Source organism: Bradyrhizobium sp. HKCCYLS1011 (genome assembly GCF_051167795.1).
Lineage (GTDB): Bacteria > Pseudomonadota > Alphaproteobacteria > Rhizobiales > Xanthobacteraceae > Bradyrhizobium.
In genome coordinates this window covers 401,395-515,445 of the sequence record NZ_JBNPTT010000002.1, presented here as the reverse complement: position 1 = coordinate 515,445, position 114,051 = coordinate 401,395, and the positions used below count along the sequence as shown (strand labels likewise).

At 63.9% G+C, this 114,051-nt stretch carries 104 protein-coding genes (2 of these 104 cut by a window edge); 42 read left to right on the top strand and 62 right to left on the bottom strand.

Going from position 1 to position 114,051, the window contains the following annotated elements; all coding sequences use genetic code 11:
• A protein-coding gene (locus tag ACQR1W_RS06945) for a DUF459 domain-containing protein (protein ID WP_434850086.1) crosses the window boundary here: on the top strand, positions 1–1,024 show its 3' portion. Its footprint begins 704 nt before the window's first position; 1,024 of the gene's 1,728 nt are visible here — the last part of the coding sequence; the start codon falls outside the window, past its left edge; it ends in the stop codon at positions 1,022–1,024.
• 120 nt (positions 1,025–1,144) lie between these two features.
• Here the strand turns inward: ACQR1W_RS06945 and ACQR1W_RS06940 are convergent, their stop codons facing one another.
• On the bottom strand, positions 1,145–1,519 hold the full coding sequence (locus tag ACQR1W_RS06940; RefSeq protein WP_434850085.1) for a CsbD family protein: 375 nt from the start codon (positions 1,517–1,519) through the stop codon (positions 1,145–1,147).
• Between the two features lie 258 nt (positions 1,520–1,777).
• Here ACQR1W_RS06940 and ACQR1W_RS06935 point away from each other — a divergent pair, with 258 nt between their 5' ends.
• Positions 1,778–2,665: a TauD/TfdA dioxygenase family protein gene (locus ACQR1W_RS06935; protein WP_434850084.1), complete on the top strand. Its 888-nt coding sequence runs from the start codon at positions 1,778–1,780 to the stop codon at positions 2,663–2,665.
• Positions 2,666–2,854: 189 nt separating this feature from the next.
• On the opposite strand, the gene ACQR1W_RS06930 is transcribed toward ACQR1W_RS06935, so the two are convergent.
• Positions 2,855–3,505, bottom strand: a complete 651-nt coding sequence (locus tag ACQR1W_RS06930; RefSeq protein ID WP_434850083.1) for a YqgE/AlgH family protein — start codon at positions 3,503–3,505, stop codon at positions 2,855–2,857.
• 135 nt (positions 3,506–3,640) lie between these two features.
• Between ACQR1W_RS06930 and ACQR1W_RS06925 the strand changes: the two genes are divergently transcribed.
• The gene (locus tag ACQR1W_RS06925) at positions 3,641–4,480 is read left to right on the top strand and encodes a protein-disulfide reductase DsbD domain-containing protein (protein WP_434850082.1); all 840 of its coding nucleotides are present in this window, start codon (positions 3,641–3,643) and stop codon (positions 4,478–4,480) included.
• Positions 4,481–4,725: 245 nt separating this feature from the next.
• Positions 4,726–6,102 (top strand): lipopolysaccharide biosynthesis protein, encoded by a 1,377-nt coding sequence (locus ACQR1W_RS06920; protein ID WP_434850081.1) that lies wholly within the window; start codon positions 4,726–4,728, stop codon positions 6,100–6,102.
• 10 nt (positions 6,103–6,112) lie between these two features.
• On the opposite strand, the gene ACQR1W_RS06915 is transcribed toward ACQR1W_RS06920, so the two are convergent.
• Positions 6,113–8,320, bottom strand: a complete 2,208-nt coding sequence (locus tag ACQR1W_RS06915; RefSeq protein WP_434850080.1) for a lytic transglycosylase domain-containing protein — start codon at positions 8,318–8,320, stop codon at positions 6,113–6,115.
• A gap of 242 nt (positions 8,321–8,562) precedes the next feature.
• Between ACQR1W_RS06915 and ACQR1W_RS06910 the strand changes: the two genes are divergently transcribed.
• Complete coding sequence (locus ACQR1W_RS06910) at positions 8,563–9,213, top strand: L,D-transpeptidase (RefSeq protein WP_008970120.1); 651 nt, start codon at positions 8,563–8,565, stop codon at positions 9,211–9,213.
• Between the two features lie 621 nt (positions 9,214–9,834).
• Here ACQR1W_RS06910 and ACQR1W_RS06905 read toward each other — a convergent pair.
• The 12 genes from ACQR1W_RS06905 to cysG form a co-directional block, all read right to left on the bottom strand.
• Positions 9,835–10,626: a 3-hydroxybutyrate dehydrogenase gene (locus ACQR1W_RS06905; protein ID WP_434850079.1), complete on the bottom strand. Its 792-nt coding sequence runs from the start codon at positions 10,624–10,626 to the stop codon at positions 9,835–9,837.
• Between the two features lie 6 nt (positions 10,627–10,632).
• The gene (locus ACQR1W_RS06900; RefSeq protein ID WP_434850078.1) at positions 10,633–11,808 is read right to left on the bottom strand and encodes a DUF3734 domain-containing protein; all 1,176 of its coding nucleotides are present in this window, start codon (positions 11,806–11,808) and stop codon (positions 10,633–10,635) included.
• Between the two features lie 151 nt (positions 11,809–11,959).
• Positions 11,960–12,475 (bottom strand): CAP domain-containing protein, encoded by a 516-nt coding sequence (locus tag ACQR1W_RS06895; protein WP_008970123.1) that lies wholly within the window; start codon positions 12,473–12,475, stop codon positions 11,960–11,962.
• A gap of 493 nt (positions 12,476–12,968) precedes the next feature.
• The gene (locus ACQR1W_RS06890; RefSeq protein ID WP_434850077.1) at positions 12,969–14,006 is read right to left on the bottom strand and encodes a sulfate/molybdate ABC transporter ATP-binding protein; all 1,038 of its coding nucleotides are present in this window, start codon (positions 14,004–14,006) and stop codon (positions 12,969–12,971) included.
• On the bottom strand, positions 13,996–14,892 hold the full coding sequence (gene cysW, locus ACQR1W_RS06885) for a sulfate ABC transporter permease subunit CysW (RefSeq protein ID WP_434850076.1): 897 nt from the start codon (positions 14,890–14,892) through the stop codon (positions 13,996–13,998). Before cysW ends, ACQR1W_RS06890 begins: the two co-directional genes overlap by 11 nt.
• Before the next feature lie 21 nt (positions 14,893–14,913).
• Positions 14,914–15,750 carry a sulfate ABC transporter permease subunit CysT gene (cysT, locus tag ACQR1W_RS06880; protein WP_434850075.1) on the bottom strand — a complete coding sequence of 279 codons (837 nt, stop codon included), beginning with the start codon at positions 15,748–15,750 and terminating at the stop codon, positions 14,914–14,916.
• Between the two features lie 33 nt (positions 15,751–15,783).
• Complete coding sequence (locus ACQR1W_RS06875; protein WP_434850074.1) at positions 15,784–16,773, bottom strand: sulfate ABC transporter substrate-binding protein; 990 nt, start codon at positions 16,771–16,773, stop codon at positions 15,784–15,786.
• Between the two features lie 137 nt (positions 16,774–16,910).
• A complete protein-coding gene (locus ACQR1W_RS06870) occupies positions 16,911–17,636 on the bottom strand; it encodes a phosphoadenylyl-sulfate reductase (protein WP_434850073.1) in 726 nt (241 codons plus the stop codon).
• Entirely contained in the window at positions 17,633–18,148 is a 516-nt protein-coding gene (locus tag ACQR1W_RS06865; RefSeq protein ID WP_434850072.1) for a DUF934 domain-containing protein, read from the bottom strand. The genes ACQR1W_RS06870 and ACQR1W_RS06865 overlap by 4 nt, the downstream gene beginning before the upstream one ends.
• A complete protein-coding gene (locus ACQR1W_RS06860) occupies positions 18,135–19,790 on the bottom strand; it encodes a nitrite/sulfite reductase (protein WP_008970132.1) in 1,656 nt (551 codons plus the stop codon). The genes ACQR1W_RS06865 and ACQR1W_RS06860 overlap by 14 nt, the downstream gene beginning before the upstream one ends.
• 14 nt (positions 19,791–19,804) lie before the next feature.
• Positions 19,805–20,128 (bottom strand): DUF2849 domain-containing protein, encoded by a 324-nt coding sequence (locus ACQR1W_RS06855; protein WP_434850071.1) that lies wholly within the window; start codon positions 20,126–20,128, stop codon positions 19,805–19,807.
• A gap of 1 nt (position 20,129) precedes the next feature.
• Complete coding sequence (gene cysG, locus ACQR1W_RS06850; protein ID WP_434850070.1) at positions 20,130–21,557, bottom strand: siroheme synthase CysG; 1,428 nt, start codon at positions 21,555–21,557, stop codon at positions 20,130–20,132.
• Between the two features lie 244 nt (positions 21,558–21,801).
• On the opposite strand from cysG, the gene cysD reads away from it, so the two are divergent.
• The 3 genes from cysD (at position 21,802) to ACQR1W_RS06835 (ending at position 26,133) form a co-directional block, all read left to right on the top strand.
• On the top strand, positions 21,802–22,596 hold the full coding sequence (gene cysD / locus ACQR1W_RS06845; RefSeq protein ID WP_434850448.1) for a sulfate adenylyltransferase subunit CysD: 795 nt from the start codon (positions 21,802–21,804) through the stop codon (positions 22,594–22,596).
• Positions 22,597–22,618: 22 nt separating this feature from the next.
• On the top strand, positions 22,619–24,529 hold the full coding sequence (gene cysC, locus ACQR1W_RS06840; RefSeq protein WP_434850447.1) for an adenylyl-sulfate kinase: 1,911 nt from the start codon (positions 22,619–22,621) through the stop codon (positions 24,527–24,529).
• Between the two features lie 872 nt (positions 24,530–25,401).
• On the top strand, positions 25,402–26,133 hold the full coding sequence (locus ACQR1W_RS06835) for a hypothetical protein (RefSeq protein ID WP_434850446.1): 732 nt from the start codon (positions 25,402–25,404) through the stop codon (positions 26,131–26,133).
• An 80-nt stretch (positions 26,134–26,213) separates the two neighbouring features.
• On the opposite strand, the gene ACQR1W_RS06830 is transcribed toward ACQR1W_RS06835, so the two are convergent.
• Positions 26,214–26,699, bottom strand: a complete 486-nt coding sequence (locus ACQR1W_RS06830; RefSeq protein WP_434850069.1) for a hypothetical protein — start codon at positions 26,697–26,699, stop codon at positions 26,214–26,216.
• Positions 26,700–26,796: 97 nt separating this feature from the next.
• Between ACQR1W_RS06830 and ACQR1W_RS06825 the strand changes: the two genes are divergently transcribed.
• From ACQR1W_RS06825 to ACQR1W_RS06810, 4 genes are all read left to right on the top strand, one after another.
• Positions 26,797–27,261 carry a hypothetical protein gene (locus ACQR1W_RS06825; protein WP_434850068.1) on the top strand — a complete coding sequence of 155 codons (465 nt, stop codon included), beginning with the start codon at positions 26,797–26,799 and terminating at the stop codon, positions 27,259–27,261.
• Positions 27,262–27,471: 210 nt separating this feature from the next.
• Positions 27,472–27,852 (top strand): nuclear transport factor 2 family protein, encoded by a 381-nt coding sequence (locus tag ACQR1W_RS06820; RefSeq protein ID WP_434850067.1) that lies wholly within the window; start codon positions 27,472–27,474, stop codon positions 27,850–27,852.
• Positions 27,853–28,002: 150 nt separating this feature from the next.
• Positions 28,003–28,398, top strand: a complete 396-nt coding sequence (locus tag ACQR1W_RS06815; RefSeq protein WP_434850066.1) for a TfoX/Sxy family protein — start codon at positions 28,003–28,005, stop codon at positions 28,396–28,398.
• 1,169 nt (positions 28,399–29,567) lie between these two features.
• The gene (locus ACQR1W_RS06810) at positions 29,568–31,730 is read left to right on the top strand and encodes a malate synthase G (RefSeq protein WP_434850065.1); all 2,163 of its coding nucleotides are present in this window, start codon (positions 29,568–29,570) and stop codon (positions 31,728–31,730) included.
• Positions 31,731–31,793: 63 nt separating this feature from the next.
• Here ACQR1W_RS06810 and ACQR1W_RS06805 read toward each other — a convergent pair whose 3' ends face one another.
• Positions 31,794–31,949: a Thivi_2564 family membrane protein gene (locus ACQR1W_RS06805; RefSeq protein ID WP_008970144.1), complete on the bottom strand. Its 156-nt coding sequence runs from the start codon at positions 31,947–31,949 to the stop codon at positions 31,794–31,796.
• Between the two features lie 180 nt (positions 31,950–32,129).
• Between ACQR1W_RS06805 and ACQR1W_RS06800 the strand changes: the two genes are divergently transcribed.
• Positions 32,130–34,223: a methyl-accepting chemotaxis protein gene (locus tag ACQR1W_RS06800; protein ID WP_434850064.1), complete on the top strand. Its 2,094-nt coding sequence runs from the start codon at positions 32,130–32,132 to the stop codon at positions 34,221–34,223.
• A gap of 19 nt (positions 34,224–34,242) precedes the next feature.
• On the opposite strand, the gene ACQR1W_RS06795 is transcribed toward ACQR1W_RS06800, so the two are convergent.
• Both ACQR1W_RS06795 and ACQR1W_RS06790 read right to left on the bottom strand, forming a co-directional pair.
• A complete protein-coding gene (locus ACQR1W_RS06795; RefSeq protein WP_434850063.1) occupies positions 34,243–34,908 on the bottom strand; it encodes a DUF2865 domain-containing protein in 666 nt (221 codons plus the stop codon).
• 15 nt (positions 34,909–34,923) lie between these two features.
• The gene (locus ACQR1W_RS06790; RefSeq protein WP_434850062.1) at positions 34,924–35,703 is read right to left on the bottom strand and encodes a L,D-transpeptidase; all 780 of its coding nucleotides are present in this window, start codon (positions 35,701–35,703) and stop codon (positions 34,924–34,926) included.
• A 224-nt stretch (positions 35,704–35,927) separates the two neighbouring features.
• Here ACQR1W_RS06790 and ACQR1W_RS06785 point away from each other — a divergent pair, with 224 nt between their 5' ends.
• The 3 genes from ACQR1W_RS06785 (at position 35,928) to ACQR1W_RS06775 (ending at position 38,035) form a co-directional block, all read left to right on the top strand.
• A complete protein-coding gene (locus ACQR1W_RS06785; RefSeq protein ID WP_434850061.1) occupies positions 35,928–37,046 on the top strand; it encodes an AI-2E family transporter in 1,119 nt (372 codons plus the stop codon).
• An 80-nt stretch (positions 37,047–37,126) separates the two neighbouring features.
• Complete coding sequence (locus tag ACQR1W_RS06780; protein ID WP_434850060.1) at positions 37,127–37,498, top strand: DUF883 family protein; 372 nt, start codon at positions 37,127–37,129, stop codon at positions 37,496–37,498.
• Positions 37,499–37,600: 102 nt separating this feature from the next.
• On the top strand, positions 37,601–38,035 hold the full coding sequence (locus ACQR1W_RS06775; RefSeq protein ID WP_434850059.1) for a hypothetical protein: 435 nt from the start codon (positions 37,601–37,603) through the stop codon (positions 38,033–38,035).
• Positions 38,036–38,144: 109 nt separating this feature from the next.
• Here ACQR1W_RS06775 and ACQR1W_RS06770 read toward each other — a convergent pair whose 3' ends face one another.
• The 3 genes from ACQR1W_RS06770 to ACQR1W_RS06760 all read right to left on the bottom strand — a co-directional run bounded on the left by ACQR1W_RS06770 (position 38,145) and on the right by ACQR1W_RS06760 (position 42,112).
• Positions 38,145–38,576, bottom strand: coding sequence for a hypothetical protein (locus ACQR1W_RS06770; protein ID WP_434850058.1), 432 nt, complete (start codon positions 38,574–38,576; stop codon positions 38,145–38,147).
• Positions 38,577–38,993: 417 nt separating this feature from the next.
• Positions 38,994–41,090 carry an HWE histidine kinase domain-containing protein gene (locus ACQR1W_RS06765; protein ID WP_434850057.1) on the bottom strand — a complete coding sequence of 699 codons (2,097 nt, stop codon included), beginning with the start codon at positions 41,088–41,090 and terminating at the stop codon, positions 38,994–38,996.
• Positions 41,091–41,308: 218 nt separating this feature from the next.
• Positions 41,309–42,112 (bottom strand): response regulator, encoded by an 804-nt coding sequence (locus ACQR1W_RS06760; protein ID WP_434850056.1) that lies wholly within the window; start codon positions 42,110–42,112, stop codon positions 41,309–41,311.
• A gap of 208 nt (positions 42,113–42,320) precedes the next feature.
• Here ACQR1W_RS06760 and ACQR1W_RS06755 point away from each other — a divergent pair, with 208 nt between their 5' ends.
• Both ACQR1W_RS06755 and ACQR1W_RS06750 read left to right on the top strand, forming a co-directional pair.
• A complete protein-coding gene (locus tag ACQR1W_RS06755; RefSeq protein WP_008970155.1) occupies positions 42,321–42,557 on the top strand; it encodes a NepR family anti-sigma factor in 237 nt (78 codons plus the stop codon).
• Positions 42,557–43,105 (top strand): sigma-70 family RNA polymerase sigma factor, encoded by a 549-nt coding sequence (locus ACQR1W_RS06750; protein WP_008970156.1) that lies wholly within the window; start codon positions 42,557–42,559, stop codon positions 43,103–43,105. Before ACQR1W_RS06755 ends, ACQR1W_RS06750 begins: the two co-directional genes overlap by 1 nt.
• A gap of 257 nt (positions 43,106–43,362) precedes the next feature.
• Here the strand turns inward: ACQR1W_RS06750 and ACQR1W_RS06745 are convergent, their stop codons facing one another.
• The 15 genes from ACQR1W_RS06745 to urtA form a co-directional block, all read right to left on the bottom strand.
• Positions 43,363–45,021, bottom strand: a complete 1,659-nt coding sequence (locus ACQR1W_RS06745) for an HWE histidine kinase domain-containing protein (protein ID WP_434850055.1) — start codon at positions 45,019–45,021, stop codon at positions 43,363–43,365.
• A 281-nt stretch (positions 45,022–45,302) separates the two neighbouring features.
• Entirely contained in the window at positions 45,303–45,944 is a 642-nt protein-coding gene (gene ureG, locus ACQR1W_RS06740; protein ID WP_434850054.1) for an urease accessory protein UreG, read from the bottom strand.
• A 181-nt stretch (positions 45,945–46,125) separates the two neighbouring features.
• The gene (locus ACQR1W_RS06735; protein ID WP_434850445.1) at positions 46,126–46,848 is read right to left on the bottom strand and encodes an urease accessory protein UreF; all 723 of its coding nucleotides are present in this window, start codon (positions 46,846–46,848) and stop codon (positions 46,126–46,128) included.
• Positions 46,835–47,473, bottom strand: a complete 639-nt coding sequence (gene ureE / locus ACQR1W_RS06730; protein ID WP_434850053.1) for an urease accessory protein UreE — start codon at positions 47,471–47,473, stop codon at positions 46,835–46,837. The genes ACQR1W_RS06735 and ureE overlap by 14 nt, the downstream gene beginning before the upstream one ends.
• A gap of 29 nt (positions 47,474–47,502) precedes the next feature.
• Positions 47,503–47,802 (bottom strand): putative quinol monooxygenase, encoded by a 300-nt coding sequence (locus tag ACQR1W_RS06725; RefSeq protein ID WP_434850052.1) that lies wholly within the window; start codon positions 47,800–47,802, stop codon positions 47,503–47,505.
• A 46-nt stretch (positions 47,803–47,848) separates the two neighbouring features.
• Entirely contained in the window at positions 47,849–49,564 is a 1,716-nt protein-coding gene (gene ureC / locus ACQR1W_RS06720) for an urease subunit alpha (protein ID WP_434850051.1), read from the bottom strand.
• A gap of 44 nt (positions 49,565–49,608) precedes the next feature.
• Complete coding sequence (locus tag ACQR1W_RS06715) at positions 49,609–50,148, bottom strand: HD domain-containing protein (RefSeq protein ID WP_434850050.1); 540 nt, start codon at positions 50,146–50,148, stop codon at positions 49,609–49,611.
• Between the two features lie 3 nt (positions 50,149–50,151).
• On the bottom strand, positions 50,152–50,457 hold the full coding sequence (locus ACQR1W_RS06710; RefSeq protein ID WP_008970165.1) for an urease subunit beta: 306 nt from the start codon (positions 50,455–50,457) through the stop codon (positions 50,152–50,154).
• A 116-nt stretch (positions 50,458–50,573) separates the two neighbouring features.
• Positions 50,574–50,876: an urease subunit gamma gene (locus tag ACQR1W_RS06705; RefSeq protein ID WP_434850049.1), complete on the bottom strand. Its 303-nt coding sequence runs from the start codon at positions 50,874–50,876 to the stop codon at positions 50,574–50,576.
• Positions 50,877–50,896: 20 nt separating this feature from the next.
• Positions 50,897–51,730: an urease accessory protein UreD gene (locus ACQR1W_RS06700; protein WP_434850048.1), complete on the bottom strand. Its 834-nt coding sequence runs from the start codon at positions 51,728–51,730 to the stop codon at positions 50,897–50,899.
• 53 nt (positions 51,731–51,783) lie between these two features.
• Positions 51,784–52,479, bottom strand: coding sequence for an urea ABC transporter ATP-binding subunit UrtE (urtE, locus tag ACQR1W_RS06695; RefSeq protein ID WP_434850047.1), 696 nt, complete (start codon positions 52,477–52,479; stop codon positions 51,784–51,786).
• 117 nt (positions 52,480–52,596) lie between these two features.
• Entirely contained in the window at positions 52,597–53,358 is a 762-nt protein-coding gene (urtD, locus tag ACQR1W_RS06690) for an urea ABC transporter ATP-binding protein UrtD (RefSeq protein ID WP_434850046.1), read from the bottom strand.
• Between the two features lie 5 nt (positions 53,359–53,363).
• Entirely contained in the window at positions 53,364–54,533 is a 1,170-nt protein-coding gene (gene urtC, locus ACQR1W_RS06685; protein WP_434850045.1) for an urea ABC transporter permease subunit UrtC, read from the bottom strand.
• Positions 54,530–56,143 (bottom strand): urea ABC transporter permease subunit UrtB, encoded by a 1,614-nt coding sequence (urtB, locus tag ACQR1W_RS06680; protein WP_434850044.1) that lies wholly within the window; start codon positions 56,141–56,143, stop codon positions 54,530–54,532. The genes urtC and urtB overlap by 4 nt, the downstream gene beginning before the upstream one ends.
• 78 nt (positions 56,144–56,221) lie before the next feature.
• Positions 56,222–57,544 (bottom strand): urea ABC transporter substrate-binding protein, encoded by a 1,323-nt coding sequence (gene urtA, locus ACQR1W_RS06675; RefSeq protein WP_008970172.1) that lies wholly within the window; start codon positions 57,542–57,544, stop codon positions 56,222–56,224.
• Positions 57,545–58,050: 506 nt separating this feature from the next.
• Between urtA and ACQR1W_RS06670 the strand changes: the two genes are divergently transcribed.
• From ACQR1W_RS06670 to ACQR1W_RS06660, 3 genes are all read left to right on the top strand, one after another.
• Positions 58,051–59,565 (top strand): DEAD/DEAH box helicase, encoded by a 1,515-nt coding sequence (locus ACQR1W_RS06670; protein ID WP_434850043.1) that lies wholly within the window; start codon positions 58,051–58,053, stop codon positions 59,563–59,565.
• A 24-nt stretch (positions 59,566–59,589) separates the two neighbouring features.
• Positions 59,590–59,880: a translation initiation factor IF-1 gene (gene infA / locus ACQR1W_RS06665; RefSeq protein ID WP_008970176.1), complete on the top strand. Its 291-nt coding sequence runs from the start codon at positions 59,590–59,592 to the stop codon at positions 59,878–59,880.
• Between the two features lie 293 nt (positions 59,881–60,173).
• The gene (locus ACQR1W_RS06660) at positions 60,174–60,386 is read left to right on the top strand and encodes a cold-shock protein (RefSeq protein WP_006612155.1); all 213 of its coding nucleotides are present in this window, start codon (positions 60,174–60,176) and stop codon (positions 60,384–60,386) included.
• A gap of 143 nt (positions 60,387–60,529) precedes the next feature.
• Here the strand turns inward: ACQR1W_RS06660 and ACQR1W_RS06655 are convergent, their stop codons facing one another.
• The 4 genes from ACQR1W_RS06655 to ACQR1W_RS06640 form a co-directional block, all read right to left on the bottom strand.
• Entirely contained in the window at positions 60,530–61,102 is a 573-nt protein-coding gene (locus ACQR1W_RS06655; protein WP_434850042.1) for a TadE/TadG family type IV pilus assembly protein, read from the bottom strand.
• Between the two features lie 34 nt (positions 61,103–61,136).
• Positions 61,137–61,685 carry a TadE/TadG family type IV pilus assembly protein gene (locus tag ACQR1W_RS06650; RefSeq protein ID WP_434850041.1) on the bottom strand — a complete coding sequence of 183 codons (549 nt, stop codon included), beginning with the start codon at positions 61,683–61,685 and terminating at the stop codon, positions 61,137–61,139.
• Positions 61,686–61,930: 245 nt separating this feature from the next.
• On the bottom strand, positions 61,931–62,437 hold the full coding sequence (locus ACQR1W_RS06645) for a pilus assembly protein N-terminal domain-containing protein (RefSeq protein ID WP_008970180.1): 507 nt from the start codon (positions 62,435–62,437) through the stop codon (positions 61,931–61,933).
• A gap of 153 nt (positions 62,438–62,590) precedes the next feature.
• Positions 62,591–63,418, bottom strand: coding sequence for a sterol desaturase family protein (locus ACQR1W_RS06640; protein ID WP_434850040.1), 828 nt, complete (start codon positions 63,416–63,418; stop codon positions 62,591–62,593).
• 461 nt (positions 63,419–63,879) lie between these two features.
• Here ACQR1W_RS06640 and ACQR1W_RS06635 point away from each other — a divergent pair, with 461 nt between their 5' ends.
• The 10 genes from ACQR1W_RS06635 to ACQR1W_RS06590 all read left to right on the top strand — a co-directional run bounded on the left by ACQR1W_RS06635 (position 63,880) and on the right by ACQR1W_RS06590 (position 72,949).
• On the top strand, positions 63,880–64,044 hold the full coding sequence (locus ACQR1W_RS06635) for a Flp family type IVb pilin (RefSeq protein WP_008970183.1): 165 nt from the start codon (positions 63,880–63,882) through the stop codon (positions 64,042–64,044).
• 79 nt (positions 64,045–64,123) lie between these two features.
• The gene (locus ACQR1W_RS06630; RefSeq protein ID WP_008970184.1) at positions 64,124–64,258 is read left to right on the top strand and encodes a hypothetical protein; all 135 of its coding nucleotides are present in this window, start codon (positions 64,124–64,126) and stop codon (positions 64,256–64,258) included.
• Positions 64,259–64,371: 113 nt separating this feature from the next.
• Positions 64,372–64,896, top strand: a complete 525-nt coding sequence (locus ACQR1W_RS06625; protein ID WP_434850039.1) for an A24 family peptidase — start codon at positions 64,372–64,374, stop codon at positions 64,894–64,896.
• Positions 64,897–65,155: 259 nt separating this feature from the next.
• A complete protein-coding gene (gene cpaB, locus ACQR1W_RS06620; RefSeq protein ID WP_434850038.1) occupies positions 65,156–65,950 on the top strand; it encodes a Flp pilus assembly protein CpaB in 795 nt (264 codons plus the stop codon).
• Between the two features lie 17 nt (positions 65,951–65,967).
• Positions 65,968–67,446, top strand: a complete 1,479-nt coding sequence (locus tag ACQR1W_RS06615) for a type II and III secretion system protein family protein (RefSeq protein ID WP_008970187.1) — start codon at positions 65,968–65,970, stop codon at positions 67,444–67,446.
• 23 nt (positions 67,447–67,469) lie between these two features.
• Complete coding sequence (locus ACQR1W_RS06610; RefSeq protein WP_008970188.1) at positions 67,470–68,210, top strand: CpaD family pilus assembly protein; 741 nt, start codon at positions 67,470–67,472, stop codon at positions 68,208–68,210.
• Entirely contained in the window at positions 68,207–69,475 is a 1,269-nt protein-coding gene (locus ACQR1W_RS06605; protein WP_434850037.1) for an AAA family ATPase, read from the top strand. Before ACQR1W_RS06610 ends, ACQR1W_RS06605 begins: the two co-directional genes overlap by 4 nt.
• 25 nt (positions 69,476–69,500) lie before the next feature.
• A complete protein-coding gene (locus tag ACQR1W_RS06600) occupies positions 69,501–70,976 on the top strand; it encodes a CpaF family protein (protein ID WP_008970191.1) in 1,476 nt (491 codons plus the stop codon).
• 11 nt (positions 70,977–70,987) lie between these two features.
• Entirely contained in the window at positions 70,988–71,965 is a 978-nt protein-coding gene (locus ACQR1W_RS06595) for a type II secretion system F family protein (RefSeq protein WP_008970192.1), read from the top strand.
• 9 nt (positions 71,966–71,974) lie between these two features.
• Positions 71,975–72,949 (top strand): type II secretion system F family protein, encoded by a 975-nt coding sequence (locus ACQR1W_RS06590; protein ID WP_008970193.1) that lies wholly within the window; start codon positions 71,975–71,977, stop codon positions 72,947–72,949.
• A 28-nt stretch (positions 72,950–72,977) separates the two neighbouring features.
• On the opposite strand, the gene ACQR1W_RS06585 is transcribed toward ACQR1W_RS06590, so the two are convergent.
• Both ACQR1W_RS06585 and ACQR1W_RS06580 read right to left on the bottom strand, forming a co-directional pair.
• Positions 72,978–73,787 (bottom strand): tetratricopeptide repeat protein, encoded by an 810-nt coding sequence (locus ACQR1W_RS06585; RefSeq protein WP_434850036.1) that lies wholly within the window; start codon positions 73,785–73,787, stop codon positions 72,978–72,980.
• Between the two features lie 158 nt (positions 73,788–73,945).
• Entirely contained in the window at positions 73,946–74,149 is a 204-nt protein-coding gene (locus tag ACQR1W_RS06580; protein ID WP_008970196.1) for a hypothetical protein, read from the bottom strand.
• 177 nt (positions 74,150–74,326) lie between these two features.
• Here ACQR1W_RS06580 and ACQR1W_RS06575 point away from each other — a divergent pair, with 177 nt between their 5' ends.
• The 3 genes from ACQR1W_RS06575 to ACQR1W_RS06565 all read left to right on the top strand — a co-directional run bounded on the left by ACQR1W_RS06575 (position 74,327) and on the right by ACQR1W_RS06565 (position 78,102).
• A complete protein-coding gene (locus ACQR1W_RS06575; RefSeq protein ID WP_434850035.1) occupies positions 74,327–75,709 on the top strand; it encodes a leucyl aminopeptidase family protein in 1,383 nt (460 codons plus the stop codon).
• The gene (locus ACQR1W_RS06570) at positions 75,702–76,562 is read left to right on the top strand and encodes an NlpC/P60 family protein (RefSeq protein WP_434850034.1); all 861 of its coding nucleotides are present in this window, start codon (positions 75,702–75,704) and stop codon (positions 76,560–76,562) included. Before ACQR1W_RS06575 ends, ACQR1W_RS06570 begins: the two co-directional genes overlap by 8 nt.
• 1,204 nt (positions 76,563–77,766) lie before the next feature.
• On the top strand, positions 77,767–78,102 hold the full coding sequence (locus ACQR1W_RS06565) for a hypothetical protein (protein WP_434850033.1): 336 nt from the start codon (positions 77,767–77,769) through the stop codon (positions 78,100–78,102).
• Between the two features lie 286 nt (positions 78,103–78,388).
• On the opposite strand, the gene ACQR1W_RS06560 is transcribed toward ACQR1W_RS06565, so the two are convergent.
• The 9 genes from ACQR1W_RS06560 to ACQR1W_RS06520 form a co-directional block, all read right to left on the bottom strand.
• A complete protein-coding gene (locus tag ACQR1W_RS06560; RefSeq protein WP_434850032.1) occupies positions 78,389–78,886 on the bottom strand; it encodes a hypothetical protein in 498 nt (165 codons plus the stop codon).
• 1,088 nt (positions 78,887–79,974) lie between these two features.
• Positions 79,975–80,898, bottom strand: coding sequence for a hypothetical protein (locus tag ACQR1W_RS06555; RefSeq protein WP_434850031.1), 924 nt, complete (start codon positions 80,896–80,898; stop codon positions 79,975–79,977).
• Positions 80,899–81,090: 192 nt separating this feature from the next.
• The gene (locus ACQR1W_RS06550; RefSeq protein WP_434850030.1) at positions 81,091–81,417 is read right to left on the bottom strand and encodes a helix-turn-helix domain-containing protein; all 327 of its coding nucleotides are present in this window, start codon (positions 81,415–81,417) and stop codon (positions 81,091–81,093) included.
• A 348-nt stretch (positions 81,418–81,765) separates the two neighbouring features.
• Positions 81,766–83,403 carry an ABC transporter ATP-binding protein gene (locus ACQR1W_RS06545; protein ID WP_434850029.1) on the bottom strand — a complete coding sequence of 546 codons (1,638 nt, stop codon included), beginning with the start codon at positions 83,401–83,403 and terminating at the stop codon, positions 81,766–81,768.
• Between the two features lie 5 nt (positions 83,404–83,408).
• Positions 83,409–84,587, bottom strand: a complete 1,179-nt coding sequence (locus ACQR1W_RS06540; protein WP_434850028.1) for an ABC transporter permease — start codon at positions 84,585–84,587, stop codon at positions 83,409–83,411.
• A complete protein-coding gene (locus ACQR1W_RS06535) occupies positions 84,587–85,699 on the bottom strand; it encodes a microcin C ABC transporter permease YejB (RefSeq protein WP_434850027.1) in 1,113 nt (370 codons plus the stop codon). Before ACQR1W_RS06535 ends, ACQR1W_RS06540 begins: the two co-directional genes overlap by 1 nt.
• Positions 85,700–85,702: 3 nt before the next feature.
• Complete coding sequence (locus tag ACQR1W_RS06530; RefSeq protein ID WP_434850026.1) at positions 85,703–87,592, bottom strand: extracellular solute-binding protein; 1,890 nt, start codon at positions 87,590–87,592, stop codon at positions 85,703–85,705.
• Positions 87,589–89,490, bottom strand: a complete 1,902-nt coding sequence (locus ACQR1W_RS06525; RefSeq protein ID WP_434850025.1) for an extracellular solute-binding protein — start codon at positions 89,488–89,490, stop codon at positions 87,589–87,591. The genes ACQR1W_RS06530 and ACQR1W_RS06525 overlap by 4 nt, the downstream gene beginning before the upstream one ends.
• 357 nt (positions 89,491–89,847) lie before the next feature.
• The gene (locus ACQR1W_RS06520; protein WP_434850024.1) at positions 89,848–90,399 is read right to left on the bottom strand and encodes a c-type cytochrome; all 552 of its coding nucleotides are present in this window, start codon (positions 90,397–90,399) and stop codon (positions 89,848–89,850) included.
• A gap of 213 nt (positions 90,400–90,612) precedes the next feature.
• Here ACQR1W_RS06520 and ACQR1W_RS06515 point away from each other — a divergent pair, with 213 nt between their 5' ends.
• Both ACQR1W_RS06515 and ACQR1W_RS06510 read left to right on the top strand, forming a co-directional pair.
• On the top strand, positions 90,613–91,353 hold the full coding sequence (locus ACQR1W_RS06515) for a 3-deoxy-manno-octulosonate cytidylyltransferase (protein WP_434850023.1): 741 nt from the start codon (positions 90,613–90,615) through the stop codon (positions 91,351–91,353).
• Between the two features lie 18 nt (positions 91,354–91,371).
• On the top strand, positions 91,372–92,232 hold the full coding sequence (locus ACQR1W_RS06510; RefSeq protein ID WP_434850022.1) for a prephenate dehydratase: 861 nt from the start codon (positions 91,372–91,374) through the stop codon (positions 92,230–92,232).
• Between the two features lie 174 nt (positions 92,233–92,406).
• Here ACQR1W_RS06510 and ACQR1W_RS06505 read toward each other — a convergent pair whose 3' ends face one another.
• Positions 92,407–93,429, bottom strand: coding sequence for an LLM class flavin-dependent oxidoreductase (locus tag ACQR1W_RS06505; RefSeq protein WP_434850021.1), 1,023 nt, complete (start codon positions 93,427–93,429; stop codon positions 92,407–92,409).
• A 409-nt stretch (positions 93,430–93,838) separates the two neighbouring features.
• Here ACQR1W_RS06505 and metF point away from each other — a divergent pair, with 409 nt between their 5' ends.
• The 3 genes from metF to maiA all read left to right on the top strand — a co-directional run bounded on the left by metF (position 93,839) and on the right by maiA (position 99,602).
• Positions 93,839–94,756, top strand: coding sequence for a methylenetetrahydrofolate reductase [NAD(P)H] (metF, locus tag ACQR1W_RS06500; RefSeq protein WP_434850020.1), 918 nt, complete (start codon positions 93,839–93,841; stop codon positions 94,754–94,756).
• Positions 94,756–98,634: a methionine synthase gene (gene metH, locus ACQR1W_RS06495; RefSeq protein WP_434850019.1), complete on the top strand. Its 3,879-nt coding sequence runs from the start codon at positions 94,756–94,758 to the stop codon at positions 98,632–98,634. Before metF ends, metH begins: the two co-directional genes overlap by 1 nt.
• 308 nt (positions 98,635–98,942) lie before the next feature.
• Positions 98,943–99,602 (top strand): maleylacetoacetate isomerase, encoded by a 660-nt coding sequence (gene maiA / locus ACQR1W_RS06490; RefSeq protein WP_434850018.1) that lies wholly within the window; start codon positions 98,943–98,945, stop codon positions 99,600–99,602.
• Between the two features lie 69 nt (positions 99,603–99,671).
• Here maiA and ACQR1W_RS06485 read toward each other — a convergent pair whose 3' ends face one another.
• Both ACQR1W_RS06485 and ACQR1W_RS06480 read right to left on the bottom strand, forming a co-directional pair.
• A complete protein-coding gene (locus ACQR1W_RS06485) occupies positions 99,672–100,304 on the bottom strand; it encodes a glutathione S-transferase family protein (RefSeq protein WP_434850017.1) in 633 nt (210 codons plus the stop codon).
• Positions 100,305–100,523: 219 nt separating this feature from the next.
• Positions 100,524–101,723 (bottom strand): acyltransferase family protein, encoded by a 1,200-nt coding sequence (locus ACQR1W_RS06480; protein ID WP_434850016.1) that lies wholly within the window; start codon positions 101,721–101,723, stop codon positions 100,524–100,526.
• 192 nt (positions 101,724–101,915) lie between these two features.
• Here ACQR1W_RS06480 and ACQR1W_RS06475 point away from each other — a divergent pair, with 192 nt between their 5' ends.
• Genes ACQR1W_RS06475 through ACQR1W_RS06465 form a run of 3 tightly spaced genes read left to right on the top strand, consistent with a single transcriptional unit; the run spans position 101,916 to position 104,814 of the window.
• Entirely contained in the window at positions 101,916–103,049 is a 1,134-nt protein-coding gene (locus ACQR1W_RS06475) for an ABC transporter permease (RefSeq protein ID WP_434850015.1), read from the top strand.
• On the top strand, positions 103,046–103,762 hold the full coding sequence (locus tag ACQR1W_RS06470; protein ID WP_434850014.1) for an ABC transporter ATP-binding protein: 717 nt from the start codon (positions 103,046–103,048) through the stop codon (positions 103,760–103,762). The genes ACQR1W_RS06475 and ACQR1W_RS06470 overlap by 4 nt, the downstream gene beginning before the upstream one ends.
• A complete protein-coding gene (locus ACQR1W_RS06465) occupies positions 103,759–104,814 on the top strand; it encodes an HlyD family secretion protein (RefSeq protein WP_434850013.1) in 1,056 nt (351 codons plus the stop codon). Before ACQR1W_RS06470 ends, ACQR1W_RS06465 begins: the two co-directional genes overlap by 4 nt.
• A gap of 267 nt (positions 104,815–105,081) precedes the next feature.
• Here ACQR1W_RS06465 and glpK read toward each other — a convergent pair whose 3' ends face one another.
• The 7 genes from glpK to ACQR1W_RS06430 form a co-directional block, all read right to left on the bottom strand.
• Complete coding sequence (gene glpK / locus ACQR1W_RS06460) at positions 105,082–106,584, bottom strand: glycerol kinase GlpK (protein WP_434850012.1); 1,503 nt, start codon at positions 106,582–106,584, stop codon at positions 105,082–105,084.
• A 213-nt stretch (positions 106,585–106,797) separates the two neighbouring features.
• Positions 106,798–107,571 (bottom strand): SDR family NAD(P)-dependent oxidoreductase, encoded by a 774-nt coding sequence (locus ACQR1W_RS06455; protein WP_434850011.1) that lies wholly within the window; start codon positions 107,569–107,571, stop codon positions 106,798–106,800.
• Positions 107,572–107,747: 176 nt separating this feature from the next.
• On the bottom strand, positions 107,748–108,884 hold the full coding sequence (pimD, locus tag ACQR1W_RS06450; RefSeq protein WP_434850010.1) for a pimeloyl-CoA dehydrogenase small subunit: 1,137 nt from the start codon (positions 108,882–108,884) through the stop codon (positions 107,748–107,750).
• A gap of 180 nt (positions 108,885–109,064) precedes the next feature.
• Positions 109,065–110,255: a pimeloyl-CoA dehydrogenase large subunit gene (gene pimC / locus ACQR1W_RS06445; RefSeq protein ID WP_008971975.1), complete on the bottom strand. Its 1,191-nt coding sequence runs from the start codon at positions 110,253–110,255 to the stop codon at positions 109,065–109,067.
• Between the two features lie 204 nt (positions 110,256–110,459).
• Entirely contained in the window at positions 110,460–111,647 is a 1,188-nt protein-coding gene (locus ACQR1W_RS06440) for an acetyl-CoA C-acyltransferase (protein WP_434850009.1), read from the bottom strand.
• 10 nt (positions 111,648–111,657) lie between these two features.
• The gene (gene pimA / locus ACQR1W_RS06435) at positions 111,658–113,334 is read right to left on the bottom strand and encodes a dicarboxylate--CoA ligase PimA (protein ID WP_434850008.1); all 1,677 of its coding nucleotides are present in this window, start codon (positions 113,332–113,334) and stop codon (positions 111,658–111,660) included.
• A gap of 149 nt (positions 113,335–113,483) precedes the next feature.
• Positions 113,484–114,051, bottom strand: partial view of a 3-hydroxyacyl-CoA dehydrogenase NAD-binding domain-containing protein gene (locus ACQR1W_RS06430; protein ID WP_434850007.1) — the end only. The gene runs 1,529 nt beyond the window's last position; 568 of the gene's 2,097 nt are visible here — the last part of the coding sequence; its start codon lies beyond the right edge, outside the window; its stop codon occupies positions 113,484–113,486.

Sequence of the window (114,051 nt, the reverse complement as noted above, 5' to 3'; positions counted from 1 at the left end):
CGACGCGGCCGCCGCGGCGCCCGAGAAAGCCGCCCGTTCGCCCAACGGCGTGTACGATTTCCGCGACGATCGCTGGGTCGAGCTCTACGCCAAGAAGATCGAGGAGATGATCGCGATCGCCAAGTCCAAGGGCGTTCCGGTGATCTGGGTGGGACTGCCCGCGATCCGCGGCACCAAGGGCACGTCCGATATGCTGTTCCTGGATTCGCTCTATCGCGACGTCGCAGGGAAGGCCGGCATCACCTATGTCGATATCTGGGACGGCTTCGTCGACGAGGCAGGCCGTTTCCTGCAGAAGGGTCCTGACTTCGAGGGCCAGATCCGTCAGCTGCGCACCTATGACGGCGTCTATTTCACCAAGGCAGGCGCACGGAAGCTCGCGCATTACGTCGAGCGCGAGATCACGCGCGTGCTCGCCGCGCGCTCCGCCCCGATCGAGTTGCCGAGCGAGCCGGCGACGCCGGACGCCAATGCGGTGCCGGGCCAGCCGGCGCCGCGACCGATCGCAGGTCCTATCGTGCCGCTGGTCGCCTCCTCGGTCGGGACCGACCAACTGCTCGGTGGGGCCGGCAGCCGCCCAGCGGCGGTCGATGCGCTCGCCGCACGGACCTTGGTGAAGGGCGAGGCGCTGAGCCCGCCAGCGGGGCGGGCTGACGATTTCGTCTGGCCGCGCCGCGAGGTCGGCCGCGAGCAGGCCAAGGAGCCGCCGAAGGAGCAGACCCAGCCGGCCCCCCCGATGGCGGCCACGACGCCGGCTGATCCAGCCGCACCCACCGGCCAGCAGCCGGCGCAACCGAAGCCGAAGCGGACCACGACCCCCGGCCAGGGCGCGCTGCAGAACGGAGCACCGCCAGCGCAGGCGCAGCAGCCGGGCGCGGGCGTCCGCGACTTCTTCGGCTTCGGAGCGCCTCAACCGCAGCCGGCGAAGCCGCCCACCGCGCGCAATCCGAATCCGGGAGTGCCGCGTCCGCCTGCCAATGTGGGCCGTTCCGCCGCGGCGCAGGACGCAACACCGCTTCGATAGGCGGGATTCAGGTCCAGGATTGTTCAGGTCAAAGGCCGAAACAACATCGGCCGGTGTCGCCTCTTGCGGAGACGAACATCGGCCGATCGCAATCGAGCTTATGACAGCGCGTGCCGGCGATCAGTAGCGCCAGCGCCGCGGCGGCTGTGGCCGGCTCGGGCGGCTCATCAGCATGGCCAGCATGAAGCCGATGCCGCCGGCCACCAGGAGCGCGCCGATCGGATTGTCGTGGACGCGCTTGGCGAGCGCCTGGGTGCCATCGCGCAGCGTGTCGACACGGTCATCGCCCAGGGTGTCCCTGGCAAAATTCATCGCAGCGTCGCCGGCGTCACGCGCCGCATCCTTGGCCTGGCCATAGAGATTTTGCACCACGCCCGAGGCCTCGCGCGCGCGACCGGATGCCTCGGTCTGCTTGTCGCCGGTCATCTCGCCGATGCCGCCTTCCACCTTACCCGCCATGTCCTTTGCCGTTCCGGCAATCCGATCCGTATCCATCGCCGTCTCTCCTCGTGCTCGCGTTCGGGGCATTGCTGCCCAGCTAACCGGCAAGAGCGGCGCGGGTTCCGTGAATTCGCGAATGAGCCGTCGTGATGATCGCGACGCGGCGCACGCCACTTCCGTTGAATTCGCACGACGACGGGATAGCCTTTCACCTGACAGAGAGCGGAGCTGAACTCCGCCCGTATTGCGCATGAGGCGTTCGGACCTTCGGGCCGCCGCTGTTTCCGGATCATGCGCGCTGGGAGACACGCCATGGCGATCGCGATCCGACAGCTTCACCCCTGCTTTGTCGGCGAGGTATCTGGCATTGATCTGCGCCAGCCGCTGACAAAGGACGAGACCGCCGAGCTTCAGAGCGCGATCGATCGCTACGCCGTGATGGTGTTCCATGACCAGGACATCACCGACGAGCAGCAGCTGGCCTTCGCCTTGAACTTCGGCGAGCGCGAAAAGGCGCGCGGCGGCACCGTGACCAAGAAGGAGGATTATCGTCTCACCACCGGCCTCAACGATGTCTCCAACCTCGGCAAGGACGGCAAGCCGCTGCCGGTGGATCATCGCACCCATTTGTTCAATCTCGGGAACTGCCTGTGGCATTCGGACAGCTCGTTCCGGCCGATCCCCGCCAAATACTCGATCCTGTCGGCGCGGATCATCAACCCGAAGGGCGGCAACACCGAATTCGCCGACATGCGCGCCGCCTATGATGCGCTGGACGCGGAGACCAAGGCCGAGATCGAAAACCTGATCTGCGAACATTCGCTGATGTATTCGCGCGGCTCGCTCGGCTTCCTCGACTACAGCGAGGAGGAGAAGCAGATGTTCAAGCCGGTGCTGCAGCGCCTGGTGCGGACGCACCCTGCGCACGGGCGCAAGTCGCTGTATCTATCGTCCCACGCCGGCGCAGTCAGGGGCATGAGCGTTCCCGAAGGACGGCTCTTGCTGCGCGATCTGACCGAGCATGCGACGCAGCCACAATTCGTCTACGTCCACAGATGGCGACTACATGATCTCGTGATGTGGGACAACCGCCAGACCATGCACCGCGTCCGCCGTTACGATCAAGCCCAGCCGCGGGACATGCGCCGCGCCACGGTCGCAGGCACCGAGCCGACGGTGGCGCAGGAGGCGGCGGAGTAGAGCCAAAAGATGGCTGTCGTCCCGGGCAAGCTTCCGGCAACGCAACGCGTTGGCGGGAGCGCAGACTCGGGACCCATAGCCACCGGATTCGTTTGGCGATGGCCGGAGCGACAGCCTGCTCTCACCACGTCAGCCGGTGGTTATGGGTCCCTGCTTCGCAGGGACGACACCGAATGTGTGGCGGCTTACTTACGCGTGGCCGGCTTCGTTCGACAGCATGCCGGGATCGATGCCGATCTTGCGCAGCGCGAGGTCGTATTTTTCCCCGACCCGGTCACCGAAGATCAGTTCCGCGTCGGCATCGCAATGCAGCCAGCCGTTCTCCTGGATCTCTTCCTCGAGCTGGCCGGCGCGCCATCCGGCATAGCCGAGCGCGAGGATGGCATGCTTCGGGCCGGTGCCGTTGGCGATCGCCTTGAGAATGTCGACCGTGGTGGTCAGGCAGACTCCGTCGTTGATCTTCAGCGTCGCGTTGGCAATGAAGTAATCGCTGGAGTGCAGCACGAAGCCGCGGCCGGTGTCGACCGGGCCGCCGCTCAGCACCTTCATCGACTCGGCGCCACCGGGCAGCTTGATCTGGTCGGCCTTGTTGATGATGTTGAGCTGCATCAGGAGCTGCGGGAAATCGATGCTGCCGGCCGGCCGGTTTACCATGATGCCCATGGCGCCCTCGGCAGAATGCGCGCAGAGGTAGATGACTGAGCGCTCGAAACGCGAATCGCCCATCACCGGCATCGCAACCAGCAATTGGCCATCGAGATAACCGCCATGAGAGACATCATTACCGATGCCAGTCACTTTCCGGCGAATGTCGCCTTGCCGTTTTGCCTCAGGATTCATCGGCGCACACTCTCATGCTTGGGTTATCCTGATATTGGGATGGTGTTCTGTCAATCAAGGTTGGCGGGCGCGCGACCTTTTTCGCTCACAAGCAATTCAATGGTTTAGGCCGGCCTCCGGCATTAGAGACGTCTCATGACCGCGTTCGTTCCTTCTCCTGTCCGCCTCGGCCTTGCCGTACCGCTGTTCATCTCCAGTCTTGTGGTCGCGGCGTCGGCGCAGGACGCCTCGCCCTGGCAGCGCGACGGCCATTCCGCAGTGCGGCTGCTCGCAGGCTCGCGCAGCAGCAACGTGCTGCTGGGCGGTATCGCCTTCCAGCTCCAGCCCGGCTGGAAGACCTATTGGCGCACGCCCGGCGACTCCGGCGTTCCACCGCGGTTCGATTTCTCGAAATCGGAGAATGTCGAAGCGGTGACGGTGCTGTGGCCGGCACCGACCAAGTTCGACGACGGTGCGGGCGGCCATTCGCTCGGCTATCACGACCAGATCGTGCTGCCGCTGCGGATCGTCGCCAAGAGCGCGGACAAGCCGGTGACGTTGCGCGCCGAGATCAGCTATGCGGTGTGCGAACGGATCTGCATTCCGGTGGACGCCAAGGCCGATCTCGCCTTCAACAGCGTGGCGAGCACAGAGGACGGCACGCTCTCCGCCGCGCTCGATGCCGTGCCGAAACCGGCCAATATCGGTGATCCCAACCCGCTGACGATCCGCGACGTCAAGCGTGACGGCCCCTCCAACGTCATCGTCGACGTGGTGGCGCCCGACCTCGATCACGTCAATCTGTTCGTGGAAGGGCCGACGCCGGAATGGTCGCTGCCGGTCCCTGCCCCCGCCGATCACAGCCCGCCGGGCGTGAAGCGTTTCACCTTCGCGCTCGACGGCGTACCGCCCGGCATCAAGCCCGACGGCGCCGCGCTGAAATTCACCCTGGCCGGCGCCGACAAGGCCTACGAGTTCAACGTCAATCTCCCTTAGGTTAATATGTGGCGAAGGGCTGCGGCACCCCTCTGCTGTCGTCCCGGCATGCGCCGGGACCCATACGCCGCGGCCGTCGTCGTGAAATCGGCTGGTCGATTGCTTCGTTCGACAATTACCTTTTGATGTTATGAGCCCCCGCTTTCGCAGGGGCGACAGCTGTTCGGTCGAACCGAATCTTAACGGCCGGTTGATACTGACACAGTTCACCGCCGACAGCGCGGAGGTAGCAATGGACCGCCGCCGTGGCCGTGATGGATAGCCAAAGCCAACCCGCACAAGCCGGCCTCGTCGCCCGGTTCAAGGCCAGGCTCGGTCCCCTCGGTGGCACCAGCGACGCCTCGGTCACGCGCAGGCTCGCCGGGCTGATCTTTCTCATTCGCGTTGTCAGCGCCGGCCTTGCCTACATCTCGCAGATCCTGCTGGCGCGCTGGATGGGCGGCGCTGATTACGGCGTTTACGTCTATGTCTGGACCTGGGTGCTGCTGCTCGGCAGCATGCTCGATTTCGGGCTCGGCACCTCGGCGCAAAAGCTGATCCCCGAATATCGGACGCGCGGCGCGCAGGCGCATCTGCGCGGCTTCCTCTCCGGCAGTCGCTGGCTGACCTTTGCGGCCTCGTCGGTCGCAGCGCTCCTGCTTGCGGGTCTCGTGCATCTGCTGTCGCCCTGGATCGATGCGCGCGAGATCACCCCGCTGATGATCGGCTGCGCCACGCTGCCCGCCTTCGTAGTTGCCAACACCCAGGACGGCATCGCCCGCTCGCATGACTGGATGACGCTCGGCCTGATGCCGCAATTCATCATCCGGCAGGGCTTGATCATCGCCTTCACCGCGGGCCTGTTCGTGCTCGGCTTTGCGCTCGGCGCCACCGCGGCGATGCTCGCCAGCGCCGCCGCAGTATGGATTGCGATGGCCGGACAATTCGTCGTGCTCAATCGCCGGCTCGACCGCCATGTTGAGGCGGGCCCGAATGCCTACGACATCGGCGGCTGGCTCGCGGTCTCGCTGCCGATCCTCCTGGTCGAAGGTTTCTATCTGCTGCTCTCCTACACTGACGTGCTGGTGCTGCAGCAGTTCCGGCCATCCGAGGAGGTCGGTGTCTATTTCGCCGTGGTGAAGACACTCGCGCTGGTATCGTTCATCCACTACGCGATGTCGGCAACGACAGCGCATCGCTTCGCCGAATATCACGCACAGGGCGACAAGGCCCGGCTGTCGGCCTATGTCGCGCATGCGATCAGCTGGACGTTCTGGCCGTCGCTGGCGGCGACCTTGGTCCTGCTCGCGCTCGGCAAGCCGCTGCTGTTCCTGTTCGGACCGCAGTTCACGGCCGGCTACGACATCATGTTCATTGCGGCTATCGGGCTGGTGGTGCGCGCCGCGATCGGCCCGGTCGAGCGGCTGCTCAACATGCTGGGGCAGCAACGCGCCTGCGCGCTGGCCTATGCGTCTGCCTTTGCCATAAACTTGGTCCTATGCATTGCGCTGGTGCCGCGCTTCGGCGGTCACGGCGCCGCGGCCGCCACCTCGCTGTCGCTGAGCTTCGAGACCGTGCTGCTGTTCTGGATCGTCAAGCAGCGCCTCGGCCTGCACGTGCTGGCGATCGGCGGGCGCCGCTGAACGGCAACGCTTACTCCGAAGCCTGCCCTTGCGGTTGCGCCGACGACACTGCGCCAGTCGTCTCGACCCGCGCCGACGTCTTCTCGTCGAGTTTGGCGGCAACAGGCATGGTCTCGAAACGGGCGCGGTAGACCTGCAGATTCTCCATCACGCGCTGGACATAGTTGCGGGTTTCCGCGAACGGAATGCGCTCGACCCAATCCACCGGATCGACCTTGGGATCGCGCGGATCGCCATACTGCCTGACCCAATCCTGCACACGGCCGCGCCCGGCATTGTAGCCGGCGAAGGTCATGATGAGAGACCCCTTGTACTCGCGCAACAGCGCGCTCAGCTCGGCGGCGCCCATCTGCGTGTTGTAGACCGGATCTGACACCAGCCGGTCCCAATCGTAGCCGACGCCGAACCGCTTCGCGGTGTCGCGTCCGGCCTCCGGCGTGACCTGCATCAGTCCGACCGCATTGGCCGACGACCGATCCCGCTGGTCGAATCCGCTTTCGGTGCGGGCGACCGAGTAGATCACGCTGTGTTCGATACCGGGAGCAATCGGCTTGTGCTCGGGGATGCCGATGGTCGGGAAGGCGTAGAGATCGAGCGCCAGTCCACGCGCCAGAGCGGTCTTGCCGATCTGCAGCATCGCGCGCGCGTCATTCCGACGTCCGGCCAGCGCGGCAAGGGCGGCCAGCAACGGGGCGTCGTCGCTCTGCTCGGCCAGGTCAGTGACGAAGCTCAGCGCAACGTTTTGCTCACCGAGCGCATAGAGCATGTCGGCTGCCCGCACGCGCTCGTCTGCGCTCACGCTCTCGGTCTCCGGCTCGGCCCTGAGCTCGATCCCCTCCAGGCCGAGCTTGGCGCGCGCGAGCTGACCGTAATAGGCGGTGCTGTAACGTGCGGCCGCCGTATAGGCTGCGTGGGCGGCGGCAAGGTCGCCGGCCGCTTCGGCGGCCCGACCGCGCCAGTAGTTCGCCCGCGCCAGCACGATCGGATTGGCTGAGCCCTTGTCGATTTGGGCGAACTGCGCGCGTGCGGTGGCCGGCTCGTCGAGGTAGCGCAGGGCAATCCAGCCGGCGAGGAAATGCCACTCGGCACGGTAGTTCTCGTTCTGCGGGGAAGCCGCCTGGCGGGCCACCTGGTAGGCCTCGTGAGACTGGCCGACGTCGAGCAGCTTGCGCGCCAGCACGCGCCGCACGCGCCACCATTCATCGGTATCCTGCAGCGCCATGGCCTCCGCCGGCGCCGCCAGCACCCGCCTCGTGGCCTCGGCGATCTGATCGTGCCGCATCAGCCATTGGATCCGGCACAGCGCGTAACCGAGATCCCGCCGTGCGTCGCCCGGCACATCGTCAAGCAGGTCGAGCGCCTTCTTCTCGTCGCCCTTGACGGCAATGCAGGCTTTGACGATCGCGAGCTCATCGCTGCCAAGGCGATGCGCTGCTCGCGCGGCTCCTGAAAAATCCTTGACGCCGAGCCGCTTGTCCATTCTCGCCTGATAATCCTGCGAGGAGAGAAGCTCGCCGAAGGTGGAGATCACCTCGGCCTCCGTTCGCTCGGAGAGATCCTCCGACTGCCAGACCTTGCGGACCCATTGCGCGGCCGCCTCACGGTCGCCTTCCGCGACAAGAACCCGCGCCAGCGCAAGCCGGCCCTTTGCACTGGTCGGCTGCTCCCCGATGAAATTCCGCACCGTCGACGCATCGCCCTTGTCCTGCCAAAGGCAGGCCTCGGCCCGGCGACGCATCAGGCCGACATGCGGCCAGCCCGGATTGTCGCGGATGAAGGCGGCATAGCGGGTGAAGTTCACCTCGGACTCGGCATGCCGCAACATGAACCACGCGACGAGCTTTCGTGCGGCGGGGTCCTCGATGGTCGTCACGAGAGCAGCGGCATCACTCGTCTTGCCCTTGCGGATCAGTTCGAGCGCCGATTTGAGCGCGGCAAGATCTGGCGACAATGGCGGGCCCGCGGGCGGCGCCTCGGGCGCGGCGCTCACAGTCGGAGCGGGTTCAGCGCGCTTCGCTTCGGCGGCCTTTCGCTTGCTGCCGTGCGCATTGGCGAGTTCGCGTCGGTGACGCGCAGCGATCTTCGTGTCGGCCTTCTTCGCCTTCGCACCGTGCGCATTGACGACGTGCGGTCGCGCCCGCGCCAGCGCTTCGCTCGAAAGCTCCGCGACCATGCCCAAGGCCAGGACACAGGCCAGCGACCAACGCAATGGGTTCATGCCGTGATCCCCCGCGTACCCGCCGGCACAACCGACGAACTCGGTTGTGCCGTCCGGTTGAAGCTCTGCGAGGCTACCACGGTCCGCTTGACAGACTGTTACGCGGCGGCAACACCCGCGCATCAAACAATGAGTTCCCTTGATCACGCAACCGTTGATGGTTCTGCCTTGATTTGAGCACGATTGAGCCAGCAAATTGGCAAGTCGTGCGTGGGGAACGCGCGCTTGGGGAGATTGACGTGATGTCGAAGACGGGGCTGGCGTTTGCGCTGGCAGGATTGCTCCTGCTCGGCGGCTGCATGCAGGCGACGCTGTCGCCGTCCTCGGAGGCCAATTTCACGCCGCGCGACCGGCAACTGCTCGCGCATCCCCCTTACGCGGAAGCCAAGATCCCCGAGCAATTCCAGCGGCACATCGTCGACTATGACCGCCGCGAAGCGCCGGGCACGATCCTGGTCGATACCGACGCGCGCTATCTCTATTACGTCATGCCGAACGGCAAGGCGATCCGCTATGGCGTCGCGGTCGGCGAGGAAGCGATGGCATTCTCGGGCGTTGCCACAGTCGGCAAGATGGCGGAATGGCCGGACTGGGTGCCGACGCCCGAAATCCAGGCCCGGCTCGGGCCCTATCCGAAGCGGGTTGCCGGCGGCCCCGCCAACCCGCTCGGCGCGCGTGCGATCTATCTGTATCAGGGCAACAAGGACACGCTGTACCGCATCCACGGCACCAACCAGCCGGAATATATCGGCCAGGCAATTTCCTCCGGCTGCATCCGCATGACCAACACCGACGTGGCCGATCTGTACAGCCGGGTCACGACGGGGACGACGGTGGTGGTGCTGCCGCCGGGTCAAAGCGTCGGCGGCCGCCTGTTCGCCGGGCGGGCGTGATCAAGTCTGCAGGACCGTGCACCAAACTGCCGGCGCATCAGCGCCGAATCGCAGTCCTGTAGGATGGGTGGAGCGCAGCGATACAGATCTTCGTAGTTCTTCTCGGTAGTTCTTCGCGGACGTGATGGGTTTCGCCTTCGGCTCTACCCATCCTGCGATGCCACACCCTCTCAGATCGCGGCCAGACGGCCGATCAGAGTGACGATGAGCCAGGCATGGTCCCATCAGCGTTTCTTCCGACGCTTGTAGAACGGGTTGAGCGAAAGCGAAACCCATCAGCGATCTCGCCGCGACCGCCTGCTCGAGCAGCTGTAAGCTGCGCGGCCGGGTGCATCAGGTCGAGGCACATCGCTCCTACACACCATCACTGTCATTCCCCGCGAAGGCGGGGAATCCAGTACGCCGCGGTTTCTCGATCAGTCATCACAGTCTGTGGGATACTGGATCGCCCGCCGGAGCCTGCCCCCGGGCTCGCCGACGGCGAGACCCGGCGGCAGGCGATGACAGCGGAGTGAGACGGTCGAGTGGAACAAGGATGGGTTGAGCGAAAGCGAAACCCATCGCTGCACAGGAGGTGGTGGGTTTCGCTGCGCGCAACCCATCCTGCTCGAATCCTGGGCCCTACTCCGCGGTCCAGCCGCCGTCGATGGAGATATTGCTGCCGGTGATCTGCGCCGCATTGTCGCTGCACAGGAACAGCGCCAGCGCTGCAACCTGGTCGACCGTGACGAACTCCTTGGTCGGCTGCGCATCGAGCAGCACGTCGTTGATGACCTGCTCGCGGGTCAGGTTGCGTGCCTTCATCGTATCCGGAATCTGCTTCTCGACCAGCGGCGTCCAGACATAACCGGGCGAGATACAGTTGCAGGTGATCTTATGGGTGGCGAGTTCGAGCGCCACCGTCTTGGTGAGGCCGGCGATGCCGTGCTTGGCCGAGACATAGGCCGACTTGAACGGCGAGGCCACCAGCGAATGCGCCGACGCCGTATTGATGATGCGACCCCAGCCGCGCTTCTTCATGCCGGGCACGGCGGCGCGGATGCCGTAGAAGGCGGAGGAGAGGTTGATCGCGATGATCGCCTCCCACTTCTCCGGCGGAAACTCCTCGATCGGCGAGACGAACTGGATGCCGGCATTGTTGACCAGGATGTCGACTGAGCCGAAGCTCTTCTCGCCCAGCGCGACCATGTCGGCGATCTCGGCAGCCTTGCTCATGTCGGCCGGCGAATAGACTGCCTTGACCTTGAAGTCGCTCTCGATCGCCGCGCGTTCCTTTTCGATGTCGGCGGCATTACCAAAGCCGTTGATCACGATATTGGCGCCAGCGCCGGCAAAGCCACGGGCGATGGCGAGCCCGATGCCACTGGTCGATCCGGTCACCACCGCGGTTTTCCCTGCGAGATTCGTGGTCATGTTGCTTCACTCCTTTTTGGCGGCACTCAGATTGTCGTCATGCGTGAGATCGTAGGTGATCATGGTCTCGCCGGATTGCGGGCGCTCGAGCCAATCCTTGTGCCGCATCGACTGATGGACATCGCGCACGCCGGCCTCCCAATGCTCGACCATCGCGACATGCGAGAAGTCGTAGTCCTTGGAGGAATTCTCGTAGTTCTTGCTGCGATAGATCAGATGCACGACTGTGACGGTGTTCTCCTTCGCGGCCTGGCAGAGAATCTCGAGCGAAGGATCGTTCTTCAAATAGTCCGGCAGCTTGGCAAACAGATCGCGCAATGCCCTGCGCGTGTTGTGGATGGTCCGGTTCTTGTCGGTGTTCATCCGCGTCCGGCTGGAATAGCGGATGTCCTTTTCGCGCTCGGCGGCGTCGAGCAGCGTTTTCGGCAGCCCGCCGCGGGCGCTGAAGAGGTCGACCTGGAAGATCAGGAGATCGCGGTCGGTTTCCGCGTCCAGCACATAGTCGAGCGGCGTATTGGAGGCGATGCCGCCGTCCCAATAATACTCGCCCTCGATCTCGATGGCCGGAAAGCCCGGCGGCAGCGCACCTGAGGCCATGATGTGCTCGGGGCCGATCAGCTTGCCACGCTTCCTGAACTCGAAATTGTCGAAATAGACGAAATTGCCGGTGGTGATGCCGACCGCCCCGACCGACAACCGGGTCTTGAGATCGTTGATGCGGTCGAAATCGACCAGCCGCTCCAGCGTCTTCTTCAGCGGCGCGGTGTCGTAATAGCTGAGCGACAGCGGCGTGCTGGCCGGCCACAGCTGCACCGGCGGAATGCGCGGGGTGAAGAAGCCGGGCACGCCGAAGGTCGCGATCAGCGCCGCGCTCGCTTCGTTGAAGGCCGAGCGGCCGTGATCGCCATTGAGCAGCGGCTTCCACGGCACCGGCGCCGAGACCAACTGCCAGAATTCCTTCAGCCGGGCGATGCGCTTCTCGGGATCATTGCCGGCGATGATGGCGGCATTCACCGCGCCGATCGAGATGCCGGCAATCCATTCCGGCTCGAAACCGTAGTGGCACAGCGCCTGATAGGCGCCGGCCTGATAGGAACCAAGCGCTCCGCCGCCCTGGAGAACCAGGACGCGCTGCGCCTCTGCGGGGGTGGCCGGCGGTGCCGGAAGAGGATGTTCGGTCATCACTATCGCTTGAATATCAAAACACAGGGCAGCGTGGCGTCACTTCGCGGTGACGTCAATCCGTCCGCAGGCTATGGTGACAAGAGCCAGAGACTATCCCGCGAGCCTATTGCGCCGGGATGACCTCCGCGCGACAGCCGGCTGAAGAGGATCAGGACGGCTGTTTGCCGTCCGGCGCCGCCAGGATCATGGTCCAGAACACCTTGTATTTGGTATTCGGCGCATAGCTCGCCGCGATGCCTATTTTTGTGACACCGCTTTTCAGCATATTGGCCCGGTGCGGCGGGGAATCGCGCCAACCCGAAAACGCTTCCGCCAGCGTATGATAGCCGGCCGAGACGTTCTCGACCGCGACGGTCGCCTGGTAGCCGGCGCCGGTCAGGCGCTTGGCCAACGGCGCGCGGACGTCATGGTCGAGCTTGTTCTTGTCGGCCATGACCTGTGACTGGGATTCCGCGAGCTTCATCAACTCGGGATCGACCACGACCGTGGAGAGCCCGTTGTTCTGGCGGTATTGCGAGATCATGGTCGCGGCAGCGACGGCATCGAGCTGCGCGCCAGCCGTCGCCATGTCGAGATACATCGACGGCGTCTGCACGACGGGCGCGTCCGCCGCGCAGCCAGCGAGCAGCAATGCAATGGAGAGGGCGATAGCCAGACGCTTCAATGAACCAGTCCCTGTGCCGATGAGAGAGCCGGGTTGTTGCACATCAACCGTGGCTGAAAGGTGAATCGACGGTAAGTTCCATCAGGACAATCAGACCCATTTCGGCCGGCAACGCTTCGTCAACCATACGGCCGGCGCGGTCAAGCGCGTTGGGATGAAGCGATCCGGAGCCACGTCTGCGGTCGGATCGCCTTTCCGTATCGCGCCGAGCATGATGCCAAGAACTCGGTGTCGTCCCGGCCTTGCGCCGGGACCCATACTCCGCGGCGGTCGTTGCGAGCGAGATGTCGCTCCGGCGTGCCTCACAACAGGCGTTCGGGAGTATGGGTCCCGGATCGGCGCCCGACAACGCTAACGCGTTGCCGGGCTTGTCCGGGACGACATCCGTTTTGTTGCGAGCGGTCTCCGAACCGAGCTCTACGCGATGAGAGCGCGAGCTCGCTATGCATCACCGGACGGAGCTGGCAGCCAGCTCCGCGCGGCGCACGCACCCTCACCCCGCAAAGATTCGATACCGCCGCGGCTTGAGTCCGACGAGGTCGCCGACCTTCAGCTCGCGGTCGCGCGGGGCGTCGATCTCGATCGTGGTCGGGCCTTCGGCCAGCGCCACCTCCGCCCGCTGAACCGGGCCGAAGCTGCGCACATGGGTGACGGCGCCCTGCAGGCTGCCGCTGCCGGCGGGCCCGATCAGCATGTCGTGGCGGCGCACGAACAGGGTGGAGGCGCCGGACGGCGCATCCTCCGCCGTGATGTCCAGCGGTCGGCCGTTGAGAGCGACGTGACCCGCTGACACCTCGACCGGCAACGTGATGGATTCGCCGATGAAGCCATGGACGAAAGCGGTCGCGGGATTGTCGTAGACCTCGGTCGGTGCGCCGACCTGCTCGATCCGGCCCTTGTCCATCACCACGACGCGATGCGCCACTTCGAGCGCCTCTTCCTGATCGTGCGTGACGAAGATCGAGGTGACGTTGAGATCATTATGCAGCGAGCGCAGCCATTGCCTGAGCTCCTTGCGCACCTTCGCATCCAGCGCCCCGAACGGCTCGTCGAGCAGGAGGATGCGCGGCTCGATCGCAAGCGCACGCGCCAGCGCCACGCGCTGCCGCTGGCCGCCGGAAAGCTGGTTGGGATAGCGGTCGGCAAGCCAGTCGAGCTGCACCAGGTCGAGCAATTCGGAGACCTTGCTGCGGATCTGCGCCTCGCTCTTGCGGATCTTGCGCGGCTTGACGCGCAGGCCGAAGGCGACGTTCTCGAACACCGTCATGTGCCGGAACAGCGCATAGTGCTGAAACACGAAACCGACATGGCGCTCGCGCACGCCGCGCTCGAGCGCGTTCTCGCCGTCGAACAGGATCTCGCCGCTATCGGGCCAATCGAGCCCGGCGATGATCCGCAGCAGCGTGGTCTTGCCGGAGCCGGACGGACCGAGCAGCGCCAGCAGCTCGCCATTGGCGACCTTCAAATCGACGTTGTCGAGTGCCTTGAACGTGCCGAACGTCTTGACGACGCTCCTCGCTTCAATGGTCACGCGGGACCTCCTCATCCAGTTGACGTTCAAGAACGGTCTTGGCGATCAGCGTGATCAGAGCGAGCATCGCCAACAGCGAGGCGATCGCGAACGAGGCCACCATCTGGTACTCGTTGTAGAGGATCTCGACCAAGAGCGGCATCGTATTGGTCTCGCCGCGAACGTGGCCCGAGACGACCGAGACGGCGCCGAACTCGCCCATCGCGCGCGCATTGCAGAGCAGGACGCCATAGAGCACGCCCCATTTGATGTTCGGCAAGGTGACGCGGAAGAAGGTCTGCAGGCCCGAGGCGCCGAGCGAGATCGCCGCCTCCTCCTCCTGCGTGCCCTGCTCCTGCATCAGCGGGATCAGCGCGCGGGCCACGAACGGAAAGGTGACGAACACGGTGGCGAGCGCAATGCCGGGAAAGGCGAACAGGATCTGCAGATGATGCGCCTGCAGCCAGGGGCCAAAGAAGCCTTGCGCACCGAACAGGAGCACGAAGACGAGGCCTGAGATGACCGGGCTCACCGAGAACGGCAGGTCGATCAGCGTGATCAGAATGGTCTTGCCGGGAAACTCGAATTTCGCAATCGCCCACGCTGCCGCCAGGCCGCACACCAGATTGGTTGCCACCGACACCAGCGCCACCAGCAGGGTCAGGCGGATCGCGGACAGCGCCTCGGGATCGATGAGAGCCGTTGCGTAAGCGCTTACGCCCTTGGCGAAGGCTTCCGCGAACACGACGACGAGCGGGAGCACCACGAAGATCGAGAGGAATGCGATGGCGAGAGTCGTGATGATGATGCGGATCGGGCGCAGCTCGGTACGCGGATCCCGGCGCGCGGCCTTGGCGGCGCGCGTGCTCTGCGCAGGGGATGTGAGGCGCGGACGTTGCAAGCTCATCTCGATGCTCATGGCGCGTCCCTAATTTAGCGGTGCCCGGCTCTGCGTCCAGCGCTGCAGCCGGTTGACGGCGAGGATGATCAGGAAGGCGACCACCAGCATCACGACGGCGATCGCGGTGGCATCGGCATAGCGGTATTCCGACAGCCGGATCACGATCAGAAGCGGCGCGATCTCGGAGACGTTCGGCAGGTTGCCGGCGATGAAGATCACCGAGCCGTACTCGCCCACCGCACGCGCAAAGGCGAGCGCAAAGCCGGTCAGGAGCGCCGGCGTCAGGCTGGGCAGGATCACCCTGGTCACGATCTGCCAGCGGCCGGCGCCCAGGCTCGCAGCGGCCTCCTCGATCTCGGGATCGAGATCGATCAGCACCGGCTGCACCGTCCGCACCACGAAGGGGATGCCGATGAAGATCATCGCGACGAAGATGCCGAGCGGCGTGAATGCCACCTTGATGCCGAGCGCGGCCAGCGGCGCGCCGAGCCAGCCCTTCTGGGCGAACAGCGAGGTCAGCGCCACGCCGGCGACCGCTGTTGGCAACGCGAACGGGACGTCGACGATCGCGTCGAACAGCCGTCGGCCCGGAAAGCGGTAGCGGACCAGCGCCCAGACCACGATCGTGCCCATCACCAGATTGACGCAGGCCGCCGCGAAAGCGAGCCCGAACGAGACGCGCAACGCATTCAGCGTGCGGCGGCTGGTCACGATGCCCCAGAACTGATCGAGGCTCAGGTCGGTCGAGCGGACAAACAACCCGGCGAGCGGAATCAGGACGATCAGCGACAGCCAGGTCAGCGTCAGTCCCATGGTGAGACCGAAGCCCGGCAAGGTGCTGCGTCGTGGTGCGAGAATCGTCAACAAACTACCCCGCCGGGCTCCCTGGTCTCCAGATCAGTTCTTGTAGATCTGATCGAAGATGCCGCCTTCGGCAAAGTGGTCCTTCTGCGCCTTGGTCCAGCCGCCGAATATGTCGTCGATCGTGAACAACTCGACCTTGGCGAACTCGTTCTCATGCTGCTTGGCCACCTCCGCATCGCGCGGACGATAGGAATTGCGTGCGGCGATTTCCTGGCCGTCCTTCGTATACCAGTATTTCAGATAGGCTTCAGCAACGCTCCGGCTACCCTTTTTGTCGACAACGCTGTCGACCACAGCGACCGGCGGCTCGGCCAGGATGGACAGCGAGGGGGTTACGATCTCGAACTTGTCCTTGCCGAACTCCTTGAGCGCCAGATAGGCCTCGTTCTCCCAGGCGAGCAGCACGTCGCCGACGCCCCGCTCGACGAAGGTCACGGTGGCGCCGCGCGCCCCGGTGTCGAGCACCGGCACGTGCTGATAGAGATCACCGACGAACTGCTTGGCCTTGTCGGCCGAGCCGTATTTCTTCAGCGCATAGCCCCAGGCCGCCAGATAGTTCCAGCGCGCGCCGCCGGATGTCTTGGGGTTCGGCGTGATCACGTCTACGCCCTTCTTCAAGAGGTCATCCCAATCCTTGATGCCCTTGGGATTGCCCTTGTGCACCAGGAACACGATGGTTGAAGTGTAGGGCGCAGAATTTTGCGGAAATCGCTTCTGCCAATCAGGCGCGATCAGACCCTTGGCCGCAATCGCGTCGATGTCATAAGCGAGGGCAAGCGTAACGACGTCGGCCCGGAGCCCGTCGATGACGCTGCGCGCCTGCGCACCGGAACCGCCATGCGACTGCTTGATCTCGACGCTCTTGCCGGTGTCCTTCTGATAGGCGGCGGCAAACGCCTTGTTGAACTCGACATAGAGCTCGCGGGTCGGATCGTAGGACACGTTGAGTAGCGTGATGTCGGCGGCATAGGCCGATCCTGCCCAGGCCAGCGCCGCAGCAACAGCGAACAGTCGTCGCATCATCTGAGCTCTCCATTCCCTGCCAACATGGCCTCACCGGCCGCCGCATTCGCGCGAGCGCGCGATGCAACACGCAGCATGTTGCGGCGCAAGTCAACGAAACCGCATTTTCTTGTTTCGGTTCCGACAGCGTGGTTGTGCTACAGAGTGCTGACGGTATGGATGCCGCATTCCGTCTTGGGCCGGCCCCGCCAGCGCCCGGCGCGCGCATCCTCGTCAGCCGAGGCGCGGCTGGTGCACGGCATGCAGCCGACCGAACGGAAGCCGGACGCGACCAAGGGATGCGGCGGCAGCTTGGCCTCGGCATAGATCGCGGCGATCTCAGCTTGCGAAATATTGGCAAAGGGATTGAACTTCAGCCGGCCGCCATCCTGCTCGACGACCGAGATCGTCGAACGAGCGCCACCCTGGAAGCGCTTGCGGCCGTTGATCCATGCATCGAACGGCCCGAGCGCCCGCGCCAGCGGCTCGACCTTGCGGATGCGGCAGCAGGCGTCGGGATTGGAAAACCAGAGCTCGTTGTCGGCATCCTCGCGCGCCAGCGTCTCAGCGTCGGGCTTGATCGAGCGCACGTCACGCAGGCCGAGCCGCTCCACCAGCTGATCGCGGTAGCTCAGCGTTTCCGCGAACAGCCAGCCGGTGTCGAGGAAGATCACGGGAATGGCAGGATCGACATCGGCGATGACTTTCAACAGCGCCGCCGATTCTGTACCGAAGGACGAGACGGCGGCCAGCCGCTCGCGCCCGACGACATCGAGCGCAGCCGCAATCACCTGCTGCGGCGTGGCCGCACTCAGCGCTGCGTCGAGCTCGGCGGCCGACGGCAGACCGTCGGCCGTCCATTGAGGTACGGCATGGGCGTTCATAGGCCGGCACTCTCGGAATGGCGCAGCTGCATGCGCCGATGCAGTGCCGATATTCGTCCGTCGCCGGCGGGCTGATAGAACACCGAATAGCGCTTCACGGTCTCGGCGAACGCCTCGGCATCGGCCTGCTTCTTGACCTCGAACGCGTCGAAGCCGGCGCGCAGCATGAACACGAACTGGTCGCGCAGCACCTGCCCGGTGGCCCGCAGCTCGCCGCGATAGGCATAGCGTTCCCGCAACAGCCGCGCCTGGGTATAGGCGCGTCCGTCACGGAAGGTCGGAAACACCAGGGCGACGAGCGCGAGCCGATCGAGATAGGGCACGAGGTCGTCGACATCGCGAGCATTCGGCCAGATCACGCCGAGCTTGCCCGGGCGTTTCAGCAGCGCTTCGGGATCAGCGAGGAAGCGCTTTGCCGTCACCAGGAGCGCGGCCTGCTCCGGCAGCTCGGCATCGTCGGCCACGTGGACGAACGTATCGCTTGTGATTTTTCCGCCCTTAACGAGTGGCATAGACGCGCTCCCTGAATGGCTCGACGCCGAGCCGCTTCACCGTGTCGACAAACAGCTCATCCGGGTGCGCACGCAGCGCCAGATAGGCTTCGACAATATCCTCGATCACATCAGCCACCTCGCCATAAGGCACGGAGGGACCGATCAGGGTGCCGAGCACGGCACCTTCATCAGCACGGCCGCCGATCGTGATCTGATAGAATTCCTCGCCGTTCTTATCGACGCCGAGAATGCCGATATGGCCGACATGATGATGGCCACAGGCGTTGATGCAGCCGGAGATGTTGATGTGCAGCCGGCCGATCAGGTTCGCGGTGTCATGGTTGGCAAAGCGCCGCGTCAATTCCTGCGCGATCGGGATCGAGCGCGCATTCGCTAGCGAGCAGTAGTCGAGGCCCGGACAGGCGATGATGTCGGAGACGAGATTGACGTTGGGGATCGCCAGCCCGACCGCGTCCAGCGCCTTCCACAGCGCCGGCAGGTCGCGCTTCCTGACATGCGGCAGCGCCAGGTTCTGCTCATGGCCGACGCGGATCTCGCCGAAGGAATATTTGTCGGCGATGTCGGCGAGCGCATCCATCTGCTCGGCGGTGGCATCGCCGGGCGGGCCGCCGACCGGCTTCAGCGAGATGGTGACGATCGCATAGCCCTGCACCTTGTGCGGAAACACCGAGTTCTTGCGCCAGGCCTCGAATTTCGCATCGTGCGCCGCCCGCTTCAGCTCGTCGGGCATATGCGGCAACGTCTCGTAGGCCGGATAGAAGAAGCGCGAGCGGATGTCCTCGATCATGTCGTCGTCGAGCTTGAGCACGCCGTCGCGGATCTGCTGCCACTCCTCCTCGACCTCGGCCGCGAACTTCTCGACCCCGAGCTCGTGCACCAGGATCTTGATCCGCGCCTTGTAGATGTTGTCGCGCCGGCCGTACTGGTTGTAGACGCGCAGGATCGCCTCGAGATAGCTCAGGATGTCGTGGCCGTGCACGAACGGCTTGATGGTCTTGGCGATGAAGGGCGTGCGGCCGAGCCCGCCGCCGACCAGCACCTCGAAGCCGGTCTCACCGTCCGCGTTCTTGATCAGCTTCAAGCCGACATCGTGGATCTTGATCGCGGCACGATCATGCTCGGAGGCCGTGATCGCGATCTTGAACTTGCGTGGCAGGAACGAGAATTCCGGATGCAGGGTCGTGAACTGGCGCAGCAGCTCGGCCCAGATGCGCGGATCCTCGATTTCGCCGGGCGCGACGCCCGCCCATTGGTCGGCGGTGACGTTCCGCAGATTGTTGCCGGAGGTCTGCATCGACTGGATGCCCACTTCAGCAAGGTCGGCCATCGCATCCGGCAGCTCGGCAAGCTTGATCCAGTTGAACTGGATGTTCTGCCGCGTGGTGAAGTGGCCATAGCCGCGGTCATACCGCCGCGCCACGTGGGCGAGCCGCCGCAGCTGATCCGACGCCAGCGTGCCGTAGGGGATGGCGATGCGGTACATATAGGCGTGCAGCTGCAGATAGACGCCGTTCTGCAGCCGCAGCATCTTGAACTCGTCCTCGGTGAGCTCGCCGGAGAGGCGGCGCTTCACCTGGTCGCGGAATTCAGCGACGCGCTCATTGACCAGCGTGCGGTCGATCTCGTCGTAAGCATACATGGGTAAATAGCCTCTTAGACCTGGGCCGGCTGCACCGGCAGCGCGATCGTGGTGCCCTTGACCCGGATGCGTTCGCGCAAATTGCCGGGCTTGATGGCGCCATCATCCTCGATCTCGACCGGGGCGATATAGGCACCGACCGCGCCCACATCATCGCCGACGGCCTCGACGAGCAGCGCACGCGCGTCGTTGACGGTGCGAACGATCGCAGCGTCGGCGATCTCGGTCGACCAGCTCTTCGCGGTGGTGCGCCAGATCACCGCGCCGTCAGCGGTCCGGTTTGCAGTGATCACGGACGGGCCGGTGATCTTGATTTTCTGTTCGAGCGGAGAGGTCATTTCAGGCAGGTTCCAGGATGTGCGCGATCACGCGGCTGAGGTTCTGCTGACGCCATGGTGCGGAATGCGCCACCACGTCGCCGATGATGAGAATGGCGGGGCCGCCGTCGATCTTGCGGATCAGATCCGGCAACTGCCCGAGCGTGCCGACCGCGGCCTGCGCGTCAGGCCGCGTCACCTTGGCGAACACGCCGACCGGCGTGTCGGGCGAGCGGCCCGCGGCGAGCAATCCGGCGCGCACCGCGGGCGCGGCCGTCATGCCCATATAGACCACGACCGTCATCTCGGTGTCGGTCAAAGCCGACCAGTCGACCGCCTCGGCATCATGGGTCTTGTGCGCGGTGAGAAAGGTGATGCGCCGCGCCTTATTGCGGAAGGTCAGCGGCACCTCGAATTGCGCGGCGGCGCCAAGGCCAGCGGTGATGCCGGGCACAATCGAATAGGCGACGCCGGCATCACGCAGCGCATCGACCTCCTCGCCGCCGCGGCCGAACACATAGGCGTCGCCGCCCTTCAGCCTGACGACGCGCTTGCCCTCGCGCGCGGCCTCGATCAGGAGCTTGTTGACGGCGTCCTGGCCGATGCCGGGCTTGCCGATGCGGCGGCCGACCGGCACGCGCGCAGCATCGCGGCGGATGCGGTCCAAAATCTCCGGCGTGACCAATTCATCATAGTAGACGATATCGGCGTCCTGCAGCGCGCGCAGCGCCTTGATCGTGAGCAGATCGGGATCGCCGGGGCCGGCGCCGACCAGGGTCACATGTCCCTCGCCTTGGCCTACATCAGCGCGAGCGTAAGCGGTGGGATCGCCGATGCCATGCAGCGCGGCTTCCGCTTCCGCCTTGCGCCCCGCGAGCACCAGCGCACCGATCGGGCCGTCGACAATGCGCTCCCAGAAGCGGCGGCGCAGCGGCATCTCGGCGATACCGGAATTGATCGTCTTTCGGAACGCGCCGATGAAGCTCGCGAGCTCGCCGATCCGTGCCGGCAGCACCGCCTCGATCTTTTCACGCAGGCGGCGCGCCACCACCGGCGAAGTGCCGCCGGTGCCGATCGCCACCACCACGTCGCCGCGATCCACGATCGCCGGAAAGATGAAGGTGGAATGATCGAGATCATCCATCACGTTGACAGGCAGGCCGAGCGACTTGGCGCGCGCCGACATCGCCACGCCGACATCGCCGGCGCCGGCGCACAGCACGGCGATGACGCCGGTGAGTTCGGCGGTCAGCGGATCGCCATCGGCGAATTCGATCTGCTTGTTGTCGTCGCGCAGGCCGGCAAGATCATGCGCAGCGTCGGTCGAAAACCAGCGCACGCGCGCGCCGGCGGCGAGCAGCACCCGAAGTTTGGCGAGCGCCAGCTCCCCCGCGCCGACGAGCAGCACGGGACCGGTCTTCAGATCAAGGAACACCGGTAGATATTGCATTGCGTCCTGGCGTTTCGACTCTTCGGGGTTGACTGGAATTATTTTCTATATAAGTGTCCAACCTCGCCGGTAAAGAGAAAAATTTTTTCCTCTTTTTTCGGCGCTTACCATAGAATTTTCGTCTCGGTAGGCCAGGACTCGGAGCATGCACGTTCTCGACAATGATTTCGCAAAAGACAAGCTGGCCGCCTCGCAGGTCGATCAAGCATCTTCCGTGCCGCGCATCCTGACCTCGGCGCCGACGATGGATCATCTCGACGCGCTGGAAGCGCAGAGCATCTACATTCTCCGCGAGGCCTTTGCACGGCTGAAAAAGCTGGCGCTCTTGTGGTCGCTCGGCAAGGACTCCAACGTGATGATCTGGCTGGCGCGCAAGGCGTTCTTCGGCCGCGTCCCGTTTCCGTGTCTGCATGTCGATACGGGCAAAAAGTTTCCAGAGATGTACGCCTTCCGCGACACTTACGCGAAGGAATGGGGCCTCGACCTCAAGGTCGACCCGTGCCCGCCGATCGACGCCGTCGATCCGACCCTGCCGCCGGCGGCACGCTCGGCCGCGCGCAAGACCGAGGGCCTCAAGATGGCGCTCGCCAAATACGGCTTCGACGGGCTGATCGCCGGCATCCGCCGCGACGAGGAGGCGACGCGCGCGAAAGAGCGCGTGTTCTCGCCGCGCGGCGCCGAAGGCCATTGGGACGTGCGCGACCAGCCGCCGGAGTTCTGGGACCATTTCAACGCCTCGCCGCCGCCGGGCGCTCACTTACGCATCCACCCGATCCTGCATTGGACCGAGGCGGACATCTGGGCCTACACCCAGCGCGAGAACATCCCGATCATTCCGCTTTATCTGGCCAAGGACGGCAAGCGCTATCGCTCGCTCGGCGATCAGGACATCACCTTCCCGGTCGCCTCCACCGCCTCGAACATCGCGGAGATCCTGGCCGAGCTGGAAAACACCAAGGTGCCGGAGCGCGCCGGGCGCGCGCTCGACCACGAGACCGAAGACGCCTTCGAGCGGCTGCGCGTCGCCGGCTATCTGTGATCGGGAGCGTTAAGCAATGAACATGATGCTCCCCTCCGCCGTGTCGGCCACGCCGAACGGCACCACGCGCCCGCAGGTCCGCATCGTCATCGTCGGCCATGTCGACCACGGCAAATCCACCCTGGTCGGCCGGCTCCTGCATGAGACCGGCAGCCTGCCCGAGGGCAAGCTGGAGATGCTCAAGACGGTCAGCGCCCGGCGCGGCATGCCGTTCGAATGGTCGTTCCTGCTGGACGCGCTGCAGACCGAGCGCGACCAGGGCATCACCATCGACACCACGCAGATCCGATTCCGCACCAATGCGCGCGACGTGGTGCTGATCGATGCGCCCGGCCATGCCGAGTTCCTGCGCAACATGATCACCGGCGCCTCGCAGGCCGACGGCGCGGTCTTGATCATCGACGCGCTCGAAGGCGTGCGCGACCAGACCCGCCGCCACGGCTATCTGTTGCATCTGCTCGGCGTCCGCCAGGTCGCCGTCGTCGTCAACAAGATGGACCGGGTCGATTTCTCGGCCACCCGCTTCAACGAAATCAAGGACGAGATCTCGGCGCATCTCGAAGGTCTCGGCGTGACGCCGGTGGCTGTGATCCCGATCTCGGCGCGCGACGGCGACGGCGTCGCCATCAGAACCTCGCGGATCGGCTGGTACAAGGGCCCGACCGTGGTCGAGGCGCTCGATGCGCTGGAGCCGGCGCGGCCGCTGGAAACCCTGCCGCTGCGGCTGCCGGTGCAGGCGATCTACAAATTCGATGACCGACGCATCATCGCCGGACGTATCGAGTCCGGTCAGCTTCGCGCCGGCGACGAGATCGTGATCATGCCGGCCGGCAAGATCGCCAAGATCCGCAGCGTCGAAGGCTGGCCGGCGACGCCGGTGACAGTGCCGCAAGGAGCGGGCCGCGCCGTCGGCATCACGCTCGACCGCGAGCTGTTCATCGAGCGCGGCGACGTCATTGCCCATGTCGCCAAGGAGCCGCAGGCGACACGACGGCTGCATGCGCGCATCTTCTGGCTACACGACACCCCGCTCAAGAAGGGCGACAGCATCCTGGTGCGGCTCGGCACCCGCGAGACCCGCGCCAGCGTCATTGCGATCGAGAAGGCGATCGATCCCGGCGCGCTCGCGAGCGAAGAGACCGCGGTGGTCGGCCGCAACCATGTCGGCGAGATCGCGATCGCGCTGGCGCAGCCGGTAGCGGCCGATGCCACCGCCGAGAATCCGCGCACCGGGCGGCTGGTGATCGAGGTCAACGGCCGCATCGCCGGCGGCGGCCTGGTACTGTCGGTCGATGAAGGCAGACGCGCCACCCCGGTCGACATCGTGCCGGTGGAATCGGCGCTGCAGCCGCAGGAGCGTGCCGAGCGTTTCCGCCACAAGGGCGCGGTGGTGTGGCTCACGGGCCTGCCTGGCGCCGGCAAGTCGACCTTGGCGCGCGCGCTGGAGCGGCGGCTGTTCACCCGCGGCGGCGCGCCGGTGCTGCTCGACGGCGACACCTTGCGCGCCGGGCTGAACAAGGATCTCGGCTTCACGCCCGAGGATCGCGCCGAGAACATCCGCCGCCTCGCCGAGGTGGCCACGCATCTCGCCCGCAACGGCCATATCGCTGTTGTCGCGGCGGTGTCGCCCGCACGCGAGGACCGCGCCGCGGCCCGACGCATCGCCGGCGATCTGTTCCGCGAAGTCTATGTCGCCACGCCCGCCGAGGTGTGCGAAAACCGCGATCCCAAGGGGCACTACGCCAAGGCCCGCGCCGGCAGCCTGAAAGGCTTCACCGGCATCGGCAACGACTACGAGCCGCCGACCGACGCAGAGCTCGTGATCGACACGTCAGCCTGGCCGGTCGCCGAAGCCACCGACGCGATCGAGCGGCTGCTCGCCTCGACCAGCGTGCTGTTCGACGACATCGCGGATCTGGCGGCGAATATCTGACGACTGACTCTGTCGCACACGTCATTGCGAGCGAAGCGGATTGCTTCCTCGCTCGCGCTCCTCGCAATGACGATCACCGAGCAGTCGTCGTAGCAACCATTAGAAATATCACCGCGACGCGTGAAGATCGGAAGATGAGGCGCAGCGCACATGAATGCGCCCTCTTCCCTTGTGGGAGAGGGCATATAGGAAAGCGCGGCAAGCTCGGTCGGGTGAGGGGTATGCCTCAACGAGCGTCCTTCGCGAAGAGATACCCCTCACCCGACTGAGTGTGTCGATGGCCCGGAGATGCCCTCTCCCGCAAGGGGAGAGGGCGCTGTATCGGACAGCGTAGCGCAGACCGACATAGCTCAGTCTGTATGATGGGCAGTGCCCACCGCCTCCGTCTTAAGCGACGATTGACGCGAATGCCTCAACGGCTCCGGTCGTCATCGCCCGCTTCAGGCGGGCGATCCAGTATTCCGGAAGCGGCTGTGCTCAACCGAGACGTTTCGGCGTACTGGATGCCCCGCTTGAAGCGGGGCATGGCGGTGTTGCCTTGAGGCCGCACGCGCTCAGCGCTGTGAGCAGCTTACGATCGGTTGAGCGCTGGCGAACCCGTCGCCCCGTGCAGGTACCGAACTCCGTCCGACGATGAGCTTCGCGTTGCTCAACTCATCTTACGCTCCCTGACACGAAGCGTCACCCGGCAGGCGCCGGCATCGATCGACGATGTAAACGCAAGGTGCCTTGTCGTCCTGTAGAGCCGCGATACCCGCCTCGACCGCATACATTCACTTGCACAACTACTTTTCGGCAGTGACAATGGGGAAACAGGTCGCTGGGCGATGACGATGGCTACCATGCTGTTTTGGGCGCGATTGATGGTCGCCATGACCATCGTGGTCGAAGCGGGTGCGGTCGTGGCGGAGCCTGCCACGACGCCGCCGATTGCCGAATTCGGGGCGTTGCCCGACGCCATGATCTTCTACGTCGCACACGGTCCGCCTGACGCCTGCGGTCGCGGCTGCGCCGACTGGATCGCGGCCGAAGGCACGATCCAGTTCGACACTTTCAAACGGCTGATCGCGATCCTCGACCGCCAGTCCGGACGCAAGCTGCCGGTCGTCATCAACGTGCACACCGAATCCAACCTCAGCGTCGCGGTAAGCCTCGGCCGCATCCTGCGCGACCGCGGCCTCGACGCCAGCGTCGGCCGAACGATGGTCGCAGCCTGCGGCGACAAATCGCAAGCCGATTGCCTGATGCTGAAGCGCTCGGGCGGCGCGCTCGACGCGAGCATCGATGCCGCCAATTTCGAATGCAACATCGGCTGTGTGCTGATGCTGGCCGGCGGCGTGCGCCGCACGCTGCCGCCGGATGTGAACGTGCTTCTTGTCGGCATGGAGATCCACAACCGGCTCGCGCCGAACGTCTCCGCCGAGCATCGCGCCGGTTTGACCGCGCACTACGGCGAGCAGTTCCGGCTCTATCTGCGCGAGATGGGCGTCGACCCCACCCTGCTCGACATCGTCGATCGCAACTGGGCCGACCGCAGACGGCCCACCGAGGTGCCGCCGTCCGCATGGCTCAAGCTCGGCCTCATCACCTCGGGCGCGCTGTAGGACTGTGCGGCCCGGATGAGCGCCAGCGACGTCCGAAGACCCCAGGTATCGCTTGCGCTCAGGCGGGCGATGCGGACCGGTCAAATCGAACCAGTCAGCCCGGCGGACAAATAGGCCTCGACATCCGGTCCGGCCGGATTTGCCAGGACGTGGTCCAGCCAAGCCTGCCGTTCGAAGGCCTGCACGGCCAGCTCCCAGACGCAGGGACCATAATGCTCCGCGCTGAGATCGGCGAAGCGGGTCGGATCGGTGAGCGGCGCGCGGAAGTGATGATGGCGCAGGATGTCGCAATCTTCCCAGCGGTCGATCAGGAGCCAGACGCCGGCTTCACCGACGTGAATGGTGAGGAAGCCGATGTTGCTGTCCAGCTCGGTTTCCGGCAACTCCCGGAGCACCGACGCGCTCGTGTCCCACGCGGCTTCGATGATATCCGGGACGTCCGACGCGACACCGCTGACGGTGATCGCATTGATCTTCGCGCGCCATCTGCCGCAGCTCCGCGTTCCCAGGAACGTGACCATGCGCGGTCGGTACTGATAAGCGGCCAGACGTTGAAGATGCTGCATGTATTCAATTTCATCCCGAGTATCCGCACCACTTCCGCAGGCGCCGATGCATGCTATAGTACCTCACACCTGCACGCCATCGACTGCGGAGCCTCCGATGTGGAAGGCGCTTTGGAAGAAATGGACCATCGATAAACCCGCTCTCATGGGTGATTGGCTGTGGGAAGTTCTGGTCGTTCAGCTCGCCGCCTTGCTGGATCGATTGACGCTAAGGAAGGTGATCGCGTTCCTCCCGGTCATCGTCGTTGTTCTCGCGTACCATCACCAGATCCCACTTCCGCCCGAATTGATGCTGGTCGGCGATGTCCTGGCCTATATCGATATTGTCTCGGTCCTGCTCGTGCTCGGCATCCTGAGCCGCGTCACGACGATCCTGTTCCTCGTCAAGCAGGCAACCGCACGGATCGCTGGATTCACGAGCCGTCTCATGACTGCGGCTGGTCGGCTGGATCTGCGGCACCGGCGCGAGAGCGGCACGAGAATTAGGAAGCGGCTGCCCAATCGCTCCGGCAATGACAGCGATGACGAACCAATCATGGCGGGCGGCCTCGCTTGGGCTTAGTACGCGAGGTGGGCAAAGCGCTTAGCGCCGCGCCCACCACTCCGATTTCTACAACAAGGATGGTGGGCTTTCGCCCTTCCGGCCACGGCGGACAGTGTTACGCGCTGATTTTGACAGACCGATCGGATAGCAGGCAGAGCCGAGACAAGCCTCCGCAGAGCGCGTGCCGCAGCTTCCCAACAAGCTTGTCGCACGGGAAGGGAGATCGAGATGGATGATCGAACGGTGCGGGCAGCGCTCGAACGTCATTGGGACGCCTCCGACGCCAGCGACTTCGAGGTCGAACATGAAATCTACCACGCCGATGCCGTGCTAGACTATCCGCAGTCGGGCGAGCGCATCCGTGGCCGACGCAACATCCAAGAGAGCCGGACCGTCCAGCCGAACAAGAAGCATTTCAAGGTCCGGCGAATGATCGGCAACGGTGATCTCTGGGTCACCGAGTTCGTCCTTACCTATGACGGCAGGCCCTCCTACACCGTCAGCATCATGGAATTCCGCGACGGGCTCGTGGTCCACGAAACCCAATATTTCGCCGACCCGTTCGAGCCCGGTCCCTCGCGCGCGCATCTTGTCGAGCGGCAGGCGTAATGGGATGAACGAGCCGAACCCATCGCGACGAGTTCGCTGATGCCCATCCTATCTCACCGAGAGTGCATATTCTCAATTGATCGAATTCGCCGAAAGGAGAAAGCTCGGGCGGCATGGATGGTCGGCTATGAGAAAGTGAGAGAGTGTGTCATGGTCGCAAGCGCCAGCTTTTCCGAATTCCTGCGCGAACAATTCGCGTCTCTCGGGCCGCTCACATTTCGTCGCATGTTCGGCAAGACGGGCGTCTTCTGCGATGGCGTGATGCTGGCCGTGGTGACCGACGATACGCTCTATTTCCGGGTGGACGAGAGCAACAAGCCGATCTTCGCAGAAGCCGCAGCGTTCCCACCGCTGAACTATACCAAGGGCGGACGCAGCATCGACCTTGCATTTTGGCGTGCACCGGAACGGCTGCTCGATGAACCGGATGAACTCGTGACCTGGGCACGCGCGGCACTCGCCGCAGCGCACCGTGTCGCGGCACGGCGCGTGCCGGACAGGACGGTGAAAGACACACGCCGAAAGCGCCGTACCGGCGGGGCGTAGGGTGAGCAAAGGCGCCAAGCGCTGTGCCCACCGCCAAACTGTACAACAAGGATGGTGGGCACGCTTCGCTTTGCCCACCCTACGACTCCGTATTCTATCCGTTGACTTTCACTGCAGCGAACGAGGCCGCTCTTGACGATGAGCGGCCCTGCCCGGCGGGCAAATCGGTCGACGTCGAGCCACCGATCCGCCCTCCGCAGAGTACGTCGCATCCCAAAATCTGCCGCGCTTAAAAATCGATTTCACCAGCCACATCAAACTGATTTGCCCTGTCCAGACGCGGTCGTAAAAATATTCCTCTTTCGCTTTTTCAGAAGTTGATATTCACTGCCTCCATCCCGTGCTCGCGAGAGGGGCGCTTCGCGATCGTCACGAAACGTTGAGCGCGGGATGCGGTGGGCGCGTCGGGTTGCAGCGTGAGTCATCATGCGACGAACAATCTCGATGCGCACGGCGAAATCGTGTGGTCCTGGCATCCCGGTGCTGGTGCCTGCGCAATGCCGTCAGGCATTGTCGCAAACGGGGGCAATCAAGCCGGTCCCCGGGGAGATCACGTATAAGCCGTAAAGCCATTGCGCAGGGAAGGCCGGTTGTCCGGCTCGTACCTGTGGTGACTGCCGCCTGCTTTCTTTTCTGCAGGCGGGCCATGGGTGTGAGCTAACACCCGGCCTTCCCTGCGCCCTCTTCCATAGGGGGCGGATCGTTCGCACAGCTCGGGCGCTAAGCGCGCCGCGAGAACGAAGCTGCATGAGATGGCGTGAGCCTTTGGTCATGAGCATGAGTCGGAATTCGGCTTCCTCACTCTCACCGTCATCGCCCGGCTCCGACCGGGCGATCCAGTATCCCAGAGACGGCAGTGATTCCCCGAAAGGCCGCGGCGTACGGGATCACCCGCCTGCGCGGGTGATGACACCTGTCGTCATACGATCAGGGTTGAACGCGGCGGCCGTTGCCCCTCCGGTCCCCACGACGCGGATCATCATCACGGGCTGCCGGCCGGAGCGCCCGCACCCATGCGCCGGCCCGGCGCCATATGCGACGCGCCTGCCCCCTTTCCTCGCCCCCCTCTTTGGCGCTAAATGCACCGCACACACCGCCCGGGAGGCGGTTTTTTCAGCATGCCCAATTCGCGCGCAACGCCGCGCCTCTCAGAGAGAAAACGTCTGATCATGAACCGCATCGACGCCCACGGACTGAAGGTCGCCCCCGTCCTTTACGATTTCATCGCCAAGGAGGCGGCCCCAAAGACCGGGATCGAGGCCGATGCATTCTGGGCCGGGGTCGCCGCGATCATCCGCGATCTCGCCCCCCGGAATCGCGAGCTGCTGGCGTTCCGTGATGCCCTGCAGGCCAAGATCGACGCCTGGCACGTCGCCCACAAGGGCAAGGCCTTCGACCTTAATGCCTACACAGCCTTCCTGAAGGAGATCGGCTATCTGCTGCCGGAGCCGGCCACGCAAAAGGTCGAGACCGCCAATGTCGACGAAGAGATCGGCAAGATCTGCGGGCCGCAACTGGTGGTGCCGCTGACCAATGCGCGCTACGCGCTCAACGCCGCCAATGCGCGCTGGGGCTCGCTCTACGACGCCTTCTACGGCACCGATGCGATCCCGCATGACCCGAGCGAAACCGGCAAGGGCTTCAACAAGGCGCGCGGCGACAAGGTGATCGCCAAGGCCAAGGCCTTCCTCGATGCCGCGGTGCCGCTCGCGACCGGCAGCCACACCGACGTGACCTCCTACAGCGTGATCGCCGGCCAGCTCTCAGCGAAGCTGAAGAGCGGCAACGCCACCGGGTTGAAGCATGCCGCGCAATTCGCTGGCTACCAGGGCGATGCGGCCGCGCCGTCCGCGATCCTGCTGGTCAACAACGGCCTCCACGTCGATGTCCAGATCGATCGCAGCCATGTCATCGGCAAGGACGATTCGGCCGGGGTCGCCGACATGATCATGGAGGCTGCGGTCTCCACCATCCTCGACATGGAAGACTCCGTCGCTGCGGTCGACGCCGAGGACAAGGTGCTGGTCTATCGCAATACGCTGGGCCTGATGAACGGCACGCTGTCGGCCGATTTCGAGAAGGGCGGCAAGACGCTGACGCGCGACCTGCACACCGACCGCAGCTACACGACGCCGGACGGCGGAAGGCTGACCTTGCATGGCCGCAGCCTGCTGCTGATCCGCAATTGCGGGCACCACATGTTCACCGACGCCGTGCTCGACGCCAAGGGCGAGGAGGTGCCGGAGGGCATTCTCGACGCCGCCGTGACGGGTCTGCTCGCGATCCACGATCTTAAAGGTCTGTCCAAGGTCAAAAACAGCCGCACCGGCTCGATCTACATCGTCAAGCCGAAGATGCATGGGCCCGACGAGGTTGCCTTCGCCGTCGAGCTGTTCGGCCGGGTCGAGAAGCTGCTCGGCCTGCCGGAGAACACGATGAAGATCGGCATCATGGACGAGGAGCGCCGCACCACGGTCAACCTCAAGGCCTGCATCCAGCAGGCCTCCAAGCGCATCATGTTCATCAACACCGGCTTCCTCGACCGCACCGGCGATGAGATCCATACCTCGATGGAAGCGGGCCCGATGATCCGCAAGAACGAGATGAGGGCGCAGCCCTGGATCAAGGCCTACGAGGACTGGAACGTCGATATGGGCCTGATCGATGGCCTGCCGGGACATGCGCAGATCGGCAAGGGTATGTGGGCGGCGCCCGACAAGATGGCGGACATGCTGGCGCAGAAGATCGGCCACCCGCAGGCCGGCGCCACCACCGCCTGGGTGCCGTCGCCGACCGCTGCCACGCTGCATGCGCTGCACTACCACCAGGTCAATGTGCTGGCGCGGCAGCAGGAGCTCGCCAAGGGCGGCCAGCGCGCCAAGCTCTCCGACATCCTCACCATTCCGGTGTCGCAGTCGAACTGGGCGCCCGACGACGTCCGCCAGGAGATCGACAACAACTGCCAGGGCATTCTGGGCTATGTCGTGCGCTGGATCGACCAGGGCGTCGGCTGCTCCAAGGTGCCTGACATCCACGATGTCGGCCTGATGGAGGACCGCGCCACCTTGCGCATCTCCAGCCAGCATCTCGCCAATTGGCTGCATCACGGCGTCGTCACCGAGGCGCAGGTGATGGAATCGCTGAAGCGGATGGCCGAAGTGGTCGACAAGCAGAATGCCGGCGATCCGCTCTACCAGCCGATGGCCCCTTCCTTCGACGGGGTCGCCTTCAAGGCCGCCTGCGACCTGGTCTTCAAGGGGCGCACGCAGCCGAACGGCTACACCGAGTACATCCTCACGGCGCGCCGCCGCGAGGCCAAGGCTTCGGCCTAAGCGACGAAAGCCCCGGCGGTTACGCCGGGGCTTTTTCTTTCACCGGGCCACAACTTAAGACAGCTAGAAGACAGCGATATACTTCAAGAGCGAGATCACCCCGAGGATGATCACGATCACCCGGCAGATCTGCTTGGCCCGCCCGTCGATCGGCAGCAGGTTGATCAGATACAGCACGAGAATGACGACCAGAAAGGTGACAAGAGCACTGACGAGCATGGATCGACCCCCCAAGGTTGATGAAGAAATGCGCTGGCTTCCCGAGATTAACACGATCGGCGGCCGTAGGTTCCGTGACGGGAACCCAAAACTGCGCAAAGCTCCGTAGTTCAACGGAGCGCCCCTTCATCTCAATCTTTACCCTGTTAGGGAACAAATGGCTCCAATTTGGAGCGCACCATGTTGAATCGTTTGACCATTGCCGCCACGCTGAAGGCCGTCATCCTCATCATCGCGGTCTTGGTCGTTGCCCTGTTCGCCTCGCGGGCCTGGACGTCCTGGCGCGAACTGCAGGTCACCAACCGGATCGCATCGGTGGTCGATGCATCCGCCAGCATGTTCAAGGCCATGGACAAGCTGCGCGCCGATCGCACGACGACCAACCGCGTGCTGACGCTGGACGAAAAGCTCGAGCCGGATATCGAAACTTATATCCGCGGTCTTCGTAACATTCAGATGCCCGCCATGGCTCGCGCGCTCGAGATCCTGCCGGGAATCGACTTCGCGGAGCACGCGACCCTGGTCCCCGAGTTCGAGCGACTGTTCAAGACGTTGAACAATCAGCAGAAGGAATTCTGGCAGGAGATGACCAAGCCGAAGGCGGCGCGGCGCATGGCACTCGGCAAGGAATATATGGACACCGAGACCAAACTTCTGGAGACGCTCGACAAGGTCCAGAACATCCTCGCCGCCGAAGTGAACCATGCCGACGCCACCGTCGACCAGCTCCTGATGATCAAGCAGCTCGCCTGGCTGCTGCGCAATACTGCCGGCGACGCATCATTCCTGGTCTCGAACGGGCTTGCCGCCGGCAAGATGACGGCGGAAACCCACCAGAACTACATGAAGGTGGTCGGCGGCGCCGAATCAGCCTGGAAGGCGCTCCAACTGGCCGCCGGCGGCACCAAGCTGCCGCCGACGATGACGGCCGCGATGGATTCGACCATGCACGCTTATTTCGATGCGGACTATGCGGCGTTGCGTGATCGCCTGGTCAACGCGCTGGTCACGGGCCAGACGCCGGAAATGGTGGCCAACAAATGGAGCCCGTTCACGGTCGGGCGGCTCAGCGCTGCGGTCGCCGTGGCGGAGGTGGCGCTCGAAACCGCCAAGACCCACATCGAGGAGCAGCATGCATCGGCGCTGCGCGCGCTCGGCCTCGAGGTCTTCTTTCTGATCGCAGCGGTCGTGCTCGGGGGCGGCGCCATGGTCACCATCAGCTTGCGGGTGATCCATCCCCTGCATCGGATGCGCGACGCGATGCTGCAGGTGGCGTCCGGCAATCTCGGAGTCGAGACCGGCTATACGCACCGGCAGGACGAGATCGGCGCGCTCGCCGGCGCGCTCGAGACCTTCAAGAGCCAGGCGCAGGAGAAGCTTGCCATCGAAGCGCAGGAGCGCGAGCGCAATGCTGGAACGGTCGCGCGGCAGCGCGCGATCGAGACCTACGTCGCCGAGTTCGAGAGCGCCGTTCGCGACAGCCTCGAGCAGCTGGGCCAGGCCTCTAACGACATGCGCGCCACCTCGGCCGGACTGTCGGACGTGTCGCGGCAGACCAATGCCCGCGTGCAGGTGGCCGAGAAGGCCTCGAGCGATGCCTCGATGAATGTCGAGAGCGTCGCCTCCGCCGCTGAAGAGCTGAACGCTTCGATCGGCGACATCAGCCAGCAGGCGTCGCATGCGGCCGGCATTGCCAGCCGTGCCGTCGATCAGGCGCGGATGACCGATACGACCGTGCAGGGGCTTGCCCAATCCGCGAACCGCATCGGCGAGGTGGTCGGGCTCATCAACAGCATCGCGGCGCAGACCAACCTGCTCGCGCTTAATGCCACGATCGAGGCGGCGCGCGCCGGCGAGTCCGGCAAGGGCTTTGCCGTGGTCGCCTCCGAGGTGAAGACGCTGGCGAGCCAGACCGCCAAGGCCACCGACGAGATCTCCGAGCAGATCGCCGGCATTCAGAAGGTTGCTGCAGAAGCCATCGATGCGATCAAGGGGATCGGCGGTATCATCGGCGAGGTCAACGAGGTCGCGACTGCGATCGCTGCCGCCGTGCAGGAACAGGGCGCAGCGACGCAGGAGATTTCGCGCAGCACCCAATTTGCTGCACAAGGCACCAAGAACGTCTCCGACAATGTCAGCGGCGTGAAGTCGGACGCCGATGCCGCCGCGGCCGCGGCCGAGAAAGTCAAGCACGCGTCCGAGACGCTGGAGAGCCAGAGCCAGCATCTCGGCCATCAGGTCAATGAGTTCCTCAGGAAGATCCGCGCCGCCTGACGCTCGCGCTGGTCACGCGCTACTCGGACGCGACCACCGGCGCGCGCCGAAACCGCGACCGGATCGATTCCGGCGCTGGGGAAAAGTTCATCGCGGAGCGCTTGCCGGCGCTGCGGTTAGCGACCATCAGCCCGTCCGCACCGGCGACGATGTCGCCCTTGCGCAAGGTCGGGTCATTGTCGATCGAGACCTTGGCCAGCCCGAAATGATCCTTGCCGTTGCAGGTGCAGCCGTCGACGATCTCTTTGCGGTAGCGGAAGGCATTGGGCAGTTCGGAATAAGGCTTGCCACCATCGGTCTCCGCCTCGTCGATGGCGCTGCCATAGACGATCTCGGTCTTGGCTGCGGGGCAGAAGCTGTTGCAGGCTGCCTCTTTGCTCTGATCGCCGGTGGCGCCGAGCGGAAAGTAACGGCCGTCGCAGGTGCGCACGCACCAGGCCTGTCCGCCGCCACCGCTGGAGGTGACGTCCTCCCGTTCCCGCGGCGCAGGCCGGCGCGGGGACGGCGCTTCGTCCGTAAACGGAAGTCGGACATAGGGCTGCGGCGCGGGCCGCGACGGCGCCTCGAAACCACCGAACAACGACGAGAAGAAATCCTGCGCATGGGCACGCGGCAGGATCGCCAGCACCCCGGTGATCACGATTGCGCCCAGCGCGAGTGTGGCGACAGCCGACCGACCTTTCATGTCCATCCCTCGCGCCTAGTTGACTGCAGAGACCGGGATGAACATGGCTTGTCGTCCCGACGGGACCGTCGTCACGGCCGGTCGCAACGCGGCGGGACGCGTGGCGGGGAGACTGCGTGCCTGCAGCGGCGCCCCCTTCATCGGTCCCTTGGGCAGCACGACGACCTTGGTGCCGACCTGGACGCGATTGAACAGGTCGGTCACATCCTCATTGGACAGCCGGACACAGCCGGAGGAGACGAATTTGCCGATCGTCGTGGGATCATTGGTGCCGTGGATGCGGTATTCGCTGGAGCCGAGATACATCGCTCGCGCGCCGAGCGGATTGCCGGGGCCGCCCGCCATGAAGCGCGGCAGATAGGGCTGACGCGCGATCATCTCCGCCGGCGGATGCCAATCCGGCCATTCCGCCTTGTGCGTGACGGTCTGGACGCCCGACCAGGTGAACCCCTCGCGGCCCACGCCGACGCCGTAGCGGATCGCGCGGCCACCGCCGAGCACGTAGTAGAGATAGGTATTTCCGGTATCGATGATGATCGTGCCCGGCGCCTCGCGCGTGTCGAGATTGACGACCGTGCGGCGGAAGCGATCCGGGAGCAGGCTGTCTTCATCCTGAACCGCGGTGTCGGGCGTGGCGGCCTCTGGCGGGAAGAGCTCGCGCGGCGCGGGTGCGTAGCCGAGCGTCTGCGCATGTGCAGCGGAGGCCAAGCATGGCGCCAGGACCATCAAGCCGAGGAAGACCAGCGCGGAGGAGCGGCGCAGCAGCGTGCTGCGGGTGAAAGCGGACTGTGTCATGGGTGCCCCCTTGATCGGGCATCGCGCGCGGGCGATGCGGTTCATCACGCCAAACGCGGAAGGTCTTGCCGCAGTTCCGGCGCGGATGTGTTCGTCACGCACCTGTCAAGCTTTGCGAGGCTCACGTTCTCGCGACGGAACCCGAAGAGGGATCGTCCGTTACTACGAGGGCAGTCCACTGGCGCAGATCAGCGCTCGATACCTCCGGCCGCGGGAGAACGATGGTGCGCGTACTTCCGACCGAGCGGCTCATGTCGGAGGGAAATGAGAGCTCTCCGCTTCCCGAGCGCCGTAGCGAATTGCCGCCGGTCATCCGGCGTACCGAGGTGGTCGCTATCGCGCTGGTGATCCTGACGATCATCTGCGTCACCGCGGTGCTCTATGTCGCGAAGGCGTTCTTTCTTCCGGTCGTCATGGCTTTCGTGGTCGGGACCATGCTGTCGCCGGCAGCCAATTTCCTCGAGCGCTATCGGATTCCGCGCGCGATCGCCGCAGTCCTGATCGTCACGGCGGTCGCTACGGGCGTCGCCTTCATCGTCGGGCTGATCTCTGCGCCGCTGCTCGACTGGAGCAACCGGCTGCCGGAGCTTGCGACCCGGCTGAAGGACAAGCTGCATGTGTTCGACCGGCCGCTCGCGCTGTGGCACGAAATGCAAACCGCGATCGGCGGCGGCAGCCCCGAGAGCACGGCCAGCCTGCAGATTCCAAAATTCGACTGGGTCCAGCCGACCATCGAATTCCTGACACCGACCTTCACCGAATTCCTGCTGTTCTTCGCCACGTTGGTGCTGTTCATCGCGAGCTGGCGCGATCTGCGACGCGCGCTGATCATGATCTTCGCCGATCACGAAGCGCGGCTGCGCACCTTGCGCATTCTGAACGAGATGGAGCTTCATCTCGGCAATTATCTGTTGACGGTGACACTCATCAACACAGGTGTCGGCATGGCAACCGGCATCGCCTGCGCTTTGACCGGCATGCCCAACCCGGCAGGTCTCGGCGCGCTCGCCGCGACCTTGAATTTCATCCCGATCATCGGACCGATCGCGATGTTCGCAGTGCTCACCGTCGTCGGCATCATCGCATTCCCGACGCTCAGCGGCGGCCTGATGGCACCGCTAGCGTTCGCCGGCATCACGTTCATGGAAGGCCATTTCATCACGCCGACCATCATCGGCCGCCGTCTGGCGCTGAATGCGCTTGCCGTGTTCATCGCGCTCGCCTTCTGGACCTGGCTCTGGGGACCGATGGGCGCCTTCCTGGCTTCACCGCTACTGATCGTCGGGCTGATCATGAAGGAACATCTGCTGCCGGACGATTCGCCGCAACTTCCGCCCGACTAATTGGAGTTTCGTTCCTGGAACTTCCCCCATCACGCGGCGTTTTTCGGACTGACACGCCCACTTTGCCCCGGGAGCTTTCGATGCCGATGACCGATGGCGAGACCGCCATGCGAGATCTCGCCGACAAAGAGAACTACGAACGACTGCAGAAGGATGTCAACGCCGTGAAAAATGATATCGCCGCCCTCACCGACCAGATCACCGACGCACTCAACGCCTTCGCCGGCAAGGCCGGCAGTCAGGCCCGCAGCGGCTACCGCCAAGCCCGCGAAAGGATGGATCAGAACTTCGACGATATTTCCGAGCGCGGCAGCGCGATGATGGACGCGGCTCAGGATGCTGCGAGCTCGCTCGAGGAACGCTTCGAGGATGTCATTACACAGCGTCCGCTTGCGACGGTCGGCATTGCGCTCGGCCTCGGCTTCCTGATCGGCGTGGCCTGGCGGCGCTGAGCGGCCGAGCCGCGTCAGCTCTGCAACGACGGAAAGCACGGCCCCGACGATCGGCGCCGTGCTGGATTGGCTGACAAACGGCTGACGGCCACGGGGACGATCATGCTTCAGCAGTTGATTGAAGGTTTTAAGGAGTCGAGCGGCACGGCGGTGCGCTTGACGTCACTGGCGGCTGCGGCAGCGCTCGGCCTGTTCATCACGACGAGCTTTCTCTGCGCCGCGGCGTTCGTGTTCGTGCTGGAGCGCTACGGCCTGGTGCCGGCGTGCCTGACCGGCGCCCTGATCTTCTTTATCGTGACCCTGATCGCGGCAGGCGGCTACATGGCCCGAAAGCGTCAAATCGAGATGCGCAGGGCGGAAACCGCCCGCTCTGCCGTTCACACGGCGCTCGCCGACCCGATGCTGCTGGCCACCGGCCTCCAGCTCGTGCGCGCGATCGGCCTGAAGCGACTGCTCCCGATCCTGGCCGTCGGCGGGCTCGCCCTCGGCCTGATGGCCAGCCGGCAAGCCTCCGGAGACGAAACTCCGGCCGAGTAGTTAGCGTGAAAGAGCCAGATGGGTACGTGTTTCACGTACCTGGATACTGGCGTGCCCGACGTCATGACCTGATCTTACGCAAGTCTGCCGACCCTCTGGCCGAGATCAATCAGGTGATGCAGCGGCCAGGTTGCAGCGTCTTGGCAATTTCGGTCAGGACGGACACCGATGGCTCGCAGGCGATCGGATGTTTCGCGACCTTCTTGCTGCCGTCGGTCTTGCTGTTATCGGTCCTGATCAGCTCTGCGGGCGGCCGGCCCCTCGTCTCGCCAACAACACTTGGGCCCTTGCTCTCCGTCAGCGGCAGACGAAGCAGAAATGTGGTGTCGTCGAATTGCGACAGGTGCAGCGCGACGGTTCTGGTCAGTTGCCCCGCTGGGGCGATCGCGCCGCGGTCCGCCTTCGCGGCGCGGTTCACGTTGTTGACCGACGTGCGGAGCAGTCCGCCGGTCAAATCGTGACCCGATGCGAGCTGCACAGCGCCCAGCGTTAGCGAGGCGGCCAATGTGCCGAAGACAATCACTTTTACTGTATACGCCATGGCCCTGCTCCCTCGCCTACTGGCGACGCCATTCCAACGTTGGTCGCGGGAACACGGTTCTCGGATTGGCCGATCACTTAACCGTGTCTTAAAATCGGCGACCCGGAGGCACAAAAATAATCGCGCACATCGGAAAAATAGTTTGCACCCCGAGGAACGACTCTTTGGCTCGCGCGTCATCTCGGCAGCCGGTCGTTCCCCCTGCCCCATTGACCGGCAACGCGGGGCACGGCTGTGGTGATGCCAGCCGTGCCCCGCATTCTTTTTTTCTGGAGAGCAGTCGCGCTCTACGCCTGCTGCACCGCAGCTGCCTGAGCCTAGCCCCATACCGCGCACGACTGGCCGGTATCCGCAGCAGGATGGCTCCTGTCTGCGACAACATCTCACACCGAAACTGCGCGGAGTTCAGAAGACGCGCTAAGTGGTCAGCATGACACGCGAGCTTGCATCTGATGCGGGATCAGAGGCACTGAAGCGCATCGTGCAGCGCAGTCCTGCCGGGTCGAAGTCGAGGCTCGCGGTCCACGCCGGTTCGGCCGCGAAGATGGTTTGGATCATCCTGGTCCCGAAACCCTGCCGCGTCGGTTTGCTCACCGGCGGGCCGTCGCTTTCCGTCCAAGATAGGCAAATCGTTCCGCTCTTCGCACGCGACCAGGTGACATTGACCTTCCCGAACGGAATCGAGAGTGCGCCATACTTGGCGGCGTTGGTACTGAGCTCCTGAAGCGCTGCCGACAACGCGAGCGCGAGCTTCGGGGGCAGCAGGATGGAAGGCCCGGAGATGGATAAGCGCTCGGGCCCAGCGTAGGGGGCGAGCGTTTTCCGAACGACATCCTGCAAGCTGGCCCCGACCCAATTGTTGGCCGTGAGCAGATTGTACGCTTCGGACAGCGCGAGAATCCGCTCCTCGAAGGACGACGCAAAGCCTTCCAGGCTGTGCGCACTGGCACGCGACAGGCGTGCGATCGATTGGACGGTCGAAAGCGTGTTCTTCACGCGGTGATTGATTTCGTCGAGCAGGCCTTTTTGCTGCTGGAGCGCACTCCGCAGCGCGGTCACATCGTAGCAGCCGCAGACCGCGGCGAGCGTCTCGCCCTCATCATCGCGTACGGGAACTGCGGTGATCACCAGATTCCGCTCCATCCCATCCACCCGGTGCACGACCTCTTCGGTCTCCGTCGCCACTCCGTCGCGCAGGGCGCGGACGATCGGGACAGCAAGCTCCGCTGTGTCGCGGCCCTTATCAACGCGACGGCCAAGCGGCTCCGGATCGTCCACCGATGTCAGACCGTCGATTCCCCACAATCTGAGCATCTGGCTGTTGATCAACGTGACCGTACCATCGGGCGCGACAAGCAGGACGCCAATCGGCAAGCTCTCGACCGTTGCGCGCAGCAATGAGCGCTCGCGCTCGATGATCTTTTCGGCGCCGGCGAGCTCGCGACCAACCTGATGCAGAACGTTCTGCATCCGGTTGACCTCCTCGACCGACCCGGCGATCGGTTCAGAGACATGCCGCCTCAGCTCCATCACATAACGTTCGAGGCCTTCGAGTGCGGTCAGAAATTTTGTGCTGAATTGCCGCGCCAGCCACAGGCTCAGCAGGAAAGCGAGGGCAGCCAGCATCAGGATCCATTCAACAGTGCGATGAAGCGGTCCCTCAACCACTTCGCGTGGAATGGCGAAATTGATGGTCCACCCGCTCTGCGGCGATCGCAGCAGAGACGTATAGGATGGCAGGCCCTTGCGCGACATCGCTTTGATCCAAAACGCCGACGCCTCCCCGAGGTGAGCCATCACCTCGGGGATCGTCGGCTTACCGATCAGATCTTCTCCGTCGAGCAGAGGGCGACGGGCGAGAAGCAGTCCTTTCTGGTCGATGATGCTCCCGACCATTCCTGGAGAGACGTAGTCGTCCATCAGCGCCGACAGGTAGTTCGTCGAGAGACCTATGTTGAGCGCATAGCGAATTTGACCGTCGATCCGAACCGGAACAGCGATCGTGACGATCGGCTGTCCATCCACCACCGCCTTCTGCAAGCCGGAGACTTGAGGAAGCCCCGTCTCGATCGCGCGACGCTCGGCCTCGAACGAGACGCGCCGGGGCAATGGCTGGTCGGGGGGCAGGCGGGTGTTGACGAGCTGCTGGCCATCCGGCGCATAGAGAACGATCGCGGTGCCGCCGATCAGGCCCACAACTTCGACTGCGTGGGCGCGAAACTCCGTGAGCCGCCCCTGCTGCAGCAGCGGCGACAAGGCAAGTACTTGCAGATCTTCGATGACATTGGCGACGCGAAGCTCTGTCGCGTTGCGCATCAGGCGGAGCCGGTCTTCGTATTCCGTGCGCAGCAGTTGCGACGATTCCGAGACGAAATGGTAGGCGAGAAACGCGGCGGCGGTGGTGATGGGAAGTGAGGTGACCAACGCGAGCACCACGAGATAAGCCGAAATCGGGCGCGCTCGCGTCGGCTGTCCACCCGCAGAGACGTCCTGGCCGTCCAACTCATCCCCCATACGTTTCTCGAGTCGCTACATGCAGCGAGCAGGGCTTCTATACAGTTACAATGAACGAGACCATTTCGACGCAGTCGCGGAACTTAAGTTCCATCGGGGCAGCCGTTTGCCGCCGCAGCAGGCAAGCAGCCAAAACAAATCCGGCACGCTTCTCCCTTCGAGAAGCGCGCCGGACATAACGCCTTACGCTACCTACCAACCCTAGTCAGGCGGCAAACCTATGCGGCAGGCTTTGGCATCCGATTGCGGGAATTGCGCTGGAAGAACAGCGCCTGGCTGGCCACCGCCGAGACCATGGCAGGCTGGAACGGCTTCGAGATCAGGAAGGCCGGCTCCGGCCGCTCGCCAGTGAGGAAGCGCTCGGGATAGGCGGTGATGAACACCACCGGTACCTCGAACGAGCGCAGCAATTCGTTGACCGCATCGAGGCCGGACGACCCATCGGCAAGCTGAATATCAGCCAGGATCAAGCCCGGCTTCCTGTTCTTGGCGAGCGCGACAGCGTCCGCATGCGTGCGGGCAACGCCGATGACGTTATGGCCGAGATTCCGCACCAGGCTCTCAAGGTCCATAGCGATGAAGGTCTCGTCCTCGATGATCAGGACGTCGGTCGCGATCTCGGCGGCCAGCTCGCGGCCTGCGGCCTCGGCCAGGCGCCGGGTCTCAGCCACGTCGATGTCAAGGATGAAAGCGACTTCCTCCTCCGGGAATCCTTCCAGCGAGAGAAGCAGGAACGCCTGACGGGGCAACGGCGTAATGTTGGACAAGCGCCGCTCAGGCGGCATGGGCAAGGTCGTGACCTCGGTATCGTCGTTCAGCGCCACCGAGTTCCAGATCTGGGTGAACAGCCGAAACAGGCCAGCACGTGGACCATAGCGCTCATCCAGCAGGGACGGGTCCTGGATCAGGGCTTCCAACATGGCGCCCACATAGGCGTCCCCGGAGCCCTGGCTGCCGGTCAGGGCGCGAGCGTAACGGCGCAGCAACGGCAAATGTTCAGCAACAAGCTGTGATCGGGACATCCCCACTCCATTCGCTATTTTGGGCCATGCATGCTCGGGGGCGGCCCGGTTCCCCTGGTCCGCAGACTACTCCCGAGCCGCAGAAAAGTTCCCAAATCAATGGGAACTTTTCTCGTCCACCGGCATTAGTTCCGGATACACCTCTCGACGACGAGAATAATTCTTGACGCTTCAGGGACTTAACTCTCGGGGAAACGTGGAAAAGGTCATGAAGGATGTAAAGTCTCAAGCCAGCAAGAATGCGGCACCCCGCAAGCCCGGCGGACTCAATGCGGAGATTCAGTCCCGGATCGGGCATCAACTCCGCGCCATGTACGACGATGTCGTCCGCCAGGGCGTGCCCGACCGGTTTGCGGATCTGATCCGGAAACTTGATGTCTCGGGCGAGCAACCCCACGTGGAGCACAGCGGGGGATCCAACGACCAAAATAACGGGAGGGACTAATGCCTCTCACTGACTCCTTGCGGGACGATATTCTGGCTTCCGTCCCAAGTCTGCGAGCCTTTGCCATCTCGCTCAGCGGCAACAGTGACCGCGCCGACGACCTGGTGCAGGAGACCCTCCTCCGCGCGCTGGCGAACATCGATTCCTTTCAGCCGGGCTCGAACCTGCCTGCGTGGCTGTTCACCATCCTGCGCAACCTGTTTCGCTCCGACTACCGCAAGCGGCGGCGCGAAGTGGAGGACGCTGAAGGCAACTATGCCAAGACCCTGAAGACGCATCCTTCGCAAGGCGCTCATTTGGAGTTTGAAGAATTCCGCGCGGCCCTCGACAAGCTGCCTCAGGATCAGCGCGAAGCCTTGATTCTGGTCGGTGCGTCCGGCTTCTCCTATGAAGACGCCGCCGCGATCTGCGGCTGCGCAGTTGGCACGATCAAGAGCCGCGTGAACCGCGCGCGCTCCAAGCTCGCCGCTCTGCTCTACGTCGAAGGCGCCGAGGATTTCGGTCCCGATGAGACGGTGCGGGCTGTGATCGGCGGCAGCGGCGGCTGATCAACTACTCAGACGACTAAAAAAGGCGGCCTTTACAGGCCGCCTTTTTCGTTTGTACCACCATCTCGGTGCGCCGCGCGAAGGTGTCAGTGCAAGCCACCCAATGCGTAGATCAGCACCAGGATGGGCAGCGGCACACCGAGCAGCCACAGCCGCAAGTAACGTCCCATGATCAGCTTCCAGCCAGCATGAATGGCCGTAAAATGCTGATCCCGTCGCTTTGGTTCCGGGCGAGAAACTCGCAGATCTGATGAGCATCAACGCGGCGGTCGGACCGGAGCTGAGAACTTTTCGGTGCGATCGCGTTCGCTCATGTCGACGACGGTCATCATCGGTGCGGTGAGCTCGTAGACGTAGCTCGCTTCGGTGAAGTAGCGTTTGGAGGTACCACCAAGCGCTTCCGGGGCGACGCGATCGAGCAGGATCAGACCGAAATCGCTGTCCGGCCTGCGCGTGGCCGCGCTGGTGTTGAACTCTTCCCAGCGGAATTGAAACACCGTGTCCGGCTCCTCACCGGTCACTTCCCATTTCGCCGTGATGTGCGGATGCTTTCCGACCAGCGACAAGCCCTCGTCGGAATGCGAAGCGAGCTCGAAGAACAACAGCGACAGGCTCTGCGCGGCGCGCGCGCTGACCGTGATGTCGGGACCGCTGATCGCGATGCGTTCGGCATGGGGAATGGCGCGCGCCTCGAACAATCCGCGCAGGTGCACGCCCTGCCATTGGCTCTCGCTGAGCAATGTCACGACATTCGACATCGCATGAATGCGTCCGATCAGAAGCTCGCGGGCCACATCGATGTCGCTGCCGTGACGCAAGGTGCGCGTGACGATCGATTGGATTACGGCAAGGATATTCTTGACCCGGTGATTCAGCTCGTCGATGACGGCGGTCAACCGCCGCTCGAAACCGATCCGCACCTGGATTTCCTGGCTGAGCCGCAGATTGTTATAGGCCACGTAGCCGAACAGGCCGCAGACGATGCCGGTCAGCGCAAGGCCGATCACAGCGACGATCGCCGCGGTCTGCTGGGCGCGACGAACCGAATTGCTCTTGGCGTAGTAGACCAGCGACCAATCGCGATTGCCGAACGTCACTGTCCGCGCCGCCGACGGCTGCGCCGCCTCCGGCGCACGCGTCCGGGTCGTCACCACCCCCTGATCGTTGGCGATCAGTTCGCTGGCCTCACGGCGCGGATCCTTGAGCGCAACGGAGAACAGCGACAGGTCGTCGTTGGTGAGCATCAGCGGCCCGAGTTCGTAGGAAAAGGTGACAAAGCCCGCCGGGGAGCTTGCGTCATCCAGCACGACCGGTGCAGCAAGGATCAAGCCGATCGGGCCGCTTGCGCGCAATAGCGGGGTCGGATCGGAAGCGATCGGCTTGCCCTCGGCCATCGCGCGGGCCAGCATCGGACCGAACACCGGATGGCCATCCAGCGCCGTCCCCGCCAGGGGAGCGGTCTCGGGGTTGCGAGGCTCGAGGTCCATCAAGACATCGACCGGGTGGTCGAGCGTTTGCTGCTCCAGCGCTTTGTCATCGAAATTGCGGATGTTGGGATTGGCAAAGCCAGACCGCTGCAGTTCGCTGCGCGCAGCCGGCAGCTCGTCCGGCTTCAATCGGGCCACCCATGCCGCGACGACGAAATCGGTCTTGAAGGCGTAGATCGCGGCGCGCAGCGGCTGCAGCATGTTGGCTCTGATCACCGTCGGCGTGCGAAACAGCCGAGAGGCAACCCGTGCCAGCAATTCGCGTTCGGTCAACCGATCCTGGACCAGGCTGGCGTGAACGTCGATCGCCCGCGCCAACGCGATGCGATCGATCGCAAGCTCCTGATCATGCACACGATAGGCGGCGAGGCCGGAGAGCACCGTTCCGATCAGCGCAATTGCACCGATGATGACACCGAGCCGAAGCACTCGTTTACTCTACGATCAAGGGTTGACGAAGGGGTAAACGAGTCATCAAAAGCCCGGGCCGGTTACTCATGAACGCGCCGATACAGCCGACCGAACATATTATGAGTGAGCCATCAACGAGGCGCAACTGAACCCTCCGGTGTTCCCGGAGGGGGCGCACCATCAGGCCGGAATCCGGGCGTTATCTAACGGCCAAGGATCAACTTTGTTCCGGCGGCCCTGCGGCTTTTTTGCGTCCTGGATGGCCACAGCCGAGCGCACCTCCAGGAAGATGCGGCAGATCAGCGCGCCCCGGCCAGGGGCTTAGGCGGACTCAGCCCGCCCTTGGCTTCGATGAAGCCGATGATCCGATCGAGCCCCTGGCTCTTGCGGAGATTGGTCATCACGAACGGGCGGTCGCCGCGCATCCGCTTGGCATCGAGCTCCATCTTCTCGAGCGACGCGCCGACATGCGGTGCCAGATCGATCTTGTTGATCACCAGCAGATCCGAGCGGGTAATGCCCGGGCCGCCCTTTGACGGGATCTTGTCACCGGCCGCGACATCAATGACGTAGATCGTGAGATCGGCCAGCTCCGGGGAGAAGGTCGCAGCCAGATTGTCCCCGCCGGATTCGATCAGCACGAGATCGAGGCTCGGGAATTTGGCGCGCATGTCCGCGACGGCCGCGAGATTCATCGAGGCATCCTCGCGGATTGCGGTATGCGGGCACCCACCTGTCTCGACACCGGCGATGCGGTCCGGCGTCAGCGAGCCCGAGCGCACCAGAAACTCGGCATCCCATTTGGTGTAGATGTCATTGGTAATCGCCGCGATGTCGTAGCGCTCGCGCATGGATTTGCAGAGCAAGTCCATCAGCGCCGTCTTGCCCGATCCGACCGGGCCACCGATGCCGACGCGCAACGGACCGTGAGATGATGACATTAGACAATCCTTCCGTTGCCGTCGTCCCGGCGAACGCCGGGACTCCAAGCGCGAGCGCATCTGCGCTCGTCGCGGCCGCGTGATGCATCGGTCGACCAGAATGGCTGATGCGGCCTAGAACAATCAACGCCGGTGGTTATGGGTCCCCGCTTTCGCGGGGACGACAAGAGAAACAAAGCCATCACGACCGAAACAGCCTCGTATATTGCGTCTCGTGGCGCAGGCTGGCGAGATCGGCGCGGAAGGTCGCGCTGCCGAGATCATCCAGCGTGGCTACCAGCGCACGAGCCGCGGTCGCAGCCACGGCCGGCTCGAGCGCCGCCAGCACGCGCTGACTGTCGGTCTGCCCGAGCGGGATCAGGCGGCTGCCGGCCGAGATCCAATTCGACGTCAGCGCGTGCAGAAAGGCATGCAGCGTCGGCGAAAGCGGGATGCCATGCGCCGAAGCAACCAGGCCGACCGCAACTGGATAGACGATCGCCTCGCACTGCGCCACGGCAGCCGCGAGCCCCTCGCAAGTCCAAGCGGCCTGTGCAATCTCGATGAAGGCTCGCCCCTGCGCTGTCGTTTCGAGCTGCCGCTCGCGCGACGGCACAAAAGCGGCCGCGAGCTCCGCGACATCACGCAACCCGCGCATGTCGTCCAGTTGCAGCGCCCGATGCGCGTGCACCAGAAACACGCCGTCACAGAAGCCCGCGCCGTCGGTCAGCATGGCCGACAGCCAGTGGCGGAGAGTATCGGCGCCGGAGACGTCACCCGCTTCCACCGCCCATTCGATGCCGCTCGAATAGGAGAAACCGCCGACCGGGAATGACGGCGACAGCCAGGTCAGCAGCCGATACAGCGCCGCCGCCTCGGCTTCCGTCATTGCATAAGGCGCACGCCGCAGCTCATTTGTGGTCATGAGCATGGGAATGGCCGTGATGATGTGCGTGTCCGCAATGCTCATCATGATGGTGGTCATGCGCATGGCCGTGCTCATGCCCATGGTGATCGTCGCCATGATGGGCATGATCATGCGAAGCGTGGTCGTGTGCCCCGTGGTCATGGTGATGCGCATGGTCATGATCGTGGTCATGCGCATCGTGGCCGCCCGCCGGCTCGGCATAGGCGCCGCCTTCCGGATCGAACGGCGCCTCGATCTCGATCACGCGCGCACCGAGCCCTTTGACCATCGCCTCGATGACATGATCGCGGCGGATGCGCAGGCCCTTGCCCATGATCTGCGTCGGCAGGTGGCGGTTGCCCAGATGCCAGGCGAGCCGCACCAGATGATGCGGATCGTTGGTGCGGATCTCCAGCAGCGGCTCCGCTGCTGCAACGACCTCGACCAGGCGACCATCTTCGAGCACGAGCGCATCGCCACCGCGCAAGGCGATGGCGTGCTCGAGGTCGAGCAGAAATGCGAGCCCGCGCGTGCCGGTCATCGCCATCCGCCGCCGATGGCGGTCGTCGAAATCGAGCACGACGGTATCGGCGGCGGTCTCAGTCCATCGATGCTGTCCAAGCACACGCGTGGCGCGGATCATGCTGGCACTCCCATTCTCTTCAATTCCGTTCAGCGGACGTCGACCTTCGCGGGGGTGATGATTTCGATCCGCGGCGGCGCCGCAAAGCATTTCACCGCGACGCGACCGAACGCCTTCATGTGATCGGCGGTGCGATGCGGCACCAGCGCGTCCGCATTCTCCCATTGCTCGACGAACACCATCTTGCTGGGATCGGTGACGCTCTCATGCAAATCATAGGCAATGTTGCCGGGCTCCTTGCGGGTCTCGGCGATGCAGGCGGTGGCGGCGGCGATGAATTCGGCGCGCGTTTCGGGCTTCACGGTCAGCGTGGCGACGACATAGATCACGAAGGAATCCTCCCGGTATTTTTTCGGTTTTGTACCGGGAGGAAGTCTAGAACATGAAATAGCGCTGCGCCATGGGGAGCACCTCGGCGGGCTCGCATGTCAGGAGTTCGCCGTCCGCGCGCACCTCATAGGTCTCCGGATCGACCTCGATCTTGGGCAGAGCGTCATTATGGATCATGCTCTTCTTGGAGATGCGTCCGCGCGTGTTCTGCACCGCATAGAGCTTCTTGGAGATGCCGAGCTGGCGGGCGAGGTTGCCGGTGACCGCCGCCTTCGAGGTGAACACCACCGACGACGCCGTCAGCGACTTGCCGAACGCAGCGAACATCGGCTGGTAGTGCACGGGCTGCGGCGTCGGGATCGAGGCGTTGGGATCGCCCATCGGAGCGGCGACGATCGAGCCGCCCTTGATGATGCAATCCGGCTTGACGCCGAAGAAGGCTGGCGACCACAGCACGAGATCGGCGAGCTTACCTTTCTCGACCGAGCCGATCAGCTTCGAGACGCCATGCGCGATCGCGGGATTGATGGTGTATTTGGCGATATAGCGCTTGACGCGGAAATTGTCGTTGTCCTTGCCCTTGTCCTCCGGCAGCGCGCCGCGTTGCTTCTTCATCTTGTCGGCGGTCTGCCAGGTGCGGATGATCACCTCGCCGAGCCGCCCCATCGCTTGCGAGTCCGACGACATCATCGACAGCGCGCCCAGGTCATGGAGGATGTCTTCGGCAGCGATCGTCTCCTTGCGGATGCGGCTTTCGGCAAAAGCGAGATCTTCCGCGATCGACGGATCGAGGTGATGGCACACCATCAGCATGTCCAGATGCTCGTCGATGGTGTTGCGGGTGAACGGCCGGGTCGGATTGGTCGAGGACGGCAGCACGTTCCTCAAGCCAGCGACCTTGATGATGTCAGGCGCGTGGCCGCCGCCCGCACCCTCGGTATGGAAGGCGTGGATGGTGCGGCCCTTGAACGCCTTGATGGTATCCTCGACGAAGCCGGATTCGTTCAGCGTGTCGGAATGCAGCATCACCTGCACGTCATGGTCGTCGGCAACCGAGAGACAGTTGTCGATCGCAGCCGGCGTGGTGCCCCAGTCCTCATGCAGCTTCAGCGCACAGGCGCCCGCCTTGATCATCTCGACCAGCGCCGCGGGGCGCGCCGCATTGCCCTTTCCGGAGATGCCGAGATTGACCGGGAATGCGTCGAACGACTGGATCATCCGCGCGATGTGCCATGGTCCCGGCGTGCAGGTGGTCGCAAACGTGCCGTGCGACGGGCCGGTGCCGCCGCCGAGCATCGAGGTGACGCCACTCATCAGGGCATGCTCGATCTGCTGCGGACAGATGAAATGGATGTGACTGTCGAAGCCGCCCGCGGTGAGGATCTTGCCCTCGCCTGCGATCACGTCGGTGCCGGGGCCGATCACGATAGTGACGCCCGGCTGGATGTCGGGGTTGCCAGCCTTGCCGATCGCCGCGATCATGCCGTCCTTGATGGCGACATCGGCTTTGACGATGCCCCAATGGTCGACAATGAGCGCGTTGGTGATGACGGTGTCGGCCGCGCCCTGCTTGTTGGTGACCTGCGACTGGCCCATGCCGTCGCGGATCACCTTGCCGCCGCCGAACTTCACCTCCTCGCCATAGGTGGTGAAATCCTTCTCGACCTCGATGATGAGATCAGTGTCGGCCAACCGCACCTTGTCGCCGGTGGTCGGGCCGAACATGTCGGCATAGACGGAACGCTTGATCTTGACAGACATTGCCGGCCCCCACTCTGCTTATCTCTTGTCGTGACGCGTTCCGCTCACAGCGTCGCCCGCGCATTGGCGACCGCCTCGTCGAAGAGCGCATCGAGCTGCGCATTGACGCCGCGGCAGCCGGCCGCGACCTGCTCGGCCCAGCCGACATAGTCCATCAATTCCAGCTGCTGCTCGAAATCGGGCTCGAAAAAGATGCGGGCGCGGATGTTGCTGATCTTGTCGGCGATCTTGATCTGCTTGGCCGCGTCCGACTTCTTCGGCGCCTCCAGCACCTGGAGCTGTCGTCGCTCGCTCTTCGCCAGCGTCATATCATCCGTGACCTCTTCAACGAGGCCGGCCACGCGCAGGCCAAACCGCTGCGCCAGTTCGTCATGCGTCGTGTCGGTGTCCTCGATCGTGTCATGCAGCCAGCCGGCCGCGACCAGCTCGGCATCCTCGCCGTTGCTGGCGACCGAGAGCAGGTTCGCGACCTCGGCAAGATGATTGATATAGGGCTCCCCGCTGCGGCCTTTGCGCTGCTGGCCCAAGTGGCGACGCGCAGCCAGCTCGGCGGCTTCGGAGACGAGGCGGATGCCGGTCAGCATGGCCTACAGCTTGCCCATCACGTCGCCGCGGAAGCCATACACGGTACGCTTGCCGGCGAGCGCGACCAGCTGCACGTCGCGGGTCTGGCCCGGCTCGAAACGCACGGCAGTGCCAGCAGCGATATCGAGCCGCATGCCACGCGCCTTCTTGCGGTCGAACTTCAGCGCCGGATTGGTCTCGAAGAAATGGTAGTGCGATCCCACCTGGATCGGCCGGTCGCCGGTGTTGGCGACCGTGAGCGTCACGGTCTTGCGACCAGCATTGAGCTCGATCTCGCCGTCCTGGATGAAGAGTTCGCCGGGGATCATTTCATCTTTCTCCGTCATTCCGGGGCAGTCCGCAGGACCGAACCCGGAATCTCGATCTGTAGTCTCTAGATTCCGGGTTCAGCCCTGCGGGCTGCCCCGGAATGACGTTTAAGAATTCAGCGGATCGGCTCGTGCACAGTGACGAGCTTGGTGCCATCGGGGAAGGTCGCCTCGACCTGGATGTCGTGGATCATCTCGGGGATGCCGGCCATCACCTGGTCACGGGTCAGAACCTGCGCACCGGCCTGCATCAGCTCGGCGACGGTGCGACCGTCGCGCGCGCCTTCCAGGATGAAATCGGAAATGATGGCGACAGCCTCGGGGTGGTTGAGCTTGACGCCGCGCTCCAGCCTGCGGCGCGCCACGATGGCCGCCATCGAGATCAGAAGCTTATCCTTTTCGCGGGGGGACAGGTTCATGCGAAATCTCTAGTCGTCACCTAATTGAGCCAGAGCCGCGGCAGCGGCATCTCCGTAGCGCAACCGAGCACCGCGATCATGTCGGCGCGCAGGCGCGCGGCATCTTGGGCACAGAACCGCGCCATTGCAAACCCATTCCAGGCCGAGAGCCCGACCTCCCCACCGAATGCCGGGGCCGCCTCCCTGATACGGTCCACCAGCGCGGCATCGCCGGGCACGATCAGCGCCGTCCCGATGGCTGCCGCACCGTTGGCGACGGCCGACTGCGCCAGCCTGTCGCCGATATCGCCTTCGAGACGCACGGTCTCGGCAAAGACGAGCCGGCCGCCCCGGCGCAGCCGCCAGCGGTCGACAAAGACGCCCTCACGCATGCGTTCGCCCATGGCGGTGCGGCCGAACACCACGATCTCGCACAGCAGGAGCGAGGCCGTGTCATCCAGCTCGATATCAATATGGCGCGCAATCCTGGCGTGGTCGAACAGAATGGTCTCCTGCGGCAACCAGGAGAGATGCGCTCCCGCCGCAGCCTTCAGCGAGATATCCAGAGCGGCGGGCTTGCCGGGCGCGCGGTAGACCTTTTCGGCGGCGGCCGTCGTCAAGGTCAGGCGCGTGCCCTCGCCCGCTGCAATATCGATCGCAAACCGGTCGCCGCCGGCGATGCCGCCAGCGGTGTTGACAAACATGGCCGAAAGCCCGTTGTCCTCCGGCGACGGAAAACGGACACGGAGCGAGCCCGATTCATGCAGCTCACGACGGCGGGTCATGCCGTCCTGCAGCTGGACGTCGAAGCGGACCGCACCGCGCGCGCGATTCTGCTCGAAAATATCTGCTGCGGCGGCAGCGTCGGCCCCCATTCTCTTTCCCCCCGCGCGACCCAAGATCCGCTAAAGGCCGCGTCAAGATTGCGTCACAGCGCCATCTGGCGGCTGATCTCGGCAGGATCGAGATCGGCGCGGGTGCAGGTATACTTGACCGCGCCACGATCCATCACGGCAAAATTGTCGCCGAGCTCGCAGGCAAAGTCGAGATATTGCTCGACCAGCACGATCGCGATGTTGCCGAGATTGCGCAGGTAAGAGATGGCCCGGCCGATATCCTTGATGATCGAGGGCTGGATGCCTTCGGTGGGCTCGTCCAGCAGCAGCAGTTTCGGTCGCATCACCATCGCCCGACCGATCGCGAGCTGCTGCTGCTGGCCGCCGGAGAGGTCGCCGCCGCGCCGGCCCAGCATCGACTGCAGCACCGGAAACAGCGAGAAGACGTCGTCGGGGATGTTTCGCTCGGCGCGCTTGAGCGGCGCGAAGCCGGTCTTGAGGTTCTCTTCCACCGTGAGCAGCGGGAAGATCTCGCGGCCCTGTGGCACGAAGCCGATGCCGCGCCGGGCCCGCTCATAGGGCTTGAGATGGGTGATATCGGCGCCGTCAAAGCTGATCGCGCCCGAGGCCAGCGGATATTGCCCAACCAGCGCGCGCAACAACGACGTCTTGCCGACGCCGTTGCGGCCGAGCACGCAGGTCACCTTGCCCGGCTCGGCCGAGATCGAAACGCCACGCAACGCCTGCGCTGCGCCGTAGTAGAGGTTGATGTTGTCCACATTGAGCATTAGCGACCTCCGGCTGTCGCCAAGTGATTGCCGAATAGCGAATGGCGAATAGTACGAACTGCCCCGCTCATGATCCTCTGCATCATCCCTATTCGCTACTCACCACTCGCTAGTCGCCTACCTACCAAGGTAAACCTCGATCACCCGCTCATTCGACGACACCTGATCAATGGTGCCCTCAGCCAGCACGGTGCCTTCGTGCAGGCAGGTGACCTTGACGCCAAGCTCGCGAACGAACGTCATGTCGTGCTCGACGACCATGACGGTGTGATCCTTGTTGATCGCTTTCAGCAACTCCGCCGTCTGATGGGTCTCGACGTCGGTCATGCCGGCGACAGGCTCATCGACCAGCAGGAGCTTGGGGTCCTGCGCCAGCAGCATGCCGATCTCGAGCCACTGCTTCTGGCCGTGCGACAGGCTGCTGGCGAGCTTGCGTCGGACATCCTTCAGCCGCACCGTCTCCAGCACCTTGTCGATGCGCTCAGCCTCGGTCCTCGAGCCGCGCCAGAACAGCGTGCCCTTGACGCTGTGGTCGACATTGAGCGCGAGCAGTAGATTGTCCTCGACCGACTGGCTCTCGAACACGGTCGGCTTCTGAAATTTGCGGCCGATGCCAAGCTCGGCGATGCGGGTCTCGTCGAGCCGGGTCAGATCGGTGGTGCCGTCGAACAGCACGGTGCCTTCGTCCGGCTTGGTCTTGCCGGTGATGATGTCCATCATCGTGGTCTTGCCGGCACCGTTCGGGCCGATGATGGCGCGCATCTCCCCCGGCGCCAGCGTCAGCGAGAGATTGTTGATGGCGTGAAAGCCATCGAACGACACATGCACGCCGTCGAGATAGAGCAATGCCGATGTGGCGCGGGCGTCCATCACGTTCATGCTGTTCACTCCGCAAGCTTGGGTGCACTGACGCCGTCCTCACGGGCGGCGCTTTCGGCATTGGCCTCAATGCGCTTCGTCTTGAACGGCTCCCACCAGGCATTGAAGGTGCCAACGATACCCTTGGGCAGCAGCAGGGTTACCAGCACGAACAGCGCACCCAGCATGAACAACCAATAGGGTGCCAGGGCACCGGAGGTGAAGAAGGTCTTGGCGTAGTTGACGACGATGGCGCCGAGCGCGGCCCCGACCAGCGTGCCGCGGCCACCGACCGCCACCCAAATCACCGCCTCGATCGAATTGCCAGGCGCAAACTCGGAGGGATTGATGATGCCGACCTGCGGTACATAGAGCGCGCCGGCCACGCCGGCCATGCAGGCGGAGAGCGTAAACACGAACAGCTTGTAGGATTCGACGCGATAGCCGAGGAAACGGGTACGGGATTCCGCATCGCGGATCGCGATCAGCACCTTGCCGAGCTTCGATGAGACGACAGCCCGGCAGATTACGAAGGCGAGGATCAGCGCAAGGCAGCTCAACGCGAACAGCGCCGCGCGGGTGCCCTCGGCCTGCACGTTGAAGCCGAGGATGTCCTTGAAGTCGGTCAGGCCGTTATTGCCGCCGAAGCCGAAATCATTGCGGAAGAAGCCGAGCAGCAGCGCGTAGGTCATCGCCTGCGTGATGATCGACAGATAGACGCCGGTGACACGGGAGCGGAACGCCAGCCAGCCGAAACAGAAGGCGAGCAGGCCTGGCACCAGCACCACCATCAGCGCTGCGAACCAGAACATGTCGAAACCGTACCAGTACCAGGGCAGCTTCGGCCAGTTCAGGAACACCATGAAGTCCGGCAGGAGCGGATTGCCGTAGACCCCGCGGGCCCCGATCTGGCGCATCAGATACATGCCCATCGCATAGCCGCCGAGCGCGAAGAAAGCGCCGTGGCCGAGCGAGAGAATGCCGCAATAGCCCCATATCAGGTCGATCGACAGCGCCAGGATCGCGTAGCAGACATATTTGCCCCACAGCGCGACCAGATAGGTCGGCACCTGCAGCGCAGACCCCGCGGGGAGGAGCAGGTTGGAGAGCGGGATCAGGAGACCGCAGGCGGCGACGATCAGGACGAAGCTGACGGCAGCGCGGTCGAGGGAGCGAGTCAGCAGATGCGGCATCATGCTTCCACCGCCCGGCCCTTGAGCGCGAACAGACCGCGCGGGCGCTTCTGGATGAACAGGATGATCAGGACCAGGATCGCGATCTTGCCGAGCACGGCGCCGGCGACCGGCTCCAGGAACTTGTTGGCGATACCGAGCGTGAAGGCGCCGACCAGCGTGCCCCAGAGATTGCCGACGCCGCCGAACACCACGACCATGAAGGAATCGATGATGTAGCTCTGGCCGAGATTGGGGCTGACATTGTCGATCTGCGACAAGGCGACGCCGGCGATGCCCGCGATGCCCGAACCGAGCCCGAAGGTGAGCGCATCGACCCGCGACGTAGCGATACCCATCGAGGCCGCCATGCGCCGGTTCTGCGTCACCGCCCGCATCTCCAGCCCGAGCGCGGTGTAGCGGAGCATCGCCAGCAGGATGGCGAACACGGCCATCGTGAAACAGAGGATCCAGAGCCGGTTATAGGTGATCGTGATCTGGCCGAGCTCGAAGGCGCCGCTCATCCAGGAGGGATTGCCGACCTCGCGATTGGTCGGTCCGAACGCCGTGCGCACGGCCTGCTGCAGGATCAGCGACAGGCCCCATGTGGCCAGCAGGGTTTCCAGCGGCCGGCCGTAGAGGAAGCGGATGATGGTGCGTTCGATCACGACGCCAATGGCCCCGGCCACCAGGAACGCCAGCGGCACCGCGATCAGAAGCGAATAGTCGAACAGCGCGGGATAACGGGTGCGGATCACCTCCTGGACCACGAAGGTGGTGTAGGCGCCCAGCATGACCATCTCGCCATGGGCCATGTTGATGACGCCCATCACGCCGAAGGTGATGGCGAGACCGATCGCAGCGAGCAGCAGCACCGAACCGAGCGACAGCCCGTACCAGGCGTTCTGCACGCCGGACCAGACCGCCAGCGAACTCTGGATCGAGGCGATCGCGCTCTTTGCAGCCTTGGTGACCGAGGCCGGCTGATCGCCGCCGCTGATTTCGTTCAGAAGAGCGAGCGCATCCTGGTCGCCGCGCGCCCTGACGGTGGCAACGGCCGCGAGCTTGTCGGCCTCGCTGGCATCGGACTTGAACAAGAGGATCGCCGCGCGCGCCTCGGCGAGCGCATCCTTGGCGGAGCGATTGGTTTCCTTGGCCAACGCCGATTCCACCGTGGGCAGGGCCGCTTCCTCGTGTGACTTGAAGACGGACTGCGCCGCCGACAGCCGCGTCGACAGATCAGGCGACAGCAAGGTGAGTCCGCCAAGCGCCGCGTCGACCGCGCGGCGGAGACGGTTGTTGAGGTTGACCGCGGAGGCGCTGTCGGGGATAGCATCGACAGCCGCCCCGGTGGCGGCGTCGATCGCCTTGCCGTCGGACTGCTTGATGTAAACCTTCTTGGTGTCAGCGTCGAACATCAGCCGCTCATCCTGCAGCGCGCTGATGATCGGAAACGCCAGCGGATTGCCGGAGGCCGCAATCTCCCCGATCGCTTCCTCGGTATCGGAGAAGTCGTCGGTCGTGAATTTGGCGACCGACTCCTCGAACGACGCGGCAAATGCGGGAACCGCAACGGCGATCAAGGCGATCGCGAGTATGAGCGCGCGCACAGGCGCAAGAAAAATGGCAGACACTGGACAACCCCGGCAGGAGCTAGAAGAGAGGGCGGCGTTCCCGCCCTCTCCAATCATGCTGACGACGTCAGATCCTGATCAGGTGCCCGAACCCAGGCACTTGTTGGTCTTGACGTTGTAGTTGCCGCACTTCTTGCCGACCCAGTCGCCGATCAGGTCCTTGGAGCCTTCCAGCTCCTTCGACCAGGCGTCGCCCGGCACGAGGTCCTTGGTCTTGTAGACCACGCTGAACTGGCCATCGCCCTTGATCTCGCCGATGAACACCGGCTTGGTGATGTGGTGGTTCGGCAGCATCTTCGAGATGCCACCGGTCAGGTTCGGCGCTTCGGTGCCCGGAAGCGCATCGATCACCTTGTCCGCATCGGTCGACTTCACCTTCTCGACCGCCTTAACCCACATGTTGAAGCCGATCACGTGGGCTTCCATCGGGTCGTTGGTGGTGCGCTTCGGGTTCTTGGTGTAGGCCTGCCAATCCTTGATGAACTTCTCGTTCGCCGGCGTCTTGATCGACTCGAAGTAATTCCAGGCAGCGAGATGCCCGACCAGCGGCTTGGTGTCGATGCCGGCGAGCTCTTCCTCACCCACCGAGAACGCAACGACCGGAATATCCTTCGCCTTGATGCCCTGGTTGCCGAGCTCCTTGTAGAATGGAACGTTGGCGTCGCCGTTGATGGTCGAGACCACGGCAGTCTTCTTGCCGGCCGAGCCGAACTTCTTGATGTCGGCCACGATCGTCTGCCAGTCGGAGTGACCAAACGGCGTGTAGTTGATCATGATGTCTTCCTGAGCCACGCCCTTGGACTTCAGGTAGGCCTCCAGGATCTTGTTGGTGGTGCGCGGATAGACGTAGTCGGTGCCCGCCAGGACCCAGCGCTTCACCTTCTCTTCCTTCATCAGGTAATCGACCGCCGGGATCGCCTGCTGGTTCGGCGCCGCCCCGGTGTAGAACACGTTGCGCTCGCTCTCCTCGCCCTCATACTGGACGGGGTAGAACAGGATGCTGTTGAGCTCCTTGAACACCGGCAGCACCGATTTGCGCGACACCGAGGTCCAGCAGCCGAACACGACCGCGACCTTGTCCTTGGTGATCAGTTCGCGCGCCTTTTCGGCAAACAGCGGCCAGTTCGACGCGGGGTCGACGACGACGGCTTCGAGCTTCTTGCCGAGCACGCCGCCCTTCTTGTTCTGTTCGTCGATCAGGAACAAGATCGTATCCTTCAGCGTGGTCTCGCTGATGGCCATGGTGCCGGAAAGCGAATGAAGAACGCCGATCTTAATGGTGTCGTCGGCAGCTTTGGCCGAGCTGAAGCCGGCAAGGCCGAGCGCCAGGCCGGCGGCAGCCGCCAGCCAGCGGCGGCGGCTGAACGGCGCCGCTAATTCCTGAGTGAATTGAGTAAGCATGAGGTCTTGTCTCCCTGACGCAGACGTACTTCGCCGACCGAAACGGCCGCGGGCCTGCGCGGCAGGAATCGCAAGAAGTATGCCATGCCCATTGCAGCGGGTAAGATTTTGAAATAACGATTGAAATTAGCCGGATCGCGCCACAACGCCGCACTAGCTTGCCTGCAGCTTGAGCAACCGAACTGTTCAATTCGATAGCAATTCGGCCAATCTTTATGCAGTCCGTTTCAAATGATTAATTTTAAAGCAACCCAATACCACAATCCTGCCAATCGCAGCTGAGCGGCCTTGAAACTGCCGCCAGGGTGTTCCATATGTCTGACCGATCAGGCGAATCGGCCGGTCGTCGCAAGCCGCGTGTTCTTAAGCTCGCTCGGAGCTTCTGGCTTGCCATTTTCAGCCAACACAACAGGCGCTCCCAACACGCGGGTGTCTTCATCGATCACCCACCCGCGTTGGGCCATGTGCCGGCACGGGCGTCGTCCTCTTTATGGAAAGACCCTCTTTTGACATCCTTTCAGGATTTTGGCCTTGCCGACGCGCTTCAGCGCGCGCTCAAGGATGAGAACTACCAGACCCCCACCCCGATCCAGGCTCAAACCATTCCACTCGCGCTCGAAGGTCGCGACGTCATCGGGATTGCGCAAACGGGAACCGGCAAGACCGCATCCTTCGCGCTGCCGATCCTGCACCGGCTGCTGCAGAACCGCACCAAGCCGCAACCCAAGACCGCCCGGGTTCTGGTGCTGAGCCCGACCCGCGAACTGTCCGGACAGATCCTCGACAGCTTCCATGCTTACGGCCGGCATATCCGGCTGAGTTCCGCGCTCGCCATCGGCGGCGTGCCCATGGGCCGCCAAGTCCGCGCCATCATGCCCGGCGTCGAGGTGCTGGTCGCCACCCCGGGCCGGCTGCTCGACCTGATCCAGGGCAACGCCCTCAAGCTCACCAGTGTCGAGTTTCTGGTGCTGGATGAAGCAGACCGCATGCTCGACATGGGCTTCATCAACGACATCCGGAAGATCGTCGCCAAGCTGCCGCTCAAGCGCCAGACCCTGTTCTTCTCGGCGACGATGCCGAAAGATATCGCGGAACTTGCCGACGCGATGTTGCGCGACCCGGCCCGGGTCGCCGTCACGCCGGTCTCCTCCACGGCCGAGCGGATCAGCCAGCGGGCGATCCAGGTCGATCATACGGCCAAGAGCGCCATGCTGACCCAACTCCTCAAGGAGGAGCCGGTCGACCGCGCGCTGGTGTTCACCCGTACCAAGCACGGCGCCGACAAGGTCGTAAGGGGTCTCGAAAAGGCGGGCATTCCGGCTCAGGCAATCCACGGCAACAAGTCGCAGAACCATCGTGAGCGCACCCTGGCCGCGTTCCGCTCCGGCGAGATCCGCACCCTGGTCGCGACCGACATCGCAGCCCGCGGCATTGATGTCGACGGTGTCAGCCATGTCGTGAATTTCGATCTGCCCAACGTACCGGAAACCTATGTCCATCGCATCGGCCGTACCGCGCGCGCGGGCGCCGAGGGCGTCGCCATCTCGCTGGTCGCGGGTGCCGAGGAACTTGGCTACCTCCGCGACATCGAACGGCTGATCAAGATCGCCGTGCCGCGCGAGGACCGCCGCACGCCGGGGGGCGCGCGCGACGCAGCGCCGGCAGCCGATCATCATCATCGGCCGGACCGTTCCGGCCACCGCGCCGAAGGCGGCCGTAAACCGGCTCCTCACGGCGCCCATGGCAAGCGGTCGCACGGCAACGGCGGCCAGTCCGCCGGTGCGCGTCCGGCCTACGGGGCGCCCGCAAATGATGGGATCAAGAGCACGAAAGGGCCTCGCCGCCGCAGGCGATCCAATGCTATGATGAACTCTCTGCCCAGCAATCGTCAGGAATCCAACCGGCCGTCGCAAGGCGGCGGCAAGGCCGGAGCGATTCAAGGCGTTGCGTTTTTGCAACGCGCCGGCAGGCCCGAACACAGACGCAATACGAACCCGAACCGCAACCAACGGCCAAACTAGACGTCTATCGATCTGGAGAGACACATGGCTAAGGAAGAGCTGATCCAGTTCGAAGGGCTGGTCACCGAAATCCTTCCCGACGCGCGCTATCGCGTGCAGCTCGATGCTGGGCACGAAATCGTTGCCTACACCGCCGGCAAGATGAAAAAGAATCGCATCAAGACGCTGGCCGGCGATCGCGTGACGGTCGAAATGTCGCCCTATGATCTGGAGAAAGGGCGCCTGATTTTCCGCCACAAGGACGAGCGCCCCAGTTCATCCGGCGCTCCCCCGCGCGGCGGGGCGCAGCGTGGCGGACAGTTCCGCCGCCGTTAGACTTGGGCGGGGCATGTCCCCGCCCCTGGTATGACGCGATTCCGCATGACAGGACCGTGTCGCAGGGGCGCGCCGCCCCGGCGGCGCGTTAAAAAATCGTGCGCGCTTGCGCAGCTCAGGATTGTTTTGGAAGCCTAATTCCCATAATATATCGGGCAATCGATTTTCGGCCGGACGACATTAGCTATTACCGGTATAGCCGGTTCAGACGCTGACGACCCTTCCAAAAATTCGATCTAACCAGCCCAGGAACCTGGGTTACGACATTTGATATCTGAGAAGGGACTACCCCCGTGAGCATGGGAACCGTGAAGTGGTTTAACGCAACCAAGGGCTACGGCTTCATTCAGCCGGACGATGGCGGCAACGACGTGTTCGTGCACATCAGCGCCGTCGAGCGCGCCGGCCTCGGCACGCTGCGCGAAGGCCAGAAGATCTCCTACGAGATCGTGGCGGATCGCCGTTCGGGCAAGTCGTCGGCCGACAATCTCCGCGCTGCCAACTGAACGGCAGCGCAGCCGGCGATCTCACAGGATCGCACGTGCAACTCAAACGAAAGGCCGCTCTCAGGCGGCCTTTTTTATTGCGTGCGTTTATTGCGTGCGGCCTTTTACGAGCGAAAACCGCTACGCACTTTCCGGATCATGCATCAGCAGCCCGTCGCCGGCGCGAGGTAGACGCAGGTGGACTGCCGCGGCCGCGTGTAGGCCACGTCGCTCAAATTCACGCCGGTCTTGGCCATGACGTAACCGATCGTCGGCACATATTGGTAGTTGACTTCGCTGAAGATCAGATAGGTGCCGCTCACCAGAAGGGCCGGGGGAATGCCGACAGGCGTGCCGGTCGCCCGTGGCGCCGACCCCTTGCTCCATTTCACGGTGGCCTGCATCGTTTTCGGATCGACATAGAGCTCGGTGATGGTCGAGTTCAACGGCGACGTCGCGTAGGGATACATGATCCCGCTCGATGCCGCGAAGAAGTTGGTGAAATCGGAATCGCCGACCGATGTCGATTGCGAGGTCAGGTCGGACATGGTCCGCGCCATCAAAGTGACCTTGCGCTGGACCGCGATCGCCGAACAGAACTCCACGGTGCCGAAGAACATCACCAGCATGAGCGGCACGATGAAGGCGAACTCGGTCGCAGCAATGCCGCGGCAGTCCGCCGCGAGATCGCACGCGAGACGCCTTAGGCGGCCGCTGAGCGCCGTCTCCAATCGCATGGCAGACATCATTGCACGCCCCTCGCCGACATCGTCAGTACGGCTCGTTCTTGAACGCCGCGGTCGCGACCAGCAGCCGCTTGCTTCCCGACAGGTTGGTGATGTTGTAGCCGAAGCCGGTCACGTAGATCGGCCATTGATAGAACAGCCGGACGACCACGATATCACCGGCGCCGCCGGGACTGTATTGCATGTTGTTGATGAAGTTGCCGCCGTTGTCGATCTGACTATTGATCGTGACGCTCGAAAACGACGAATAACTCTGAACATCGATATAGATCTTGCTGCAGTCGAACAGCACCGACACCTCGCTCTGACCGCAGACATAGTTCGCAAACTGCTGCTGGGTGTAAGCCGCCTGCTGCGCCTGTCCGGTGAGAATCATACGCGCGGAATCCTGCGTGACCGTCTCCAGCACCTGACCCGCGAAGAACACAAGCGCCGTCTCGATGACTGCAAACAGGAGCGCAAAGAAGATCGGCGCGACCAGCGCGAACTCGACCGCAGCAGAAGCCCGACCGCTCCGCCGAAAACGGCGTAACAGCCTGCGGAGCGAGGCGCTCCAGGATATCGGGGAAACCATCAGCTGATCCGGGGTGGGAAGCTACCGTCTGGCCGAAGAAGTAGCCCAAACTTCTTGGCGAAATGTTTCCCATGGTGGAAATCAAGCGGCGGGTTCGATTAAGTCGATGCTAACCTTACCTTCGCGCCGCCGCGGCCGCATCCGTTTGGCGCCGCCTCGCCGCGCCCGGTTCGACCCGAATTGCCCGAGGAAATCTTTTTCCACTGGAGCGCCACCGGCTTCAGATCGGCGGGACTAGCAGCCGATCAGTTGGTCTTGGAGCCGGCTGAGGCGCTGCTGCTGGCCTGACCGGACAGGGAGCTTGCCTGGTCCATGACCGACTTGAAGTAGGCCTCGCCGTCACCCAGCGTGACCCGCCGCTGGCAGATCGGCATACAGCTATAGGTCTCGCGGCTGACGCCGCGATACACCGTCACGAGTTGATCGGTCGGGCCGGCGACCTGGATCTGCCGATCGACCAGGATCTGGCCGCTACGATCCATCGCGATGAAATTGGTCGCGCCATAACCTTTGCCGGTGACGATAAGGACACCACCGTTCTGCAGGGTGACATCGGCGATCAGCGGATTGCCGACCACGATCGTCGCAACCCGGTCGGGGAGCTTGACCAGCTTGGCCTGGTCGACATTGACCGCGATGGCGCTGGGTGCCGGCTCCGCCAGCGTAGCGGTCGGCCAAAGCGCGGCCACGCTCGCAAGCGAATGCAGTCCAAACGAGAAACAGGCAAGGCGACGCAACAGACTGAACGACATTCTCGACCCCGGGACACTAACAAGCCGTCTCAAGCGATACGCAGCGGTGACGGCGCCCGACGCCTGAGAATCTGCCCGCAATTGGTGAACGATCTGCAAACGCCGCCGCATTTTGCCCGCGACGCTGCACGGCATTCTTCCTGCCTGCTTCGGCTAGTGCCGGAACGGAAACGCAAGCTGACCAACGATCTCGCCGGGCATCTCGGCTTCGTCCTTGCCATAGTTGTCCGGAATCCTGCCCTCGGGCATGCGGAAGGTGCCGAACAGGATGTCCCAAATCGGAAAAGTGCCGGCGAAATTGGTATTGCCGCCGTCGTCGATCGGCGTGTGATGCCAGCGGTGGAAGACCGGCGTGGCCAGAACGTATCTGAACGGCCCGAGCGTCCAATTCAGGTTTGCGTGCACGAAGGCCGAATGGAAGGTCGTGAACGGACCGACCCAGATCATCACATTCGGCGAAATGCCAGCCATCAGCAGGATGACGTCGGCGGCGATGGTGCCGAGGATTAGGTTGACCGGGTGGAAGCGTGCCGCCGAAATCCACTCGATCTCTTCGGAGGAGTGGTGAACGGCGTGGTATTTCCAGAACTCGCCGCCGTGAAACAGTCGGTGCGACCAATACAGCATGAAATCGGAGAGCACGAGAAACAGCAGGCCCTGCAGCCAGAGCGGCAGCTGCGCCAGCGGACCGTGGCCATTCTCGTAAAATGCGATCAGCTCATCCGCATCGTGGATCTTGAAAATGACGCCGGCGCCCAGCACGAGGAGACCGATCCGCAGCACGCGCGCGAATACCGGCACAAAGAACCAATAGACAATGTCGGTGGTGAGTTCGCGCTTGCGCCACCAGGGCTCGGCGGGGTTGCACGCCCAGAAATGGCTGAGCACGGAAAAGACGGCGGCGAGCACAATCGTGATCGGCAAGACCTTCTCGATCGTCTCGCCGAGCATCACGACCACTTCCATGGGCAGGCTGGACATTAAGTCACCTCGCAGTACGGCTGGTGTCCGTCGACTCTGATGGTCTCGATGAGGTTGTAGCAAACTGAATGTCAGAGCCGGGACACAGTGAGGCGTACTCCTCCGCGCTTAAGGAGCGGTGAACCTCCGCAGGACAGGAGAAGCATGCCTTTGATATTGCGTAGCGTACGCTGCTTCCTTCCGGCAGCGCCGCATGTGCTGCGAGCATCGGATCAAGGCTTTATATTGCTCGGGCAGGGCTGTTGTTGAGCGAGGCGATCCGGAGTCGGTCGTCTCAGATTTTTCGCAATGTCTTCATCGTAAATTTACTCTGCGCAACAACAGCCACTTGTCGCCGTGTTTGCGCGATCGAATTAACTACGCCGAAATTGTCGGCACCTAGGGTGGCCGCATGGTCACGGTGCTGAGAACGCCGGAACGACCAGATTAGTTCGACAGCCACGTGTACATGGAGCTACCTTATGAAGAATCTTCTTGCTCGTTTCGTGAAGGATGAGTCCGGCGCGACCGCGATCGAATACGGCCTGATCGCCGCCGGCATCTCGCTCGCGATCATTGCTGCGGTGAACGGCCTCGGCTCGAGCCTGAGCAGCAAGTTCAGCTCGATCAACACCTCGCTTAAGTAAGCGGTCGCCACGACCGAGCAACGAAGGCCCCGGCGACCCGGGGCCTTTATTGTTTCCACGTATTTCGGCGGACCGCGGGATGTTTGAATCGACTGCGACTGCGAGAGCGACGAAAAAGTCGCTTGCGGAGCCCGACGCGCCGCTGCGCTGGGTGTGTCTTGCGCTCGGGCTGGCGATCATTGCGCTCGCCCTGCGGATCGCGAGCACATGGTGACCCCTCATCGGTCAGGGCCAAGACCTGCGACTGGCCGTTTTCCGATCGTTCATCTCTTGGCGCTAGACGTTGACTTGGCGCTCGTTCGCGCCGGCCGAACCACGTCCTGAGCCATGATTCTCGACCTTGCCCGCCTTCTGCTGTTTCCGGCCCTGATGGCGTTCGCAGCCGCGAGCGATCTCTTCACCATGACCATCTCGAACCGGGTCTCGCTGGCGCTGGCGATTGGATTTGCCGTGCTCGCAGTCTTGAGCGGCATGGGGACCTATGACCTGCTGCTGCACCTTGCGGCGGGGACCACGCTGCTCGTGATCGCGTTCGGCTGCTTCGCCTGCGGCTGGATCGGCGGCGGCGACGCCAAGGTCGCATCCGCGGCGGCGCTGTGGTTCGGCTTCGGCCACCTATTGAACTACCTGCTCTACGCCTCACTGTTCGGCGGCATGCTGACGCTCGCCTTGCTGCAGTTCCGGCAATGGCCGCTGCCTTACGTGCTGGCTGGACAGCCCTGGCTGGCACGGCTGCACGCCAAAGAGACCGGCATTCCCTACGGCATCGCGCTCGCGCTGGGGGCGTTGATGATCTATCCGGACACGGATTGGGTGAAGGCCGTCGACCTCGCGCATTTCGTCGCACACTGAAACGCCGTAGCAACGCGGTGTTAAGGCGATTTAGATACGCCTCATTAACCATGCTTTGACGAATAACTGCTCAACTCCCATCACGGCGGCGCTGGTGTTTCGCAGCTGACATTCGCCTCCTCCTGGAGGAATTTGCGCGAATGTTGGCGCCTACGAAATGCCAGCTAACGGCTTAGGTGCTGGCGAAGCTTTGGACTCGACGTTCGAACGTTGGATCTGGCTTCACTAGCGTCGCAGCGTCATGTGGAAAGTGAAGCGTATGAATACCGCACGCATTATGGTCCTGACCATCGCTGTGGGTGCCGGCGGCGTGGCCGCCTATCTTGCGAGCGGATCGGACGATAGACCGGCCCCGGCGGCTCCCGTCGTGCAGCTCCAGACGGTCGACGTTCTCATCGCCAAATCGGAGATCGGCCTCGGCCAGACGATCAAGCCTGAGGATCTGCAATGGCAGAGCTGGCCGTCGGCGACCGCAAGCAGCAGCTTCATCCGCCGCAACGATCGTCCCGATGCGACCAACCAGCTGACCGGCTCGATCGCGCGCGCCCCGTTCATTGCCGGCGAGCCGATCCGCGAGCAGAAGCTGGTCAAGGCGGACGGGTCCGGCTTCATGGCGGCGATCCTGCCGAGCGGCATGCGCGCCGTCTCCACCGAGATTTCGCCGGAGACTGGCGCCGGCGGCTTCATCCTCCCGAACGATCGCGTCGACGTGCTGCTGACGCGCCGCACGAAAAATCCGGACCATCCCGAGCAACCCGACATCACCACCTCCGAGATCATCCTGGCGAATATCCGCGTGCTCGCGATCGATCAGGCGCCCAAGGAAAAAGAGGGACAGACGACGGTGGTCGGCAAGACGGTTACGCTGGAGCTGCGACCTGATCAGACTTCGACTCTGATGGCCGCGCGCCAGACCGGCACGCTGTCGCTGGCGCTGCGCTCGATGGCAGATGTCAATGTCGCCGAGAACAAGACCGATGAGGCACGCACGAGCAGCGGGAACATTGCCGTCGTTCGCTACGGCGTTCCCAGCACCATGACGACGCAGAAGTGATCAAGAGGACTACCACTATGACAAGCAGCGAAAATCAGCGGCTCAGGCGGACCTGGATGGTTCGCGCGCTGTCGTTGTCCGCCGCCGCTGCGCTCAGCCTGAACCCGGCGTTCGCGCCGGCAATCGCCGCCGATTATCGTCCGGCAGCGCCGGCGGCCGCCGACGGCCAGATGAATGCGCGCTTCCTGTCGCTCGGTGTCGGCAAATCCATCGTGATCGACCTGCCGCGCGACATCAAGGACGTGCTGGTCGCCGATCCCAAGATCGCCAACGCCGTGGTGCGGTCCGCCCAGCGCGCCTACATCATCGGCGCCACTGTCGGGCAGACCAACATCATCTTCTTCGACGCCTCCGGTCAGCAGATCGCGGCCTATGACATCGCCGTCAAGCGCGACCTGAACGGCATGCGCGCTGCGTTGAAACAGCTGCTGCCCAACGCGGACATCCAGGTCGAAGGCCTCGCCGACAGCATCGTGCTGAGCGGCACGGCCGCAAGCCAGATCGAGGCACAGCAGGCCGGTGATCTCGCTGCACGACTTGCCGGCGGCTCCGACAAGGTGGTCAACTCGATCGCGGTGCGCGGCCGCGATCAGGTCATGCTCAAGGTCACGGTCGCCGAAGTCTCGCGCTCCATCGTCAAGCAGCTCGGAATCGACCTGTCCGGGCAGCTCAACTATGGCACCTCGGTGGTGAAGTTCAACAACTCCAACCCGTTCACCGCCAGCGGCAGCAACCTTGTCTCGAGCAACGCGGTCAGCGCCGCGTTCGGCTCCACGCCATCGGTGCAGGCCACGTTGCGTGCCATGGAAAGTGCGGGCGTGATCCGGACGCTGGCCGAGCCCAATCTGACGGCGCTCTCCGGCGAGTCCGCGACCTTCATCGCTGGCGGCGAATTCCCGGTGCCGGCCGGCTATTCGTGCGACCCGACGACCCATGTCTGTACCACCCAGATCAGCTTCAAGAAGTTCGGTATCTCGCTCAACTTCACCCCGATCGTGCTGAGCGAGGGGCGGATTTCGCTGCGGGTCATGACGGAAGTCTCGGAATTGTCGAACGAGAATTCGATCACCCTGTCGCAGGCGGTCAGCTCCTCGGTCACCAATTCGCTGACCGTTCCCGCGATCAAAACCCGCCGCGCCGAAACCAGCCTGGAAATTCCCTCCGGTGGTGCGATGGCCATGGCCGGCCTGATCCAGGACCAGACCAAGCAGGCCATCAACGGAATGCCCGGCTTGATGCAACTGCCGGTATTGGGCGCGCTGTTCCGCAGCCGCGACTATGTCAACAATCAAACCGAGCTGATGGTGATCGTCACGCCCTACGTCGTTCGCGCAGTGGCCCAGAAGGATCTGTCGCGGCCCGATGACGGCTTTGCCGCCGTATCCGATCCGCAGGCCGATCTGCTCGGCAATATCAACCGCATCTACGGGGTACCGGGCGGCCGGGCCGAGACCGGACGCGGCTACCGCGGCACTTATGGCTTCATCACGGACTGAGCGTGGGACGAGGATTTGCACCGATGACCGAGAAAACTTCCCTCGCTCGCACCCGGCGTCTGCGGATATCGGCTGCGCTTGCCGGTACCGCCCTCATGTTGGGGGCCTGCAACCATACCAATGACGCGATCACGACCGCGAGCATTCCTGAGGATTATCGCCTGCGCCATCCGATTGCGGTCCAGGAAGCCAACGAATCCATGGTCGTTTTCGTCGGCGAGGGCCGCGGCGGCCTGACGGCGGAGCAGCGCGCCGATGTCATGGGGCTTGCGCAGGTCTGGCTTCACGAAGGCACCGGCGCGATCAGCGCCGATGTTCCGGTCCAGACGCCGAATGCGCGCGCTGCGGCCGATTCGATGCGCGAGATCCAGTCGCTGCTCGCTGCTGCCGGCGTGCCGCCGCATGCCGTCACCGTCCGCAACTATCACCCGAAGGATCCGCGCCTGCTTGCAGCGATCCGACTGAGCTACCCGCGGTTGTCCGCCACGGCCGGCCCCTGCGGCGTCTGGCCGGAGGATATTGGTCCATCGATCAAGAACAAGAGCTATTTCGAAAACCGTTCCTACTACAATTTCGGCTGCGCCAATCAGCGGAACCTGGCGGCGATGGTCGACAATCCCGCCGATCTGGTCCAGCCGCGGTCCGAGACACCGCCCTATACCGCGCGGCGCACCGCGCTGTTCGAGAAATATCGTAAGGGAACGGCAACCGCGATCACCTACCCCGATGCCGACAAGGCCAAACTGAGCGATACAGGAAAATGATCAGCTACGCCCGACAGACCACCGAGGAGCAGCCTGACGTCGTGCCGCCACCGGCCGACGATCACATCGCGCCTGCACCGCGCGTGTCGGTGCAGGCCTTCTGCGAGACGGTCGAGACCGCCGCCACGATCCAGGCGGCGGGCGAGGACCGTCGCCTCGGCAAGGCGCATATCAAGATCCAGATGGGCGGCATGGCCGCCGCCGCCGAGGCCTATCGCTCGGCGCCGACCCCGAACGTGATCGTGCTGGAGACGGACAGCAGGTCGGACATCCTCGCTGGCCTCGATCAACTCGCAACCGTCTGCGACCCCGGCACCCGCGTCGTGGTCATCGGTCGCATCAACGACGTTGCGCTGTACCGGGAGCTGGTCCGACGCGGCGTCAGCGATTATGTGCTCGCCCCGGTCACCCCGCTCGACGTGGTCCGCTCGATCTGCAACCTGTTCTCGGCCCCCGAAGCCAAGGCGGTCGGCCGCATCGTTGCCGTCGTCGGCGCCAAGGGAGGCGTCGGCGCCTCGACCATCGCGCACAACGTCGCCTGGGCAATCGCACGTGATCTTGCGATGGATTCCGTCGTGGCCGATCTCGACCTGGCCTTCGGCACCGCGGGTCTTGACTACAATCAGGACCCTCCGCAGGGGATCGCGGATGCGGTGTTCTCTCCCGACCGCATCGACATTGCCTTCATGGACCGCCTGCTGTCGAAATGCACCGACCATCTGAGCCTGCTCGCCGCCCCGGCAACGCTCGATCGCGTCTATGATTTCGGCACCGAAGCATTCGACGCAATCTTCGACACCTTGCGTGCGACGATGCCCTGCATCGTGCTCGACATCCCGCATCAATGGTCCGGCTGGACCAAGCGCGCGCTGGTCGGCGCTGACGACATCCTGATCGTCGCGGCGCCCGATCTCGCATCCTTGCGCAACACCAAGAACATCTTCGATCTGTTGAAAGCGGCACGGCCGAACGACCGCATGCCGCTCTACTGCCTGAACCAGGTCGGGGTGCCGAAGCGGCCCGAAATCAACGCCGGCGAATTTGCCAAGGCGATCGAAAGCCCGCCGGTCGTCACCATTCCGTTCGAGCCGCAGATCTTTGGAGCTGCGGCCAACAATGGCCAGATGATCGCGGAAATCGCCGCCAATCACCGGACCACCGAGATGTTTCTGCAGATCGCGCAGCGCCTCACCGGTCGCAGCGAGACCAAGAAGCCGAAAGGCTCCTTCCTGTCACCCTTGATCGAAAAATTGAGGGCGAAATAAGCGTCCCCGCGTGGAGTACTGAGTCGTGTTTGGTAAGCGTAGCGGATTAGACAGTGACACCCGGGCCATCAGGCCTGCCGCGCCCGCGCCGGAACCTGCTCCGGCGCCAGCAAGCGTGGCGCCGCGCACACTGGCGGCGCCGACGGTCTCATCGCCGCCGCTGGCACCCGTAAGACAGCCGCCGCCTCCTCCGCCGGTGGTCGAAACCCGGCGTTCCGATAACTACTATCAGGTCAAGGCTACCATCTTCGGTGCGTTGATCGAGGCCATCGATCTCGCGCAACTCGCAAAGCTCGACGGCGAGTCGGCACGCGAAGAAATCCGCGACATCGTCAATGAGATCATCGCGATCAAGAACATCGTGATGTCGATCGCCGAGCAGGAAGAGCTGCTCGACGACATCTGCAATGACGTGCTCGGCTATGGCCCGCTCGAGCCACTGCTGGCGCGCGACGACATCGCCGACATCATGGTCAACGGCGCCGGCACGGTCTTTATCGAGGTCGCCGGCAAGATCCAGCGCACCGGCATCCGCTTCCGCGACAACCAGCAGCTGCTCAACATCTGCCAGCGCATCGTCAGCCAGGTCGGCCGGCGCGTCGATGAATCATCGCCGATCTGCGACGCTCGTCTGGCTGACGGCTCCCGCGTCAACGCCATCGTCCCGCCGCTGGCAATCGACGGTCCCGCGCTCACCATTCGTAAGTTCAAGAAGGACAAGCTGACGCTCGATCAGCTCGTCAAGTTCGGCGCGATCACGCCGGAGGGCGCCGAGATCCTGCAGATCATCGGCCGCTGCCGCTGCAACGTTCTGATCTCCGGCGGTACCGGTTCGGGCAAGACCACCCTGCTGAACTGTCTGACCAACTACATCGACCACGACGAACGCGTCATCACCTGCGAGGACGCCGCCGAGCTGCAGTTGCAGCAGCCTCACGTTGTCCGGCTGGAAACCCGGCCGCCCAATATCGAGGGCGAAGGCCAGGTCACGATGCGCGAACTGGTCCGAAACTGCCTGCGTATGCGCCCAGAACGCATCATCGTCGGCGAGGTCCGCGGCCCCGAAGCCTTCGACCTCCTGCAGGCGATGAACACCGGCCATGACGGCTCGATGGGCACGTTGCACGCCAACAATCCGCGCGAGGCGCTGTCGCGCTGCGAATCCATGATCACCATGGGTGGCTTCTCGCTTCCCTCGCGCACCATTCGCGAGATGATCTGCGCCTCGATCGACGTGATCATCCAGGCCGCGCGCCTGCGCGACGGCTCGCGCCGCATCACGCACATCACCGAGGTGATGGGCATGGAAGGCGACACCATCATCACCCAGGACGTCTTCCTGTACGACATGGTCGGTGAGGATGCGAACGGCAAGATCATCGGCCGGCATCGCTCGACCGGCATCGGGCGGCCGCGGTTCTGGGAACGCGCCCGCTACTACGGCGAGGAAAAGCGTCTCGCCGCGGCGTTGGACGCCGCCGAAGTCGCCGCCAAGACCTGAGAAGGACTGCCATGAAGATCCAGGTTCTCGCCCTCGCTTTTCTGGCCGCCACCGCGATTGGTGGCATTGCCTGGGTGTTCCTTTATCCGATCCTTTCGGGCGAACGGAAAGCCGAAGCGCGCCGCAGTTCGGTGGCCAAGCAGGAGCCGGTCGTGGTCCGGCAGGCCGAGCGAACCCAGCGCTCACGCCGTGAACAGGTCGAATCGTCGCTGAAGGACCTCGAGGCACGCGCACAAAGAGAGAGCAAGGTCCCGCTGAGCATGCGCATCTCGCAGGCCGGGCTCGACTGGACCGTGCAGAAATTCTGGATCATCTCCGGCGTCCTCGGCCTCATCACCTGCGCAATTGCTTTCTTCGCCGGCGGCGGCCTGCTCGGGGCGCTCGGCCTCGGCTTCGCCGCGGGGTTCGGGCTGCCGCGCTGGGCCTTGAGCTTTCTGAAGAAGCGGCGTGAGAAGAAATTCCTGGCCGCGCTGCCCGACGCAGTCGACGTGATCGTGCGCGGCATCAAGGCCGGCCTGCCGCTGTTCGAATCGATCAAGGTGGTCGCAGCAGACTCGCCGGAGCCGCTGCGCGGCGAGTTCCTGGCGATCATCGAGACGCAGGCGATCGGAATGCCGCTTGGGGAAGCCTGCGCGCGGCTCTATGAGCGGATGCCGCTGCCGGAAGCAAATTTCTTCGGCATCGTCATCGCGATCCAGCAGAAGTCGGGCGGCAACCTGTCCGAGGCGCTCGGCAATCTCTCCAAGGTGCTGCGTGACCGCAAGAAAATGGCCGAGAAGATCCAGGCGATGTCGATGGAAGCCAAGGCTTCCGCCGGCATCATCGGCTCGCTGCCACCGATCGTGATGCTGCTCGTCTACCTGAGTACCCCCGACTACATCTCGCTGTTGTGGACCCACCCGACCGGTCAATTGATGCTGGTCGGCTGCGTGATCTGGATGTCAATGGGCATCATGGTCATGAAGAAAATGATCAACTTCGACTTTTAAAGGCGCGCCATGGTCGATCTCCTCGTTACCAAGCTTCATGACCCGCACTTCATGACCATGCTGTTCGCTGCGATCGCAGCGAGCGCGACCGTGTACACGCTGATCACGCCGCTGTTCGCCGGCGAAAACCTGAACAAGCGCATGAAGGCGGTCGCCAGCGAGCGTGAGCGCATCCGTCAGCGTGAGCGCGAGCGGATGAACGCCGGCGAGAAGGTCACGCTACGCCAGACGCCGAAGCAGCTCGTTTCCAAGGTGGTCGAGGACTTCAATCTCACCAAATGGCTGGCGCAGGAGTCGGCGCGCGAGAAGCTCGTGATGGCCGGCTATCGCGGCCAGGCCCCTTACGTGACCTTCCTGTTCGCCCGCGCGGTCACCCCGATCGTGCTGTTTGTCGGCGCCGTGCTCTACGTCTTCGTCATCGCCCACATGCAAAAGTCGCTGCCGGTCAAGATCGGCATCTGCGTCGGCATGGCCTATCTCGGCCTGCAGGCGCCGATGCTGTTCCTGAAGAACGCGATCTCCAAGCGCCAGCTCTCGATCAAGCGCGCCTTCCCCGATGCGCTCGACCTGCTGTTGATCTGCATCGAATCCGGCATGTCGATCGAGGCTGCGTTCCGCAAGGTGTCGACCGAGATCGCCAGCCAGTCGATCGCGCTCTCGGAGGAGTTCACGCTGACGACCGCCGAACTGTCCTATCTGCAGGACCGCAAGGTGGCCTATGAGAATCTCGCCCGGCGCACCGGGCTCGAGGGCGTGAAGTCGGTCTGCCTGGCGCTGCAGCAGTCGGAGCGCTACGGCACGCCGCTCGGCCAATCCTTGCGCGTGATGGCTCAGGAAAACCGCGACATGCGCATGAACGAGGCCGAGAAAAAGGCTGCCGCGCTGCCGCCGAAACTGACCGTGCCGATGATCCTGTTCTTCCTGCCGGTCCTGTTCGTCGTCATTCTCGGGCCGACCGGCATCAAGGTCGCGGCGATGCAGTAAGCCTCGGCCGCGGCCGAATGCGCCGCGGTCATTCCGGCTGATCGAGCGAGGCCATCGGAGCGCTGCGGCCGGTCTGCGGCTTGCCTTTGCCCTGCAGCATCTGCTTCAGATAGGCGACATTGGCCGCCGCCTCGTCGGGCGGAAGGTCGGCCCTGGCGATCTGCTCGGCCTCGCTGAAGCGGCCCTGCAAGCCGACGACCAGCGCCAGGTTCTGCCGGACGCGCGCATCCGCTTGTTGCGACGCATAGGCCTGGCGCAGCACCTCCTCGGCCTTGGGCAGGTCCTTCGACAGCATGTATGAGAGCCCGAGGTTGGACAGCACCGAGGGTTCGCCAGGCATGATCTTGAGCGCGCTATCATAGTAGCGACGCGCCTCGTCGTGGCGTCCCATCTGGTCCAGCACAGTGCCCTGCACGGACAACAGCTTCCAATCCGGATTGTCCGGCGAGTGCGCGCGGGACAGCACGTCGAAGGCAAGCTTGAAATTGCCGTTGTCGGCCAGCGCCCGTCCATAGGCGGCAAGCGCGGCCTTGTTGCCGGGATTGGCAAGCGTCGCCTGTTCGAGCACGGCGACGGCCTGCTCCCGCTGGCCATTGTTGCGCAGCGCCTGCCCATAGGCGATCGCGGCATTGGCGTCCTTGGGGTTGGCGCGATAACGATCGCCATAGACCTCGACCGCCTGCTGCGGCGTGGCCGGTGGCGGCGGCTGGGCGCTGGTCCTCGCGCCCAACGATCCCGTGATGTCGGACATGGTCTGGCAGCCGCCGAGCCCGGCGGCAAGGAGAGCGGTCAAGGCCGCTGAGGCGAGAAGCCGGGGCATGGAAGGCTGCTGACGCATGTCACTCGGACGTGAAAACCAACGGGGAACCGACCGCGCCAGCAATAAACTGTTAACGCTAACGGCGGGTTAACGCGGCCATTCTTGCCGTGCCGGCCCCAGCAGCACTTCCGATGGGGTGTCCAGGATCATCGACGCCCCCTCCTGAACGGGCGCCCCTAATAGTCGATCGCCAGTCGTTTCCTGACCTCGTCGATGCGCTTTTCGAGCGCATCGAAGCGGGCGTGAATGGCACGGTCGTGGAGATAGAAAATGTAGCCCAGCGCCGCGAGGCCGAAGATCCAATGGTGCGTTTCGAGATAGCCCAGCACGGCCTCGATCCCCCGCCCCAGATAGCTCACGACCTCGATGAGCGTCTCCATGAAATCCCTCCCTGGCTATTGACCGCCTCCACCGGAGCTGGGCGTGGCGGCACATCCTCTTGCTCCGGAACCTAGCATATCGAGGGCGGCCGCCGGCCGCCTTGAGAAGCTCGGATTGCAGTGGCAGCCAGACTCTGCGACATCTGCGTTCAAACCGCCCCGCCTCGAGGGACCAGCATGCCATCGATCTTCGAAACCGCCGCCGCTTCATCGGCCATTCCGATCACCTTCGCGACCACATCGACCTGGCCTGCGATCCGCGACGGTCTGACCGATGAAGCCCGCCGGTTCGCGACCGCCAACGGCTTTGCCGCCAAGCCCGGCGCCTGCCTGATCCTCCCCGCGCCCGACGGCCACATCGCACAGGTGCTGTTCGGGCTCGAGGACGAGACCGCCAAACACAAGGATTTGTTCCGGCCGGGAGCGCTTGCGGGCGTTCTGCCCACGGGCACCTATCGCTTCGCCAACAATCCGCATGACGCGCGGCTGGCTGCGCTCGCCTTGGCGCTCGGCAGCTATCGCTTCACCCGTTACCGCAAGGCGGATGCGCCCGACGTCCGGCTCGCCTTGCCCGATGGATTGGATGCCGCCGAGCTTGCACGCGTCGCCGACGCGGCCACGCTTGCCCGCGACCTCGTCAATACGCCCTCCAACGACATGGGCCCGGTGGAGCTTGCGCTGGCAGCGCAGCAGCTGGCCGAACGCCATGGCGCGAGTTTCAGCTGCATCGTCGGCGATGAGCTGGTGCAGCAGAACTTTCCCCTGATCCACGCCGTCGGCATGGCCTCGACCCGCGCGCCGCGGCTGATCGAGCTCCTCTGGGGCGATCCGGCCCATCCGAAGGTCACGTTGGTCGGCAAGGGTGTCAGCTTCGATTCCGGCGGGCTGGACCTGAAGACCTCGAGCGGCATGCTGCTGATGAAAAAGGACATGGGCGGCGCCGCCAACGTGCTGGCACTGGCGCAAATGGTGATGGATGCGAAGTTGAAGGTACGGCTGCGGGTGCTGATCCCCGCAGTCGAGAACGCCGTCTCCGGCTGCGCCTTCCGTCCGCTCGACGTCTTCGCCTCGCGCAAGGGCATCACGGTCGAGATCGGCAACACCGATGCGGAGGGGCGCCTGATCCTCGCCGACGCGCTGGCCTATGCCGATGAGGAGACGCCTGATCTTCTGATCGACATGGGCACCCTGACCGGCGCCGCGCGCGTTGCGCTGGGGCCCGAGCTGCCGCCGTTCTACACCCAGGACGAGGCGCTCGCGGCGGATGTCGCGCGCTGCGCGGCGGCGGAGAACGATCCGCTGTGGCGGATGCCGCTGTGGGCGCCGTATGATACCTGGCTCGACTCCAAGGTCGCGACCCTCAACAACGCGCCGTCGAACGGCTTTGCCGGCTCGATCACCTGCGCGCTGTTCCTGCAGCGCTTCGTCGCGCAAGCCAAGAGCTGGCTGCATCTCGACATCTATGCCTGGACGCCATCTTCCAAGCCCGGGCGGCCCGAAGGCGGCGAGTGCCAGGGCGCCCGCGCGCTCTACAAATTGTTGAGCGAGCGCTATGGCTGATCCGCGTCTCACGCCGGCCCGCGGCGACATCGCCGCGAAATTCCTCGAAGGCAAGGTTGACGCCGCGCGTTTCGTCGACGGCGACACGTTCGAAGTGCGTGACGCGATCGCACCGCTGCGCGCACAGCCGCTTGCCGGCGCAGAGCAGATGACGCAGGTGCTCAAGGGCGAACGGGTCACAATCTATGACCGCAACGGTGAGGGCTGGGCCTGGGGCCAGCTCGAAGCCGATGGTTACGTCGGATGGATTCCGGAGGCTGCGCTCGCCAAGCTTTCCAACACCACGCACCAGATCGCCGCATTGCGCACATTTGCGTTTCCGGGGCCATCCATCAAACTCCCGCCGATTGAGACCCTGGTGCTCGGGTCGCAAATCATGGTCACCCGTGAGGACGACAGCTTCGTCGTGACCTCCGAAGGCTGGTTCGTGCCAAAACAGCATGTCGTTCCACTCGGCACCGTCGAGCCCGACTATGTCGCGGTCGCCGAGCGCTTCGTCGGTACGCCCTATCAGTGGGGCGGCAAGAGCAGTCTCGGCATTGATTGCTCGGGCCTGGTGCAGATCTCGATGAACACGGCCGGCATGGAGTGCCCGCGCGACAGCGACATGCAGCAGGCCGCGCTCGGACGGCCGCTCGATGACTCCGACACCAAATCGCTCCAGCGCGGCGACCTGATCTTCTGGAGAGGTCATGTCGCGATCGTGCGCGATGCCGCGACGATCGTGCACGCCAATGCGTTTCATATGGCCACCGCAATCGAGGCGACGGCCGAGGCGATCGCGCGCATCGCGGCAAGCGGTGGTGGGATCACGGCGATCAAGCGGCCTTCCTGTCTCTCCTCAGCGGCGTGACTCCGCGGCAATTACCAAGCACGACCGTCATTGCGAGCCAACGGGTCCGCGGTCCGCACAAACGCGAGAGAAATCTCTCCATCGTCATTCCGGGGCGCCGCGTAGCGGCGAGCCCGGAATCCATTTGGCATCCATCCCGCGGCGAGATGAATTCCGGGTTCGCCGTTCAGTGCAAAATAGCTTCGCTATTTTGCCGCGGCGCCCCGGAATGGCTGGTAGCAGCGAATGCCGCAAGCGTGCGGTGTCGGATGCAGCATCAATCCTACTCACCTATCAAACAGCATCTCGCCCGAGCATCCGCGATCTCGCGACGTGATCCGCCCGAGCTTTGCGACTTGATCGGCCCTCGAAACAAATGGAGGGCGCAGGGAAGGCCGGGTGCCGACCGCACCCATGGTCCGCGTGCAGCAAGAAAGCACGCGGCAGAACCACAGGTACGAGCCGAACATCCGGCCTTCCCTGCGCAATGGCTTTACGGCTTATACGTGATCTCCTCGGGGACCGGCTTGTTTGCCCCCGTAGCGACGATACGCCAAGGCGCATCGCGCAGACATCAGCACCGGGATGCCAGGACCACACGACTTCGCCGTCCGCGCCGGCCTGCGCTCGTCCAGCGCAACCGTCACGGCCATCGCATCCCGCACCCGACGTCCGTGACGACGCGTACGCCCCTCTCGTGAGGCAGGACGACGTGGAGTATGCACGATTTCTGAAAATAAGAAATCGAAATATTTTTCACGGCAGGACTGGACAAGGTTTCGCAAATCGTGCCCGCCGGGCAAATCACTCGAGCAGACTCATTTGAGACCGGGGCATAGGCGCCTCGACCGCGCGGCCTTTGGATAGGCACGCGTTCAGCGGGAGCAGGCTGGCTGTCGCGCATGGCACGCGCCGCCAGGTCAACATGGCGCATGAGGTTTGGAACGCGTAGCTCCGGATTGATCGCCGCAACGTGAGCACGTCGAGACCTCTTTTTGCCCGATTTGGACAGCGGCCCGGCCGCCTCCGCGGCTACAATACCCCGCCAAAGATTGGTAAGCTCGTGATCCCTGCAAGCACCTGAACAATCCGCAGGGAGCGGTCCGATGCACGGGATCGATGACCGGGTGCAGATTGACCCGAAGCAACGCCGCACCATTCGCTCACGACGACATCGCGTTTGCCGTTGGAAATCGAAGACAACAATTCTTGGTAGGAGCAGATCATGCCAGAAAGCAACACTGTCATCGAAATCCTTCAGCTGGCGGATAGGCTGCTCGAGAGCCAAATGGCCTACATCAACGACAATTCACCCGAAAATGCCTCGGCGCTGAGGGAAGCCACTCATGCCTACGGCAAGGCACGTTCTGCGATCGTGATCCGGGGTAGAGAGGTTCTTCCTGCCTATGTTTTCAAACCCTTCAATGAAGTCCAGCAACGAGTCATCGCCAGGCTATCAGGACATGACCTTTATCGTCCTCTCTCGCAGCAGGAAGTTGGCCTCGCTCTGTCGGCGATACAATACACGTTCGAGGACGTGACGGGGACCAAGGTGAGGTGAGGCAGCCCGCACCTGCCCCGCCAGATGAGCATGTAGGTCATGATCGTGCGTGCGCTGCAGCTAGCGCAACAGGTCGACCATCTGCAACTGACAGCATGTCGAGCGCCGAGGTCGCCTCGTCCAGCATGAGCCGTGCTCTATCTCGTAGTCTTGGTCATCGTGCTCGCAGCGCTCTTGCTCACGCGGCGCACATTGCAATGGCGCTATCCGACTTGAAGCAATCACCGCTGCGAGTGGCCCATCTCAGATCTTCTGTCCGGCGGCGAAGGCCTTCCATCCTCACGGTTCAGGGCTGGCGCAAAGCGACTGCTACCGATTTCTTCATCTCCGTCACATACTGGCGGGCGGCCTTACTTATTGCGCGAATGGTTCGCCAAGCCTCGGTGGCTTCCACCCAAGCCTTTGCTTGTTGGAATTTTGTGTAGGCCCAGAGAAAGGCCGGAATTTTCATCAGCTTGTTCCGGGTAAGGCTAAACAGGCGTTCGACCAGCACGAGCTTTAGAAGCTCGCCGACAATCAACGTCGCAACGCTGCTCAGCAGCTGACCGGTAGCCGCGAGATAAGCCGCCAACGGTTTGACCGGTTCAAGAATGATCACCGGTACTGAAAACAGCGCCAGTGACGGGTAGGGCCGCAACGATTTGATCCAGACGCATAATCGCCGCAGCACGACATGCCTGGCAAGCCAATCCGAGATCGGCTTCGCGATAGCCATGAAAACCGCGTCCACCAGGAAATACAGAGCTGCTATGACATAAGTGACCGGTTTCAAGACTCGCTTCACTGCCAATCCTCCGGACATTCAAACCCCAAGGTTCGAAGGGCGCACTTGCCAATAGATTCGGCGTTATCAGCTCCACTCGGGGCTCGTGACCAGAAGCTCGTTGGGCTGCGGGCTTCCGGAGCACGGCTTCACGAGAGGCGCTGTTCGCCTGACCTCGCTTAGCGCCCAGGTTTACCAACCGCCGTGGAAGTGATGTCGATAGCCCCATCCGCCGCGCCACCCCGGACCTGCGTACGCATATGCACGAGGTGCGACATACACGTGCGGTTCCGAGTAGATGGGATAGTCTTCGACCACAACCCGCGGCGGCACCACAAGGACAGGGCGGCGCACTACGACCGTCTCGGAAACCACCGAAGCCAACTCTTCGATAACAGCCGGAGGCGCCCGGTACTCGTACGACCGCACGTAGCTTTCGCTATGGCCGGCTACCGGCAGATCAGAGGCCACGGCCGGAGAGGCAAAAGCGAGCGCACTTGCTGCACCCAAGATCAACTTACGCATCTGAGTTCCTCCCATGTCGATCTTCTTGTTACCTGTAAAAAGAAGAACGCGGAGAAGCGTCGTTAGGTTCATGAACGGGCGAGCAACGCCGATTAGCACGGCACGTCAAAGTGCCGCCAGGCTTGCCGGATGCATGTGGTTGGAGTGATCCAAAGAAGCCGCGCAGATACACGAGCTGGCGCTTGCGTAGCGCGCTGCGGCGGGACTGCGCGAAGGCAGCGCATCAAGGCCACGGCGACGGTCCGCTTCGCCATCCGCGCCGGCCTGCGCTCGTCCAGCGCAACCGTCACGGCCATCGCATCCCGCACCCAACGTCCGTGACGACGCGTACGCCCCTCTCGTGAGGCAGGACACCGTGGAGTATGGACGATTTCTGAAAATAAGAAATAGGAACATTTTTTCGCGGCAGGGCTGGACAGGTTTTCGCAAACCGCGCCCGCCGGGCAAATCACCTCGTTCATTCGCGGCAGAGCAAGCGATTCGGCAGCCGCCGCATTGCATATTTTGGAGTGCTTGGAGCGCTCGATGATGCACCCCGCTGGCCAGGCCAGCGGGGTGCATTTCAGCAACCCGAATTGGTCATTTCAGGCTGCCTGCAGCATGCGAAGACGCATTTCGACCTGATCGAGCGGAGCACGCAGGGCGGGGCCGCCCTTCAACCCGAACACGAATTCGTTTCCATCGATATAGGCTTCATAGGTCAAATGCGTTACGCCGCCCGGGAAGACCACCTGCAGCGGTCCGTGGACCTGATTGCCGGAGATCACCTCGCCTTGCACGACGTCCTTGTAGAGTGCGACCCAATAGACTGGGGCGACCTCGAACTGTGCGCTGTTTCCGGAATAGACGTTGGACTGCACGAGCGCCAGATCGCCATCCATCCCGATACCGAGGTTGGCAAGGTCGCCCGACTTGTTCTGGATCAGCACTTGTCCCGGATTGGCGCTGCCGTCCTCGAACAGCTGCTGAGCGCCGTCCTGGAAACGACAAGCCCATTTCTGACCCAATTGAGTACCGAGCTTCTGCGAAGCCTTATAGACGCCCTTTCCACCAATCTGTTTGTAGTTCGCGATGCCGACGAGATAGCTGATGCTCCACTCGACGCCGGACTCACCATTCTTGGGCACCGTCGTCTGCTTCCAGGACAAGCTCTTGAGCCCCGGCGAAGTAGGCAGGGTCTGATAGATGCTCATCGTCCACGTGTCCGGCGTCTTATTCTCGAAATCGACAGAATAGGTGGTCTCGGCGGCGAGCTCACTGCTTGTCTCAGCGGCCAGCTTGGCCGACGTAAAGTCACCTTCCGTCTTATCGTCCCAGGTGCGTTCGCAGGCCCAAAGACCGAAGTCGGTCCCTGAATTGTCCGAAATCTTGTATGTGTAGCCTTTTTTCAGCAGCTCACCTTCCTTGTATGTGAGCTGTACCGTACCCGAAAGCTTATCGGGTCCGCTGCACGTCGTTGCGTAGGTCCATTTGCCTGTGGGCTTCAACGAAAGCTTATAGTCAGTCATGTTCATCTCCGTTGATCATGTCGGGCAAGCGCCATTCCGATCGCAGCTGCCGACACAACACAACTTAAGATAGCAAACTATCGAGGGCGACTCATTTTGCTTTTCCCTGCCGCAAGCACTTGTGTCTTGCGCAACCCGCGGCTGGCGCGGGTCATCAGACGGCCGAACCCGTCCACGCGGGGTCAGGAGCCTCTAGGACTCGGCCGCGATCAATCTGATGAATTTCGTGAGTGCCGCCGCTGCCGCGGGAGAGAGGTGTGCAAACAACTCTGTATAGGCAGGAGCCATTTCGGCACGCTCTTTATGCTGATCCATATGACCGATGCCCAGCAGGAGCCAGTCGGCCGACACATCCAGTTCCTTGCAGAGCGCAATCGCATTCTCCAAGCTCATGGTGCCGTCCTCCTTCCATCGTGTGATAGCACTTTCGTGAACCCGCAATGCGCTTGCTAATGCATGCTGCTTTCGAACCGCCCTCGCTTCCAGGGCCTGTTTTATTCTTGCGCCTCGAGAGTTCATGCCCCAGCCTCGCTGGATGCTCCCTTGGAGGAGAGGACCTAGCCGCGCGCTCCAACGCTCATGGCGAGTAAATTATTGCCACACAACCCTTACTAGACTTCTATTTGAACACGCTGTACTGCTGAAGCCGCGGCTCGCCGCGATCAGTGGCAGTCGGCTGAACGTCAGGGAATCGGCTATGGCGCCGCTGGCTGGAGCCAGAAGACCATCCCGGATCACCTGCGTATACGCGGGCCGGAGCGGATCGCGATCAGCTCCTAAGGCGTTGGACGAATGCGGGCTCACGCCGTCCAAGCTGGGACGAGCACCTCGCACGGCCCGCCGCCCACGCCGGCGCAAGCAGCAGGATCAGGTCGCCACCGCCCCGTTCCCGGCGGCCTCGTTGCGGAAGGCGGCGGCGAACAGCGCGCGGGTGTAGTCGGACTTGGGGTTCTTGAACAGCTCGGCAGCCGGCCCCTCCTCGACCACCTTGCCGTTGCGCATCACGATCAGATGGCTGGCGAGGGCGGCGACCACCCGCAAATCGTGCGAGATGAACATGTAAGTCAGATCGTGCTTGCGCTGCAGCTCGCGCAACAGGTCGACCATCTGCGACTGGAACAGCATGTCGAGCGCGGAGGTCGGCTCGTCCAGCACAACGAAACTCGGCTCCAGCACGACGGCGCGGGCAATCGAGATGCGCTGACGCTGGCCGCCGGAGAATTCATGCGGATAGCGGAAGCGTGTCTCCGGATCGAGCCCGACATCCTCGAGCGCCTTGATCACGCGGGCCTCGCGCGCGTCGTCCGACAGCTTCGGCTGGTGGACGCTCAAGCCCTCGGCGATGATGTCGCCGACCGACATGCGCGGACTGAGCGAGCCGAACGGATCCTGAAACACCACCTGCATGTTGCGGCGGAACGGGCGGACCTCCTTGAACTTGAGACCCTGGATGTTCCGGCCCAGAAACACGATCGGCCCGTCCGACGAGATCAAGCGCAACAGCGCAAGGCCCAGCGTGGTCTTGCCGGAGCCGGATTCTCCGACCACCCCAAGCGTCTCGCCCCTGCGCACCGCGAGGCTGACGCCGTCGACCGCCTTGATGTGGCCGACCGTCGAGCGGAACAGGCCGCGCTTGATCGGAAACCAGACCTTCAGATCGTTGGCCGACATCACCTCCGGCGCGTCGGGCCGTGGCGGCGCCGGATCCGGCTTGGGCTCGGCCGCGAGCAGCGCCTTGGTGTAGGGATGTTTCGGCGCGGTGAACACCTGCTCCACCGGTCCATGCTCGACGATCTTGCCGCCGTTCATGACGCAGACCCGGTCGGCAATGCGCCTGACGATCCCGAGGTCATGGGTGATGAACAGCAGGCTCATGCCGAGCCGCGCGCGGATGTCGGCGAGCAGCGTCAGGATCTGCGCCTGCACGGTGACATCGAGCGCGGTGGTCGGCTCGTCCGCGATCAGAAGGTCGGGCTCGTTAGCGAGCGCCATCGCAATCATCACGCGCTGGCGCTGGCCGCCGGAGAGCTGGTGCGGATAGCTGCCGAGCCGGGTCTCCGGCTCGGGGATGCCGACCTGGGTCAGAAGCTCCAGCGTCCGAGCCCGGGCCGCGCTGCTCGACATCGGCCGGTGGAGATGAATGATCTCGGCGATCTGCTGCCCGATCGTATGCAGCGGATTGAGCGAAGTCATCGGCTCCTGAAAGATGATCGAAATGTCGCTGCCGCGGATCTCGCGGATCTCGCGTTCCGACAGCGTCAGCAGATCGCGTCCCTTGAAGCGGATGCTCCCGGACGGGTGTGACGCCACCGGATAGGGCAGCAGCCTGAGCACCGAGAGCGCGCTCACCGACTTGCCGGAGCCGGATTCGCCGACCAGCGCGACGCATTCGCCGCGCTTGATATCGAAGGAGACACGGTCGACGGCGAGCGATGTCCGGCCCTGCTGATGGAAGGCGACCGAGAGGTCCGTGACCGACAAAAGCGACTGGCTGATCGCGTCCATGCCGCTCACCTGAAGGTTTTACGGGGATCGAAGGCGTCGCGCACGGCTTCGCCGATGAAGATCAGAAGCGACAGCATGATCGCGACCGAGAAGAAGCCGGTGAGCCCGAGCCACGGCGCCTGCACATTGGCTTTGGCCTGCGACAGCAATTCGCCGAGCGAGGGCGAGCCCGGCGGCAGGCCGAAGCCGAGGAAGTCGAGGGCCGTGAGGGTCATGACCGAGCTCGACACGATGAACGGCAGGAACGTCATGGTTGCCACCATCGCGTTCGGCAACAGATGCCGGACCATGATGACCCCGTTGGAGACGCCGAGCGCACGCGCCGCCTGGATGTATTCGAAATTGCGTCCACGCAGGAATTCCGCGCGGACCAGGCCAACCAGCGACACCCAGGAGAACAGCAGCATGATGCCGAGCAAGGTGAAGAAGCCGGGCACCAGCACGGCGGACAGGATCAGCAGCAGATAAAGATAGGGAATCGCGTTCCAGATCTCGATGAAGCGCTGGAACAGCAAGTCGATCCAGCCGCCGAAATAGCCCTGCACGCCGCCAGCGGCGACGCCGATGATGGAGGAGAAGAACGTCAGCGTGAGACCGAACAGCACCGAGATGCGGAAGCCGTAGATCAGGCGCGCCACCACGTCACGGCCCTGATCATCGGTGCCGAGCCAGTTGTATTCGAGGTCGCGGCAGCTCTTCAGCCCCTTCTTCTCGACCACCGGCTTGCACTGCGCTTCCGTCAACATCCACGTCGGTGGCGACGGCGCCGGCGTCGGCAGATCGAGATTATGGGTGTCGTAGGAATAGCGGATCAGCGGCCAGACGATGATGCCGCCCTTGTCCGCAATCAGCTTCTGCAAATAGGGATCGCGATAGTCGGCCGCCGTCTCGAAGTCGCCGCCGAAAGCGGTCTCCGGATAGGAGACGAAGGCCGGCCAATACAGATGGCCGTCGAACTTGATCAGGAACGGCCGGTCGTTGGCGATCAGCTCGGCGAACAGTGAGACGAAGAACAGGACGAGGAAGATCCAGAACGACCAGTAGCCGCGCTTGTTGGCCTTGAAGTTCTGCCAGCGGCGGTGGTTCAGGGGCGAGACCCGGAAGCGCTGCCGCGTCGGCGGCAGGGCTTCGCCGAGCGGTTCCCGGGTCGTGGTCTCGACCGGAGGCGGAGCGACCAGCGTCATCAGACTTCCCTCGCCTCGAAATCGATCCGGGGATCGATCCACATATAGGTGAGATCGGAGAGCAGGTTCACGACGAGACCGACCAGCGAGAAAATATAGAGCGTGCCGAACACGACCGGATAGTCGCGATTGAGCACGCTCTCGAACGACAACAGCCCGAGCCCGTCGAGCGAGAAGATGGTCTCGATCAGGAGCGAACCGGAGAAGAAGGCGTTGATGAAGGCGCCCGGAAAGCCGGCGATCACGATCAGCATGGCGTTGCGGAACACGTGATTATAGAGCACCTGCCGCTCACTGCAGCCCTTGGCGCGCGCCGTCATCACATATTGCTTGCGGATCTCGTCGAGAAACGAGTTCTTGGTCAGAAGCGTCATGGTCGCGAAGGCGCCGAGCGCCATCGACACCAGCGGCAAGGTCAGGTGCCAGAAATAATCGATGATCTTCCAGTACCACGGAAAGTTCGACCAGCCGTCGGAGGTCAGCCCGCGCAGCGGGAAGATGTTCAGGAACGAGCCGCCGGCGAACAGGATGATCAAGAGGATCGCGAACAGGAAGCCTGGAATCGCAAAGCCGACAATGATGACGGCGGAGGTCCAGGTGTCGAAGCGGCTGCCATCCTGCACGGCCTTTCGGATGCCGAGCGGAATCGAAATCAGATAGGTCAGCAGCGTCATCCAGATGCCGAGCGACATCGAGACCGGCAGCTTCTCCTTGATCAGCTGCAGCACACTGACGTCGCGGAAATAGCTCTTGCCGAAATCGAAGCGCGTGAAATTCCACACCATCAGCGCGAAGCGCTCCGGTGCCGGCTTGTCGAAGCCGAACTGCTTCTCGAGATTCTTGATGAAGGCGGGATCGAGCCCCTGCGCGCCGCGATATTTGGAGTTGACCGCGTCGGCGGCCGCACCGATCTGGCCCGGGCCGCGGGAAGCGAAATCACCGCCGCCACCGGAGATGCGCGAGGTGCCGCCGGTATCGGCGCCGGTGAGCTGCGCGATGACGCGCTCCACCGGACCGCCGGGCGCAAACTGCACCACGATGAAGGAGACGAACAGGATCCCGAACAAGGTCGGGATCATCAGCAGAATGCGGCGGGCGACGTAGGCAGCCATGAATCACTTCGCCTGTTCGATCTTGGCCGCCTTGGCGGCGTCAAACCACCACATATCCGGCACGCCGGCAGCTTGCGCATATTTCGGCAGCTTGGCTGGATGGTTGAACTCATCCCAATAGGCAAGCGGATGGGTTGCGCGATACCATTGCGGAATCCAGTAGCGACCGGCCCGAAACACGCGGTCGAGCGCGCGGCAGGCAACCGTCAGCTCGGCGCGGCTCTCCGCCGCGATCGCCTTTTCGACCAGCGCATCGATCGCGGGACTGACGATGCCGGCAAGATTGTACGAGCCCTTGGTCGCGGCCTCGCGGGAGCCGAAATAGGGCCGCAGGCTATCGCCTGGTGTCGCCGACATCGAGAGCCGCTCCATGGCGATGTCGAAATCGAAATCCTCGATGCGGGCGCGAAACTGCACGGCATCGACGATACGCAAACTGGCATCGATGCCGAGCTGCTGAAGGTTCTTGATGAACGGCCCGTGGTGCGGCTGGAGCCCGACCTCGTCGACCAGGAACTCGACGCTGAAGCGCTCGCCATTCGGCAAATAGCGCTTGCTGTCCTTGATCGTCAGCCCGGCTTCATTCAGCAACTGCTGGGCCTTGCGCAACAGAGCGCGGTCCTGGCCCGAGCCGTCGGAGACCGGCGGCACGAACGGCATCCCGAACACCTCGTCCGGCACCTGGCCACGGAACGGCTCCAGCAGCTTCAGCTCTTCCGGCGAGGGCGGGCCCTCCGCGACCATGTCGGTATTCTGGAACGGCGACACCAGGCGCGTATAGGCGCCGTACATGATGGTCTTGTTGGTCCATTCGAAATCGAAGGCGTAGTTGAAGGCTTCGCGCACGCGCGGATCCCTAAACTTGTCGCGCCTTGTATTCATGAACCAGCCCTGGCCTCCGGACGGCATCTCGTCCGGCAAGGTCTCGCGCTTGACGCGGCCGTCCTTGACCGCGGCGAAGTCATAGCGCGTGGCCCAGATCCGGGCCGTGTACTCCTCGCGATAGAGATAGTTCTTGCCGGAGAAGCCCTCATAGGCGACGTCGCGATCGCGATAGAATTCGTAGCGGACCGCATCGAAATTATAGCTGCCGCGGCAGACCGGCAGGTCGGCGGCCCACCAGTCCTTGACCCGCTCGAACTCGACGAAGCGATTGATCTCGTATTTGCCGACCTTGTACGGCCCGCTGCCGAGCGGCACGTCGATCGTAGATTCCTCGAATGGATGCGTCGCATAATAGGTCTTGGAGAAGATCGGCAGGCTCGCGACATAGAGCGGCACGTCGCGGGCGCGATCCTTGGCGAAGGTCACGACGACGGTCGCGTCGTCCAGCGCCTCGGCCTTCTCCATGAAGCGCAGCTGCGTCACGATCAGCGCGTGGCCCTTTTCCTTGAGCGTCGTCAACGACCACGCCACGTCGTGCGCCGTGATCTTCGAGCCGTCGTGGAAACGCGCCTCAGGCCGCAAGGTGAACCGGTAAGTCAGCTTGTCCGGCGAGATCGCCACCGACTTCGCCGCATAACCATACATCGCATCCGGCTCGTCGGCGGCCGATGCCATCAGCGACACGAACGTCCAGGCCATGCCCTGCGCGCCCTCGCCCTTCATGATGTAGGCGTTGAAGGAGTTGAAGGTGAAATAGGACTGGTTATTGGCGCGCAGCGTAGGGACGGTCGAGAACAGCCCGCCCTTCGGCGCATCCGGATTGACGTAGTCGAAATGGTGAAAGTCGGCCGGATATTTCAGGTCGCCAAAGGCGGACATGCCGTGTGATTCGGCGAAGGCTTCGCCCTCGGCTGAGGCGCCGCGGAGATGCGCGGCGCTCAGCGCGCCGAGACCGAGGCCGAGCACGCCCCGGCGCGACAGGATGAGTGGGCGAAACCGGCGGCTCAAGAGCGGCCACCCGTCTTGGCGGCCTTCGCGGCGTCCCACCACCACAGATTTGGAAAGCCGCTGATGCCATATTTGGGCAGCGGCTCGGGATGGCTGAAGCGGTCCCAGCGCGCGGCGCGCTCGAACCCGAAAGCGAATTGCGGAACGACATAGCAATTCCACAGCAGCACCCGGTCCAAGGCCTTGCAGCTCGCGACCAGCTCGGCGCGGTTCTTGGCAAAGATGATGCGATCGATCAGCGCATCCACGGCCGGGTTCTTGATGCCGGGAAGATTGCGCGAGCCCGGCCTGTCAGCTGAGTCCGAGCCGAAGAAATTGCGCTGCTCATTGCCGGGCGAGATGGATTGCGGCCATACGGCCGTAGTGATGTCGAAATCGAAGCTGCGCAAACGGTTCTGATACTGCACGCTGTCGACCGTTCGAACGCTCACCGCCATGCCGAGCCGCTCGAGATAGGGCTTGTAGAACAGCACACCGCGTTCGTCGCCCTGATCCTGGCACAGGAACTCGACGCTGACCGCCTCGCCCTTTGGGTTGACCAGCTTGCGATCGCGGATCTCGAATCCCGCCTCCTTGAAGAGGCGCGCCGCTTCGCGCAAATTGTTGCGTGACGCCTCGGCACTGCCGCCGACCGGATTCTTGTAGGGAGTCGTGAACAGCTCCGCAGGAACCTTGTCGCGGATGGTTTCGAGAATCTGCAGCTCTTCGCCTTCCGGAACGCCGGTCGCCATGAACTCAGGGATGCCGTCGAAATAGCTGCTGTCGCGATGGTACTCGCCATTCGAGAGCTGCCGGTCCGACTCCTCCCAGTCGTAGGCATAGTTGAACGCGCGACGGACCTTGACGTCGGCAAACAGCGGCCGGCGCAGGTTCATCGCAAAGCCCTGCATCCGGCCCGAGCTCGCGTCCGGAAACTTGTCCTTGACGACACGCTTTTCGGTCACGGCCGGGAAGTCATAGGCGGTCGACCATTGCTTTCCGCTGCGCTCGGCGAACCAGTCCAACTGATCGCCCTTGAAGGCCTCTCGGGCGACGGTGTCATCCCGGAAGAATTCAAATCGAATCTGCTCGAAATTGTTCTGCCCGACCGAGACTGGAAGATCCTTGCCCCAGTAATCGGCAACACGCTCCAGCACCACCGATCGTCCGGCGGTAAATTCCTTGATCCGATAGGCCCCCGATCCCAGCGGGATCTCCAAGGTGGTCGCGGAGATATCGCGCTTGTTGCCCTGAGGATCAGTTCCTTCCCACCAATGTTTCGGGAGAATCGGAATTTCGCCGACGATGGTCGGCAGTTCGCGGTTGCCTGGCGCGTCGAATGAGAACTTGACGTCGCGTTCGCCGACCTGCTCGCATTTGATGACGTGCTGGTAGTAGGCGCTGTACATCGGGCTGTTCTTCTTCAGCGCATTGAAGGAGAACACAACGTCGTCCGGAACGACCGGCTTGCCGTCATGCCAGCGCGCTTCGCCGCGCAGACGGTAGACGACGTAGGAAAAGTCATCCGGATAGGCGGCCGATTCCGCAAGCTGTCCATAGGCGGTCGACGCCTCGTCCAGCGATCGCGTCGTCAGCGTCTCCATCGTCAGCTGAACGGCGCCGGCCAGCGACCCTTTGACGCCGGAGACCACGAGATTGAAGTTGTCGAACGTCCCCTGTTCGAACATGCGCACCACGCCGCCCTTGGGCGCATCCGGATTGACATAGTCGAAGCGCTTGAAGTCGGCCGGATATTTGATGTCGCCGAACAGGGCCAGTGCATGGCGCCAGACCGGCGCGCTCGCCGATTGAGCATGTGCCGCGGTGGTGAAGGCCGGGAGATTGGCAGCGGCGCCGAGCGCCGGGGTCATCGCAGCGAGGGCGCCGCTCTTGAGAAGCTCTCGTCGGGTAATCGCCAAATGAAGGGTCCTTTGCAGAGAAGCCTGGCCGCGCGCCACGCCGGCCGCAGCCGACCGGTATTGCGCCCCACTCTAGTGAGCAAGATCAGTTCAGAAAACACCGTCCGGTGCTCCGGATCGGGTTCCATTCAGGCCGCAATATACGGCAAGGATTCGGCAAATAACGTTGCTTTTTCCTCATGATACCGGGTTGTGAACGGACCCGCTGCGACCAAACGTCCCAAAGCAGCCCGGAACATCCCGGATACGAAAAACGGCCAGGCTAAGGCCTGGCCGTCAACGTCGCCTGACGCGGTAGGGTTCACGCGGACAGCTTTACTCGGAAAGGTTCACTCGGACAGGTTCACTCGGACAGGTTCACTTGGCCGCGGTGGGCAGCGGCTGCGGATTGTCCGAGAGCGAGTTCAGATAGGCGATTACGTCGGCGCGCTCGCTGTCCTTCTGGATACCGGCAAAGCCCATCGCGGTGCCGGGAACGAAGCCCTTCGGGTTGGCGATGAACTTGTTGAGGTCGTCGATGGTCCAGGTGCCGCCTGCGGCCTTCATCGCCGCCGAGAAGTTGAAGCCGTTGCGGCCTTCGCCCTTGTGATCGCCGACGATGCCAAAGAGGTTCGGGCCGACGCGGTTGGGACCGCCCTTCTCGAAGGTGTGGCAGGCCGTGCACTTCTTGGCTGCCGCCTCACCCTTCTGCGCCGAGGCGGTCTGCAGCAGCTTTTCGATCGGTTCGGCAGACGCGGGCGCTGCGGCTTCCTTGGCCCCGCCCTCGGTCTCCTTGACGGCGATCTCGAAGCCCGGCTTTTCCGGCATCTTGGGCGCGAACAGCGCATTGGCGGTGAAGCTCGTCACCAGCAGAACGAGACAGGTGGCCAGGACGGCCCCGAGAATCTTATTGAGTTCGAAGGAGTCCATTGTGGCGTCAGGCTCCGCGGGCAAATTTCATCGTTGGGCCGCTGACAGCGGCCATGGCTTCGCCTCAAGGAATCGAGCCGTTGCGCCGCCCCCTTCGGCAGATGTGAGATATCGGTTTGCCCGTGCTCTGGCAACCCGTATAAGCGGGCCGCTGTCCGGCCATTCCGCCGAGCCGGACCGCGTGTTGCGACCCTTTCCGATCTGCCGTTCACGATGACCAATCCCCGCACTCTGGTGCTGATTCCCGCCCGCATGGCCTCGACCCGCCTGCCCGGCAAGCCGCTGATGGACATCGCGGGCGTGCCGATGATCGTGCACGTGCTCCGGCGTGCCGAGGAGGCGGCCATCGGCCGGGTGGCGGTCGCGACCGACACGCCCGAGATCGCCGCAGCCGTCACGGCGGCAGGCGGCGAGGCGGTGATGACAGGTCCCGACCATCCGTCCGGATCCGACCGGATCCATGAGGCCATGCGCAACCTCGACCCGCTGGGCCAGGCCGACATCGTGATCAACCTGCAGGGTGACTTCCCGACGATCCTACCGCAGAACATCCGCGACGTGCTGGCGCCGCTCGCCGACCCCGCCGTGGACATCGCCACGCTGGCGGCTGAAATCCACAGCGAGGAAGAGAGCAACGCGCCGAGTGTGGTGAAGGCGGTCGGCTCGCCGATCGGCGGCCGGCGGCTGCGCGCGCTTTATTTCACGCGCGCGCCGGCGCCATGGGGCGACGGACCGCGCTACCACCATATCGGCCTCTACGCCTATCGCCGCGCGGCGCTGGAACGCTTCGTCAGCCTCCCGCCGTCGCCGCTGGAGCTGCAGGAAAAGCTCGAGCAGCTGCGGGCGCTGGAGGCTGGCATGCGGATCGACGTCACCATCGTCGACACCGTGCCGCGCGGCGTCGACACGGCCCCCGACCTCGAAACCGCACGGCGACTGCTGTCCAAAGCTTGAGCTGCTAGAAAGCCACTCATGAGCAAGATCTTGAAAATCGCATTCCAGGGCGAGCCGGGAGCCAATTCCCACATCGCCATCTCCGACGCTTTTCCGAGCGCCGAGGCCGTCCCCTACGCGACCTTCGAGGACGCGCTGGGCGCGATCTCCTCCGGCGAAGCCGATCTCGGCATGATCCCGATCGAGAACTCGGTCGCCGGCCGGGTCGCCGACATCCACCATCTGCTGCCGGCCTCAGGCCTCTACATCGTCGGCGAATGGTTCTTGCCGATCCGCCACCAGCTGATGGGCATCAAGGGCGCCAAGCTCGCCGACATCAAGACGGTCGAGAGCCACGTCCATGCGCTTGGCCAATGCCGCCGCATCATCCGCCAGCTCGGCATCCGGTCGATCGTGGCCGGCGACACCGCTGGCAGCGCCAGGGACATCGCCCAGCGCGGCGACAAGAGCGTGGCTGCGATCGCCTCCCGCCTTGCTGCCGAGATCTACGGCCTCGACATTCTGGCCGAAGACGTCGAGGACGAGGCCCACAACACCACCCGCTTCGTGGTGCTGTCGCGGGACCCGCAATGGGCGGAGCAGAACTCGGGTCCGCTGGTCACCACCTTTGTCTTCCGCGTCCGCAACCTTCCCGCCGCGCTTTACAAGGCGCTCGGCGGTTTCGCCACCAACGGCGTCAACATGACCAAGCTGGAAAGCTACATGGTCGACGGCAATTTCTTCGCCACGCAATTCTATGCCGATGTCGACGGCCACCCTGACGACAAGGGCCTCGCCTTTGCGCTCGAGGAATTGAAGTTCTTCTCGCGCGAATTCCGCATCATCGGCGTCTATCCGGGACACCCCTTCCGCGCGACGTTCAGCGAGACGCGGGAGTAACTCAGCTCTCTCCTGTCGCCCCTGCGAACGCAGGGGCCCATAACCACAGGGCCGCGTTGTTGGAAGGCTGGAGCTCCAGCACAGTCACCCAATGACCGCCGGTGTTTATGGGTCCCGGGTCTGCGCCCGACAGCGCTGATGCGCTGCCGGACTTGCCCGGGACGACAGCGGGATTCAGGCCGCTTCTTCGTTGCGCTCCAATCCGAACGCTTCGGCCAAGAGGCTGTAGGAGCGCTTGCGGGCGTCGTGATCGAACACGGCGGTGATCACCATCAGCTCATCCGCCTGGCTCGCCGCGATCATCGGATCGAGCTTGGCCCGCACCGTTGCCGGCGAACCGACGAACAGCCGCGAGCGGTTGCGCGCGATCGAGGCGCGATCGGCCTCCGTATACGGATAGGCCGCCGCCTCCTCCGGGCTCGGCAGCGGCAGGTACTGGCCGCGGTCGCGGCGCAGACGATTGAGATCCATCGACGACGCCAGCCGTTCGGCCTCCGCGTCGGTCTCGGCCGTGACCACCGCGACCGCCAGGATTGCATGCGGCTGCGACCGCCAGCGCGAGGCGGTGAAATGGGCGCGATAGTTGATCATCGCCGTGGTCGCGTCGTGGCTGGCAAAATGATGCGCGAAGGCAAAGCCCATCCCGACCTGGGCTGCGAGCTCGCTCGAATAATCGCTGGAGCCGAGCAGCCAGATCGGCGGCAGCGGCGTGTCGTCCGGCATCGCGATGACGTTGTGATAGGGATGGCCGGCGGGAAATTCGCGCGTTTCCCACAAGGTCAGCTCATGCAGCCGCTCCAGGAAGTCGTCGCCCTCGCGGCGGTCGAGGCGGCTGCGCAACGCGTAAGCCGTCGTTCCGTCGGTGCCGGGGGCGCGGCCGAGCCCAAGATCGATCCGCCCGGGAAACAGCGCCTCCAGCATCTTGAAGCGCTCGGCGACCACGAGCGGCGCGTGGTTGGGCAGCATCACGCCGCCAGAGCCGACACGGATGTGCTGCGTCACTGCCGCGATCTGCCCGATCATCACGTCGGGCGCCGGACTGGCGACCGAGGCCAGGCTGTGATGTTCGGCGAGCCAATAGCGGACATAGCCAAGGCGATCGACATGGCGGGCCAGATCGATGCTGTTGCGGAGCGCCGCGGCCGGCTTGGTCGCGGTGGTCGTGACGGACAGGTCGAGGACGGAGAGCGGGATCATGGCTGAAGAAACTCGCGCGGATGCGCCGGTAAGGTAGGGGGCGCAGACGGGCCGACAAAGGGTCCACGCCGGCAGGTCAGGCCTGTGGCGTGAGGATGGCTAACCGGCAAAATTCGTGGGACAAGGAAGCTTGTAAACAAATCTACATCCCTATAGCCCACCATCTGGAATGAGCGAATATCGTAAAAACGATCTAGTTTTCTTACATATAGTCTCCAGATGTGATCAATGATCTCGTCCCAACAACGTCTTTCATCTGAGTTTTTATGCCCTTGCTTTGCCAGTAGTGGGCAATTTCCCATGGCAAGTGGGCTGTCTGCTGTGTTGCATTTCGCTTATCTTACCGGCCGACCGGGGTCCCAGCGGCCCTTGATTTGAAATTTATGCGGAAACCGGAGTGTGCGGTGCCATGACCGAGCTTTTGACACCGATATCGAACGGACATGTCGGGCTGCTGCGGCCAAAAATCTCCTTCGAATTCTTCCCGCCAAAGACCGAGGAGATGGAAAAGACACTGTGGGCCTCGATCGAGCGGCTGGCGCCGCTGGAGCCGAACTTCGTCTCGGTCACCTATGGCGCCGGCGGTTCGACCCGTGAACGCACCCACGCCACCATCGCGCGCATCCTTAGAGAGACCAGCCTGCTGCCGGCCGCGCATCTCACCTGCGTGGGCGCATCCCGCGGCGAGATCGACGAGATTGTCGACCGCTATCACGACGTCGGCGTTCGCCACATCGTGGCGCTGCGCGGCGATCCGCCGGGGGGCATTGGAACACCCTATTACACCCACGCCGACGGTTACCAGCGCTCGCCGGAGCTGATTGCCGGCATCCGGAAACGTCACCCGGACATGGAGATCTCGGTCTCGGCCTATCCGGAGAAGCACCCGGAAAGCCCGACCTTCGATGCCGATATCGACATGCTGAAGGCCAAGGTCGATGCCGGCGCCACGCGTGCGATCACCCAGGTGTTCTTCGACAACGACCTCTATTTCCGCTACCTCGACCGCGTCCGCGCCCGCGGCATTGATATCCCGATCGTGCCGGGCATCATGCCGATGCACAATTTCAAGCAGGCGCGCGGCTTCGTGACCCGGGCCGGCACAACCGTGCCGAACTGGCTCGCCGAGAAATTCGACGGCCTCGACGACGACCCCGAGACCCGCAAGCTGGTCGCGGCGACGGTCGCCGCCGGCCAGGTGCAAAAGCTCGCCAAGCAGGGCGTCGACACCTTCCATTTCTACACCATGAACCGTGCCGATCTCGTGTTTGCCATCAGCCATCTGCTCGGCATCCGCCCGAAGCTTGGCAAGAAAGTCGCCGCCTGATGTCCGTATCCGTGTCCCCCAAACGTACCGCCTTCCTCGCCGCGGCCCGCCAGCGCATCCTGATCCTCGACGGCGCCATGGGCACGATGATCCAGGCGCTGCAGTTCGACGAAGCCGCCTTTCGTGGTGATCGGTTCAAGGACTTCCATCGCGACCTCAGGGGCAACAACGACCTCCTGATCCTCACCCAGCCCGAGGCGATCGAGGACATCCACGCGCAATATTTGCGAGCCGGCGCCGACATCGTCGCCACCAACACCTTCTCGGCGACGTCGATCGCGCAGGCCGATTACGACCTGACCGACATCATCTACGAGCTCAACCGCGAGGGCGCGAAGCTCGCACGCAACGCCGCGCAGCGCGTCGCGGCCGAGGACGGCAAGCCGCGTTTCGTCGCGGGCGCCATGGGCCCGACCAACCGCACCGCCTCGATCTCGCCTGACGTCGCCAATCCCGGCTATCGCGCCGTCACCTTCGACGACCTTCGTCTCGCCTATGGCGAGCAGGCGCGCGGGCTGCTCGATGGCGGCGCCGACATCCTCCTGGTCGAGACCATCTTCGACACGCTCAACGCCAAGGCCGCGCTCTATGCGATCGCCGAACTCTGTGAGGAACGCGGCATCGACGTCCCCGTGATGGTCTCCGGCACCATCACCGACAAATCCGGCCGCCTGCTGTCGGGCCAGATGCCAGAGGCGTTCTGGAATTCGGTGCGGCACGCCAAGCCTGTGACGATCGGCTTCAACTGCGCGCTCGGCGCCGAGGATTTGCGCGCCCATATCGCCGATATCGGCCGCGTGGCCGACACCTTGGTGTGTGCCTATCCGAACGCCGGCCTGCCCAACGAGTTCGGCCAGTATGACGAGACGCCAGACTACATGGCGCGGCTGATCGGCGCGTTCGCCCGCGACGGCCTCGTCAACATCGTCGGCGGCTGCTGCGGCACCACGCCGGATCATATTGCGGCGATCGCTGCCGCGGTGGCGCCGCATAAGCCGCGCGCGGTACCGGAGATCGCGCCGCGGCTGCGGCTGTCCGGCCTCGAGCCGTTCGAGCTCACTCCCGCCATTCCCTTCGTCAATGTCGGCGAGCGCACCAACGTCACGGGCTCGGCGAAATTCCGCAAGCTGATCACCGCCGGCGACTACACCGCCGCACTGCAGGTCGCACGCGACCAGGTCAACAACGGCGCGCAGGTCATCGACGTCAATATGGACGAGGGCCTGCTCGACTCGGAAGCCGCGATGCGGACCTTCCTCAATCTCGTCGCCGCCGAGCCGGACATCGCCCGCGTGCCGGTCATGGTCGATTCCTCGAAATTCCACGTCATCGAGGCCGGCCTGAAATGTGTGCAGGGCAAGCCGGTGGTGAACTCGATCTCGCTGAAAGAGGGCGAGGAGAAGTTCCTGCACGAAGCCAGGATCGCGCGCCGCCATGGCGCTGCCGTCGTGGTGATGGCGTTCGACGAGAAGGGTCAGGCCGATACCTACACGCGCAAGACCGAGATCTGCGCGCGTGCCTACAAGATTCTTGTCGAGCAGGTCGGCATCCCGCCGGAAGACATCATCTTCGATCCGAACATCTTCGCGATCGCGACCGGGCTCGAGGAGCACAACAATTACGGCGTCGACTTCATCGAGGCGACGCGTTGGATCCGTCAGAACCTGCGCGGCGCGCATGTCTCCGGTGGCGTCTCCAACCTCTCCTTCTCGTTCCGCGGCAACGAGCCGGTGCGCGAAGCCATGCATTCGGTGTTCCTGTATCATGCCATCAAGGCCGGCATGGACATGGGCATCGTCAATGCCGGGCAGATGATCGTCTATGATGACATCGACCCCGAGCTGCGCCAGGTGTGCGAGGACGTCGTGCTCAACCGCGACGCAGGCGCGGCCGAGCGACTGCTGGCGCTGGCCGAGAAATTCCGCGGCCAGGGCAAGCAGACCAAGGAGGCTGATCTCGCCTGGCGCGAGTGGCCGGTCGCGAAGCGGCTGTCCCATGCGCTGGTGCATGGCATCACCGAATTCATCGAGCAGGACACGGAAGAGGCGCGCGCCGCCTCCACGCGCCCGCTCGACGTGATCGAAGGTCCGCTGATGGCCGGCATGAACGTGGTCGGCGACCTCTTCGGCGACGGCAAGATGTTCCTGCCGCAGGTCGTGAAATCGGCCCGCGTGATGAAGCAGGCGGTCGCCTATCTGATGCCGTTCATGGAAGCCGAGAAGGCCGCCAACAAGGGCGCGAGCGCGGAGCGCTCGACGGCCGGCAAGATCGTGCTCGCGACCGTGAAGGGCGACGTGCACGATATCGGCAAGAACATCGTCGGCATCGTGCTCCAGTGCAACAATTTCGAGGTGATCGACCTCGGCGTGATGGTGCCGGCGACGAAGATCATCGAGACCGCGAAAACCGAGAAGGCCGACATCATCGGGCTGTCAGGCCTGATCACGCCCTCGCTCGACGAGATGGCCTATCTCGCCTCGGAAATGGAGCGGCAGGATCTGAACATGCCGCTCTTGATCGGCGGCGCCACCACCAGCCGCGTGCATACCGCTGTCAAGATCGACCCGAACTATCGAAACGGGCCGGTGGTCCATGTGAATGACGCGAGCCGCGCCGTCGGCGTCGCCTCCTCGCTGCTGTCGCCGGAGCGGAAAGCGGCCTATGCAGCCGATGTCCGCGGCGAATATGCCAAGATTGCGGAGGCGCATCTGCGCGGCCAGGCCAACAAGAAGCGCCTGACCCTGGCCGATGCGCGCGCCAATGCGACGAAGATCGATTTCGCCAAGGCACGACCGGTGAAGCCGACCTTCCTGGGCGTGAAGAGCTTTGCCGATTACGATCTTGCCGAGCTCGTGCCCTATATCGACTGGACTCCGTTCTTCCAGACCTGGGAGCTCGCCGGGCGCTTCCCCGCCATCCTCGACGACGCCAAGGTCGGCGAGGCCGCGCGCGCGCTCTATGACGACGCGTTGAAGATGCTGGACCTCATCGTCAAGGGGCATTGGTTCACCGCGCGGGCCACGATCGGCTTCTGGCCGGCCAACGCCGTCAGCGACGATATCGTGCTCTATGCCGACGAGGCACGCGACAAGCCGATCGCGACGCTGCACACGCTGCGCCAGCAGCTTGAGAAGCGCGAGGGCCGCTTCAACACCGCGCTGTCCGACTTCATCGCGCCTGCCGCCTCCGGCGTGCCCGACTATATCGGCGGCTTCGTCGTCACGGCCGGAATCGGCGAGGACGTCGTCGCCGACCGCTTCAAGAACGCCAATGACGACTACTCCTCGATCCTGGTCAAGGCGCTGGCCGATCGTCTCGCCGAGGCCTTTGCCGAACGCATGCATGCGCGTGTACGCCGCGAGTTCTGGGCCTATGCGCCGGACGAGGCGCTCTCCAACGCGGAGCTGATCCTGGAGAAGTATCAGGGCATCCGGCCCGCGCCGGGTTATCCGGCGCAGCCCGACCACACCGAGAAGGCGACGCTGTTCGCGCTGCTCGATGCCGAGACGAATGCCGGCGTCAAGCTGACCGAGAGCTTTGCAATGTGGCCGGGCTCGTCGGTCTCGGGGCTCTATTTCGCAAACCCTGAGAGCTTCTATTTCGGCGTCGGCAAGATCGAGCGCGACCAGGTCGAGGACTATGCCGCGCGCAAGGGCATGAGTGTCGCCGAAGTCGAGCGCTGGCTCGCCCCGATCCTCAACTACATCCCGGCGCAGGCGGCGGGCGATGCGAAGCAGGCGGCTGCAACACCGGCGCGTGCGCCGGCCGGAGCCGTTGCCGCCAACGATGCCGAACCCGAGGGCCTCGCTTCGCATCCCCCTGGCTGCACCTGCGCGGTGCATCTGGCCTGGCGCAAGAAGGCGGTCGGGGCGAAGTAGTCTATAAGGCCGTAGTGGGACTCTGAGGCGGCACCCTATCCTTCAATGTCGTCCCGGCGAACGCCGGGACCCATACCGCGTGATCTCGCGATGTGGACAGGCGGTAGTTGCATTCCCCGTCACAATGACCCTCGGTGGCTATGGATCCCGGCTCGCGCTTCGCTTGGCCGGGACGACACCGCGTGTGTGGCTCGGCCAAGTAAAAGTGAACCAATTTGTCCCGCAAGATTCGACTTGTCATCGCAGCTAGCGACCAACTCGCATACCCTCTACCGCCATCGGAAAGGTGAGACGGAGCGAGTATCAAAATGAAATTCTATTCCTTCTGGCGATCGCTGGCGAGTTTTCGGGTCCGCATCGCGCTGAACCTGAAAAACGTGCCGCATGACGTCGTCTTCGTCGACATCGACAAGAGCGAGCACCGCGGCAACGACTACGCCGACATCAATCCGCAGATGGCGCTGCCGGCGCTGGTGCTGGACGACGGGACGGTGCTGACGCAATCGCTGGCAATCCTCGAATATCTCGAAGAAACCTTTTCCGTGCCGAAGCTGCTGCCGGAGGATACGGTCGGCCGCGCGCGTGTCCGCGCGCTGGCAGCGATGGTCGCCGGCGACATGCATCCGCTGATCGTACCGCGCGTGCAGCAATATCTCACGGAGGAATTGAAGCTTGCACCCGAACAGAAGACGGCCTGGTTGCGACATTGGGCCGGAGAAAGCCTGCGCGCGCTGGAAGCCCGCCTCGCCCGTGAGCGCGAGACCGGTCGTTTCGCCCATGGCGACAGCCCGACATTTGCCGACATCTGCATGGTCGGCCTGGTGACGTTCGCGACGGCGCAAGGCATCGACCTTGCCCCCTACCCGACCACACTGCGCATCTTCAAGACTGCAATGGCGCTGCCGGCCTTCGCCGCAGCGCATCCGCTGGCGCAGCCGGATACCCCGGCGGCGATGCGGAAGACGTAATCTGGCGGTTCTGAAATCGGCACTTCTGCGTTGCGAGGCCGCGCCCCCTCCAGGGAAAGGTGAATGTCGTCAATCGCCGCTCGGGGGTGCCAGGGGCTGCACGATCTCGCGGAACACCGGCAGTGCCTCGCAGCGGGCGGCGTGCGCCGCCAGCGCCGGATAGCGGGCGCCATCCAACAGATGTGGATGCGCCTCGGTCGTGAAGCGCAGCACGCAGGCCACCGCGATATCGGCGTGGCCAATACGCTCGCCATACCACCAGGGCGTCGCGACCGCCGCGCGCTCCTGCTCCAGCGCTGCAAGCACGCCCGCGATCTGCGTCTCGCAGCGTTCGACCCACAGCTTGAGCTGCTCCTTGCGCAGCACGCGCTCGTAGACCAGGCTGACCGCCTTGTCGCCGAGCCCGGTGGCGAGTGCGATGGTGCGCAGCTGCTTCCGCCGGTCGACGCCGCTCCTTGCGAGCATCGCCTTCTCAGGCCCGACGGTCTCGTCGAGATGATCGAGGATCGCAGCGGAATCGATCAGCGCCTCGCCGCTGTCGAGCACGAGCACCGGCACCCGAAGCAGCGGATTATACTGCGCGATTGTCTCGGCATCGCCGAACGTCGACCACGGCCGATGCTCGAACGGGAGGTCGTAAAGCTTCAGCGCGATCGCGGTGCGGCGAACAAACGGCGAGTCGTATTGGCCGATCAGGAACATGGGCGTCACCTCCTGGTCCCATTGAAGCGACAATTGGCGATGATGTCACCAGCGCTTACATGATGGTCCGCTGCAAAGGACCTGGCCTCGGTGCCGCCGAGATCGACCTGGTCAGCCACTCCATATTCGCGATCAATATATTCGCGAGCGATCAAGCCCCTCGATCTTCACCTTTGCGGCGATCGAGCGTGCCCCCTTTAATGGGAATGGCAGAGGACGCTATCGCGTCAAGACGCGGACGCGACGGCGGATCCAGGCGATCGCCTGGATCCGGTAGATGGCAAGGACGGACACCCAGCTCATTGCCAGCGTGCCGGCCAGCACGATCACGGCTTTTGCCATCGCCGGCATTGCAAAGCCGAGGAGCGCATATTGCAGCCAGATCGAGAACAAATAGTGGACCAGATAGATGCCGTAGGTCTTGTCCTGCAGAGGCTCGAGCGCGGGAAGCGGCCGGTTGGCGAAACGCAGGACGAGCGCCAGCATGAACAGCACAGCGGCGGCGCAACAGCCGACGAAGCCAAGCGCCTGTCCGAACTGCACAACACGCGGCGCCGCACCATCGCTCGTCATCGCGAGCCCAACCATGCCGAGCCAGATCAGGAAACCGACACATGCGGCGGCGCCCACGGCAACCCAGCGATGCACGAGCCAGCCGTCGGGAGCCAGCAGGCCGCGCTCGATGCCAGGGGCGCCGACACAAATTCCGGCGAAGAAATAGACGAGGTAATGCAGCGGCCGGCAGTACTGGAACGAGAAGGGTCCAAGCTGAAGCCAGTCCCACGGATTGAAAACGAGAGCCGGTGGCACATAGGCGAGCGCGGAGGCGCACAACAGCGCGATCAGGAACGGCAGCGGGCGGGCTCCCAATTCGCCGACGCGACACCTGAGCGCGTCAACGTAGGGTCGCGCGAACAGGTACAATCCGGCAGCGATGGAATCGAATACCAACAGTACCCATAAGAACCAGGGCGGGCCGGAGGGCCAGAACGGCAGAGCCAGCCAATGCTCCCAGAACGCGGCAAGGCCTGGATCGACCGCCGTCACGCGGTAGACCGGGTAGTATGCCAAAGGCATCAGCAGGCCCACGGTGAGCGCAAAGGGTATGCCGATTCGAAGCAGCCGATCACGCAGGAAGATGCGGGCACCGCTGCGCGCCAGGCTCGGCCAGACGAACACCCCGGAGAGAAAGAACAGGAGCGATATGAGATAGATGTCCTGAAAGGCGCAGAAGATGTCGAAGCCGTACCAGCGTTCCTGATCGACAATCGGAATACTTCGCCATCGAAACGGCGGATCGTCGAAGTTGAACGAGGATGCAGGCGATGACCCGAGATAGGCCATCACCGCGTGCACCGCCACCACGATGATGATGACGATCACCCGCAGATTCTTGAGAGCAAGGCCGGGCGTGGACATATGATCTCGAAGCAGATGAAATGGTTCAAAATCAGGATGGTTCCTGGCGTGCGGTTCAGAAATGCGCTTCAGTTTCCCGGCGGGCCCGTCAAGCGAATGTCCGAACCGGGCCGCACTGGTGTGCTCAAATCCGAAGTTCGCTTGAGAGGCCGCTGCGGAAATGACGAACACTTCGGAATCGGACACTAGATCATGTCGCTGAAATTCAGGCTGGCCTCCCGAAACCTATTCCATGACCGCTTGCGCTTCATTGCGACGATCATCGGCATCGTGTTCTCCATCGTTCTGGTGACGGTGCAGATGGGCCTCTATGTCGGTTTCCGGCAGATGGTCACGACCATGATCGACCATGCCGGGGCCGATCTCTGGATCATCCCGGCCGGCACCAAATGTTTCGAGGATCCCTCGTTGCTGGACGAACGCCAGCGGTTTCGGGCGCTGGCCGTAAGCGGCGTCGCCGAGGTGACCTCTGTCGTGATCGGCTATGCGCAATGGCGTCTGCCCAATCGCACCACGACCCCAGTCTTCATGGTCGGGTCTGAACTCAACGGATTGGGATTGCATCCCTGGAACGTTGTCGCCGGCCGCACCGACGACCTCGCGATTCCCGGTGCCGTTGCCGTCGAGCAGTCCTATCTCCCGCGGCTGGGAGTCAGCGGCCCCGGCGACAAGGCCGAAATCCGCGACCGCAGCGTCCAGGTGGCCGCGGTGACCAAGGGCATCCGCTCGTTCACGACCACGCCTTATGTCTTCACTGAGCTCGATCGCGCCCGCCTCTCGACGGGGACGCCGTCCAACAAGGCATCCTATCTGCTGGTGCGTGTCGCGCCGAATGCCGATGTCGATCAGGTGCGCCGGGACCTGCGCGCGGGCCTTACCGACGTCGAGGTGCTGACGGGAAGCGAGTTTCGCAACCGCAGCCGGTCGTTCTGGCTGTTCGGCACCGGCGCCGGTGCCGCGTTGTTCGCGGGCGCCCTGCTCGGCTTCATCGTCGGGACCGTTATCGTCGCACAAACGTTATATTCGAGTACCAAGGACCACCTGAACGAGTTTGCGACCTTGCGCGCCATCGGATCGCCCGACCGTTACATCTACGAAGTGATCATCTGGCAGGCCGTGCTCAGCGCCATCATCGGCTTCAGCGGCGCCGCCGCCATCGGCGCAATCGTCGCCAGGATGACCGCCGAATCCGCGCTGCAGGTGGTGGTGACACCGGCATTGACCGTGGCGCTGCTGCTCCTGACGCTGGTGATGTGCGTGGGCTCCGCGATCGCGGCGATCGCCAAGGTCGTCCGCATCGATCCGACCCTGGTGTTCACGCGATGAGCGCGGCGCTGCTCGAGGCCGATAACATCGTCCATTTCCTGGGCCATGGTGCCGGGCGGGTGCAGGTGCTCAAGGGCGTCAGCCTGTCGCTGAGGGGCGGCGAGCTGGTGCTCTTGATGGGTCCATCGGGAAGCGGCAAGACCACGCTGCTGTCGATCATGGGATGCCTGATGAGCCCGGCCGAAGGGACCGTCCGCGTCGCCGGTCAATCCATTGCCGAGGCCGATGTGGAGATGCTGGCCAAGCTCAGGCGCGACCACATCGGCTTCATCTTCCAATCCTATCACCTGTTTCCGACGCTGACGGCCGAGGAGAACATTCAGCTCGCGCTGGATGTGCGAGGCGAGCGATCGCGCAGCGCCATCAAGGCAGCGCGCGAGGTCCTCGCCACGGTCGGCCTCGCGCACAAGCGCAAATCGTTTCCGCTCGAGCTCAGCGGCGGCGAGCAGCAGCGCATCGCGGTGGCGCGCGCGATCGTGGGCAAGCCCAGCGCGATTCTCGCCGACGAGCCGACTGGCGCGCTCGATGCCGAGAACGGACAGGCCATCATGCGCCTGCTCGCCGGCATCGCCAAGGATCCGTCCCGCGCCGTACTGGTCGTCACTCACGATCCCCGCACACTGCCCTTCGCCGATCGCATCGTGCATATCGAGGACGGCCGGATCGTCCGGGAAGAGACCGCCAATCCAGCCAGGAAAGTCGCGAACTCATGACCATGTCGAAGGTCATTCCAGAAGTGCAGCTCGGACGCGCCCGTCCGACGCGCGTGGTCCTCGCCGCCGTAGCTGCGGCCGTGCTGGCCGGCGCATGTCTCGTTCCGGCGCAAGCCGCAGATGAGAAGGCCGACGACAAGCAGTGGCTGGCCGTGGCGCCGGGGCGGGTCGAGCCGGTGTCCGGCGCCATCAAGCTTGCCGCGCCTATCATCGGGGTGATCGGCAAGGTGCTGGTCAAGGCCGGTGACACGGTGGCGGCGGGCGAGCCGCTGGTCCAGTTGAACGACGGCGAGGCCCGGGCGCAGCTGGCCTCCGCGGAGGCTCAGGCCGATATGCGCAAGCGCGTGCGCAACAAGGATGCGCCATCGTCATCATCCGCGCGGCGCCGCGCCGAGGATGCCGTCGCTGATGCCGAGACCGCCGTGTTCGAAGCGCAAGCGCTCGTCGACAAGGTGATCGCCGACAAGCGCAGCGGCAAGGCCAATGCGGATGTGGACGCGGCGCGCGCGGGCCTTGGCCGCGCCGAGACGCGGCTGTCGCAGCAACGCGACGAACTGCGCCGCGCCACGGACGAGGCGCCGCTGCCGACCGTTTCGGAAGGCGAATACAGCGTGGCGCTCGCCAACCTGGAGGCGGCGCGCGCCGGCTTGGAGAAACTGACGATCCGCGCGCCGATCGGCGGCACCATCCTGCAGGTCAATGCCAGGCGCGGCGAACTGGCCGCGCCGTCGGCGACGCAGCCGCTGGCGCTGCTCGGCGACATGTCGGCCTTGCGCGTGCGTGCCGAAGCGGACGAGCGCGACATCGACAAGATCAAGGCCGGACAGAGTGTGGTGGTGCGCGCCGCCGCATTCCGCGGCCGCGATATGGCCGGCAAGGTCGCCTCCGTTGCGCCGCTGGTCGAACAGGGGCGCAACTCAACGCTCAGCCAGCAGCGCAGCCTGACCGATGTCGATGTAGTGGAGGTGCTGGTCGACCTGACCGAGCCCGGCCCGCTCGTGACCGGCATGAAGGTCGACGTGTACTTCCAGAAGGAGAGCGCGTCGCAGTGATGCGACTGGCGCAGCGATGATGCAGCCTCAATTCCAGTGTCGTCCCGGCCAAGCCCGCAAGGGCGCAGAGCCGGGACCCATACGCCCAGGCCGGCGTAGGTAAGCAGACTGGGAGTCCCAGCGGCTGCGACAACACGGCCCTGTGGTTATGGGCCCCTGCGTTCGCAGGGGCGACACGAGAGAGTTGAGTTACTTCCTGCGTCTCACCCTCTCCCACAAGGCGAGAGGGTCACACCGGGCAAGCCGCACGATCTCACGAATTGCGACCTACTCCCCCTCGTCGCTCGCGAGCACGCCTTTCACCGCGCGAGCCCAGCCCGCGAGCTTGCGCGCGCGGGTGGCGGCGCTCATCGCCGGCCTGAAGCGGTGCTCCAGCCGCCAATTGTCGGCGAATTTCTCCGGCTCGGGATAGACGCCGGCCTTGAGGCCGGCGAGATAGGCTGCACCGAGCGCGGTGGTCTCCTGGATCATGGGACGATCGACCGGCGCGTCGAGCAAGTCTGCGAGACGCTGCATGGTCCAGTCCGATGCCGTCATGCCGCCATCGACGCGCAGCACGATGGTGGCGGCGCTGGCATCCGGCCAGTCGGCGCGCATTGCCGCCCAGAGGTCGTAGGTCTGGTAGCAGACGCTCTCCAGCACGGCATGAGCCAGCTCGGCCGGGCCGGTGTTGCGAGTAAGCCCGAACAGCGCGCCACGCACGCGCGGATTCCAATAGGGCGCGCCCATGCCGACGAAGGCGGGAACGAGATACACGCTTTGCAGCGAATCCGATTTGTCGGCGAGCGGCCCGGTCTCGGCGGCGTGCTTGATGATGCCGAGCCCGTCGCGCAGCCACTGCACCGCCGAGCCCGCCACGAAGATCGAGCCTTCCAGCGCATAGGTTCTGACGCCGTCGAGCTGATAGGCGATGGTGGTGAGCAGCTTGTTGTTCGACTTGACCGGCGTGCTGCCGGTGTTGAGCAGGGCGAAACAGCCGGTGCCGTAGGTCGATTTCATCATGCCCGGCGTGAAGCAGGCCTGCCCGATGGTGGCCGCCTGCTGGTCGCCCGCGATGCCGCAGATCGCGATCGAGCCGCCGAACAGCTCGGGCGTGGCCTCACCGAAATAGGCCGAGGAATCCTTCACCTCCGGCAACATCGAGCGCGGCACGCGCAGGATCTTCAAGAGCTCATCATCCCACTCGCCGCTGTGGATGTTGAACAGCAGCGTGCGCGAGGCGTTGGTGGCATCGGTCGCGTGCACCTTGCCGCCGGTGAGCCGCCACAACAGGTAGCAGTCGACCGTGCCGAACATCAGCTCGCCGCGGTCGGCGCGCTCGCGCGCGCCCGGCACGTGGTCGAGTATCCAGGCGACCTTGGTGCCGGAAAAATAGGGATCGATGATCAGGCCGGTCTTCTGCGAGATGATCGGCTCGAGCCCCTCTCCCTTCAGCTTGGCGCAGATGTCGGCGGTACGGCGGTCCTGCCAGACGATGGCGCGATGCACCGCCTGACCCGTGGCGCGATCCCACACCACGGTGGTCTCGCGCTGGTTGGTGATGCCGATCGCGGCGACGTCTTTGGCTTTCAGGCCGGCGCGCTCCAGCGCGTCGCGGCAGGTCATGATGGTCGAGGTCCAGATGTCCTCGGGCTCGTGCTCGACCCAGCCGGAGGCCGGGAAATGCTGCGGGAATTCCTGCTGCGCCACGGCCGCGATCGAGATGTCGGAGCGAAAAACCATGGCGCGCGAGGACGTGGTGCCCTGGTCGACGGCCAGCACGAAAGACATGATTGCGCTCCTTGTTTCATCCCGGAAGGCTGTTGTGGGGCGCCCAAGCAAGCGGATTGGAACGGGAAGGTCAATATCTTCCGCCGTCGTCCCGGCGAACGCCGGGACCCATACCGCGTTGTACCCTCGGTTGAAGCATGGTGCGCGGACGTTGGTCGTAACAACAACGGCTAGTGGTTATGGGTCCCGGCGTTCGCCGGGACGACAGCGGAGCTACACCGCCGCCGTGGTCACGCCGCCGTCGACCACGATGGTCTGGCCGGTCATGAAGGTCGAGGCATCGGAGGCGAGATAGGCCACCGCACCCGCGATCTCATGCGGCTCGCCGATGCGCCGCAGCGGCGTGGTGGCGCAGCGCTGCTTGAGGCGCGCCTCGTCCTCCCACAGCGCGCGGGCAAAGTCGGTCTTGATCAGGCCCGGCGCGACGCAATTGATGCGCACACCTTTCGGGCCCCATTCGCCGGCGAGGCTGCGGCACAGCGCGAAATCCGCCGCTTTGGAGATGCCGTAGGCGCCGATCACGGTCGAGCCGCGCAAGCCCCCGATCGAGGAGACGATGATGACGGAGCCTTTGCCGCGCGCGGCCATTGGCGGGATCGCCTTGGCGCAGAGCCAGAGATTGCTCTTCACGTTCGAGGCCATGATCTTGTCGAAGGCCTCGTCGGTGATGTCGAGCAGCGGACCATAATAGGGATTCACCGCGGCGTTGCAGACGAGGATGTCGACCTTGCCGTAGTGCTTCACCGCACCGTCGATCAGCGCGTCGACCTCAGGCCTGCGCGAGATGTTGCAGGCGATGACATGGGCATCGCCGCCGGCCTTGCGGATGCCGGCCGCCACCTCCTCGCAGGCGTCGGCCCTGCGGCTGGAGATCACCACCTTGGCGCCGAGCTGCGCCAAGAGCTCCGCCGAGGCGCGGCCGATGCCGCGGCTCGAGCCGGTGATGACGGCGACCTGGCCGGCGAGATCGAAGGGGGTGGTCTTCATTGTTTTTTCCTCCGCAGTACCCGCCTGCTCCGCAGTCATCGCCCGGCTCGACCGGGCGATCCAGTACGCCGCGGCGGTTGCGATCGAACCGCAGCGTCTCTGGAATACTGGATGCCCCGCCTTCGCGGGGCATGACGAACGCTCTGTGTGTTGAGGCCGCCTCGCGAGACAAAGACTTACACCACCCCGCCGGCCTCGCTGACGCGGCGGAGGTGATAGTCGGTGTCGCCGAACGTGGTCTCGATCATCGACAGCCGCTTGAAGTAGTGGCCGATCTTGGCCTCCATGGTCATGCCGATGCCGCCGTGGAGTTGGATCGACTGCTGGCCGATGAACTTGGCCGATTTGCCGATCTGCACCTTGGCTGCGGCGATGGACGTGGCGCGCTCTTTCGCGTCCTCGAAATCGCTGGCCATGGTCGCGAACATCGACATCGAGCGCGCCTGCTCCAGCGCGACAAACATGTCGGCCGCGCGGTGCTGCAGCGCCTGGAACGAGCCGATCGCGACGCCGAACTGCTTGCGGGTCTTGATGTACTCGACCGTCGTGTTCAAGGATTCGTCCATCAGGCCGACGGCTTCGGCGCAGAGCGCGACGCGGGCTTCATCCACCACGCGCTCGATCAGCGGCAGGCCATTCTCGGGGTCGCCGATCGCGGCGCCGACCTCGACGCCGGTGAAGGTAATGTCGGCGGCGCGCAGGCCGTCCTGGGTCGGATAGCCCTTCCGGGTGACGCCCTTCGCGTCGGCCGGCACGATGAAGACACCGATGCCGCTCTTGTCGCGCTGCGCGCCCTTGGTGCGCGCGGTGACGATGAGCGCGTCGGCACTGTCGCCGTTGAGCACGACGAACTTCTCGCCGTCGAGAACCCAGCCTTCGCCCTTCTTTTTCGCCGAGGTCGCGACATCGAACAGATCGTAGCGCGACTGCTTCTCGAGCTGCGCGAAGCCGTAGGTCTTGCTGCCGTCAATGATGCCCGCAACATGCACGCCTTTTTGCACGTCTGACGCGCCATGGCGCAGGAAGCCGCCGGCGAGCACCACCGTGGCGAGATACGGCTCGAGCACCAGTGCACGCCCCATCGCCTCCATCACGATCATGGTCTCGACGCCGCCAGCGCCGAAGCCGCCGTCGTCTTCCGAGAACGGCAGGCCGAGCAGGCCCTGTTCGGCGAGCTTGGACCAGATCGCTTTGCTCCAGCCGCTCTTCTCCGCCATGTATTTCTTGCGGCTGTCGAAATCGTAGGCATCGGCCAGCAGGCCGTCGACGCTTTCTTTGAGGAGCCGCTGCTCCTCGGTGAGATCAAAATCCATGTCAGTTGCTCTCTAGAACGCGGGCGCTGATGTGCCGCAGTTGTCGCCATTCATTCCGCCGTCATCCCCGCGAAAGCGGGGATCCAGTAAACACCGGCGCCGGTTATCGATCACGACCGCCGCGGCGTACTGGGTCCCCCGCCTTCGCGGGGGACGACATCTTCCTGAGTTGATGGAGCATCACAGCCCCAGCACCGCCTTCGAGATGATGTTGCGCTGGATCTCGTTCGAGCCGCCATAGATCGAGACCTTGCGGTTGTTGAAGTAGCTCGGCGCGATCTGCGCAGTCCAATCCATGGTCTCGTTGGAATCGTCGTCGCCGTGGACGTCGTAAGGCGCGGCGAACGGGCCGATCACCTCCATCAGCAGCTCGGTCGTGGTCTGCTGGATCTCCGAGCCCTTGATCTTCAGCACGGAGGATGCCGGATTGGGCTTGCCCTTGCCGTGCTTGCCCTCGTCGGCGACGACGCGGAGCTGCGTCAATTCCAGCGCCTTCAGCTCGATCTCACAGGCCGTCAGCTTCTCGCGGAAGGCGGGATCCTCCAGCATCGGCCGGCCGCCCGACTCGACTTTCGCGGCGAGCTCCTTGATGCGGCGCAGCCGCTCCTTGGAGACGCCGACGCGGGCAATGCCGGTGCGCTCATTGCCGAGCAGGAATTTGGCATAGTCCCAGCCCTTGTTTTCCTCGCCGATGAGGTTCTCGACCGGCACCTCGACGTCGTCGAAAAACACCTCGTTGACCTCGTGGCCACCGTCGATGGTCTGGATCGGGCGCACGGTGACGCCTTTCGACTTCATGCTGAACACGATGAAGGAGATGCCCATCTGCTTCTTCGCCGCCGGATCGGTGCGGCACAGGCAGAAGATCATGTCGGCATATTGCGCCAGCGTGGTCCAGGTCTTCTGGCCGTTGATGATGTATTTGTCGCCACGGCGCTCGGCCTTGGTCTTGAGCGAGGCGAGGTCCGAGCCCGAGCCCGGCTCGGAGAAGCCCTGGCACCACCAGTCGTCGACACTGGCGATGCGCGGCAAATACTGCTTCTTCTGCGCCTCGTTGCCGAAGGTGTAGATCACGGGACCGACCATCGACACGCCGAAGGCGAGCGGCTGCGGCGCCGGATAGGCCTGCAGCTCCTCGTTGAAGATGTAGTGCTGCACCGAGCTCCAGCCGGTGCCGCCATATTCAACCGGCCAGTGCGAGACGCCCCAGCCCTTCTTGTTGAGGATGCGCCACCAGGTCACCATCTCGTCCTTGCTGAGATGACGGCCCTCGACCAGCTTGCGCCTGGTCTCCGGCGGCACGTTGTCCTTGAAGAACTGCCGGACTTCCTCGCGGAACGCCTGCTCTTCCTTCGTGAATGCGAGATCCATCGGATGCTCCTTGTGTGTCGAATTAGTTCGTCTTGCTCAGCTGTCGTCCCTGCGAACGCAGGGACCCATAACCACCGGCCATCGTTGCGGGGCAAAGGCATCTGCCAGAATGCCCCAAGCGACATCACGCGGTATGGGTCCCGGGTCTGCGCTCCGGACAGCGCTTCGCGCTGCCGGGGCTTGCCGGGGACGACAGCCGTTTTTTTACTGCAGCACCTCGAACAGGCCGGCCGCGCCCATGCCGCCGCCGACGCACATCGTCACCACGGCATACTTCGCCTTGCGGCGGCGGCCTTCGATCAGCGCGTGGCCGGTGAGGCGCGCGCCCGACATGCCGTAGGGATGGCCGACCGCGATCGCGCCGCCATCGACGTTGATCTTCTCAGGGTCGATGCCGAGCTTGTCGCGGCAATAGATCACCTGCACCGCGAAGGCTTCGTTCAGCTCCCACAGGCCGATGTCGTCAACGGTGAGACCGTGGCGCTTGAGCAGCCGCGGCACCGCGAAGACCGGGCCGATGCCCATCTCGTCCGGCTCGCAGCCATGCGCGACGAAGCCGCGGAAGATGCCGAGCGGCTGCAGGCCGCGCTTAGCGGCTTCCTTGTCGCTCATGATCACGCAGGCCGAGGCGCCATCGGAGAGCTGGCTGGCATTGCCGGCGGTGATGGAAAAGCCATCGCCGCGCACCGGCTTCAGGCCGGCGAGACCCTCTGCGGTCGTCTCGGGCCGCGGGCCCTCGTCCTGCGACAGCGTGACGTCCTTGAACGAGACGTTGCCGGTCGCCTTGTCGGTCACCGCCATCTTGGTGGTGATCGGCGCCAGCTCGTCGTTGAACTTGCCGCCCTGCTGCGCGGCCGCGACCCGCCGTTGGCTCTCCAGCGAATATTCGTCCTGCCGCTCGCGCGAAATGCCATAGCGCTTGGCGACGACCTCCGCGGTGTCGATCATCGGCATGTAGACCTCGCCCTTGATCTCCAGCAGCGCCGGGTCCTGGGCATGGAAGCCGTTCATCTTGTCGTTCTGCACCAGCGAGATCGACTCGCCCCCGCCGCCGACCGCGATCTCGACGCCGTCGAAGATCACCGAGCGCGCCGCGAGCGCGATGGCCTGCAGGCCGGAGGCGCATTGCCGATCGATCGTGGTGCCGCCGACCGAGACCGGCAGGCCGGCGCGGAGCAGCGCCTTGCGCGCGATGTTGCCGCCGGTGGCGCCCTGCTGCAGCGCCGCGCCCATCACGACGTCCTCGACCTCGGCCGGATCGATCTTGGCCCGCTTGACGGCTTCGCCGATGGCGTGGCCGAGCAGAGTGGCGCCTTCGGTGACATTGAGCGCGCCGCGATAGGCCTTGCCGATCGGAGTGCGGGCGGTGGAAACGATGACGGCATCGGTCATGGACGACCTCCTATTGTTGTTGCTGGTGTTGTTGGGCTTGGATCGATGGAGATTGCTTCTGGCGCAGCTCGTGGCGCGACAGCTTGCCGACCGGCGTGCGCGGCAGTTCATCGACGAAGGCGACGGCTGCCGGCAGCTCGTGCTTGCCAAGCTTGCCGGTCAGAAATTCGCGCAGCTCGTCGATTGTGAACGGCTGGGCGCCGTCACGCAGCTTGATGAAGGCTTTCGCCGCCTCGCCGCGATAGGCGTCGGGAATTCCGATCACGATCACCTCCTGCACGGCAGGGTGGGTATAGATCGCCTGCTCGATCATCTGCGGGTAGACGTTGAAGCCGCCGGAGATGATCATGTCCTTCTTGCGGTCGACCAGGAAGAAATAACCGTCGGAGTCCATATAACCGATGTCGCCGGTGAGGAAGCGGTCGCCGACGAACGCTTCCTCTGTTTCCCCCGGCCTATTCCAATAGCCCTTGGTGACGTTCGGCCCCCTGATCCGGATCTCGCCGACTTCGTTCACACCGAGCACTTTGGCCGGATCGTCGAGCGACACCACGTCCATCTCGATGCCCGGCAGCATCAGCCCGATCGAGCCGGGCTTCTCCGGCCCTTCCTTCGGGTGCCCGGTGCCCGGCGAGCAGGTCTCGGTCATGCCCCAGCCGCTCTTGAGCTTCATGCCAACCCTGCGCTCGAAGATGCGGGCGACTTCGACCGGCAGCGGCGCGCCGCCGGAGCCTGCCGCTGTGAGCGAAGACAGGTCGCGCTTATCGAGATCCGGCAGGTTGGCGATCGCGATCCACATGGTCGGCACGCCCGGGAAATAGGTCGCGCGTTTGACCTCGATATCGCGCATCACGGCCTCGACATCGAAACGCTGATGCAGCGAGATCAGATTGCCGAGCCGCAGTGACGACAACAGCACCACCGTGAGCGCGTAGATATGGAACAGCGGCAGCACGCAGATGACACGGTCGCGGCTGCTGCGCTCCAGCCGGGCCGGCCGACCCCAGATCTCGTAGATCGACACCGCGGCAGTGAGATTGCCATGGGTCAGCATCGCGCCCTTCGGCAGGCCGGTGGTGCCGCCGGTATATTGCAGGAGCGCGACATCGTCCGCCGAGACGGCGGGCCATTGCGCCGGCGGCGCGGCGCCATCGACGAAGGCCTGGTGGGTGATGACGGCGGGATGATCGGGCAACGGCGCCTGCGGCGTGCCGACCTTGCCCCAGTGATCGTCTTCGCAGACGATCAGGCGATCGATCAGGCCCTTCTCGAGAAATTTCAGCGCAGTCGGGAGCAACGCGGCAAGGTTGGACGTGACCAGCACCCGCGCGCCGGAATCCTTCAGCTTGTGCGAGAGCGCGATCTCGCCGTCGAGCGGCGACAGATGCACGACGCGCGCACCCGCCTTCAGCGCGCCGAAGAAGTTGATCGGGTGATCCGGCGTGTTGCCGAGAAACAGCGCGATCGAGCTGTTCTTGCCGTAGCCCGCGCGCAGAAAGGCCGATGCCGCCTGCTCGGCGAGTTGCTCGAGCCTTTGGAAACTGATGGAGCGGTCGCGGAATTCGATCGCGTCCTGATCGCCGTAGTCGCGCACCGCCTGTGCGAGCAGATCGGGCAAGGTGCCCCGCGCGATCGGCTCATCCCATCGGACGCCTGCGGGATAGAATTGTTCACCAGGATGGGTCATGGAATGCCGAGCTGAAGGTAACAAATACTCTCGTCATTCCGGGGCGCGCGTAGCGCGAACCCGGAATCCATACTCACGATGGTGGTTATGGATTCCGGGCCTGCGCCTTTCGGCGCATCCCGGAATGACACGGCGAGATACGGGATACATCAAGCCGCCTTCGTCTCGGCCGCGAGCGAGGCGAACGTCCGGCCCTCGTCGGCGAGCTTCTTCAGAAGCGGCGCCGGCTCGAGCGACGGATCGTTGGTCGCCTTGGCGTAGACCGCGAGGCGATCGGCGATGTGCTTGAGGCCGACCGTGTCGGCCCAATACATCGGGCCGCCGCGGTAGATCGGCCAGCCGTAGCCATAGAGCCAGACCACGTCGATGTCGGACGGCCGCGCCGCGATGCCCTCGGCCAGGATCTTCGCGCCCTCGTTGATCATCGGATACATCATGCGCTCGAGGATCTCCTCGTCGCCGACGACGCGCTTCTTCAGGCCGAGCCGCGCCAGGGTCTCGTCGATCAGCTTCTCGACATCCGGATCGGGCAACGGCGCGCGCGAGCCCGCTTCATATTTGTAATAGCCCTTGCCGGTCTTCTGGCCGAAGCGGCCAGCTTCGCACAGCGCGTCCGCGATCTCGCTCTTGATGCCGCGATCCTTGCGCGAGCGCCAGCCGATATCGAGACCGGCAAGATCGCCCATCGCAAACGGGCCCATCGGCATGCCGAACTTG

Excerpts from the sequence above, each read along its gene's own strand:
- ACQR1W_RS06940 (WP_434850085.1), bottom strand. The coding sequence starts at position 1,519 with ATGGATACGGATCGGATTGCCGGAACGGCAAAGGACATGGCGGGTAAG.
- ACQR1W_RS06935 (WP_434850084.1), top strand. The coding sequence starts at position 1,778 with ATGGCGATCGCGATCCGACAGCTTCACCCCTGCTTTGTCGGCGAGGTA.
- ACQR1W_RS06930 (WP_434850083.1), bottom strand. The coding sequence starts at position 3,505 with ATGAATCCTGAGGCAAAACGGCAAGGCGACATTCGCCGGAAAGTGACT.
- ACQR1W_RS06925 (WP_434850082.1), top strand. The coding sequence starts at position 3,641 with ATGACCGCGTTCGTTCCTTCTCCTGTCCGCCTCGGCCTTGCCGTACCG.
- ACQR1W_RS06915 (WP_434850080.1), bottom strand. The coding sequence starts at position 8,320 with ATGAACCCATTGCGTTGGTCGCTGGCCTGTGTCCTGGCCTTGGGCATG.
- ACQR1W_RS06910 (WP_008970120.1), top strand. The coding sequence starts at position 8,563 with ATGTCGAAGACGGGGCTGGCGTTTGCGCTGGCAGGATTGCTCCTGCTC.
- ACQR1W_RS06905 (WP_434850079.1), bottom strand. The coding sequence starts at position 10,626 with ATGACCACGAATCTCGCAGGGAAAACCGCGGTGGTGACCGGATCGACC.
- ACQR1W_RS06900 (WP_434850078.1), bottom strand. The coding sequence starts at position 11,808 with ATGACCGAACATCCTCTTCCGGCACCGCCGGCCACCCCCGCAGAGGCG.
- cysW (WP_434850076.1), bottom strand. The coding sequence starts at position 14,892 with ATGAGCTTGCAACGTCCGCGCCTCACATCCCCTGCGCAGAGCACGCGC.
- ACQR1W_RS06875 (WP_434850074.1), bottom strand. The coding sequence starts at position 16,773 with ATGATGCGACGACTGTTCGCTGTTGCTGCGGCGCTGGCCTGGGCAGGA.
- ACQR1W_RS06870 (WP_434850073.1), bottom strand. The coding sequence starts at position 17,636 with ATGAACGCCCATGCCGTACCTCAATGGACGGCCGACGGTCTGCCGTCG.
- ACQR1W_RS06865 (WP_434850072.1), bottom strand. The coding sequence starts at position 18,148 with ATGCCACTCGTTAAGGGCGGAAAAATCACAAGCGATACGTTCGTCCAC.
- ACQR1W_RS06860 (WP_008970132.1), bottom strand. The coding sequence starts at position 19,790 with ATGTATGCTTACGACGAGATCGACCGCACGCTGGTCAATGAGCGCGTC.
- ACQR1W_RS06855 (WP_434850071.1), bottom strand. The coding sequence starts at position 20,128 with ATGACCTCTCCGCTCGAACAGAAAATCAAGATCACCGGCCCGTCCGTG.
- cysG (WP_434850070.1), bottom strand. The coding sequence starts at position 21,557 with ATGCAATATCTACCGGTGTTCCTTGATCTGAAGACCGGTCCCGTGCTG.
- cysD (WP_434850448.1), top strand. The coding sequence starts at position 21,802 with ATGGATCATCTCGACGCGCTGGAAGCGCAGAGCATCTACATTCTCCGC.
- cysC (WP_434850447.1), top strand. The coding sequence starts at position 22,619 with ATGATGCTCCCCTCCGCCGTGTCGGCCACGCCGAACGGCACCACGCGC.
- ACQR1W_RS06835 (WP_434850446.1), top strand. The coding sequence starts at position 25,402 with ATGACCATCGTGGTCGAAGCGGGTGCGGTCGTGGCGGAGCCTGCCACG.
- ACQR1W_RS06830 (WP_434850069.1), bottom strand. The coding sequence starts at position 26,699 with ATGCAGCATCTTCAACGTCTGGCCGCTTATCAGTACCGACCGCGCATG.
- ACQR1W_RS06825 (WP_434850068.1), top strand. The coding sequence starts at position 26,797 with ATGTGGAAGGCGCTTTGGAAGAAATGGACCATCGATAAACCCGCTCTC.
- ACQR1W_RS06820 (WP_434850067.1), top strand. The coding sequence starts at position 27,472 with ATGGATGATCGAACGGTGCGGGCAGCGCTCGAACGTCATTGGGACGCC.
- ACQR1W_RS06815 (WP_434850066.1), top strand. The coding sequence starts at position 28,003 with ATGGTCGCAAGCGCCAGCTTTTCCGAATTCCTGCGCGAACAATTCGCG.
- ACQR1W_RS06810 (WP_434850065.1), top strand. The coding sequence starts at position 29,568 with ATGAACCGCATCGACGCCCACGGACTGAAGGTCGCCCCCGTCCTTTAC.
- ACQR1W_RS06805 (WP_008970144.1), bottom strand. The coding sequence starts at position 31,949 with ATGCTCGTCAGTGCTCTTGTCACCTTTCTGGTCGTCATTCTCGTGCTG.
- ACQR1W_RS06800 (WP_434850064.1), top strand. The coding sequence starts at position 32,130 with ATGTTGAATCGTTTGACCATTGCCGCCACGCTGAAGGCCGTCATCCTC.
- ACQR1W_RS06795 (WP_434850063.1), bottom strand. The coding sequence starts at position 34,908 with ATGAAAGGTCGGTCGGCTGTCGCCACACTCGCGCTGGGCGCAATCGTG.
- ACQR1W_RS06790 (WP_434850062.1), bottom strand. The coding sequence starts at position 35,703 with ATGACACAGTCCGCTTTCACCCGCAGCACGCTGCTGCGCCGCTCCTCC.
- ACQR1W_RS06780 (WP_434850060.1), top strand. The coding sequence starts at position 37,127 with ATGCCGATGACCGATGGCGAGACCGCCATGCGAGATCTCGCCGACAAA.
- ACQR1W_RS06775 (WP_434850059.1), top strand. The coding sequence starts at position 37,601 with ATGCTTCAGCAGTTGATTGAAGGTTTTAAGGAGTCGAGCGGCACGGCG.
- ACQR1W_RS06770 (WP_434850058.1), bottom strand. The coding sequence starts at position 38,576 with ATGGCGTATACAGTAAAAGTGATTGTCTTCGGCACATTGGCCGCCTCG.
- ACQR1W_RS06765 (WP_434850057.1), bottom strand. The coding sequence starts at position 41,090 with ATGGGGGATGAGTTGGACGGCCAGGACGTCTCTGCGGGTGGACAGCCG.
- ACQR1W_RS06760 (WP_434850056.1), bottom strand. The coding sequence starts at position 42,112 with ATGTCCCGATCACAGCTTGTTGCTGAACATTTGCCGTTGCTGCGCCGT.
- ACQR1W_RS06755 (WP_008970155.1), top strand. The coding sequence starts at position 42,321 with ATGAAGGATGTAAAGTCTCAAGCCAGCAAGAATGCGGCACCCCGCAAG.
- ACQR1W_RS06750 (WP_008970156.1), top strand. The coding sequence starts at position 42,557 with ATGCCTCTCACTGACTCCTTGCGGGACGATATTCTGGCTTCCGTCCCA.
- ureG (WP_434850054.1), bottom strand. The coding sequence starts at position 45,944 with ATGTCATCATCTCACGGTCCGTTGCGCGTCGGCATCGGTGGCCCGGTC.
- ACQR1W_RS06735 (WP_434850445.1), bottom strand. The coding sequence starts at position 46,848 with ATGACCACAAATGAGCTGCGGCGTGCGCCTTATGCAATGACGGAAGCC.
- ureE (WP_434850053.1), bottom strand. The coding sequence starts at position 47,473 with ATGATCCGCGCCACGCGTGTGCTTGGACAGCATCGATGGACTGAGACC.
- ureC (WP_434850051.1), bottom strand. The coding sequence starts at position 49,564 with ATGTCTGTCAAGATCAAGCGTTCCGTCTATGCCGACATGTTCGGCCCG.
- ACQR1W_RS06715 (WP_434850050.1), bottom strand. The coding sequence starts at position 50,148 with ATGCTGACCGGCATCCGCCTCGTCTCCGAAGCCGCCGAGCTGGCTGCG.
- ACQR1W_RS06710 (WP_008970165.1), bottom strand. The coding sequence starts at position 50,457 with ATGATCCCCGGCGAACTCTTCATCCAGGACGGCGAGATCGAGCTCAAT.
- ACQR1W_RS06705 (WP_434850049.1), bottom strand. The coding sequence starts at position 50,876 with ATGAACCTGTCCCCCCGCGAAAAGGATAAGCTTCTGATCTCGATGGCG.
- ACQR1W_RS06700 (WP_434850048.1), bottom strand. The coding sequence starts at position 51,730 with ATGGGGGCCGACGCTGCCGCCGCAGCAGATATTTTCGAGCAGAATCGC.
- urtE (WP_434850047.1), bottom strand. The coding sequence starts at position 52,479 with ATGCTCAATGTGGACAACATCAACCTCTACTACGGCGCAGCGCAGGCG.
- urtD (WP_434850046.1), bottom strand. The coding sequence starts at position 53,358 with ATGAACGTGATGGACGCCCGCGCCACATCGGCATTGCTCTATCTCGAC.
- urtC (WP_434850045.1), bottom strand. The coding sequence starts at position 54,533 with ATGATGCCGCATCTGCTGACTCGCTCCCTCGACCGCGCTGCCGTCAGC.
- urtA (WP_008970172.1), bottom strand. The coding sequence starts at position 57,544 with ATGCTTACTCAATTCACTCAGGAATTAGCGGCGCCGTTCAGCCGCCGC.
- infA (WP_008970176.1), top strand. The coding sequence starts at position 59,590 with ATGGCTAAGGAAGAGCTGATCCAGTTCGAAGGGCTGGTCACCGAAATC.
- ACQR1W_RS06655 (WP_434850042.1), bottom strand. The coding sequence starts at position 61,102 with ATGCGATTGGAGACGGCGCTCAGCGGCCGCCTAAGGCGTCTCGCGTGC.
- ACQR1W_RS06650 (WP_434850041.1), bottom strand. The coding sequence starts at position 61,685 with ATGGTTTCCCCGATATCCTGGAGCGCCTCGCTCCGCAGGCTGTTACGC.
- ACQR1W_RS06645 (WP_008970180.1), bottom strand. The coding sequence starts at position 62,437 with ATGTCGTTCAGTCTGTTGCGTCGCCTTGCCTGTTTCTCGTTTGGACTG.
- ACQR1W_RS06640 (WP_434850040.1), bottom strand. The coding sequence starts at position 63,418 with ATGTCCAGCCTGCCCATGGAAGTGGTCGTGATGCTCGGCGAGACGATC.
- ACQR1W_RS06635 (WP_008970183.1), top strand. The coding sequence starts at position 63,880 with ATGAAGAATCTTCTTGCTCGTTTCGTGAAGGATGAGTCCGGCGCGACC.
- ACQR1W_RS06630 (WP_008970184.1), top strand. The coding sequence starts at position 64,124 with ATGTTTGAATCGACTGCGACTGCGAGAGCGACGAAAAAGTCGCTTGCG.
- ACQR1W_RS06625 (WP_434850039.1), top strand. The coding sequence starts at position 64,372 with ATGATTCTCGACCTTGCCCGCCTTCTGCTGTTTCCGGCCCTGATGGCG.
- cpaB (WP_434850038.1), top strand. The coding sequence starts at position 65,156 with ATGAATACCGCACGCATTATGGTCCTGACCATCGCTGTGGGTGCCGGC.
- ACQR1W_RS06615 (WP_008970187.1), top strand. The coding sequence starts at position 65,968 with ATGACAAGCAGCGAAAATCAGCGGCTCAGGCGGACCTGGATGGTTCGC.
- ACQR1W_RS06610 (WP_008970188.1), top strand. The coding sequence starts at position 67,470 with ATGACCGAGAAAACTTCCCTCGCTCGCACCCGGCGTCTGCGGATATCG.
- ACQR1W_RS06605 (WP_434850037.1), top strand. The coding sequence starts at position 68,207 with ATGATCAGCTACGCCCGACAGACCACCGAGGAGCAGCCTGACGTCGTG.
- ACQR1W_RS06595 (WP_008970192.1), top strand. The coding sequence starts at position 70,988 with ATGAAGATCCAGGTTCTCGCCCTCGCTTTTCTGGCCGCCACCGCGATT.
- ACQR1W_RS06590 (WP_008970193.1), top strand. The coding sequence starts at position 71,975 with ATGGTCGATCTCCTCGTTACCAAGCTTCATGACCCGCACTTCATGACC.
- ACQR1W_RS06585 (WP_434850036.1), bottom strand. The coding sequence starts at position 73,787 with ATGCGTCAGCAGCCTTCCATGCCCCGGCTTCTCGCCTCAGCGGCCTTG.
- ACQR1W_RS06580 (WP_008970196.1), bottom strand. The coding sequence starts at position 74,149 with ATGGAGACGCTCATCGAGGTCGTGAGCTATCTGGGGCGGGGGATCGAG.
- ACQR1W_RS06575 (WP_434850035.1), top strand. The coding sequence starts at position 74,327 with ATGCCATCGATCTTCGAAACCGCCGCCGCTTCATCGGCCATTCCGATC.
- ACQR1W_RS06570 (WP_434850034.1), top strand. The coding sequence starts at position 75,702 with ATGGCTGATCCGCGTCTCACGCCGGCCCGCGGCGACATCGCCGCGAAA.
- ACQR1W_RS06565 (WP_434850033.1), top strand. The coding sequence starts at position 77,767 with ATGCCAGAAAGCAACACTGTCATCGAAATCCTTCAGCTGGCGGATAGG.
- ACQR1W_RS06555 (WP_434850031.1), bottom strand. The coding sequence starts at position 80,898 with ATGACTGACTATAAGCTTTCGTTGAAGCCCACAGGCAAATGGACCTAC.
- ACQR1W_RS06550 (WP_434850030.1), bottom strand. The coding sequence starts at position 81,417 with ATGAACTCTCGAGGCGCAAGAATAAAACAGGCCCTGGAAGCGAGGGCG.
- ACQR1W_RS06545 (WP_434850029.1), bottom strand. The coding sequence starts at position 83,403 with ATGGACGCGATCAGCCAGTCGCTTTTGTCGGTCACGGACCTCTCGGTC.
- ACQR1W_RS06540 (WP_434850028.1), bottom strand. The coding sequence starts at position 84,587 with ATGACGCTGGTCGCTCCGCCTCCGGTCGAGACCACGACCCGGGAACCG.
- ACQR1W_RS06535 (WP_434850027.1), bottom strand. The coding sequence starts at position 85,699 with ATGGCTGCCTACGTCGCCCGCCGCATTCTGCTGATGATCCCGACCTTG.
- ACQR1W_RS06520 (WP_434850024.1), bottom strand. The coding sequence starts at position 90,399 with ATGGACTCCTTCGAACTCAATAAGATTCTCGGGGCCGTCCTGGCCACC.
- ACQR1W_RS06515 (WP_434850023.1), top strand. The coding sequence starts at position 90,613 with ATGACCAATCCCCGCACTCTGGTGCTGATTCCCGCCCGCATGGCCTCG.
- ACQR1W_RS06510 (WP_434850022.1), top strand. The coding sequence starts at position 91,372 with ATGAGCAAGATCTTGAAAATCGCATTCCAGGGCGAGCCGGGAGCCAAT.
- ACQR1W_RS06505 (WP_434850021.1), bottom strand. The coding sequence starts at position 93,429 with ATGATCCCGCTCTCCGTCCTCGACCTGTCCGTCACGACCACCGCGACC.
- metF (WP_434850020.1), top strand. The coding sequence starts at position 93,839 with ATGACCGAGCTTTTGACACCGATATCGAACGGACATGTCGGGCTGCTG.
- metH (WP_434850019.1), top strand. The coding sequence starts at position 94,756 with ATGTCCGTATCCGTGTCCCCCAAACGTACCGCCTTCCTCGCCGCGGCC.
- maiA (WP_434850018.1), top strand. The coding sequence starts at position 98,943 with ATGAAATTCTATTCCTTCTGGCGATCGCTGGCGAGTTTTCGGGTCCGC.
- ACQR1W_RS06485 (WP_434850017.1), bottom strand. The coding sequence starts at position 100,304 with ATGTTCCTGATCGGCCAATACGACTCGCCGTTTGTTCGCCGCACCGCG.
- ACQR1W_RS06480 (WP_434850016.1), bottom strand. The coding sequence starts at position 101,723 with ATGTCCACGCCCGGCCTTGCTCTCAAGAATCTGCGGGTGATCGTCATC.
- ACQR1W_RS06475 (WP_434850015.1), top strand. The coding sequence starts at position 101,916 with ATGTCGCTGAAATTCAGGCTGGCCTCCCGAAACCTATTCCATGACCGC.
- ACQR1W_RS06470 (WP_434850014.1), top strand. The coding sequence starts at position 103,046 with ATGAGCGCGGCGCTGCTCGAGGCCGATAACATCGTCCATTTCCTGGGC.
- ACQR1W_RS06465 (WP_434850013.1), top strand. The coding sequence starts at position 103,759 with ATGACCATGTCGAAGGTCATTCCAGAAGTGCAGCTCGGACGCGCCCGT.
- glpK (WP_434850012.1), bottom strand. The coding sequence starts at position 106,584 with ATGTCTTTCGTGCTGGCCGTCGACCAGGGCACCACGTCCTCGCGCGCC.
- ACQR1W_RS06455 (WP_434850011.1), bottom strand. The coding sequence starts at position 107,571 with ATGAAGACCACCCCCTTCGATCTCGCCGGCCAGGTCGCCGTCATCACC.
- pimD (WP_434850010.1), bottom strand. The coding sequence starts at position 108,884 with ATGGATTTTGATCTCACCGAGGAGCAGCGGCTCCTCAAAGAAAGCGTC.
- pimC (WP_008971975.1), bottom strand. The coding sequence starts at position 110,255 with ATGGATCTCGCATTCACGAAGGAAGAGCAGGCGTTCCGCGAGGAAGTC.
- ACQR1W_RS06440 (WP_434850009.1), bottom strand. The coding sequence starts at position 111,647 with ATGACCGATGCCGTCATCGTTTCCACCGCCCGCACTCCGATCGGCAAG.
- pimA (WP_434850008.1), bottom strand. The coding sequence starts at position 113,334 with ATGACCCATCCTGGTGAACAATTCTATCCCGCAGGCGTCCGATGGGAT.